General features: G+C 38.5%; 92 protein-coding genes, 3 tRNA genes and 2 pseudogenes (2 of these 97 cut by a window edge). 33 read left to right on the forward strand and 64 right to left on the reverse strand.

The annotated features are described in order from the left end of the window. Window positions 1–357, reverse strand: partial view of a DUF3575 domain-containing protein gene (locus tag EJF25_RS05670; protein WP_125040427.1) — the 5' portion only. The gene continues 219 nt to the left of window position 1, outside the view; 357 of the gene's 576 nt are visible here — the first part of the coding sequence; the start codon lies at window positions 355–357; the stop codon falls past the left edge of the window. A gap of 492 nt (window positions 358–849) precedes the next feature. Between EJF25_RS05670 and EJF25_RS05675 the strand changes: the two genes are divergently transcribed. From EJF25_RS05675 to EJF25_RS05695, 5 genes are all read left to right on the forward strand, one after another. After that, window positions 850–1,485, forward strand: a complete 636-nt coding sequence (locus EJF25_RS05675) for a DUF5033 domain-containing protein (protein ID WP_125040428.1) — start codon at window positions 850–852, stop codon at window positions 1,483–1,485. 334 nt (window positions 1,486–1,819) lie between these two features. After that, on the forward strand, window positions 1,820–5,971 hold the full coding sequence (locus EJF25_RS05680) for a hybrid sensor histidine kinase/response regulator transcription factor (protein ID WP_125040429.1): 4,152 nt from the start codon (window positions 1,820–1,822) through the stop codon (window positions 5,969–5,971). Window positions 5,972–6,019: 48 nt separating this feature from the next. After that, entirely contained in the window at window positions 6,020–6,775 is a 756-nt protein-coding gene (truA, locus tag EJF25_RS05685) for a tRNA pseudouridine(38-40) synthase TruA (RefSeq protein ID WP_125040788.1), read from the forward strand. A 76-nt stretch (window positions 6,776–6,851) separates the two neighbouring features. Continuing rightward, window positions 6,852–7,754, forward strand: a complete 903-nt coding sequence (locus EJF25_RS05690; RefSeq protein WP_125040430.1) for a DMT family transporter — start codon at window positions 6,852–6,854, stop codon at window positions 7,752–7,754. A 78-nt stretch (window positions 7,755–7,832) separates the two neighbouring features. Further along, a complete protein-coding gene (locus tag EJF25_RS05695) occupies window positions 7,833–8,483 on the forward strand; it encodes a DUF3256 family protein (RefSeq protein WP_125040431.1) in 651 nt (216 codons plus the stop codon). Window positions 8,484–8,517: 34 nt separating this feature from the next. Here EJF25_RS05695 and EJF25_RS05700 read toward each other — a convergent pair whose 3' ends face one another. The 7 genes from EJF25_RS05700 to EJF25_RS05730 form a co-directional block, all read right to left on the reverse strand. Next, window positions 8,518–9,606 (reverse strand): phosphotransferase enzyme family protein, encoded by a 1,089-nt coding sequence (locus EJF25_RS05700; protein WP_125040432.1) that lies wholly within the window; start codon window positions 9,604–9,606, stop codon window positions 8,518–8,520. A gap of 51 nt (window positions 9,607–9,657) precedes the next feature. Further along, window positions 9,658–10,548 (reverse strand): YitT family protein, encoded by an 891-nt coding sequence (locus tag EJF25_RS05705; protein ID WP_125040433.1) that lies wholly within the window; start codon window positions 10,546–10,548, stop codon window positions 9,658–9,660. Between the two features lie 193 nt (window positions 10,549–10,741). Beyond that, a complete protein-coding gene (locus EJF25_RS05710) occupies window positions 10,742–12,151 on the reverse strand; it encodes a Gfo/Idh/MocA family protein (RefSeq protein ID WP_125040434.1) in 1,410 nt (469 codons plus the stop codon). Window positions 12,152–12,317: 166 nt separating this feature from the next. Further along, window positions 12,318–12,390 (reverse strand) — tRNA-Gly (locus tag EJF25_RS05715). An 8-nt stretch (window positions 12,391–12,398) separates the two neighbouring features. After that, a tRNA-Tyr gene (locus EJF25_RS05720) sits at window positions 12,399–12,481 on the reverse strand. A 50-nt stretch (window positions 12,482–12,531) separates the two neighbouring features. Continuing rightward, complete coding sequence (ribH, locus tag EJF25_RS05725; protein WP_025074298.1) at window positions 12,532–13,026, reverse strand: 6,7-dimethyl-8-ribityllumazine synthase; 495 nt, start codon at window positions 13,024–13,026, stop codon at window positions 12,532–12,534. 129 nt (window positions 13,027–13,155) lie between these two features. Then, window positions 13,156–13,839 (reverse strand): tetratricopeptide repeat protein, encoded by a 684-nt coding sequence (locus EJF25_RS05730; RefSeq protein ID WP_125040435.1) that lies wholly within the window; start codon window positions 13,837–13,839, stop codon window positions 13,156–13,158. 161 nt (window positions 13,840–14,000) lie between these two features. On the opposite strand from EJF25_RS05730, the gene recF reads away from it, so the two are divergent. Continuing rightward, window positions 14,001–15,110: a DNA replication/repair protein RecF gene (gene recF, locus EJF25_RS05735; protein ID WP_125040436.1), complete on the forward strand. Its 1,110-nt coding sequence runs from the start codon at window positions 14,001–14,003 to the stop codon at window positions 15,108–15,110. Continuing rightward, complete coding sequence (locus tag EJF25_RS05740) at window positions 15,107–15,394, forward strand: DciA family protein (RefSeq protein ID WP_125040437.1); 288 nt, start codon at window positions 15,107–15,109, stop codon at window positions 15,392–15,394. The genes recF and EJF25_RS05740 overlap by 4 nt, the downstream gene beginning before the upstream one ends. Window positions 15,395–15,449: 55 nt before the next feature. Here the strand turns inward: EJF25_RS05740 and EJF25_RS24835 are convergent, their stop codons facing one another. The 10 genes and pseudogenes from EJF25_RS24835 to gap form a co-directional block, all read right to left on the reverse strand. Next, complete coding sequence (locus EJF25_RS24835) at window positions 15,450–15,596, reverse strand: hypothetical protein (protein ID WP_160119380.1); 147 nt, start codon at window positions 15,594–15,596, stop codon at window positions 15,450–15,452. Between the two features lie 81 nt (window positions 15,597–15,677). Continuing rightward, window positions 15,678–17,255 carry an alpha-L-rhamnosidase-related protein gene (locus EJF25_RS05745; protein WP_200832874.1) on the reverse strand — a complete coding sequence of 526 codons (1,578 nt, stop codon included), beginning with the start codon at window positions 17,253–17,255 and terminating at the stop codon, window positions 15,678–15,680. Window positions 17,256–17,509: 254 nt separating this feature from the next. Further along, complete coding sequence (locus EJF25_RS25050; RefSeq protein ID WP_200832875.1) at window positions 17,510–17,689, reverse strand: hypothetical protein; 180 nt, start codon at window positions 17,687–17,689, stop codon at window positions 17,510–17,512. Window positions 17,690–18,183: 494 nt separating this feature from the next. Further along, a pseudogene (locus tag EJF25_RS05750) lies at window positions 18,184–18,373 on the reverse strand (histidinol phosphatase); the annotation flags it as partial. Further along, window positions 18,363–18,872 (reverse strand): 5-formyltetrahydrofolate cyclo-ligase, encoded by a 510-nt coding sequence (locus EJF25_RS05755; RefSeq protein ID WP_502697241.1) that lies wholly within the window; start codon window positions 18,870–18,872, stop codon window positions 18,363–18,365. The gene EJF25_RS05755 and the pseudogene EJF25_RS05750, both read right to left, overlap by 11 nt. After that, window positions 18,823–20,571 carry a S41 family peptidase gene (locus EJF25_RS05760; protein ID WP_125040440.1) on the reverse strand — a complete coding sequence of 583 codons (1,749 nt, stop codon included), beginning with the start codon at window positions 20,569–20,571 and terminating at the stop codon, window positions 18,823–18,825. Before EJF25_RS05760 ends, EJF25_RS05755 begins: the two co-directional genes overlap by 50 nt. A 31-nt stretch (window positions 20,572–20,602) precedes the next feature. Further along, the gene (locus EJF25_RS05765; RefSeq protein ID WP_125040441.1) at window positions 20,603–21,052 is read right to left on the reverse strand and encodes a dCMP deaminase family protein; all 450 of its coding nucleotides are present in this window, start codon (window positions 21,050–21,052) and stop codon (window positions 20,603–20,605) included. A gap of 19 nt (window positions 21,053–21,071) precedes the next feature. After that, window positions 21,072–21,560: a DUF4847 family protein gene (locus EJF25_RS05770; RefSeq protein WP_125040442.1), complete on the reverse strand. Its 489-nt coding sequence runs from the start codon at window positions 21,558–21,560 to the stop codon at window positions 21,072–21,074. A gap of 15 nt (window positions 21,561–21,575) precedes the next feature. After that, the gene (locus EJF25_RS05775) at window positions 21,576–23,633 is read right to left on the reverse strand and encodes a M3 family metallopeptidase (RefSeq protein ID WP_125040443.1); all 2,058 of its coding nucleotides are present in this window, start codon (window positions 23,631–23,633) and stop codon (window positions 21,576–21,578) included. 169 nt (window positions 23,634–23,802) lie between these two features. Beyond that, a complete protein-coding gene (gene gap, locus EJF25_RS05780; protein ID WP_008759940.1) occupies window positions 23,803–24,813 on the reverse strand; it encodes a type I glyceraldehyde-3-phosphate dehydrogenase in 1,011 nt (336 codons plus the stop codon). Between the two features lie 141 nt (window positions 24,814–24,954). Here gap and mscL point away from each other — a divergent pair, with 141 nt between their 5' ends. Continuing rightward, window positions 24,955–25,398, forward strand: coding sequence for a large-conductance mechanosensitive channel protein MscL (gene mscL, locus EJF25_RS05785; RefSeq protein ID WP_125040444.1), 444 nt, complete (start codon window positions 24,955–24,957; stop codon window positions 25,396–25,398). Window positions 25,399–25,510: 112 nt separating this feature from the next. Here the strand turns inward: mscL and EJF25_RS24840 are convergent, their stop codons facing one another. Continuing rightward, window positions 25,511–26,221 carry a hypothetical protein gene (locus EJF25_RS24840; RefSeq protein WP_125040445.1) on the reverse strand — a complete coding sequence of 237 codons (711 nt, stop codon included), beginning with the start codon at window positions 26,219–26,221 and terminating at the stop codon, window positions 25,511–25,513. Between the two features lie 10 nt (window positions 26,222–26,231). Further along, a complete protein-coding gene (locus tag EJF25_RS05795) occupies window positions 26,232–27,041 on the reverse strand; it encodes a hypothetical protein (protein WP_125040446.1) in 810 nt (269 codons plus the stop codon). A 265-nt stretch (window positions 27,042–27,306) separates the two neighbouring features. Between EJF25_RS05795 and guaA the strand changes: the two genes are divergently transcribed. The 5 genes from guaA (at window position 27,307) to EJF25_RS25495 (ending at window position 34,594) form a co-directional block, all read left to right on the forward strand. Next, on the forward strand, window positions 27,307–28,830 hold the full coding sequence (gene guaA, locus EJF25_RS05800) for a glutamine-hydrolyzing GMP synthase (RefSeq protein ID WP_125040447.1): 1,524 nt from the start codon (window positions 27,307–27,309) through the stop codon (window positions 28,828–28,830). A gap of 198 nt (window positions 28,831–29,028) precedes the next feature. Next, complete coding sequence (locus EJF25_RS05805; protein WP_125040448.1) at window positions 29,029–30,060, forward strand: Gfo/Idh/MocA family protein; 1,032 nt, start codon at window positions 29,029–29,031, stop codon at window positions 30,058–30,060. A 386-nt stretch (window positions 30,061–30,446) separates the two neighbouring features. After that, window positions 30,447–30,767, forward strand: coding sequence for a hypothetical protein (locus tag EJF25_RS05810; RefSeq protein WP_125040449.1), 321 nt, complete (start codon window positions 30,447–30,449; stop codon window positions 30,765–30,767). After that, entirely contained in the window at window positions 30,764–31,459 is a 696-nt protein-coding gene (locus EJF25_RS05815; RefSeq protein ID WP_125040450.1) for a hypothetical protein, read from the forward strand. The genes EJF25_RS05810 and EJF25_RS05815 overlap by 4 nt, the downstream gene beginning before the upstream one ends. Window positions 31,460–31,471: 12 nt before the next feature. Next, window positions 31,472–34,594, forward strand: a complete 3,123-nt coding sequence (locus EJF25_RS25495) for an Ig-like domain-containing protein (RefSeq protein WP_235016737.1) — start codon at window positions 31,472–31,474, stop codon at window positions 34,592–34,594. Between the two features lie 430 nt (window positions 34,595–35,024). Here EJF25_RS25495 and EJF25_RS05830 read toward each other — a convergent pair. Beyond that, window positions 35,025–35,645: pseudogene (locus EJF25_RS05830) on the reverse strand (HU family DNA-binding protein). Between the two features lie 341 nt (window positions 35,646–35,986). Here EJF25_RS05830 and EJF25_RS05835 point away from each other — a divergent pair. After that, window positions 35,987–38,080, forward strand: a complete 2,094-nt coding sequence (locus tag EJF25_RS05835; RefSeq protein WP_125040451.1) for a BT4734/BF3469 family protein — start codon at window positions 35,987–35,989, stop codon at window positions 38,078–38,080. Window positions 38,081–38,204: 124 nt separating this feature from the next. Here EJF25_RS05835 and EJF25_RS05840 read toward each other — a convergent pair whose 3' ends face one another. The 3 genes from EJF25_RS05840 to EJF25_RS05850 form a co-directional block, all read right to left on the reverse strand. Next, window positions 38,205–39,077 carry a TlpA family protein disulfide reductase gene (locus EJF25_RS05840; protein ID WP_125040452.1) on the reverse strand — a complete coding sequence of 291 codons (873 nt, stop codon included), beginning with the start codon at window positions 39,075–39,077 and terminating at the stop codon, window positions 38,205–38,207. A gap of 140 nt (window positions 39,078–39,217) precedes the next feature. Further along, on the reverse strand, window positions 39,218–39,607 hold the full coding sequence (locus EJF25_RS05845; protein ID WP_125040453.1) for a hypothetical protein: 390 nt from the start codon (window positions 39,605–39,607) through the stop codon (window positions 39,218–39,220). Window positions 39,608–39,926: 319 nt separating this feature from the next. Next, window positions 39,927–40,589 (reverse strand): Crp/Fnr family transcriptional regulator, encoded by a 663-nt coding sequence (locus tag EJF25_RS05850; RefSeq protein ID WP_125040454.1) that lies wholly within the window; start codon window positions 40,587–40,589, stop codon window positions 39,927–39,929. 137 nt (window positions 40,590–40,726) lie between these two features. Here EJF25_RS05850 and EJF25_RS05855 point away from each other — a divergent pair, with 137 nt between their 5' ends. Then, window positions 40,727–41,326: a MarC family protein gene (locus tag EJF25_RS05855; RefSeq protein WP_125040455.1), complete on the forward strand. Its 600-nt coding sequence runs from the start codon at window positions 40,727–40,729 to the stop codon at window positions 41,324–41,326. 49 nt (window positions 41,327–41,375) lie between these two features. On the opposite strand, the gene EJF25_RS05860 is transcribed toward EJF25_RS05855, so the two are convergent. After that, window positions 41,376–42,053, reverse strand: a complete 678-nt coding sequence (locus EJF25_RS05860) for a rhomboid family intramembrane serine protease (protein WP_125040456.1) — start codon at window positions 42,051–42,053, stop codon at window positions 41,376–41,378. Window positions 42,054–42,243: 190 nt separating this feature from the next. Here EJF25_RS05860 and EJF25_RS05865 point away from each other — a divergent pair, with 190 nt between their 5' ends. The 3 genes from EJF25_RS05865 to EJF25_RS05875 are packed head-to-tail and all read left to right on the forward strand — an operon-like array spanning window position 42,244 to window position 46,887. After that, the gene (locus tag EJF25_RS05865) at window positions 42,244–44,181 is read left to right on the forward strand and encodes a glycogen debranching enzyme N-terminal domain-containing protein (RefSeq protein WP_125040457.1); all 1,938 of its coding nucleotides are present in this window, start codon (window positions 42,244–42,246) and stop codon (window positions 44,179–44,181) included. A gap of 17 nt (window positions 44,182–44,198) precedes the next feature. After that, entirely contained in the window at window positions 44,199–45,473 is a 1,275-nt protein-coding gene (locus EJF25_RS05870) for a glycosyltransferase family 4 protein (protein ID WP_125040458.1), read from the forward strand. A 13-nt stretch (window positions 45,474–45,486) separates the two neighbouring features. Then, window positions 45,487–46,887 carry a glycoside hydrolase family 57 protein gene (locus tag EJF25_RS05875; RefSeq protein WP_125040459.1) on the forward strand — a complete coding sequence of 467 codons (1,401 nt, stop codon included), beginning with the start codon at window positions 45,487–45,489 and terminating at the stop codon, window positions 46,885–46,887. 238 nt (window positions 46,888–47,125) lie between these two features. Here the strand turns inward: EJF25_RS05875 and bamH are convergent, their stop codons facing one another. Both bamH and EJF25_RS05885 read right to left on the reverse strand, forming a co-directional pair. Further along, window positions 47,126–48,781 carry a BamH family beta-barrel-assembly machinery protein gene (bamH, locus tag EJF25_RS05880; RefSeq protein ID WP_125040460.1) on the reverse strand — a complete coding sequence of 552 codons (1,656 nt, stop codon included), beginning with the start codon at window positions 48,779–48,781 and terminating at the stop codon, window positions 47,126–47,128. Between the two features lie 21 nt (window positions 48,782–48,802). Further along, the gene (locus tag EJF25_RS05885; protein ID WP_125040461.1) at window positions 48,803–49,639 is read right to left on the reverse strand and encodes a glycogen/starch synthase; all 837 of its coding nucleotides are present in this window, start codon (window positions 49,637–49,639) and stop codon (window positions 48,803–48,805) included. A gap of 142 nt (window positions 49,640–49,781) precedes the next feature. Between EJF25_RS05885 and panC the strand changes: the two genes are divergently transcribed. After that, window positions 49,782–50,630: a pantoate--beta-alanine ligase gene (gene panC, locus EJF25_RS05890; protein ID WP_125040462.1), complete on the forward strand. Its 849-nt coding sequence runs from the start codon at window positions 49,782–49,784 to the stop codon at window positions 50,628–50,630. An 18-nt stretch (window positions 50,631–50,648) separates the two neighbouring features. Further along, the gene (gene panD / locus EJF25_RS05895) at window positions 50,649–51,002 is read left to right on the forward strand and encodes an aspartate 1-decarboxylase (protein ID WP_025074321.1); all 354 of its coding nucleotides are present in this window, start codon (window positions 50,649–50,651) and stop codon (window positions 51,000–51,002) included. Between the two features lie 158 nt (window positions 51,003–51,160). Here the strand turns inward: panD and EJF25_RS05900 are convergent, their stop codons facing one another. Continuing rightward, entirely contained in the window at window positions 51,161–53,449 is a 2,289-nt protein-coding gene (locus EJF25_RS05900; protein WP_125040463.1) for a bifunctional dihydroorotate dehydrogenase B NAD binding subunit/NADPH-dependent glutamate synthase, read from the reverse strand. A gap of 373 nt (window positions 53,450–53,822) precedes the next feature. After that, window positions 53,823–55,097 carry a serine--tRNA ligase gene (gene serS / locus EJF25_RS05910; protein ID WP_125040464.1) on the reverse strand — a complete coding sequence of 425 codons (1,275 nt, stop codon included), beginning with the start codon at window positions 55,095–55,097 and terminating at the stop codon, window positions 53,823–53,825. A gap of 305 nt (window positions 55,098–55,402) precedes the next feature. On the opposite strand from serS, the gene EJF25_RS05915 reads away from it, so the two are divergent. Further along, entirely contained in the window at window positions 55,403–57,238 is a 1,836-nt protein-coding gene (locus EJF25_RS05915) for a glycoside hydrolase family 2 protein (protein ID WP_125040465.1), read from the forward strand. Window positions 57,239–57,373: 135 nt separating this feature from the next. Here EJF25_RS05915 and EJF25_RS05920 read toward each other — a convergent pair whose 3' ends face one another. The 22 genes from EJF25_RS05920 to EJF25_RS06025 all read right to left on the reverse strand — a co-directional run bounded on the left by EJF25_RS05920 (window position 57,374) and on the right by EJF25_RS06025 (window position 80,739). Then, complete coding sequence (locus EJF25_RS05920; RefSeq protein ID WP_125040466.1) at window positions 57,374–57,763, reverse strand: BF3164 family lipoprotein; 390 nt, start codon at window positions 57,761–57,763, stop codon at window positions 57,374–57,376. Window positions 57,764–57,939: 176 nt separating this feature from the next. Further along, window positions 57,940–58,203: a 50S ribosomal protein L27 gene (gene rpmA / locus EJF25_RS05925; RefSeq protein WP_125040467.1), complete on the reverse strand. Its 264-nt coding sequence runs from the start codon at window positions 58,201–58,203 to the stop codon at window positions 57,940–57,942. Window positions 58,204–58,225: 22 nt separating this feature from the next. Beyond that, window positions 58,226–58,543, reverse strand: a complete 318-nt coding sequence (gene rplU / locus EJF25_RS05930; protein WP_125040468.1) for a 50S ribosomal protein L21 — start codon at window positions 58,541–58,543, stop codon at window positions 58,226–58,228. 258 nt (window positions 58,544–58,801) lie between these two features. Then, window positions 58,802–59,440: an HAD-IA family hydrolase gene (locus EJF25_RS05935; protein WP_125040469.1), complete on the reverse strand. Its 639-nt coding sequence runs from the start codon at window positions 59,438–59,440 to the stop codon at window positions 58,802–58,804. A gap of 37 nt (window positions 59,441–59,477) precedes the next feature. Next, complete coding sequence (locus tag EJF25_RS05940) at window positions 59,478–60,362, reverse strand: TraB/GumN family protein (protein WP_125040470.1); 885 nt, start codon at window positions 60,360–60,362, stop codon at window positions 59,478–59,480. 26 nt (window positions 60,363–60,388) lie between these two features. Beyond that, window positions 60,389–60,901, reverse strand: a complete 513-nt coding sequence (locus EJF25_RS05945) for a C40 family peptidase (RefSeq protein WP_125040471.1) — start codon at window positions 60,899–60,901, stop codon at window positions 60,389–60,391. Window positions 60,902–60,923: 22 nt separating this feature from the next. After that, window positions 60,924–61,628 carry an ABC transporter ATP-binding protein gene (locus tag EJF25_RS05950; protein WP_125040472.1) on the reverse strand — a complete coding sequence of 235 codons (705 nt, stop codon included), beginning with the start codon at window positions 61,626–61,628 and terminating at the stop codon, window positions 60,924–60,926. A 38-nt stretch (window positions 61,629–61,666) separates the two neighbouring features. Beyond that, on the reverse strand, window positions 61,667–63,157 hold the full coding sequence (locus EJF25_RS05955; protein WP_125040473.1) for a DUF5687 family protein: 1,491 nt from the start codon (window positions 63,155–63,157) through the stop codon (window positions 61,667–61,669). Window positions 63,158–63,178: 21 nt separating this feature from the next. Further along, on the reverse strand, window positions 63,179–66,037 hold the full coding sequence (locus EJF25_RS05960) for a M16 family metallopeptidase (RefSeq protein ID WP_125040474.1): 2,859 nt from the start codon (window positions 66,035–66,037) through the stop codon (window positions 63,179–63,181). Window positions 66,038–66,262: 225 nt separating this feature from the next. After that, the gene (gene kdsA / locus EJF25_RS05965) at window positions 66,263–67,063 is read right to left on the reverse strand and encodes a 3-deoxy-8-phosphooctulonate synthase (RefSeq protein ID WP_125040475.1); all 801 of its coding nucleotides are present in this window, start codon (window positions 67,061–67,063) and stop codon (window positions 66,263–66,265) included. 89 nt (window positions 67,064–67,152) lie between these two features. Then, complete coding sequence (locus EJF25_RS05970) at window positions 67,153–68,079, reverse strand: diacylglycerol/lipid kinase family protein (protein ID WP_125040476.1); 927 nt, start codon at window positions 68,077–68,079, stop codon at window positions 67,153–67,155. A gap of 29 nt (window positions 68,080–68,108) precedes the next feature. Next, on the reverse strand, window positions 68,109–69,029 hold the full coding sequence (gene miaA, locus EJF25_RS05975) for a tRNA (adenosine(37)-N6)-dimethylallyltransferase MiaA (RefSeq protein ID WP_125040477.1): 921 nt from the start codon (window positions 69,027–69,029) through the stop codon (window positions 68,109–68,111). Window positions 69,030–69,106: 77 nt separating this feature from the next. Further along, on the reverse strand, window positions 69,107–71,755 hold the full coding sequence (locus EJF25_RS05980) for a TonB-dependent receptor plug domain-containing protein (protein WP_125040478.1): 2,649 nt from the start codon (window positions 71,753–71,755) through the stop codon (window positions 69,107–69,109). Window positions 71,756–71,769: 14 nt separating this feature from the next. Continuing rightward, the gene (locus EJF25_RS05985) at window positions 71,770–72,975 is read right to left on the reverse strand and encodes a transporter (RefSeq protein ID WP_125040479.1); all 1,206 of its coding nucleotides are present in this window, start codon (window positions 72,973–72,975) and stop codon (window positions 71,770–71,772) included. Between the two features lie 66 nt (window positions 72,976–73,041). After that, window positions 73,042–73,686: an ATP-binding cassette domain-containing protein gene (locus EJF25_RS05990; RefSeq protein ID WP_125040480.1), complete on the reverse strand. Its 645-nt coding sequence runs from the start codon at window positions 73,684–73,686 to the stop codon at window positions 73,042–73,044. A 16-nt stretch (window positions 73,687–73,702) separates the two neighbouring features. Beyond that, on the reverse strand, window positions 73,703–75,250 hold the full coding sequence (locus tag EJF25_RS05995; protein ID WP_125040481.1) for a DUF4836 family protein: 1,548 nt from the start codon (window positions 75,248–75,250) through the stop codon (window positions 73,703–73,705). Between the two features lie 27 nt (window positions 75,251–75,277). Beyond that, the gene (locus tag EJF25_RS06000) at window positions 75,278–75,976 is read right to left on the reverse strand and encodes a 16S rRNA (uracil(1498)-N(3))-methyltransferase (RefSeq protein WP_125040482.1); all 699 of its coding nucleotides are present in this window, start codon (window positions 75,974–75,976) and stop codon (window positions 75,278–75,280) included. Window positions 75,977–75,982: 6 nt separating this feature from the next. Next, window positions 75,983–76,576: a bifunctional nuclease family protein gene (locus EJF25_RS06005; protein WP_125040483.1), complete on the reverse strand. Its 594-nt coding sequence runs from the start codon at window positions 76,574–76,576 to the stop codon at window positions 75,983–75,985. A gap of 11 nt (window positions 76,577–76,587) precedes the next feature. Continuing rightward, window positions 76,588–77,838 (reverse strand): nucleoside permease, encoded by a 1,251-nt coding sequence (locus tag EJF25_RS06010; protein WP_125040484.1) that lies wholly within the window; start codon window positions 77,836–77,838, stop codon window positions 76,588–76,590. Between the two features lie 331 nt (window positions 77,839–78,169). After that, on the reverse strand, window positions 78,170–79,348 hold the full coding sequence (locus tag EJF25_RS06015) for a class I SAM-dependent rRNA methyltransferase (RefSeq protein ID WP_125040485.1): 1,179 nt from the start codon (window positions 79,346–79,348) through the stop codon (window positions 78,170–78,172). Between the two features lie 45 nt (window positions 79,349–79,393). Then, entirely contained in the window at window positions 79,394–80,053 is a 660-nt protein-coding gene (locus tag EJF25_RS06020) for a 3'-5' exonuclease (RefSeq protein WP_125040486.1), read from the reverse strand. Window positions 80,054–80,058: 5 nt separating this feature from the next. After that, window positions 80,059–80,739, reverse strand: a complete 681-nt coding sequence (locus EJF25_RS06025) for a DUF5063 domain-containing protein (RefSeq protein ID WP_125040487.1) — start codon at window positions 80,737–80,739, stop codon at window positions 80,059–80,061. Window positions 80,740–80,860: 121 nt separating this feature from the next. On the opposite strand from EJF25_RS06025, the gene EJF25_RS06030 reads away from it, so the two are divergent. From EJF25_RS06030 to trxB, 3 genes are read left to right on the forward strand one after another with little or no spacing between them, the layout of a single operon-like run. Continuing rightward, window positions 80,861–83,347 carry an FtsK/SpoIIIE family DNA translocase gene (locus EJF25_RS06030; protein ID WP_125040488.1) on the forward strand — a complete coding sequence of 829 codons (2,487 nt, stop codon included), beginning with the start codon at window positions 80,861–80,863 and terminating at the stop codon, window positions 83,345–83,347. 19 nt (window positions 83,348–83,366) lie between these two features. Continuing rightward, the gene (gene lolA1 / locus EJF25_RS06035; RefSeq protein ID WP_125040489.1) at window positions 83,367–84,008 is read left to right on the forward strand and encodes an outer membrane lipoprotein periplasmic chaperone LolA1; all 642 of its coding nucleotides are present in this window, start codon (window positions 83,367–83,369) and stop codon (window positions 84,006–84,008) included. A gap of 13 nt (window positions 84,009–84,021) precedes the next feature. Beyond that, entirely contained in the window at window positions 84,022–84,969 is a 948-nt protein-coding gene (trxB, locus tag EJF25_RS06040) for a thioredoxin-disulfide reductase (RefSeq protein ID WP_125040490.1), read from the forward strand. A 529-nt stretch (window positions 84,970–85,498) separates the two neighbouring features. On the opposite strand, the gene folB is transcribed toward trxB, so the two are convergent. Beyond that, window positions 85,499–85,867 carry a dihydroneopterin aldolase gene (folB, locus tag EJF25_RS06045; protein WP_125040491.1) on the reverse strand — a complete coding sequence of 123 codons (369 nt, stop codon included), beginning with the start codon at window positions 85,865–85,867 and terminating at the stop codon, window positions 85,499–85,501. Between the two features lie 87 nt (window positions 85,868–85,954). On the opposite strand from folB, the gene EJF25_RS06050 reads away from it, so the two are divergent. Further along, window positions 85,955–86,938: an O-fucosyltransferase family protein gene (locus tag EJF25_RS06050; RefSeq protein WP_125040492.1), complete on the forward strand. Its 984-nt coding sequence runs from the start codon at window positions 85,955–85,957 to the stop codon at window positions 86,936–86,938. Here the strand turns inward: EJF25_RS06050 and EJF25_RS06055 are convergent. The 3 genes from EJF25_RS06055 to EJF25_RS06065 all read right to left on the reverse strand — a co-directional run bounded on the left by EJF25_RS06055 (window position 86,903) and on the right by EJF25_RS06065 (window position 93,594). Next, window positions 86,903–87,937, reverse strand: coding sequence for an acyltransferase family protein (locus EJF25_RS06055; RefSeq protein ID WP_125040493.1), 1,035 nt, complete (start codon window positions 87,935–87,937; stop codon window positions 86,903–86,905). The two genes, EJF25_RS06050 and EJF25_RS06055, sit on opposite strands and share 36 nt — an antisense overlap. Before the next feature lie 300 nt (window positions 87,938–88,237). Then, window positions 88,238–90,919: a 4-alpha-glucanotransferase gene (locus EJF25_RS06060; protein ID WP_125040494.1), complete on the reverse strand. Its 2,682-nt coding sequence runs from the start codon at window positions 90,917–90,919 to the stop codon at window positions 88,238–88,240. 131 nt (window positions 90,920–91,050) lie between these two features. Next, complete coding sequence (locus EJF25_RS06065) at window positions 91,051–93,594, reverse strand: adenosylcobalamin-dependent ribonucleoside-diphosphate reductase (protein WP_125040790.1); 2,544 nt, start codon at window positions 93,592–93,594, stop codon at window positions 91,051–91,053. Window positions 93,595–93,878: 284 nt separating this feature from the next. Between EJF25_RS06065 and EJF25_RS06070 the strand changes: the two genes are divergently transcribed. Continuing rightward, on the forward strand, window positions 93,879–94,622 hold the full coding sequence (locus EJF25_RS06070) for an NADPH-dependent oxidoreductase (RefSeq protein WP_125040495.1): 744 nt from the start codon (window positions 93,879–93,881) through the stop codon (window positions 94,620–94,622). 90 nt (window positions 94,623–94,712) lie between these two features. Here the strand turns inward: EJF25_RS06070 and dnaA are convergent, their stop codons facing one another. The 3 genes from dnaA to EJF25_RS06085 form a co-directional block, all read right to left on the reverse strand. Continuing rightward, complete coding sequence (dnaA, locus tag EJF25_RS06075) at window positions 94,713–96,131, reverse strand: chromosomal replication initiator protein DnaA (protein WP_125040496.1); 1,419 nt, start codon at window positions 96,129–96,131, stop codon at window positions 94,713–94,715. A gap of 350 nt (window positions 96,132–96,481) precedes the next feature. Further along, window positions 96,482–97,375 (reverse strand): MlaD family protein, encoded by an 894-nt coding sequence (locus EJF25_RS06080; protein WP_125040497.1) that lies wholly within the window; start codon window positions 97,373–97,375, stop codon window positions 96,482–96,484. Between the two features lie 7 nt (window positions 97,376–97,382). Continuing rightward, window positions 97,383–98,636, reverse strand: a complete 1,254-nt coding sequence (locus EJF25_RS06085) for an N-acetylmuramoyl-L-alanine amidase family protein (protein WP_125040498.1) — start codon at window positions 98,634–98,636, stop codon at window positions 97,383–97,385. Between the two features lie 80 nt (window positions 98,637–98,716). On the opposite strand from EJF25_RS06085, the gene EJF25_RS06090 reads away from it, so the two are divergent. From EJF25_RS06090 to EJF25_RS06100, 3 genes are all read left to right on the forward strand, one after another. Then, the gene (locus tag EJF25_RS06090) at window positions 98,717–99,724 is read left to right on the forward strand and encodes a transporter (RefSeq protein ID WP_200832876.1); all 1,008 of its coding nucleotides are present in this window, start codon (window positions 98,717–98,719) and stop codon (window positions 99,722–99,724) included. A 335-nt stretch (window positions 99,725–100,059) separates the two neighbouring features. Next, complete coding sequence (locus tag EJF25_RS06095) at window positions 100,060–100,593, forward strand: GNAT family N-acetyltransferase (protein ID WP_125040791.1); 534 nt, start codon at window positions 100,060–100,062, stop codon at window positions 100,591–100,593. 277 nt (window positions 100,594–100,870) lie between these two features. Beyond that, entirely contained in the window at window positions 100,871–102,226 is a 1,356-nt protein-coding gene (locus tag EJF25_RS06100) for a metallophosphoesterase family protein (RefSeq protein WP_125040500.1), read from the forward strand. Here the strand turns inward: EJF25_RS06100 and EJF25_RS06105 are convergent. Beyond that, the gene (locus EJF25_RS06105) at window positions 102,215–103,378 is read right to left on the reverse strand and encodes an exo-beta-N-acetylmuramidase NamZ family protein (RefSeq protein ID WP_125040501.1); all 1,164 of its coding nucleotides are present in this window, start codon (window positions 103,376–103,378) and stop codon (window positions 102,215–102,217) included. The genes EJF25_RS06100 and EJF25_RS06105 overlap by 12 nt on opposite strands. A gap of 75 nt (window positions 103,379–103,453) precedes the next feature. On the opposite strand from EJF25_RS06105, the gene EJF25_RS06110 reads away from it, so the two are divergent. The 3 genes from EJF25_RS06110 (at window position 103,454) to EJF25_RS06120 (ending at window position 108,698) form a co-directional block, all read left to right on the forward strand. Next, window positions 103,454–103,990, forward strand: coding sequence for an HD domain-containing protein (locus EJF25_RS06110; protein WP_125040502.1), 537 nt, complete (start codon window positions 103,454–103,456; stop codon window positions 103,988–103,990). Window positions 103,991–104,079: 89 nt separating this feature from the next. Then, window positions 104,080–106,782: a putative LPS assembly protein LptD gene (locus EJF25_RS06115; protein ID WP_125040503.1), complete on the forward strand. Its 2,703-nt coding sequence runs from the start codon at window positions 104,080–104,082 to the stop codon at window positions 106,780–106,782. 254 nt (window positions 106,783–107,036) lie between these two features. Beyond that, window positions 107,037–108,698, forward strand: coding sequence for an IS1182 family transposase (locus EJF25_RS06120; protein WP_125040504.1), 1,662 nt, complete (start codon window positions 107,037–107,039; stop codon window positions 108,696–108,698). Window positions 108,699–108,810: 112 nt separating this feature from the next. Here EJF25_RS06120 and EJF25_RS06125 read toward each other — a convergent pair whose 3' ends face one another. Beyond that, complete coding sequence (locus EJF25_RS06125) at window positions 108,811–109,473, reverse strand: uracil-DNA glycosylase (protein WP_077155043.1); 663 nt, start codon at window positions 109,471–109,473, stop codon at window positions 108,811–108,813. Between the two features lie 5 nt (window positions 109,474–109,478). Next, window positions 109,479–110,516 (reverse strand): aspartate--ammonia ligase, encoded by a 1,038-nt coding sequence (gene asnA, locus EJF25_RS06130; protein WP_125040505.1) that lies wholly within the window; start codon window positions 110,514–110,516, stop codon window positions 109,479–109,481. Between the two features lie 467 nt (window positions 110,517–110,983). Between asnA and EJF25_RS06135 the strand changes: the two genes are divergently transcribed. Continuing rightward, window positions 110,984–111,055, forward strand: a tRNA-Arg gene (locus tag EJF25_RS06135). 231 nt (window positions 111,056–111,286) lie between these two features. Here the strand turns inward: EJF25_RS06135 and EJF25_RS06140 are convergent. From EJF25_RS06140 to EJF25_RS06150, 3 genes are all read right to left on the reverse strand, one after another. Then, entirely contained in the window at window positions 111,287–114,145 is a 2,859-nt protein-coding gene (locus EJF25_RS06140) for a bifunctional fucokinase/fucose-1-phosphate guanylyltransferase (protein WP_262707194.1), read from the reverse strand. A gap of 198 nt (window positions 114,146–114,343) precedes the next feature. After that, on the reverse strand, window positions 114,344–115,045 hold the full coding sequence (locus EJF25_RS06145) for a Crp/Fnr family transcriptional regulator (protein WP_125040507.1): 702 nt from the start codon (window positions 115,043–115,045) through the stop codon (window positions 114,344–114,346). 128 nt (window positions 115,046–115,173) lie between these two features. Further along, window positions 115,174–115,343, reverse strand: the 3' portion of a protein-coding gene (locus EJF25_RS06150) for a glutamine synthetase III family protein (protein ID WP_125040508.1). 2,020 nt of this gene lie beyond the right edge of the window; the window shows 170 of its 2,190 coding nt (coding positions 2,021–2,190); its start codon lies beyond the right edge, outside the window; its stop codon occupies window positions 115,174–115,176.

Raw genomic sequence — 115,343 nt, forward strand, 5'->3', positions numbered from 1 at the left:
GCGGTGATCTTTCAATTCGGTCCAAATGCCCCAAGGCATATCAATGGCGGCAGCCTGATAAACGCCTCCGTGAAGATGTACTCCAACGAAGTGGCCGTTGAATTTATCACAGAACCAGTAGCGGAGTTCCGGTTGGAAAGTAAGCATCTTCATCATTTTCTGGTTTTTATAGCTCCAGGGATTGTAATTGGCGTACAAATCCAGGGTTAGCTTTTTACTCAGACTCACTTCGGCGCCAAGATTGATGATTTTCAACGCGTCCATTACAACATTTGTCTTTACGCCAACTACCTGACTGTATAAAAAGGTGGAGGCAAACAAAGCTACACTTAAGATTATGATTCTTTTCTTTTTCATCGTATGATGGGTTTTGTTTGTTGATCAATACAAAGTAGGGATATTCAAAATATCCGTTAAAGGGCAGATTCATCTTTCTTTTCTCCCGTTCCAGTGGAAATTAATAAACTGTGTGGTGTATCTTTCATTTCAGGTGGTATATCATTCAAGTGTTTGATGGGTGTTTTTTTATTGCTGTATGTGAATTAATCGCATATGATAGGTGATTAATACTTGTATATTCTGATTAAGTACTTGAATAGGTTGTATTTCATTCATTAAAGAGTGGTAAATCGTTCATTTTTCCTTTAAAAATGCTTCTTTATATGAATTAAATACCATACGTTTGTATCAGACAAACAAAACAAGGTTCTAAGAAACCGAATCAAATATTTATTTTTTTAAGATTCCCTCCTGAGGAACATGAGCAAACAAACAATGAAGTAATCAATGAATTGAAAAACAATTCATAAATAAATTATTAAAATGAATTAAAATTTAGGAGGAAATATCATGAAGTCAATTAAATTCTTTTTAGCTTGTGTACTTGTATTAGCTTTCACTGCATGTTCAAATGCTGAGAGTGATGGTTTTGAAGATAATTCTTCATCTTTTGAATCCATGAGATCTTTATATGGAATTGAGACTGCTTCTCTTGAAACACAATCAGAGAATATTCCTTCTGTTACAGCGGAAGAAATGCGTGGTGTATTGGAAGCTCTTCGCAAAAACAGTGATATTTCTTATGATTGTAAAGTAGAAGATGTGGAAGGATATTACGGAACCGGTAATGATAAGAAAACAGTGATGATGACTGCTGAGTATAAAGCTCGCACAAGATCGGGAGCTCTTCTGGAAAACTTTGCACTTTGCGTATCATTGAAATTCAATATCGATAAAAATTCAGTATATTATGTTGGTACTTCTTACGACTGTGTGACTGACTTGTTCGCTTGGAAGGGATACGGTGCTTCAATTTCTGCAACTCCTGAAGGTGGTACAGTGTTTACTTCTACTTCTTACATCTATTTCCGCGTAAGCGACGAGGGTGACTGTTTGGTGAAAGTACCGGTTAGCTTCAAAGGTAGCTATGATTTTGATGCTGCTCAAGGTACTTATAATTTTATACTTTCAAAGGCTGTGAACTGATCCTGTTCGATAAAAACAATAACAATAGGTATGAAAAAATATTAATGACTCTGGGATGTTCGTTATTCTTAAAAGAGTCTGAAAGAGGAACCAAACAACAAACAGAGATAGTATAGGTAATGTATTGAAAAATAAAGTGTTATGTGGATGGAGATGTAATGTGAACTTATATCGAAGGGGATGTGTTCTGAATAACTCTGTTGATTCTTGTATAGGATTGACAGAGTTATTTTATTGTGAATTATTCCTAAAAAAAACATCTATATACTTTTGTTGTAATTATATATATCTATATTTAACAAATAATTGCACATAAACAAACATTGAGCAAGTTATGAGGGGAGTAATTTTTACGATATTGGTCCTGTTTGAAATCTGCAGGGCATTTCCACAGGATATTCATTGGAATCCGGAACCAATGATTATTAAAAACGGAATAAATGACCGCACTGTTTATGATATTTCTTCTAGTAAAGAAGGTTTTTTATGGTTGGCGACGGATGAAGGAATTACCCGCTATGATGGTTTTCGTTTTCGTAATTATCCGCTGGTTACTAGTTTGGATTCAACATCAATACCTTTAAATCAGGTTGTAAAGTCTCTCAAAGAATCACAGGACGGTTTACTGTATCTTCAACTTTTTCAAGGGGGAATGACTTGTTTCGATAAAAAAAAGGAGATCTATCTGCCACTTCATTTCGATAAGCCTTTTAATATTCGGGGAATTCAGGATTTTTGTTGGAATGGCGAAACTCTGTATTTAGCTACTACTCAAGGATTATTTTCTTCGACTTCTCAACGTGTAAAAGAAGATGATAAAGATATTGTGTCCTGTACCCTAAAAGTGAAACCGCTGGTGAAAGGCAATATAACTCATTTGTGTGCGGATGGTAAAACGAATCTTTATCTTGTCATTGACGGGGATAGAGTGGTACGATATGATCTTGCAACTGGGAAAAGCTCATTGATGCAGCAAGGAAATGTTGTGAACCGTATATTTCTGATGAACGGTTATTTATGGATCTGCAAGTCATGGAGTGACTTGGTATGTTATGATCTGAAAAGTGGAAAAGAACGGATGATTTCAATTGGGACAATTGATAAAGTTGATTATTCTACTTCGTATATAACGGATTTAACGTGTAAGAATAAGAAGATTTATTATTTGACTACTTTAGAAGGATTGTTCAGATTGGAATTTGATAATGAGGATCTTAGTGAAAGTCCTTATTCTTTGGAAGCGGTGGTACAAAATGAGGGCCGTTTTGGTCTTCGTATGGATACCAGAATGATGAGTGTATGCTGGGATAATGATCAAAAGAACTTGTGGACAAGTGGCTCTGGTGGTGGAATTGCAAAATTCGATATCAGTAACAATATGTACAACCGGGTGAAACAGGAGTTTAAATCTCGGGTACATGGAATGGTAGAGGATGCGAAAGGGTATGTCTGGTTGGTGATGAATGATGGTAAAATAATGAAGAGTACTACTCCGGAGTTTTCTATAAATACTTCTTTTGAATTATGGACAAAGTCGTCTGATTTCTTTGGGCATTATCATATTTATAAAGATCAGAATGAATGTATCTGGCTGGGAAATAATCATGGGGAAGTTGTGTGGATCGACCCTGATACGGATACGAAAGAGTCTTTTCAGCTTCAGACTAAAGAAGGGGAAAAAATGGATGCTGCCATTTATCAGTTTTGTATGGACTCGCGTAAACGTTTATGGGTAGCTACTTCGCACGGATTGATGCAGGTGGATCCGGGGTCTCGTGCCTGTAGTAAGATAGAACCGTTGAATGAAAAAATTGATGGCGTATTGTCGGTCGCAGAAGATAAGGAAGGAAATATCTGGTTAGGGACTAATAAGGGACTGAAAAGATTGGAATGGCAAGGTGAACGGATTTTGCTGGTGGGGAATTATGAACGCGAGAATAGGCTGGAAGAGTCTGCTGTAAGGACTGTATTCGTGAATAATTATAATCAGATCTATGCAGTATATCTGAATGCAATTGTTCGTATTGACGGTAGGGATAAGGAGAAATTTGAGTCTATATATACACTGGGAAATGGATTGACTTGCGGGCACGTGAGTTGTATGGTAGATGATCAGGTGGGTAATACGTGGGGTGGAAATAGTGTGGGAATCATTACTATCAGGAATGGGGGGGATTCTTTTTATAATTATCTGTCTGCAGGGGCATGTGTAGCTGTATGCCGGTTACATGACGGTCAGTTGTTGTGGGCGGACTCCAAAGGATTGATCTATTTTGATCCGGAGGTGGTAAAAAGTAATACTGGCAGCCAGAAGTTGCTACTGACGGATATAGAGGTAAATGGAGAATCCATTATGGCAGGGGAGACGAGAAACGGACAAATGATTCTTTCATCTTCACCGGATGTACAGAAAGAATTGGTGTTTAATTCGGATAATAATGATTTCCGTTTGTACTTTTCTGATCTGTGCTTTGAAACCATGCAACGGAAGATAGCTTATCGTTTATTACCTTTGGATAAAGATTGGCATGTGAAATCTTTATCCGAAGGATTGGGATATAATAGGCTTCCTGCGGGAAAGTATATATTAGAGGCAAAATTGATTTTCCTCGATGCAAAAGAAAGTGGAACGATTGAAATTCCCATTGTGGTGAAGTCTGAGTGGTATTATACGATATGGGTATATGTGATCTATGGATTACTAGTTGCTGCTTTGGTTTATTTTATATTTCGTCGTTTCAGAGTCAGAGATATTCGCAGGCAAGTGCGTCGTAACCGGGAAATGATATTGAAAGAAAATTTGAATTTGGAAAAGATGAAACATGAACAGAAAGTGGAAATAGATGCCATGAGGAATCGGTTGCTGACATTGTTTGTTCAGGAATTGCGAACTCCTCTCTCTTTGATAATTGCACCGTTGAAGGATTTGTTGGAGGAACAGTCTCTTGTTCCGCATTTTGCTTCCCGTGCGCAGATGGCTTACAGAAATTCACTTCGAATGCTCGATGTCTGCAATCAGTTGTTGGCCATTTACGAACAAGGAAACCAGAATGAGAAGCTGGAAGTTACTCCTTGTCAGATAGAAAAGCTGATTGATGGTAATTTGTTTGATTACAGGGAGTTATTAAAAGCGCATCCGATTACTTTTCAGTTTGAAAAACGGATTAAGAAAAATCTGGAATGTTATGTGGATAAAAAAAAGTTGGAAACAATTTTGCATAATTTGTTGTCGAATGCTTTTACGCATACAAATTATACCGGAACTGTGTCACTGACTGTTTGCGAAACAATGGAAAGACAGATGCATTATGTTACGATTATAGTCGAAGACAATGGGAAAGGATGGGTCAAGACTACTGAACAATTGATGAACGATAAGGTACAGGAGAATGATATACCTTCGGTACAGCTAGGCTTTACTTTCATGCGGCATATTGTGGAAATGCATCATGGTATTATTTCATTAGAAAGCATAGAAGGAAAAGGTACGAAGGTTGTTGTGAGTTTGCCATTAGGAAAGACGGTCTTCGAAAATGATCCGAATGTTGTCTTTGTTAATCCGGATACGTCAAAAAATGACATGCCGGAATCACAGCAGGAACAGCTGTTGACAGATATGGCAACAAATGATATCCTGAAACAGAAAGTTGTGGTGCCTGCTGAGATATCTATTTCCGAAGAAACGAAGGCTTCTTCTGTGACAGGATCTAAGAAGACATTGTTGATTGTGGAAGATCATAAAGATATCCGTCTTTATCTGAAAGTATTATTAGGTAAGGAATACAACTTACTGATGGCAACGAATGGTCAGGAAGGGGTGGATATTGCTAAAAAGGAGCTTCCGGATTTGATCATTTGTGATGTGATGATGCCAGTGAAAGATGGATTTGAATGTTGTCGGGAAGTAAAAGAGGGGTTGGAAACATGCAATATTCCTTTTATTATGCTGACTGCGAAAGTGGAAGATGAAGATATTATCCATGGCTTGGAGATGGGGGCGGATGATTATATTTTAAAACCGTTTACTCCCGGTATATTGAAGGCAAAGATACATAATCTTATTAATGGGCGGATTGCTTTGAAGCAGATATACACCAGATTATTTACTTTACCGGGTATGGATAATGTAACGGAAAAGAATGAAGCGGATACTGCTAAGGATAAGGTGAAAGTGGAAGATCCGTTTATCAGTTCAGTGATCAAGATTGTGGAAGATAACATTTGTGAAGCTGATTTCAGTGTGAAAAAGTTGGCTTCGGAGATGAACATGAGCCAGCCTACATTATATCGTAAGGTAAAACAAAGTACTGATTATACTATTATAGAACTTATCCGCGGAGTGCGTATGCGCCGGGCAGCGGTTTTATTGAAAACGAAGAGATACGGAGTTCAGGATGTTGCTGAAATGGTAGGATATAATGATATTCCAACTTTTAGAAAGCATTTTGTGGATGCTTTTGGCACGACTCCTTCTACTTATGAATGAAAAAATGACTACTTTTGCATGCGAAAACTTTTAAAAGTAGGAACGAACGTGCAAAGGTATTTTATTTATTTGGCTTATGATGGGACTAACTATCACGGTTGGCAGATTCAACCTAATGGGATCAGTGTGCAGGAATGCCTGATGAAAGCATTGTCCACATTCCTATGTCATGATATTGAGGTGATAGGTGCCGGTCGTACGGATGCGGGTGTACATGCTTCTCTGATGGTAGCGCATTTTGATCATGAAGAATGGCTCAATACTGATTCTGTAACTGACAAGTTAAATCGATTATTGCCTCCGGACATTTCTGTTTATCGGGTGTGTCGGGTCAAACCGGATGCTCATGCACGTTTTGATGCTATAGCCCGGACTTACAAATACTACGTAACAACAGCTAAATATCCCTTCAATCGGCAATACCGTTGCAGGGTTTATAATTCGTTGGATTATGAACGTATGAATGAGGCTGCACTTTTGCTTTTTGAATATAGTGATTTTACAAGTTTCAGTAAACTTCATACGGACGTAAAGACTAATATTTGTCATATTACTCATGCCGAATGGGCACAAGAGGACGATAATACTTGGGTGTTTACTATTCGTGCCGACCGTTTTCTGAGGAATATGGTGCGTGCTATTGTCGGTACATTACTCGAAGTTGGTCGTGGAAAATTGTCTTTGGAGGGCTTTCGGCAAATCATTGAACAGAAAGACCGCTGCCAAGCCGGATCATCAGCTCCCGGACATGCTTTGTTTTTGGTAAATGTAGAATATCCCAAAGATATCTTTTTTAGTATATAAATATCAAATTATATAATAAAATGAATTTAACTTATATGCAATACTTAATTCTTCATTCTTAACTTTTTATTTAAAAATGTGGTTATTATTAGCTTTTCTCTCAGCTACTTTGCTGGGCTTTTATGATGTATTCAAGAAACAATCATTGAAAGATAATGCAGTGTTACCTGTGTTGTTTCTAAATACACTTTTTTCCAGTCTTATTTTTTTGCCATTTATTCTTATATCTGCATATGAGCCCAATCTATTGGGAGGAACCATATTTAATGTGCCGGTAGCCGGGTGGGAGCAACATAAATATATCATCATTAAGTCGTTTATTGTGTTATCCTCCTGGATATTCGGTTATTATGGAATGAAGCATTTACCGATTACTATTGTGGGGCCAATCAATGCTACCCGTCCGGTGATGGTGCTTGTCGGGGCGATGTTGGTATTTGGTGAACGGTTGAATTTTTATCAGTGGATAGGTGTATTGTTAGCTGTTGCCTCCTTCTTTATGTTAAGCCGTTCGGGAAAGAAAGAGGGAATTGACTTTAAACATAACAAATGGATCTTTTTCATCGTTCTTGCTGCCATCATGGGTGCTGTCAGTGGACTTTATGATAAATATCTGATGAAGCAATTGAATCCAATGTTGGTACAGTCTTGGTATAATGTCTATCAAGTGTTTATTATGTGCCCTATCTTATTGTTGCTTTGGTGGCCTAAACGTAAATCTACAACTCCATTCCATTGGGATTGGACCATCATTCTGATTTCCATTTTTCTTTCGGCAGCAGATTTTGTTTACTTTTATGCACTAAGTTATGATGACTCCATGATCTCTATTGTTTCTATGGTTCGTAGGGGAAGTGTTATCGTCTCTTTCATTTTCGGTGCTATCTTCTTCCGTGAAAAGAATTTAAAAAGTAAAGCGATTGACCTTATACTAGTGTTAATCGGAATGATATTCTTATATTTGGGAACGAAATCATGAAATGTTTAAAATTATAAGGTTATGGAGGAGGAACTCTATTGTAATTTATGATTTTTTATAAGGTAATTTTGAAATAATATGAAAGTAAATAGATTGGTTTTTAACATATCTTTTTTTGTTATCGGAGTATTTTCATTTGTCTCATTGCAGGCTCAGGAAGCTAAAACTCTGTTTATAAATATGCCGGATTCTCTGAATCTTATTCTGACAAAGGTAAATCGGGAGGATTGTATTGATTTTCTGGAAAGTAAGATGAAAGCAGAAGTTGAGAATCGATTTGGTGAAAAATCTGAAATGACTGCTTTAAGCAAAGACTATATTCGCATGCAAATGTCTCCGCAAACTACTTGGCAGATGAAATTGTTGGCACTGAGTGATTCAACTAATGTCATTTGTGTAGTTAATACTGCTTGTGCCCCTGCTTGTGATAGTAATATAAGCTTTTATACAACGGTTTGGGAGCCTCTGTCGGCATCTCAGTTCATTACTCTCCCGGCGATGGATGATTTTTTCGTTGTTCCCGATTCGGCAGAAATATATGATTATAATGAAGTTCGTCGTCCAGCCGATATATTGTTGGTGAAAGCCGAGCTTAATAAAGAAAATACGGAATTGGTATTTACTTTAGCTACTCCGGACTATATGTCAAGAGAAACAGCGGAGAAACTGAAACCATTTCTCCGCCGTCCTATTGTTTATCAATGGAAAAACGGTAAATTTTCCAAATAATACCGTTCATTATCCATTATTCATTCTCGATTAACTATTTACTTAAACACTCCTCGATAATTTGTATCATTTCTGGTGTATGTGCTTCTACACTTTGAAGTAATTTGAATTGTGCTTTGGTACGGACTAGATTATGTTCGGGATACTTGATCTTATAGTAAGTATCTCCATTGATATGGTCAGCAAGAAACCGTACACATTGCATGTATGGGAATAACGCTGCTGCATACGGTAAGTTTTCGATTTCGATAGGGGTTAGGAATGATTTGGCACTTTCCAAATAGCCTTTAGTAAATGCCTTAAAGATATCCATGTTGAAATTTACCCGGTTAAGGTCTTTGTCGTCTTCATCCCCCGTATTAGCGCCCGTGCGCAAGAAGTCGCCATAGTCGGAGAAGATAAAACTAGGCATTACAGTATCCAGATCGATTACACATAATACTTTTCCATCTTCGTCGAACATCATATTATTCACTTTAGTATCGCAGTGGCACACACGTTTGGGAAGCTTACCTTCGCGATGCAAACGTTCAGCTTTGCACATTTCATCAGCACGTTTCTCTATTTCGTCCAAATAGTATTGCATCTCTGCTACTCGTCCGACTGCATCGGCAGCAACAGCATCACGAAGTTGTTGAAGACGGAATTCCATGTTGTGAAAGTCAGGAATAGTTTCACCTAACATTTCCGGAATATCAGCCAACATTGCTTGGAAATTACCGAATGCCTTTCCAGCATAGCAAGAGTATTCCGGATTGACAGTTTCAAATGTTTGGGCACGTGGTATGAATACCATAATACGCCAATAGCTGTCACCATCGAACCAATAAGTTTTTCCTTTTTCTGTTTCCAGAAAATTCAGGACTTTACGCTCTATATCTGATTCACCTGCTTCCGTTAGTTTCTTGCGAATATGTTTTGTGACAGCAGCAATATTGGATTGCAGCATCTCTACATTCTGGAAGATAGCATGATTAATTCGTTGGAGAACATAATCGGGGGCGTCTGTCTCTTTTGTATTTACCTTGTAAGTATCATTGATAAGTCCTGTCCCCAAAGGTTTGATATTTTCTACTGTACCTTGGATTTTGAACTTTGATACAATTTGTGATAAGTCTTTCATGAGTCTTTTATTTAAATAGTTTATACTAAGGTTATTCTTAATCTTGACTTTTTATTTTACTTTGATATGATCGAAACCTTCTCCGTATACTCCAATGACCGCACTTTGTGAAACAAAAGCATTTGGGTCAATATCCTTTATGAGTCGGAAAATGATGGTTGATTCGCGTTTCTTTGCCAATACAAACATCATTTTTACTCCTTTACCAGTATAAAAGCCTGTGGCATTGATAACCGTTACTCCACGATGGGGATATTCGTTGATATGTCGTCCTATTTCTTCATATTTGTTGGATATGATAAAGAACTGGACGGATTGTCGTGCACTATTCACCACTTGGTCGAGTACAAAACTACAGATGTAGAGTGTCACGAAACCATATACTACTTTTTCCCAATCCTTTAAGACAAAATAGCTGGAAGAGATGATGATAAGATCACAGATTAACACGACCCTTCCCAAAGTGATATCCCTGTATTTATTGATGATAGCTGCAATGATATCCGTACCGCCGGTACTTCCATTGGCCGAAAAGGCAATTCCGATACCGCTTCCGCAGAATGATGCACCAATAACGCATGCCATGAAAGGTTGGTCGTGAAGAAGAGTGATACCTGATGATACTTTCTGAATCACTGATAGAAAGAAGGTCAGAGTAAATACTCCGAAGATTGTTTTAATGCAGAATTTTAATCCCAATAGTTTTAAAGCCAATAGTAGCAGGAAGAAGTTAATACTGAAATAGGTATATTGTACGGGAAATCCTGTAGCCCAATATACGATAGATGCAATGCCTGGCACTCCTCCGGTAGTAATATCATTGGGAAGGAGAAAAACAGTCCATCCGATTCCGTAGAGAATCATGCCGATAGCAATCATTACGTAGTCTTTTGCTTCCCGAAGGATAGTCTGTCTAGAGGGTTTTAAAGCTGCTGTTTTCATATAAAGATAATGTGTAATTATCGAGTGAATGTCTTATTCAGAAGGTTGATTATCTGTCATTGTATAATTTGTCAGACGCGAATTCAGCGAATACTACGGATTTAAAATAAAATAAATCCATAGTATCTGCGTCATCCGCGTCCCAAAATACAAAGTGTACACTTCTGACTTTGCTTTTCAAGTATGTCACTATTTATTTAGCAAAGGCGTATTGGAAACCTTTTACTTTGTTCCATCCACCACGGGTAAAGTCGGGGATTTCTACAGGAGCAGAATTGTTTTCGATAGAAAGTCTGGTGAGTTCAGCCATGCAGCACCATTCTGCGAGGTCATATACATCCATATCTAATGGCAAACCGTTACGTAGGCAGTATATCAAGCGATAATCCATGATATAGTCCATACCACCGTGACCGCCTACTTTTTTTGCAGTCTCTTCCAATTCTTGATCCAGAATAGGACTTCTATACTTAGCCATCAATGCCTGTTTTACATCTGCCGGAACAGAACCGTGTGCATTTAGATTTTCATGGTTGGGTATCTCGTCAGCTTTCACTTGTGAAGGTCTCAGACAGTATTCCTCAATTGGATATTTGCTGGCATAGCCATCGGTTCCGACTACCTGATACATACGACTATAAGGGCGTGGTGTCATTACATTGTGCTGGATAAGCATAGTACGTTCATTTTCTGTACGAATAATAGTCGTGGTCTGGTCACCGTTCTGGAAGTCTTTCACATCTTCTCCAGTTTGTTTCTTAATAAATGCCGGACCATTTACAGCTTTCGTATCCATAGCAACTAAAGTTTTCATACGGTCACCACGATGGATATTGAGAACTTGGCAAGCAGGCCCCATGCCATGAGTAGCATAAACATCTCCACGATGTAAGCGGTTGTAGTCCATACGCCAATTATTCCAGTAATAAGGCCAGAAATCTTCCAGATTATGGATATATGAACCTTCCACATGGAGAACCTCACCGAATACTCCTTGCTGTGCCATATTCAAAGTTGTCATTTCGAAGAAATCGTATACACAGTTCTCTAACTGCATACAATGTTTGCGAGTTTTTTCAGATGTGTTGATAAGCTTCCATATTTCTTCCAATGTCATAGCGGCAGGGACTTCGATAGCTACATGCTTACCATGTTCCATAGCATATACGCCCATTTCAGCATGATGCTTCCAATCTGTAGCAATATACACAAGATCAATGTCATCGCGTTCACATAATTGTTTCCAAGCATCTTCTGTGCCAGTATAAGAAGCCGCTTCCGGCAAACCGGCTTTCTTTAGGATATTTTGTGATTTTTCTACGCATTCAGGACGGATGTCGCAAAGAGCGACCACTTTAGTTCCAGGAATGTAGGCAAAACGTTCTACTGCTCCGGGACCTCTCATACCTAATCCGATGAAACCGACACGAACTGTCTCTAGTTTTGGGGTTACTAACTGAATAACATCTTCTTGTCCGGAAGGACGATCGGGTGTTTCTACTTGAAGAGGTTTAAATGCTTCTTTTTCTTTTTGGGTACAGCAACTAGTTTGACAGGTTAATAAGGTAAAACCGATTGCCAATGAAATTAGCAGTTCTTTCATGATTTTTTTAGGGGGTTAAAGGGTTAATTAGTGTGTTTTCTTTCAGAAGCCAAAAATAGTAATTAATCATAAATTAATTGCTTTTATTTTAGAATATTTCAAATAAAAGGAAGAGAAAAGGGGGGAGAAATAAAAAAAGAGAATCTGAATCTCAGATTCTCTTGAGAGCGGAAGACGGGGCTCAAACCCGCGACCCTCAGCTTGGAAGGCTAATGCTCTATCAACTGAGCTACTTCCGCAATTTTAGTGGGCAAAGATGGATTCGAACCACCGAAGTCGAAAGACAGCAGATTTACAGTCTGCCCCATTTGGCCACTCTGGTATTTGCCCTTTTTTGCTTTTGAGGAGGTTTGTTTCTCAATCGCGGTGCAAAGATACAACTATTTATTTAAACTCCAAACAAAATCGATCATTTTTATTGCAGTAATTGCACATTCGTCTCCTTTGTTACCTAGTTTGCCACCGGCTCTATCCTCTGCTTGCTCCATTGTATTGGTGGTAATTAATCCGTAAATCACTGGTATATCGCCAGTTGCGTTTAATTCGGTAATTCCTTGAGTTGCTCCCATACAAACATAGTCAAAATGTGGAGTATCTCCTTTAATTACGCAACCAATTGCAATGATTGCATCAATCTCACAATTTTCCATCATTTGGTTAGCACCAAAAGTCAGTTCAAAACTTCCCGGAACTGTTTTAACCAAAATGTTCTCTTCTTTGGCTCCATGTTTTTTCAGTGTATTGATTGCACCGTTTAATAGAGCACCGGTAATATTGAAATTCCATTCTGATACAACAATACCAAATTTCATGTTTTCAGCATTAGGAACAGAATTAAAATCGTATTCGGACAGGTTATGATATGCAGTTGCCATAATGTGTAAATTTAAAGGGGGTTAATAAATGATTTAAAAAAAGCACGGATTATACGGATATCACGGTTCTGAATATAACCCGCTTATCCGTGTAATCCGTGCTCAAGTTTCTTTATACAATAAGGTATGTTATTTCTTCATCAATTTAGCCTGTTCGATATATTTGTCGATATCGATAGCTTGGTAAGACTGGAAATATTTATCTTTGATTTTCGTATAAGCCTCTACAGCGTCGTCGAATTTTCCTTGTTTCACTAGGATCTCACCTGCTTGCATCAGGAAAATAGGGCTCAATGTGTTATTGTCAGCTTTGGCTGCAGCCGATAACAAAGTAGAAGCAGCTTTATCCAACTGTCCGAGTTGTGCATAACAGTTTCCTGTAGCACCCAAAATAGCAGGAGCTACCATTTGGTCATCGCTGCTGAAGCCATCCAGCATTTTAATTGCATCTTCATATTTACCAAGTTGTGCATAACAAATACCTGCATAAGCTTTAGCCAGATTGGCAGCTTTTGTTCCGCTGTATTCATCTGCTACTTTCAGGAAACCTGTAAAACCGATGCTGTCACCGTTTAAAGCTTGTTCAAAAGCATCTTGTTCAAAGTATTCTTGTCCTTTGAAAAGTGCTGCCTGTGCTTTCTCTTCACGTGGCTCTGCATAGAGGTGCTTGTACATGATAAAACCTGCTACGATAATGACTACAGCTGCAACACCACCGATGATTGCATTTTTGTACTTGATAAGAAATGCTTCCGATTGTGTCAGTGCATCTTCTACGTTCAGATGTTCGTTCTGATTCTTTTGTTCTGCCATTTTTATATGATTCTTTTTGTTATTATTCGTTGTTCGATAATTCGACTCGCAAAATTAGTTTTTTTATATCTACCAACGAAATTTAGAAGCATCTTTTTTTATATTACACTCGAAAACCACGAAAATCTTGCTACTTTTGTGAACAAATTAACGTGTGTGCAATGATACTGAAACGGATATCCATATTAAATTATAAGAACCTGGAACAAGTAGAGTTGAATTTCTCTGCTAAACTGAATTGTTTTTTCGGGCAGAATGGGATGGGGAAGACGAATTTGCTGGATGCTGTCTACTTCTTGTCTTTCTGTAAAAGTTCGGGCAATCCGATTGATTCTCAGAATATTCGTCACGAACAAGATTTCTTTGTGATTCAGGGATTTTATGAGGCGGAGGATGGAACACCGGAAGAAATTTATTGTGGAATGAAACGTCGTTCGAAGAAACAGTTTAAACATAATAAAAAAGAATATAGTCGTTTTTCCGATCATATTGGTTTTCTTCCATTAGTGATGGTTTCACCTGATGACTCGGATTTAATCTCAGGAGGAAGTGACGAACGCCGCCGTTTTATGGATGTTGTGATTTCTCAGTATGATAAGGAATATCTGGATGCTTTAATTCGATACAATAAAGCATTGGTGCAACGTAATACCTTGTTGAAAAGTGAGTTCGCGGTGGAGGAAGAGTTGTTTCTGGTATGGGAAGAGATGATGGCACAAGCCGGTGATATTGTATTTCGTAAGCGTGAGGCTTTTATCAGCGAGTTTATTCCTATTTTCCAGTCCTTTTATTCTTTTATTTCTCAGGATAAGGAGCAAGTCGGTCTGTCCTATGAGTCGCATGCAAAGGATACTTCATTACTGGAAGTGTTGAAGCAGAGCCGGGAACGGGATAAGATTATGGGATTTTCATTGCGTGGCATTCATAAAGATGAGTTAAATATGCTTCTGGGTGAGTTTCCTATTAAGAAAGAAGGATCGCAGGGACAGAATAAAACTTATCTGGTTGCTCTGAAACTGGCACAGTTTGATTTCTTGAAACGTACGGGAAGGACTATACCTCTCTTGTTATTAGATGATATTTTTGATAAGTTGGATGCTTCGCGTGTAGAACAGATTGTGAAACTGGTAGGGGGGGATAATTTTGGTCAGATTTTTATAACGGATACTAACAGGGAACATCTGGATCGTATTTTATATAAAGTAGGAAGTGATTATAAAATGTTCTGTGTAGAACAAGGCGTCATTCGTGAAATGGAGGTGGAACCATGAAAAGAAATAATGCGGAACAAATCGGGAAATTGATTCAACAGTTTCTTCGTCAGGAGAGTCTTGAATCTCCGTTGAATGAACAACGATTGATCGATGCCTGGCCTCAAGTGTTGGGACCTGCGGCAAGTTATACCAGTAATCTTTATATTCGTAATCAAACGTTATATGTACATTTGACTTCTGCTGCTCTTCGTCAGGAGTTGTTGATGGGACGAGAGGTTTTGGTACGCACTCTGAATCAGAAAGTCGGAGCAACAGTAATTACCAACATTATTTTTCGGTAAGGAAAGGAACCTTATCAATTACTTTCATTTCCAGATTCTGAAACGTTTGACGGGCTCAGTCGTAGTAGACGGGAGTTTCTAAATATCGGTAATGATGCGCATTTATTCTGATAATGGCAGTGAAGCATTTATGTACTGCTATTTTCCAGAATTCGGGATGAAAAGACGGGGATGAGCCGATAGCAAATAATCTGTTTTCCATACCTTCAATGGCTCCTCAGACACCGGAAGAGCACAGTAGATGAAAGGCAAATGTCTATGATCGAGAGATATCTCATGGGCTCTATTTGTCTGCTGTGATAGTCCATTCACCTGCCTTGACTGTGAATTTAACGAAAGCATCGTCATCCTGTGTGGCAGTTCCGTAACTGCTGTGTGGAATGAACTGTCCCTGCTGCCAGATACGTTTTCCGTCAAGAGCAATTTTTGCGTATTTGCGTTCGATGCCGACGATGCAGGTTGTATTATCTGGTACGGAAATCTTCAAGGTAAAACGTTTCGATGTTTTCTCAAACGAACTTCGGATCGTACCGGCTATGGACGGAACTACGGTCGAGGCACGGTTGATGTTGCCGGGTTGAGGAACGATCTGGAATGTCCGGTAAGCTGGCTCGACCGGAGCTACGCCGCATAGATAGCGGGAGAGAACATTTAGTGCACCGCCGCTCCAAGCATGATTGACAGTAGCTTTATCGTTCCAAACCTCGTAAAGCGTTGTATAACGATCGTCTTTCACCATCGGTTCAAAACGTTGCCGGATTCGCTCCAGTGCGAACTCAGGATAACCCATGACGAAAAGTGCCTCCATGACATAACGCTCCATGTAGGGGCTGGCATGGTATTCTTTATGCAGCGTTTCGACAATAGCCGGATACTTGTCTGTCCCGGCAGCCCCGATGACCGCAGCAAGTGCCTGTACACGATCGTCTGTTTTACCTTCATAACCCGGAGTACGGTAGGCCTTACCGTTCCAGAAGCGGTCGTTGAATCCCTTTTCGAAATTCTTCATCCACTCAGCCCATGTTCTGGCATCATTCGTTTTACCTAATGCTTGTGCAGTTCGTTGCATGCCCTTTATCGCATGATAAAAGAGGATGTTGTGTATGGCTACGATATCCACATTTGACCCCCAGTCGCCCCATTGCCATTCGCCGTGGCGGAATACGACCGTACCATCGTGTTCGGTCTGCCAGAGTGCAAGGTAACGTTTCACTCCGTCGTATAGGTCGGCAAGAGTTTCCCGGTCGCCCGTCTGCATGTAGTAGTTCCACAATCCGAAATAGCCGATTGTAGATAAAACCTGTCCCGACAATTCTTTCGTCCAGTTGCCGGCGGGGACCGGGGCGAAGAGCTGACCATTAGGTTTCTGCCAGCCAACTATTTCCCGAAGCCATTTGCGGGTCAAGTCATCCGCCGAACGAGAAAGCACATAGTAAGCCTGTTCCGCTTCATTCACTGCGTCGCCTGTCCACTGTGCCCGTTCGCGTTCCGGACAATCCATATAGGTGTCGCGCATGTTGACGTAGAGCGTGCGTGCAGCCTTCGTCCACAATTTTTCGAAGAAAGGGTCACTACAGTGGAATTCACCTGCGAATTCCGCATTGTATCCCGTCTCGCGGTATTTCACCTCCGGACGTTTCATACCGTGCGGATAGACGTAGTAGACTTTGTGACCGTTCATCCAACCGTAACACTCGAATTCCTGCTGACCTTTACCTGTGATATATTCGGCCCGGAGAATATGCTCACCGGTGAATTTCAGGTAGTTATCCGTATATATCTCAATAAGCTGTCCTTCGGTAACATCAGTTTTCAACCAGGGAGTGACATGTGCGTTGTAAGGTAGCGTGCAGATGAGCATATCGTGCGTATTGCCGATCTTTTCTTCGATGGCTACATAGTCGGTTAATCCAAAATCTTTCCAAAGTGGAATGGGACGCTTGTGGAGCTTGTTCCATGGAGCCTCTCCCGCTTCGCGAATTTCGATGCATTCGCCGAGATGGATATCATGGTTTGTTTGCCAGCCTTTTGGGGCTCGGCGACTGTCGTAGCGTATGCTCGACTCGGATAGTCTGAAATTGGGTTCAGGGGCCGGTGCTGTTGAAAAAGCATTCATCAGACTGCCGCCCCAACTCGCATCAGAGAGAATCTCGATGCCCGGAGTTTGGCAGTCGAACAGTAGTCCGGCTTTGCCACTGCTGTTGTGCGAAAAGCCATCCTTGCCGAAATACCATACCAATACGGCAATGGTATTGTTTCCTTCACGCAGATAGGGAGCGATGTCCACTTCGTCATAGTAGGTGTCTTTGCGGTTGGGACCACGTTTGAGACCGCCTTCGCGTACCACGATCTCTCCGTTTACCCAAAGCCAGTATTTCGAATCGACTGCAATGCGGGCTATTGCTTCTGTAGGGACTTGTGCAACGGAAACCTGCTTGCGGAATCCAATCCAAGTGTTTGGCAGGTTCTGATTGACCATAGGGGTGATCCATTTCGCCTTCCATTCCGTTGCGGAAGCGTATGCGAGTCCTGCCAGCAGGAACAACGTCATTAAAATCCACTTTCTCATATTCTGAAGTATGTTGGAATGAGTTGATAACTTCGTTTGTTATTACTGTTTTAGTTAACTTAAATAATTTCCAGTCTAAATGATTTTACACTTAAGTGTAAAACCTAATGAAGTTGTCACATTAGGATTACAAATATATTACCTGCTCTTTGTTTTACCAAATATTTCGGCAATTTTCTATATGCCATTTGTTCGATGGAAAATATTCTCAGTCGAGGATCTCACATTCCAACCCGATTTTGATACTAATCTGATTCTTATATTTTTCCCGTAACAAGCGGAGACTTTCAATGTATTCCGATAATTTTTCGGGAAACATTCGGATATCGGATATATAATTTGTATGGTACTTCCAAATCACTTTCTGTCGTATGGTGGCAGCGGGTGGTGTGGGTGTGATCATTCGTTCTCCTTGATTGTTATAATAATATCCATGCGGATATCATGTGGCTCTGTCGGAACTTCTTCCACTAATTGAAATGGAAAGCAGATACCGGCCTTGTAGGCTGACGGGATTTGTGGCAAAAGACGGTCATAATAACCTTTTCCCCGTCCTAACCGATTTCCTTTCTGATCGAAGGCTACACCGGGAACGACAATAAAGTCTATAAAATCATAGTCTGTGAATGCTTCACCTACTGGTTCTTTTATGCCATAACTACTGATTTGCATATCTTCGGAGGCGGTATATAATCGCAGTTCCAACTCATTACCTACGACTACCGGTAGCAGAATCTGTTTTTTATTACTCCACTTCCGGATAAAGTCGTGTGTATCTACTTCATCATTCAGTGAATGATAGAGCAATACGGTTTTTGCCGCTCTGAAAGCCGGGTGAGCTTCAAGAGCGGCGAGTATTTTAGCAGAGTGTTGTTTCTGCATATCTGAAGATTTTAGTTGGATCTTCATGGATGATACATGCATTCGCAGTTCTTTTTTCCTTTCCATCGTTTTTATCCTTTGTTGCTTCTTCTTCCGTTGTTTCGGGAGCTTTAGGAAAAGCTTCTCCTTTTTGAAGAATCTCTATTCCTTTGTTGACAGTAGCATCTGTCTGATTGAAGTATTTGATATAGGCTTCCAGACCTAACATATTATAGATAATGTTACCATAAATATTTCTTTCGAGTAACTTATATGATTTCTGGATTAAGATATTTCTTCTCTTCACTCCCTTGCTTTCTGCATAATGGATAAATTGTTCTATCAGACCTTGGCGGCGCAAGTAATTCAATAATTCTTCTTCAGTCTCATATTGGCTGAGTTTCTGACGATTGTTATCTGTATATTGGAAAGTGAACTGATTCGTCAGTCCCCGGCTGATAACCGTAGACAGATAAGTCGTAACTCCTGTTGTATCTTGAGGAACGAATATATCTGGCATGATACCGCCACCACCATATACTGGGCGTCCTAAACTGGTGTAATAGAGCTCATTTTCATTTTGCTTGATACTATCACGTGAGAAGAATTCACCATGTTCGTAACGGTTGTATATATCCAATTCATAGTTCCGGTCTTTGCCGCTTTCATAAGGGCGTTGAATACATCTTCCGGATGGAGTATAATATCGTGCAATAGTTAAGCGGATGGCAGAGCCGTCACTAAAGTCAATTGGTTGTTGTACAAGCCCCTTTCCGAATGAACGACGTCCTACAATTGTTCCGCGGTCATTATCCTGTATAGCTCCGGTGAAAATTTCACTGGCAGATGCAGAACCTTCGTCAGTTAAAACGATCAGAGGTATTTTCTGGCAACTTCCTGTGCCGTTGGCAAATTCTTCTGCACGAGGATATTTTCTACCCTGAGTATATACAATCAGTTTGCCTTCGGGTAAGAATTCATTCACCATGCGGATGGCCGCTTCCATATATCCTCCGGTATTGCCACGAAGGTCGATAATCAGACCTTTGCTGTTCTTGTGGTTCAGTTGAGCCAGTGCATTAAGTAATTCAACATGGGTAGTACGTCCGAATTTGCTAACTTTCACATAACCGATACTATCGTTTAGCATATAAGCAGCATCAACCGTATTTTGAGGAATATCCCCGCGTGTGATGGAGAAATCCAATAAGTTTTTCTCACCCATACGTTTTACGCCCAATTTTACTTGAGAACCTTTCGGACCTTTCAATGTACGCATTGCGCGTTCATTGGTCACCTGTTTACCAACAAATAAACTATCGTCTACCATGATGATACGGTCACCTGCCATCAGTCCTACTTTTTCGGAAGGACCACCTTGGATCACAGCATTTACATGGATCGTATCATTCTGTATGGTAAATTGAATACCGATTCCACTAAAACTTCCTTCAAGTTCTGAATTGACTTCTTCCAGATTTTGGGCAGGAATATAAGTTGAATGCGGATCGAGCTCTGCAAGGATTTGTGGCATTGCTTTTTCCACAAGATCAGCCATGTTTACGGTATCTACGTATTGATCATCTACAATCCGTAACAAGGCATTCAACTTGTTGGATGAACCGTTGATAATACCCAGACGGTTGCCGGCAAAGTGTTTGGCATAAAAAGTACCGATAAGAATCCCGATAACCACGCTGATAGCTATGATGACAGGTGTAAAACGTGAAGAGTTTTTTGTACTCATGTCTATTCCTTTTTTTTTAACGTTCTTCTTTTTATTTGTTAGGTGAGGAATGATCGTCCGGTTCTGTATAGACAATTTCAATTCCTGCTCGTTTTAATAGTTCTATTCCATCTTCCAGACGGTAGTGCTCTGAGTAAACTACTCGTTTGATTCCTGCCTGAATGATGAGTTTCGCACATTCAATACATGGTGAGGCAGTTACATACATCGTAGCCCCGTCACTGCTGTTGTTAGAGCGGGCTATCTTGGTGATGGCATTTGCTTCAGCGTGAAGAACATACGGTTTTGTGAGATTGTTTTCGTCTTCGCATACATTTTCGAATCCAGAAGGTGTTCCGTTGTATCCGTCGGAGATAATCATCTTATCTTTTACGATCAATGCTCCTACTTTACGACGCTGACAATATGAGTTTTCTGCCCATATACTGGCCATACGTATGTAACGCTTGTCAAGTTCTGATTGTTTCTTTTCTGTGTCCATCTTGTCGATTCTTTTTTGCTTACTTTACCACGCGGAAAAACATGCGGAATGTTCCTATTGAATTTTTGTAAATAAGATATAGATTATTCTCATCCCCTTGATAAGAAGCAGCAGCGTTTATTCCTTCCAGAAAGTTTTCAGCAAGCTTATCATTGTCGCTTTGTCCTTTGATAGTAGCATTGAATCCGTTGTTTTTAGCATTGGCACTCCAGGTACCACTCAGATTGCTGGTAACTGTTGTTCCATTTATTTTTCCTTCAATGACGTCTCCTTCTATTATCCCCTCAAATTTGATTGTATAGGTATTGGTCAGATTCAGCTTTTTGATAGTCTCTTCTTTTGAGATTCCCCAAAATGGTTCGTACATTCTGGTTTCCCCATCTCTGGCAATAAAGGAAAGTTTCCAGGTTTTTCCTGTAAAGATAGCGGCTACGTCATCTGTGTCATTACAACCTGCAAACAGAGGTAGAAGCATTAACAGGCATACTATTTTATATATCACTTTCATATTTACTGTTTTTGTTTATTTGATTCCGTTTCTTTTTAATAAGGCATCTATGGTTGGTTCTTGTCCGCGGAAACGTTTGTAAAGGACCATCGGATGTTCAGTACCTCCCTTAGAAAGGATGTTATTGCGGAACGAGTCTGCTACTTCCCGATTGAATATGCCTTTCTGTTTGAATAGTGAGAAAGCGTCTGCATCCAGAACTTCCGCCCATTTATAGCTGTAGTATCCGGCTGAATACCCTCCGGCAAAGATATGTGAAAACTGAGTACTCATGCAGGTCTCGTTCACAACCGGTAGTATCTGTGCTTTCTTCCAGGCTTCTTGTTCGTACACTCTGACATCACCCTCGAAAGGTCTGTTGCGGGTATACCATGCCATATCGAGCAATCCGAAACTGACTTGTCTGAGACAAGCATACGCTACATTAAAATTAGAAGAGTTTACGATACGTTGTATCAGTTCGTCAGGAATTAACTCACCTGTCTGATAGTGCTTGGCAAATGTATGAAGAAACTCTTTTTCAATGGCAAAATTTTCCATAATCTGAGAAGGAAGTTCCACGAAATCCCAATATACATTGGTGCCGCTCAAACTTTGGTAAGTAGAGTTGGCAAACATACCATGCAAACTATGACCAAACTCATGCAGAAATGTTTCCACTTCATTAAAAGTAAGTAAAGCCGGTTTGTTTGCTGTCGGTTTGGTAAAATTCATTACGACAGAGATGTGCGGACAGCTGTTTTTACCTGTTTTCCGGTCGATCCATTGTTCCTTGTAACTTGTCATCCAGGCTCCGGCACGTTTCCCGGCACGTGGATGAAAATCCGTATATAGAACTGCCAAGTATTTTTCGTCTTTGTCAAATACTTCGTAAGCTTCAACTTCTTCGTGATAAACCGGAATGTCCGGATTCTTTTTAAAGGTGATTCCATATAGCCTCTCAGCTAAACCGAATACTCCTTTTTTCACCTGTTCCAGTTCGAAATAGGGACGGAGCATCTCTTCATTCAGCTTGAATTTCTTGTTTTTTAGTTTGTTTGAATAGTAACTCCAATCCCATGGCATTACAACAAAGTCGTCGCCTTGTTCCTGACGTGCAAGATCTTGTACCTCCTGGTATTCTTGTTGTGCAGTAGGAGTATAGGCTTCCAATAATTGATTCAATAATTTGTATACAGCATTACTGTTTTCTGCCATTCGCTTCTTTAACGTGTAATCTGCATAATTGTTATATCCCAGTAACTGGGCTATTTTCATACGGGTATTGGCTATCTTTCTTACGATATCGATATTGTTATATTCGTTATCGTGAGTACATTTGGTATTGTATGCTAAATAAAATTTGTGGCGTAATTCGCGATTGTCGGCATAAGTCATAAAAGGAACATAGCTCGGGGCATGAAGAGTGAATGCCCATCCTTCCTTTTCTTCACTTTTTGCAGTTTCAGCAGCAGTTTCCATAACGATCTCCGGTAATCCGGCAAGATCGGCTTTGTCCGTCAGTAACATTTGGTAATGGTTGGTTTCTTTCAAGTTGTTTTCGCTGAAAGAAAGTGTCAGCATACTCAATTCATTAGTAAGTTGTCGGTATTGTTCGCGGGCTTCACCTTCGAGATTGGCACCGTGGCGTACAAAGCTATCGTATATATCATCTAATAAACGACTTTGTTCCTGTGTCAGTTGCAAGTCATCTTTTTGGTTATAGACTTCTTTCAAGCGGTCGAATAGCTTTTCGTTTAGCGTGATATTATTGCTGTGCTCACTGAGCAACGGCATCACTTTTTGTGCCAGTGCTTGCAGTTCATCATTCGTTTCTGCGCTGAGCATATTGCTGAAAACAGTGGTAACTTTATCCAGTAACTTTCCGGATTGTTCGAAAGCTTCTACAGTGTTGGCAAAAGTTGCTTTCTCAGGATTCTGGATGATGGCTTCTATTTCTGCCTTTTGCTGATTGATTCCTTCAAGAATAGCAGGTTCGTAATGTTCCGTTTGGATACGATCGAACGGCACTGTTTCGTGCGGTGTCTGATATTGTTCGAAGAATGGATTTTGAGCGCTCAATATATTGTTCATGGTGCAAATTAGTATCAATGTTATTAATATTCTCTCCATAGAAATACAAAATTACTAATTTTGTGGGTTATTCAACTGATAATCTCTTGCTTTTTAACAATATATAAAGTGAAAATAAAAAAACCGCTACGGTTTTCCGTAGCGGTTTCGTATATGTTCAGCCTTCTAATTAAGCGTTTACTGATGCCATGTGAGCAATCAGGTCAAGAACTTTGTTAGAGTAACCGATTTCGTTGTCATACCAAGATACAACTTTAACGAAAGTATCAGTCAAAGCGATACCGGCTTTAGCGTCGAAGATAGAAGTACGAGTGTCACCCAAGAAGTCAGAAGAAACCACTGCATCTTCAGTGTAACCCAGAATACCTTTCAATTCACCTTCAGAAGCTTCTTTCATTGCAGCGCAGATTTCAGCGTAAGTAGCCGGTTTAGCCAAGTTTACTGTCAAGTCTACTACAGAAACGTCCAAAGTCGGAACACGCATAGACATACCAGTCAATTTACCGTTTAAAGCAGGAATTACTTTACCTACAGCTTTAGCAGCACCAGTAGAAGAAGGGATAATGTTACCAGAAGCAGCACGACCACCTCTCCAGTCTTTCATAGAAGGACCGTCAACTGTTTTCTGAGTAGCAGTTGTAGAGTGAACTGTAGTCATCAAACCGTCAAGGATACCGAACTTGTCGTTCAATACTTTAGCGATAGGAGCCAAACAGTTAGTAGTACAAGAAGCGTTAGATACGAATTGAGTACCTTTAACGTATGTTTTTTCGTTTACGCCGCAAACAAACATCGGAGTGTCATCTTTAGAAGGAGCTGACATTACAACATATTTTGCACCAGCTTCGATGTGAGCCTGAGCTTTGTCTTTGCTCAAGAACAAACCTGTAGATTCAACAACGTATTCAGCACCTACAGCATCCCATTTCAAATCAGCCGGGTTTCTTTCTGCAGTAATGCGGATTGCTTGACCGTTTACGATCAGTTTGCTGTTTTCAACATCTGCTTCGATAGTACCGTCAAATTGACCGTGCATTGTATCATACTTCAACATGTAAGCCAAGTAATCAACCGGGCAAAGATCATTGATACCTACGATTTGAATATCGTTTCTTTTCATTGCAGCACGGAAAACGAAACGTCCGATACGTCCGAATCCATTAATACCTACTTTAATCATTTTGTTTAAACTTTTAAGGGTTTTATAATATTTGTTCAAATATCTCTCGGCCTCCGCATTTGTTTTATTTTCAAATGCGGTGCAAAATTACAAAAATGTTTTTATATTCGCATATTAAATTCACATTAAATATTGAAAAAGATGGGAAAGAGTAAATTTTTGCAAGACTTTAAAGCGTTTGCTATGAAAGGAAACGTGATTGACATGGCTGTCGGTATCATTATCGGTGGTGCTTTTGGGAAAATTGTGTCGTCGTTGGTGGCGAATATTATCATGCCTCCAATTGGCTTACTAGTTGGTGGTGTGAACTTTACGGATCTGAAATGGGTGATGAAAGCGGCGGAAGTCGGAGCCGACGGGAAAGAGATTGCTCCTGCTGTAACTTTGGATTACGGGCAATTTTTGCAGGCGACTTTTGATTTCCTGATTATCGCTTTCTCTATATTCCTATTTATACGTTTGATTACCAACTTGATGGCAAAGAAACAAGAGGAAACTCCTGTTGCTCCTCCGGCACCACCTGAACCTACTAAAGAAGAGGTGTTGCTGACGGAAATTCGTGATTTGTTGAAAGAGAAAAAATAAATGATTAACAAGGAATAGGGTCAGATTTACTATATAGTTTCAGTAAGTCTGACCTTATTTTTGTTTGTGTATTCTATCTAAGTTGCTTTGGAACTAAAAATAGATAAAAAGTCTATTCAGTTTGAGAATAAAACTCCTTTAATTCTTTTGGATAGCTCTTTTCATTTAATACCCAATTGTCATTACGATATTTTATTGTTTTATAAAGCATATCCAGGTATTGTCTTTCATTATTTTTTCCCTTCTCGTTGAAAAAGCATTTAATAAACATAGGTGGTCTTTTTGCTTTGTAGATGTAAACTCCCGTGCAATAAGTGTATTTACCCTGATAAGCATTTGATATTGGTATTGGTGCAATAAAAACAGTATCTGCATTGAAAAGTTTTTTTGCATCTTTATCAGTAAATGTTTTTATGCTCTTTTTGATATCGGTGTCCAGATTTTTAGAGATTATACCTCGTTTGTTAGTTAAATCTAGGGCGGTATTTATATCATTTATCATTTGGTTTCGGGTTAATGTTTCATCTAAATGCAGGTTAATGCCTACTAAAGATACAATATCCGGATACATGATAAGGCAATTACTATCTTTTGATTGTAGCACGGTATGATAGAAAAAAGCTGATTTATGATTTTGAGATTCTGGTCCCCATACTGTAAAAGTCTTCAGGTCGATGAATCTTTTAGGCTTTTTCCATGTAATATCTAGATTTTTGGATATGAACTTTGCATAAGAGTCAAATGTATTCTTCTCGTTTTGTGCGGATAGTGACAATGCTATGAGAGAAAGAATGAATAAATGTATACTTCTTCGTTTTTTCATATTCTTGATGTTATAAATTATAAATGATGTCAGCATTAACTTCGCTTATGATATATGCATTTCCGATCTCAGAAATCATACATGCATTCATATTGCTGTTTTGATCATCTCGGTAAAGTACAAAGCCATTACTAATATTTATTATAATTACGGCATGTCCTGCATTGGGACTTAATTTTAGAACACCAAATATTCTTGTTGTTGTATCTCCACATTTGTATGAGGTAGGTAGGGTAGTTATTCGTCGTTTTGTGAAAAAATGATCTAATACTGAAGAAAGTGCGCTTCCAGGTACTCCTTCTTTGCCGAACTGACGCTCAATCCAATCTGTTACTTGTAAAAGAGGAAGAGGTTCTCCTAAATCTTTAGCTATTGCTATTATGGTTCTTGCTACACAGTCATTTTGAAGGGTATCACCTTGTTCCTTTTTTCTAGATTCGACTATAGCTTTTACGTACTGATTTCCGGATAATTTAATTCTTGCGTTCGTTGTGCTTTCAATTCTTTTAAAGAAAGTGAATAGCTTTTCTGATATATTAATTTGGCTACCAGAACTTTCGTTTATGTGAAATAAACCGTTCTTGGTATCAATACTGAGACGTTGAAATGCTTCACTTATAACTATTAAATCATTTTCTGATAGTTCAGAAGTGGATGTAGTGATGAGATCTGATTCTGGAGATAAAAAAGAAAAATTACTAAATCTATTAGTGTCCTCTTTTTCTTGGCATCCTCCTATAATAAACAAACAAAAAATAATGCTTATTGCCAAGGTAATATTGTAGAAATAAGCTTCTTTAATGTATTTAATTTCTTTCATAATACTCAATATCTAAGGGGAATGGTCAATCAGGCTGTTTTTACTAAGTATTGTAGGTATATTAACAGTTTGCTAATATATTAAGTATGCCTATTGCTTACCCTACGTTGTTTTTCTTTACATAGGCTTTGTTTTTTTGTATTATGCAAATATAATCAATTCTTCTTAATATAACCAATGATATACTTTTTCTTTTTATTATTCTGTCTGTTTGCGTACTTTTTTCTACTTTTGCAAATCATTTATTTAAAATCCAACCATTTATATGCAGGAAAAGATAATAATTCTTGATTTCGGTTCGCAGACAACACAGCTCATTGGGCGGCGTGTACGCGAATTGGATACGTATTGCGAAATTATTCCTTATAACAAATTTCCTAATGATGATCCTACCATCAAAGGAGTTATCCTCTCCGGAAGTCCCTTCTCGGTATACGATAAAGATGCTTTCAAAATTGATTTGAGCGAGATTCGTGGTAAATATCCGATTTTAGGTATCTGCTATGGTGCGCAGTTTATGGCTTATACTAATAGTGGAAAGGTTGAGCCGGCAGGTACACGTGAATATGGTCGTGCACATTTGGCCTCTTTCTGCAAAGATAATATCCTTTTCAAAGGAGTACGTGAGAATACACAAGTATGGATGAGTCATGGAGATACGATTACAGCGATCCCTGATAACTTTAAGAAGATAGCTTCTACTGATAAAGTGGAGATTGCTGCTTATCAGGTTGAGGGAGAAAATGTATGGGGGGTGCAATTCCATCCGGAAGTGTTCCATAGCGAAGATGGTACTCAGATTCTGAAGAATTTTGTTGTTGATGTTTGCGGTTGTAAACAAGACTGGTCTCCGGCTTCGTTTATTGAAAGTACAGTTGCCGAGTTGAAGGAGCAGTTGGGGGATGATAAAGTAGTGTTGGGGTTGAGTGGCGGAGTTGATTCTTCAGTTGCTGCTGTATTACTGAATCGTGCGATTGGTAAGAACTTGACTTGTATCTTCGTAGATCATGGAATGCTACGTAAGAATGAGTTCAAGAATGTGATGAATGACTATGAATGTCTGGGGCTGAATGTGATCGGTGTGGATGCTAGCGAAAAGTTCTTTGCTGAACTGGCTGGTGTGACAGAACCCGAAAATAAGCGTAAGATTATAGGTAAGGGCTTTATCGATGTATTTGATGAAGAAGCCCACAAAATAAAAGATGTGAAATGGCTGGCTCAAGGTACTATCTATCCGGATTGCATCGAATCATTGTCTATTACGGGAACAGTTATTAAAAGTCATCACAACGTAGGTGGTTTGCCGGAAAAGATGCATTTGAAACTTTGTGAGCCACTTCGTTTGTTGTTTAAAGATGAAGTTCGTCGTGTAGGTCGTGAATTGGGTATGCCGGAACATTTGATTACTCGCCATCCGTTCCCCGGACCGGGCTTAGCTGTACGTATCTTGGGGGACATCACTCCTGAAAAAGTACGTATTCTGCAAGATGCTGATGATATCTATATTCAGGGGTTGCGTGACTGGGGATTGTATGACCAGGTATGGCAAGCCGGTGTTATTCTGCTTCCGGTTCAATCTGTTGGTGTAATGGGAGACGAGCGTACTTACGAAAGAGCAGTAGCATTGCGTGCCGTTACTTCTACTGATGCGATGACTGCTGATTGGGCACATTTACCTTACGAATTTCTTGGTAAAGTATCGAATGATATCATCAATAAGGTAAAAGGTGTGAACCGCGTTACCTATGATATCAGTTCCAAACCACCGGCAACGATTGAGTGGGAATAAATCTGGATGTTTTTTAATTATGCAATTACCGTAAATGCTCATTGACAATTTGATATAAAGTAGTTTATTGGTGTTGCAGATGTCATTATAAATGTGTTGCGGATATTTTATCTGCAACACATTTTTTTTCAAAGTTTACTTTATATCGCTAACATCTGCGATTAATGTTGCGGATATTAAATGACAATCAACAAGATTATGGAAAAGAAAATACGTTTTGGAGTAGTCGGTACAAATACTATTACCGATAAGGTAATTGCCGGTGCCCGGCAAGATAGTCGGTTTGAGTTAGTGGCTGTATGCTCACGCACACAAGAAAGAGCGAATTCGTTTGCTGCAAAACACCATATCCCATACACTTTTACTTCATTGGAGGATATGGCAAGAAGTTCGCTGATCGATGCCGTATATATTGCAACTCCTACCTATATGCATGCCTCTCAAAGTATCTTGTGTATGCGTTATGGAAAACATGTATTATGTGAAAAACCTCTAGCTTCGAATGCAGTTGAGGTTGAGGCTATGATTGCAGCCTCACATAAATATGGTGTGACGTTGATGGAAGCTATGATAGCAACTGTGAATCCAAATTTTCGTATCGTAAAAGAGTATTTGAAAAAAATAGGAACCATCCGCCGTTATTTTGCATGTTATTGCCAGTATTCTTCCCGATATGATAAATTCAAAGAAGGAATTGTTCTGAATGCGTTCAAACCTGAATTGTCGAATGGTGCAGTAATGGATATTGGAATTTATACTATTTATCCAATGGTGGCATTGTTCGGACGTCCTCATAAGATTGATACGAGTGGTATTGTACTTTCGACCGGTGTAGACGGGCAGGGGGCTGTCAATTTCCAATATGAGGGAATGAATGCAACTGTGCTGTATTCAAAAATAGCAGATTCTTTCCTTCCTACAGAAATTGAAGGTGAAGAAGGTAATTTACTTCTAGATAAAATTCAGACCATACAAGAAGTTACATATTTGCCGCGCCAAACTGCTATATTGGACAGAGGAACAACTATAGTCCCTGAATCGATAGGTGTCCAATTGGACAGAGATAAATATTTCTATGAAGTGGAAGAGTTTATAAATTTGATAGAGCAAGGCAGACTTGAATCTGAAATAAACAGCCACAACCATTCACTTATCTCGTTAGAGATCATCGATGAGATACGCAGACAAATGGGTGTGGTTTATCCGGCGGACAAAGAACCAAGATTATGATATCGGGCAACTGCTTAGTGAATTCAATATCATCTCTCTTAACACTTCCTTGTACATATAGCTTATGATAATAAAACAATTTCAAATATATCTTGTAAAAAACAGTGATTAATACTTGTCATTCTAACAGTCTGAATTGTGTCTGAATGGATATACTTTTCTTTATTCATTGCTTTATTTTTCAATTTTAATCAATAGTAATACTTGATTATTGTTTTCTTATTGCAAATATTGTTTGAAATGTTTGCAGTATTCAATATTTTTACATGCTTTCGTGTTGTATCTCAATTGATTCCATTTTCTATATATCTCTAAAGGCATTTATTAGACTTAGTTTACAGTTACTAAAATATAATATTGTTTAACCATATAAAATCAAATGCTTTATGAAAACAGAAACTAAATTAAAACTATTTCCTTCATTTCTTTTATTAATGCTATTTTCTTGCAAAGATGTAGAAATTGTAGAAGAACAACCCAAAGTTATAACTACAGTATCTACAACTAGGGCAGTTGATACTACTTCTGATGAGTACAAACATCAAAGTCAGTCTAATGTTGAAAATATGCTAATGGACCAGATCATTTATCAAGACTCGGTTTATATACTGAATCTAAGTGCGGAAGAAGCTGCGGATCTGAATATTCCGGATAGCTTATATAATGTCTATACTCAATTAGTAAATGAATTAAATACACTACAATGAAAATCAAATATTCTATATTTATTCTGATTATCTTTTTTACTACGACGTTTAGCAAGTGTGAAAAAGAAGCTTATGATGAGCTATTTAAAAATAAAAGTTTTGTGGAATGCTATATTAATGGTGAATTTGTTAGAAGTGAAGGATTGAGTAAAGCTTTTGAAGTTCCGCCGACATTTCACATGAATTATTCATATAGTTCTAAAGATGATATCTTTACTTTTAATATTAGTAAATATATGGATTCCAAAGATGGTAAACGATTTGATCTCAAAATATCTTTTGCTCAGAAAAAATTACCAATAATAGGAGAAAAGTATTACTTCAGAAAAGAAGTTGATAATACAAAGATCTATGGTTTTGAAGATGATTTTTACGTTGCAACAGTTGGAGCTGATCCTTATCTCTATCAATGTGCAGACACTTCTTTGATACCTAAAGAAATTAGAAAAAAAAGGATAACGTTAAGAACGAATACTACAACTAGTGGCTATATTGAATTTACTAAAATAGATGTCAATAAAAACGAATTGACGGGTTTGTTTGAGTTTGAGGCATCAGGTGTAAGCAAGGATGTACCCGAAGCTACATATAAGGCATCAGTAACTAATGGCAAATTTGAAGCTCTATTAGTAGAAAAAGATAGGACTTATTACGGAAAGGAATTCTTATTTGATACTGACATTATATATTAAATTACCACACTTATGAGAAATATTATATTTTTTATATGCTGCCTCGTATCTTTTCCGATATGGGCGCAATCGGTAGAGGATAATCCAGAAGTAAGAAGCTGGTTAGATAAAATGTTCCAACATCTTGATAAGACTAAAGTTCCCCATGGTTTATTGCGTGATTATGCTTTCGAATTGGCTGATCTGGATATATATAATGGTAAAGAACTTAATGATAGCAATTATGTAAATAAAGTCGGTTATGAGAATCTATTGAGAACTATCCGTTCTTCTGCTGTAGGAATAAAACCTTTTGATGCTGAAGAAGTATTAGCAGCACAATATGCCCTTAATGAAAAAGGTAAAGGTGTTATGGGAATTGTTCTGTATCAATATTCATATATTAAGGAAGATGCTTTAACCAATAACCTTATTAGATATGAAAATGAGCAGGTATTCGATAATGTAATCAATGGCGTTTGGCAAAATCCTTATGCTACAGGATATACATTAGGATTTTCTGTTCAAGATAGCACATTATATGGTAGTACCATTACCTATTCTTTCCCTGCTACTATTTGGAAGAGCAATATTACAGCAAGTAGTGTTGAGTTTGATGCAGATGACGGTAGAGGTTATATACTTATAACAAAAGGAGGAAGTCATTCTGTAACTTATAGTAGTGGTGGAGTCAAACATTTGAAAATGAGAGCAAAACTTTCGAATGGTTACTGTTTATATAGCCACAGCTTGGCGAAAATCATTTCTGATGCAGAAATTTCAACGAGAGCAATAAAAGATGGTGTGATAGAACCTGATGAAACGAAAGATTTTGAGGTAACCTTACCCTATAATGGTATAATAACCAAAGGACGAATCTCCTATTTATTTGCTGCAAACACCGAAAAAAAGATAAAGAAACCTTTTATTATTATGGAAGGATTTGACCCTATCGAACTTGTGAAAAAGGAAGAAGCATACCGCGGAGATATAAAATATGGGACTACCAATTTAAAAACATTTGTAACATATATGCAAGATAGATATTCTGCATACTATAAACTTACAAGTGAATACGACATTATTTATATTGATTTATTTGACTGTAAATGTAGTATTCAGGCAAATGCAAGATTGTTTGAACGTGCTATGGAAATAATAAATGAGAGGAAAATTCAAGAAGGTTGTACGGAGAAGAACATCGTTTTTGCTCAAAGTATGGGAGGCCTAATTGCTAGATATGGATTAAAGGAGATGGAGAACCAAGGCAAAATTCACGATACCTCTCTCTTGTTTTTCCAGGATACTCCGCATCTTGGTGCTCATATTCCCATAGGTATATTGCAAGGAATGAATGGCCTTTTAAGTTTTTATTATGAGAATAAAATCTTTGGGAGATTGGATTTTGGTGATGTTAAGTCGAAGTTAGCTCCGATTCTTTATAGTGATGCCGCCAAACAAATGCTTATCAATTTTGTAAATAGCAATGGCGATGTTGATAATTCAGTCCACAATGCGTGGCAGCGCGAGCTATCTCAGATAGGATATCCGCAAGGAGACAATGGTTATAAAATGAGGATTGTAAGTATTAGTAATGGACAGACTCCCGTTGTAACAGTTAGTAATCCTAAGTCTTACATTTATGTGGACGGTAATGCGTCTACATCATTTTTAGGTGAGTTTTTGCTTAAGGCTTTCACGCCTTTCATGCTAATGCCAGGCTTGATTTTTGATGATTGGAGAATATTTGTTTTAGGAGGGCTTCCGGGAAGCTCCACTCTTGATGTACATTTTGAAGCAAATTCTCCTTCTGGAACGAACCCTATCTGTTATATGCGTCTCCGTTATGTTAAGAAATTTTTGTGGATTATAAAAATAGGAAGGACTATTTTTTCATATCAAAAATCCTATCCTTCTAACATGATGCGTTATGATTATATGCCAGGCTCATACTACGCAGTACCGGGTCAGGATTCTGGGACCAAAGATGATAGTGGCGATATTATGGAGATCTTTGGAAAATACAACTTGAAAACTTCATTTAATAACAAGATGATGTTTATTCCCACAGTTAGTTCGCTAGATATTGGTGAAGGTAAAATTGATCTTACGCAAAGTGATTATGAAAAAAAATACCTGATGGATTTTCCGCCTCAGGCTCCAAAACATACACCGTTTGATGCCTTTTATATTACGGATGGTTCGACATATCATACATCATTTGAACCAACCATGCTCGATTGGTTAATGGAACAAATGAAGGTGAAAATAGATGGTCCCAATGTAGCTACAAACGGAAGTAAATACGTGATCAGAAATAACACTCAAAATTATGCAATAAATTGGAATAGCTCTGATGAATCGGTGGCTACTATTGATAATACGGGTACACTGACAATGAAGAAGCATGGAATTATTACTATTACTGCAAATTGTGTAATTAATAACATAACGACTAAGTTCCATAAAGAAGTTATGGTCGGTTTCCCGCCATTTGTGCTTGAATGGTCTATTGATGGTATATATGTAGTGAAGGCCAGATGTATTGATCCGAAAGCAGAACCATTCTTAAAATACCTTCAATATGAATGGAAACTAAAAGGAGAAAGTGGGCAAAGTACTAGTCCGGACTGGTTTCTAACTGCAGATCCTGAAAGGCAAGTTAATGCATTGGAAAGAGCTAATAAAGTAACTATATACATGAGGCCTATAAATGCAGAAGGTATAAAAGGTGATCCTCTTTTTATGAGTTTTGATGCTACTGCTCCTTATCTATTTGAACCAAGGGATGTATACTATGTATATGGCTCAGATTTATCTGTAAATTATAAATTAGAATTTTACCCAAATCCTTTATACGAAAACCAAGAGGCTTTAGCAAATAATGAACTATTTAAAACCGTTGAAATTTTTTCGAAAGAAAATGGTAGCTCTAGAGAAAACCGAATCTATTTAGATGCACCAGCGATTAGTGGAAGTATTCTTTTGGACGACTTTTGGCAAGAAAGCCGCTTTTCCAATTGGTATAGATCTTGTTCACAAAATCATGGTTCTACACTAAACCAAGATTTATCGGCAGTATTGAGATTTATGAATAAAGATGGCAAAATGATTACGATAAGAGTGTTGCGTTGTGTGTATAAGAAATCAAGATAGTATTTTCTATAAGGACATATATTAGGGACTGACTAAAATGCGGGAACTCTTTGTTTCTTTATGGTAACTATTAAGAGGAAACAATTTACTTTTCTCCCTCTTTTGGTTAGCCCCTAATTAAACTTTAATCGGGTTGTAAGTGCCAAGTGGATATAATGTGAGAGTAATATGTCATTAATTCTTGGATGTAATGGTGCTTGGTATGGTCTTAACAAGTATTGGCAATGCACTTCTAGCCGCTGATTAGTCTGTATTTTATTATATGGACTGACTGTCTTGGATTATAACACCAGTATTCAAGAACTGAATTCAAATTATATCACTTTTTGCCCTCATGCCCTCACTAACTGCTGCAACCTCTTTGTTCATCGGAGTTACAGCAGTTAGAGCAACGATGGTAGCAGAGTGGTAGCAACCTTTTGCCCTCACTCTATATTGCCCCGTAATATCCACTTTCCGGTACATAAATAGGTTGCATCACACCACCTTCATTTTTCAGCTTTCCTTCTTCGCGCAAACGCCGGATGTGGCGCATAGCCGTACTTCTGGCCATTCCACAAAGGCTTTGAAAGTCGCATCTCCGCATGAATTGATGCGTTTTGAAATATTTAGTGAGTCGTTGGTCAATCTCTTCGTTTGTCAGTTGTTTGAAATTCAATGCTCCTTTGAGCGATTTTGCTTTTAGAATACCGAATTCGTTTTTCAATGTTTAGTCTGCGCGGAACTGGATAGCTTTTAGCTTCACTTTCGTTGATTTCCGTTTGGTGCTAACAGTTACAGGTTCCGCGCAGGTCAGACAGGGGCGAAAATAACCTATACCGTCTAGATGTACTTGTTTTCCATCTGCCAATTCCTGTCCTAGGATGTGCGAAAGAGCATCAAGTACAGCGATAACGTCGGTTTCAGTCAGCGAACAACGTTCTTGAATTCGGCGGCGTATTATATCAGTCCCTACAGAGCCGTTGTATTTAATACGCGGATGCAGTGTTTTTTCTTTTTGCTCTTTGTCCGACGGTCTCGGATCTTCATACCAATCAAATAATATAGCCATGGTTCTATGTCTTAAAGTTACGATTCTTATTCTGTTTTTTCTTGTTATAGAAAGTGTGAACTACTAATGTTTTATTTGCAAACTATAGTTCTTCTATAATAGCTCACTATTGTGAATCAAATTGTTTACAGCTGTGAATAAATTTATTTACGGACGTTAGCTTATTTGTTTACGGCTGTAAGCTCTTATCAATTATTTAGCAAAGATACATAAACAATAGGTACAGTGCAAATAAAATGCGGGTATTTATCGCAAGAAAAGCTTGTGTTCTGGGAATTAATAGTGTACCTTTACGGGAATTAAATAACAAATTATAATAGTAGAAAAATAGACAAATTAAAATGAAAATTTCTTTAATCAGACGAGATGGCGCGAATGGAAAAGAGGCTCTTAGCGTATGTGAAGCCGGTGTATTGTTCGACAAGATGAAGACGGAAACTAAACCGGGATATATCACGGCTTTGCGGGAACTGATACCGATGTTGGAGGGCACGTATGCCCAGTATGAACATATAGATAAATTGCCGTATATTTATCCTGCTATGGAATATGCCCGTATCAAAGGAGGTGAACGAAGAATGAAACAGTATAACGGACTGGTACAGTTGGAGGTAAACCGATTGACTGGCTTGTCCGAAATGGAATTTGTAAAGCGTCAGGCGGCACTGCTACCCCAAACTTTTGCTGCATTTTGCGGTTCTAGTGGCCGTAGTGTGAAGATATGGGTACGTTTTGCATTGCCGGATGACCGAGGACTACCTGTGAAAGAAGCAGAGGCAACACTGTTTCATGCCCATGCCTATTTGCTGGCTGTGAAATGTTATCAACCAATGCTCCCTTACGACATTGATTTAAAAGAACCGGTACTGACGCAAAAGTGTCGTATGACATTGGACGAAAGTCCTTATTATAATCCCGATGCAGTGCCGTTCTGTCTGGAACAGCCCTTAACAATGCCGGGGGAAGAAACATTCCGGCAACGGAAACAGGGAGAGAAGAATCTTTTATTGCGGTTGAAACCGGGATATGAATCTGCTAAAACTTTTACGAAGATTTACGAAGCTGCATTAAACCGATCGCTTCAGGAAATGGAGAACTGGAAACGTGGTGATGACTTGCAACCTTTATTAGTACACCTTGCTGAACATTGTTTTAAAGCTGGTATACCCGAGGAGGAAGCTGTGCGTCAGACGCTTATCCATTATTATAGCGAGGAAGATACACTACTGATACGCCCGGCATTTCATAATCTTTATCAGGAGTGCAAAGGTTTCGGGCGGAAAAGCAGCGTGGGTAGGGAGCAGGAAACGGCTTTTCTGTTGGAGGAGTTTATGAACCGCCGTTATGAATTCCGTTACAACACAGTGTTGGATGATTTGGAATATCGCCAACGTGATTCCGTTCATTTCTACTTTAAGGCTGTAGATAAGCGGGTGCGCAACAGTATTTCTATCTGTGCTTTAAAAGAAGGTATCAATGCATGGGACCGTGATGTAGACCGTTTCCTGAATTCGGAATTTGTCCCTTTGTACAATCCTGTAGAAGAATATCTTTATGATGTCGGTCGTTGGGACGGCAAAGACCGCATTCGTGCCTTGGCAGATTTGGTTCCCTGCACTAATCCATATTGGAGGGAGTTATTCTATCGTTGGTTTCTCAGTATGGTGGCTCATTGGAGAGGAATGGATCGACAACATGGCAACAGTACTTCACCTCTGCTTGTCGGTGCGCAAGGTTATCGCAAATCAACGTTTTGTCGTATGATTTTGCCACCGGAATTACGTTTCGGTTATACGGATAGCATTGATTTCAAGAGTAAGCAAGAAGCGGAACGTTATTTGGGACGTTTTTTCCTGATTAACATCGATGAGTTCGACCAGGTTAATGTCAGTCAGCAGGGCTTCCTGAAACATTTATTGCAAAAACCTGTTGCTAACTTGCGTAAGCCTCATGGTAATACTATCCGGGAGATACGTCGTTATGCCTCTTTCATCGGTACCAGTAATCAGAAAGATTTGCTAACCGATCCTAGTGGAAGCCGCCGTTTTATTTGTATTGAGGTGATAGCTCCTATCAAAACCAACACTACTATAAACTACAAGCAGCTCTATGCCCAAGCGATGGAGGCTGTTTCTAAAGGTGAGCGTTATTGGTTGGATGATGAAGACGAGAAGATATTAAAGCAGACAAACCGCGAATTTGAGCAGATGAGTCCATTGGAGCAATTGTTTCATTGCTTTCTCCGTCTGACCGAAGAAGAGGGGGATGGTGAATGGATGACATCCATGCAAATATTAAACTATTTGCAGACGAGGACACGTGATAAGTTGGCTATCAATAAGGTAGCGGTATTCGGCCGAACACTTCAGAAGTTAAATATCCCTTGTCGGAAGTCTAGCAAAGGGACGCTTTATCATTTGATGAAAGTGGAATGAATGAGGTACAGAGTGAGGGCAAACAGTTGCTCTCACTCTGCTACCATCAGATCTCTCATCGCTGAAACTGCGATGAATAGGGGAGTTGGTGAGGAAAGTGAGAGCGTGAGGGCAATGAGGCTCATTATTCATAGGAGCGAAAGTTTCCAGAACTGGGAAAACTAATATTGTTTCTCTTCAATATTCCATCCTTTCCAATAAGTACAAAGTGTGGGATATGTATCACATTGATGTATTTTGCATATGTGGAACTAAAGTCTCCCGAAACGATATATGCCTTTTTAACAATGTCCAGTTCTGTTGCTTTAATCTTTGCTTTCTTAAAATCTTTGGTTTTATCCAGTGACAGATAAACAAAAACGTTACCTCTATTTTCTAACTCTTGAGTATTTTGCTTTCCCTCTCTAATTTCTCGTGCACAAGGTCCACACCATGAAGCCCAATTATCCAATACGATTTGCTTTCCTTTATGCTTATCCAGCAATTCTTGGAAAGTAATAATTGTACTATCTGAAAGGTTTGTCAATTGTACTTTTAGCACTTCTTCCGGGAAAGGCTCAGTATATTTTTTGTACTGCTCACGGGCGAAAAGTATAAAGTCATTATATTCCTTTTCCATTTTGCCGGAATACAAAGCAAACCATTCATCCATATCCGGATGGTTCATCTTTTTTCTAGCATACCGCATACAATAATCATTATACTTATTTACTAAAAGATAGTTTCTTAATTCCCCGCCAAAATATTTGTTGATCGTATCTGTTGTCGCCATTAGTGGATGCTCCGATTCTATATTATCAGTAAGGAGGTTGGATAAACATTTAATGCCAGAAGTAAAGCCACCATCTTCCATTAATAAAGAAGAATTATTCGTAATCTTTCCCTTAAAGAATTTATCTTTCAATTTTAGAATATCCACATGAGTTAGCTTTTCATCAGCTTTGGAGTTTGGATAATTCAATCGCTCAAAGAATTGTGCAATTTCTTCATTCAGCATTATATTTTTAAGGAGAGGCGAGGTTACTTGTTCTTCGATTATTCTCGTATTGACAACATACGCACTATCTAGCTTCTGAATATATTCTTTTAGTGACTTTTTGAATTGCCTTGAGAGCTCATTTCTATTGAAAGCCTCATTTATTCAGCATACTTGTTATAATTCTCTTCATTCTTCCCATAAAATTTAGCATCGTAGAGTCCATATTTCTCACTGGGAGGTGTGAGAATCACATTTATCGTATCTCCCGGTATCAAGATAAGTGTTTGATTTCTACGCCATAGTCCAGAAAATAATTGAGGTTCGGAAATATTATCGATTTTCATTACATATGTACTGTCTGTAGTTCTTTCTATATTTCCTACCTTCTGACTTTTATAAAAATCTACAATTCGGATTTTAGATGATTTGTGAATTGATAAATCAAAACCGCTATTGGATTTGTCTAAGACATTTATGACTACTTCATTCTGTGCTCTTACTGATGAGAATAGAATTACTACAATTGAAAATATGCATAGTTTTTTCATCTATACTGATTTAATGGAACGATGTGACAATGTATAACAAAAAAGTTGAATTTGCAAGTAAAAAAGGGAAAATATGATTTGTGTATGATTGGGGATGCTGTTTATTGCTATTATTTAAAAATGGACTTTACTTGCGTTGTTTGATTGATTGTCAGAACGTTTGCTAATCGCAATTAGATTTTGAAATATAGCGTGTAAGTAGTAGATAAACAGGGCGTTAAGTGGGTAATCGCTCCTGGTTTAAAGTGTTTGCTATTTTAGGATTAGATTACCCAATAATATATTATAAAGTTACACGAATATCATAATATAAGAGAGTTTAGAGCAACTTCTGTGCATCCGGAATAAGAATCTCTTTTCTGTGCAACTCTATTAAACCGCAATCCTGTAATTCATTCAGTGTTTTAGAAATATTGAGTCGCGTATCATCTAAGCAGCGTGCCAAATCATCCATCTTCACTTTAAAAATCTTTTCGCCTTGTGGCTTTTCACAATGTGACAGGAAGAAACGATTGATTTTACTTTTTAGATCCGGTGTTGGCTCTTCCCATAAACGAGCATAAAGGTTTTGAGCACGGTTGCTGATAATGTTCATATAGTTGAGACGAAAAATCTCATATTTGAATAAGTCATTTAGCACAAAGGCTTTGCTGATATTGACAGAATGTACTTCGGTTTTAGCTACATAAGAAGATTTATAAGTCGTACTCATACCAAACAAAGACTGTGTCTCGATCAGATAAGGAGCTTCCACTTGTTCTATTACTGTATATATATCATCTTTTGCCGTTGTAATTATAGAAATCTCACCCTTTAACAGAAAACAGAGTTGTTTGCAAGGACTACCACTCTCTATAATTGTTTCCCCAGCTTTATGTTTGATAAAAAGCAATTTGACCTTATCCAATATACTAGTAAAGTCTTCATGACAAAGACCTTGAAATAAAGGTAATTGGAGTAAAGTATCGAACATTGTTTCCATGAGCTAAAATCTTTTGTTAATTTCACAAATTTACTCATAATACGATATTGCTAATCTCATCTGACCTTACTTTTTGTTTTTTTTATTGTTTGAAAGCCTAAAAATAGAGTATATTTGCAATAAAAAAGGAGGATATTATGCTTGCAGGCTTTAATTGGCAGCAAATGTTCAGTGCATTTATTGCACTTTTTGCTGTAATAGATATTATTGGTTCTATACCTATTATCATAAACTTGAAAGAGAAAGGCAAGGGAGTGAATGCAATGAAGGCTACTATAATCTCTTTTGTCTTATTGATAGGGTTCTTTTATGCAGGAGATATGTTATTGAAGCTTTTTCGGGTAGATATTGAATCATTTGCGGTTGCAGGTGCATTTGTTATTTTTCTTTTATCTCTGGAGATGATTCTGGACATTGAGATTTTTAAGAATCAGGGGCCTATTAAGGAAGCTACTTTGGTGCCACTTGTTTTCCCCTTATTGGCAGGTGCCGGTGCGTTTACTATGTTACTTTCCCTTAGAGCAGAATATGCTGATATCAACATAATTATTGCCTTGATACTAAATATGATATGGGTTTATTTTGTGGTAAGTATGACCGGACGGGTAGAACGCTTTTTGGGTAAAGGCGGTATTTATATTATTCGTAAGTTTTTTGGGATTATTCTTTTAGCTATTGCTGTAAGACTATTTACTGCAAATATTACCTTATTAATAGCAGCGTTGCAAAAACATTGATTAAAATATGAATATTCGGCAAGTCTATAGTGTACAAGATGGTATCTGACTATAGGCTTTCCGTATCTTCTTTATCATTTTTTTCTGTTTCTTCCTCAAAGCTTTCTTTTTCAAGATCCTCTTCCTCAATTTCATTTTCATCTGCAAAAGGATCCGGACGTTGAGGTCCATAGTTTATAAAGGCAAATGCACAGAGGGCTCCCATAATACCACCACTGAGATGTCCTTCCCACGACATATTGGCGGGAGAAAAATAAGGAAACATATGCCACACAATTCCTCCGTATAGAAATGTGACTAATAAAGATATGGCAATTAGTGGAACATATTTGCGAAGAATACCACTGAAAAAGAGAAAAAAGGCAAGACCGTAAACCAGCCCACTCGCACCAATATGCCAACCCGGTTTACCAATGAAGAACGTGAGTATTCCGCTACCAAGCCAGATAAGTATGAAAATTCTACCGGATATTTCACGGTAAAAGTAAAATAAACACCATGATAAAAAGAATAAAGGGAGGGTATTTGCTAATAAATGACTGAAACCGCTGTGTATCAATGGGTGAGTTAGAATACCTATTACTCCCCTTTTCTCCATAGGATAAACTCCCAGATGAGAGAAGTCCCAACCCATTCCTACTTCAATCGTTTTAAGTAAGTAAAGGATAAAAATAAGGAACAAAGATCTGGCTGCAGCTAGCATGATACGCTGAATGTCCTGCTTCATTACATTCTTTTCTTTAGATATTTTACGCAATACTACGAATATTTACACAAAATCTGAAAATAAAAAGCCTTTTTATTTTTGTTTTTATCTATAATTTGTACATTTGGGCATTATACCTATGTAGACAGTGCTCTGAGCGGTGTTTATATAACTATAGACCAAATAATTAACCTTTAAATAATGCACAACTATGAGTTATTTACGTTTTGACAAGACCCTCATGACGAATCTGGAAGAATCCCTGCAACGGGAAATTCTCCGGACGAACAAAGCAGGAGCTTATCATTGTACAACGATTGTTGATTGTAACACACGCAAATATCACGGGCTATTGGTAATTCCTGTGCCAAACCTCGACGATGAAAATCATGTGCTGCTATCTTCTCTTGATGAAACGGTAATTCAACACGGTGCGGAGTTTAACTTGGGTTTACATAAATATCAAGGAAACCACTTTAGTCCGAATGGACATAAGTATATTCGTGAGTTTGATTGTGAACATATCCCGGCGACAACTTACCGTGTTGGAGGTGTGGTTCTACGAAAAGAAAAAATCTTTGTACACCATGAGAATAGAATTCTGATTCGTTATACATTGCTTGATGCGCATTCGGCTACTACCTTGCGTTTCAGACCTTTTCTGGCTTTCCGCAGTGTGCGTGAATATACGCATGAGAATTCGCAGGCGAATCGCGATTATCAGATTGTGGAGAATGGTATCAAGACTTGTATGTATCCCGGTTATCCGGAACTGTTTATGCAGTTGAATAAGAAATGTGAATTTGTTTTTCAGCCTGACTGGTATCGAGGAATCGAATACCCTAAAGAGCAGGAGCGTGGATACGACTTTAATGAAGATCTCTACGTGCCCGGATATTTCGAAGTCGATATCAAGAAAGGTGAAAGCATTGTCTTTTCTGCCGGAACGTCAGAGATCACTCCCCGTAAGTTGAAACAAACATTTGATGCGGAAGTTGCCGACCGTACTCCGCGTGATAGTTTCTATCATTGCTTGAAGAATTCGGCTCACCAATTCCACAATCAACAAGGAGATGAACATTATATTCTTGCCGGTTACCCTTGGTTTAAGTGTCGTGCCCGCGATATGTTTATTTCTCTGCCGGGACTGACACTTGCTATCGACGAGGTTGATCAATTTGAAGATGTGATGAAAACTGCTGAAAAGGCGATTCGTAACTTTATCAATGATGAACCGGTAGGATATAAGATTTACGAAATAGATCATCCGGATGTATTATTGTGGGCAGTTTGGGCTTTACAACAATACGCTAAGGAAACTTCCCGCGAACAATGCCGCCGGAAATATGGCGAATTGTTGGTTGATATCATGGAATTTATCCGTCAGCGGAAACATGAGAATCTTTTCTTACATGAGAATGGCTTGCTTTTTGCTAACGGCACGGATAAGGCGATTACGTGGATGAACTCTACAGTAAACGGTCGCCCGGTAATTCCCCGTACAGGATATATTGTTGAGTTTAATGCTTTGTGGTATAATGCGCTGCGCTTCATTGCCGATCTGGTTCGCGAAGGAGGCGATGTTCATCTGGCTGATTCGCTCGATGCACAAGCAGAAATAACAGCTCAATCATTTATAGAAGTATTCCGTAACGAATACGGTTACTTACTTGATTATGTAGACGGAAATATGATGGATTGGAGCGTACGTCCCAATATGATCTTTGCCGTCGCATTTGATTATTCTCCTCTGGATAGAGCACAAAAGAAACAAGTGCTTGATATTGTAACTAAAGAGTTACTGACTCCGAAAGGGCTTCGTACATTGAGTCCGAAGAGTGGGGGATATAGCCCGAATTATGTTGGTCCTCAGATACAGCGTGATTATGCTTACCATCAGGGTACAGCTTGGCCGTGGTTGATGGGATTCTATATGGAAGCCTATCTTCGTATTTACAAGATGAGTGGTTTATCGTTCGTAGAGCGTCAGCTCATCGGACTGGAAGATGAACTAACCATTCATTGTATTAGTTCGTTACCCGAATTGTTTGATGGTAACCCACCTTTCAAAGGTCGTGGAGCTGTTTCGTTCGCTATGAATGTTGCCGAAGTGCTGCGTATTCTAAAGCTGTTATCTAAGTATTATTAAAAGGAGGAGGAACGAAGATGAAAGTTTTAATGTTTGGATGGGAGTTCCCCCCGCATATCTTAGGAGGTTTAGGAACTGCCAGTTATGGTCTGACGAAAGGGATGTCTCAGCAGAGTGATCTGGAAATCACTTTCTGCATTCCCAAGCCATGGGGAGACGAGGACCAGAGTTTTTTGAGAATTATCGGTATGAACAGTACGCCTGTAGTCTGGAGAAATGTCGATTGGGATTATGTGAAAAGCCGTGTGGGTGGTTATATGGATCCGCAATTATATTATGATTTGCGTGATCATATTTATGCTGACTTCAACTATCTTCATACCAATGACTTGGGTTGTATCGAGTTCTCAGGACGCTATCCTGACAATCTGCATGAGGAGATTAATAATTATTCTATTGTGGCAGGTGTAGTAGCCCGTCAACAAGAGTTTGACATTATTCATTCCCATGACTGGCTGACTTATCCGGCAGGTATTCATGCCAAACAAGTGTCCGGTAAGCCTTTAGTGATTCATGTGCATGCAACCGATTTTGACCGTAGTCGTGGCAATGTAAATCCGACAGTGTACGCCATTGAGAAGAATGGAATGGATCATGCCGACCACATTATGTGTGTGAGTGAACTAACCCGTCAAACGGTGATTCATAAGTATTTTCAAGATCCTAGGAAGGTGTCTACTGTACACAATGCTGTTTCTCCGCTATCGCAGGAGATTCAGGATATTGTTCCGTTAAAGAAACCGAATGAAAAAGTGGTGACTTTCTTGGGCCGTATCACGATGCAGAAAGGACCGGAATATTTTGTCGAAGCTGCTGCTATGGTATTACACCGTACACGTAACGTCCGTTTTGTAATGGCCGGTAGCGGTGATATGATGGATCAGATGATTCGTCTGGTTGCTGAACGTGGTATTGCCGACCGTTTCCATTTCCCCGGATTCATGAAAGGAAATCAGGTATATGAAGTGCTGAAAGCCAGTGACGTATATATTATGCCTTCTGTTTCCGAACCGTTTGGTATTTCTCCGCTGGAAGCTATGCAGTGTAGTGTACCTACTATTATTTCCAAACAATCCGGGTGTGCTGAGATTCTGGAAAACTGTATTAAAACGGATTATTGGGATATTCATGCGATGGCAGATGCCATTTACTCTATTTGTACTTATCCGGCAATGTACAATTACCTGAAAGAAGAGGGTAAGCGTGAAGTGGACGAGATTAAATGGGAGAATGTCGGATACAAGGTACGTGGTATCTATGACGAGGTTATAAAAAATTATGGTAAACAATAAAAGATTATAGACTATGAGAACTATCTGTCTTTATTTCGAAATACATCAGATCATACATTTGAAACGTTATCGTTTCTTCGATATTGGTACTGATCATTATTATTATGATGACTATGCGAATGAAACTGGCATGAATGAAGTTGCCGAACGTTCATACATACCTGCGCTCAATACGTTGATTGAGATGGCAAAGAAATCGGAAGGTGCTTTTAAAGTCGCATTGTCCATTTCTGGAGTCGCTTTGGAACAGCTTGAAATCCATGCTCCGGCTGTGATCGACTTGCTTCATCAATTGAATGATACAGGCTGTTGTGAATTCCTCTGCGAACCTTACTCGCATGGTTTGTCATCATTGGCTAATGAAGATTGCTTCCGCGAAGAGGTACTTCGCCAGCGTGATAAGATGAAACAAATGTTCGGCAAAGAACCGAAAGTATTTCGTAACTCTAGTTTGATTTACTCGGATGAGATTGGTGGTATGGTAGCTTCCATGGGCTTTAAAGGAATGCTGACAGAAGGTGCTAAACCTGTTTTGGGATGGAAGAGTCCTCACTATGTATATCATTGTAATCAGGCTCCCAGCTTAAAATTGTTATTGAGGGATTTCAAATTATCTGATGATATTAGTTTGCGTTTCTCTAACTCGGAATGGGCGGAATATCCATTGTTTGCTGATAAATATATTAGTTGGATTGATGCATTACCGCAAGAAGAACAAGTGATTAATATCTTTATGGAATTGGCTGCATTAGGCATGGCTCAGCCTTTGTCTTCTAATATTCTTGAATTCCTGAAGGCTTTGCCGGAATGTGCAAAAGCTAAAGGCATTACCTTCTCTACTCCGACTGAGATTGTTACGAAATTAAAGTCTGTTTCACAATTGGATGTTCCTTATCCAATGTCATGGGTGGATGAAGAAAGAGATACTAGCAGTTGGCTGGGTAATATTTTGCAACGTGAGGCTTTCAATAAGTTGTATAGTGTGGCAGAACGTGTTCATCTTTGTGACGACCGTCGTATCAAACAGGACTGGGATTATTTGCAAGCCAGCAATAATTTCCGTTTTATGACGACTAAAAATACGGGTATCTGGTTGAATCGGGGGATTTATGATTCTCCTTATGATGCTTTTACTAACTATATGAATATCTTGGGTGACTTTATTAAGCGAGTAGATTCATTGTATCCTATTGATGTGGATAATGAAGAGCTTAATTCTCTGCTGACTACTATTAAGAATCAGGGAGAAGAAATTGCTGATTTGCAAAAAGAAGTTGCTAAATGGCATAATAAAGCAGAGAAAGAAGCTGTAAAAGCTCCTAAAAAGGTTGCTGCGAAAAAGGAGCCGGCAACAAAGAAGTCGGTTAAGAAGGCTATTACGCGTCCAAAGAAAACTGCGAAAAAAGAAGAATAAATAATAATAGAATTTAGAGAAAGGTTGCCTCTGCATAGAAAAGGAGGCGACCTTTTTATTATATAGGTAAGTCAAATAATTATATAGATGAGTCAAGGTTATAATTGGTTCTTCTTCGCTTTTAATATATCAATTGCCTAATTGCAGGATTAGTCAATAAAAAATCCCTATAAAGAATAGCTCGCTTTTGGATTTTGAGCTGTTCTTTATAGGGAAATGATAGTTTTTCTTTTATATATTAGTTTCCAAAGTTAGTGGAAACGACTTCAAGCTTTAATCTATAGTTTGGATCATTATTACCTTTGCTACCACCTTTCAGACGTACATAACTGGGCTTTAAGTCATGCTGTACACTGATAATTTGTCTATTTTGTGAGGTAGCATCATCATAAGTAATAAGAACAGGAATGAGTAACACCTTATTCCAGTCGCTATATTTCTCCCAGTCGGTTATGTTATCAACGGTTACGGTTTCAGTTTCACCTTTAGAATTAGTGAAACTGAGTGTTATTGTTTCATGATTCTTAAATTTCTTTTCCGCTTCTTCTCTCTCTCCATCGTCCAGACAATCATTTACTAAATTAGTAATATTACTAAAGACATATTGATTGCTTGTACTGGAATGGGTGGTTAAGTAAGATGAGATATTATCAGTAAGCTGATTTTTTTCGAAGAATGAGTCTTTAAATTTCTTACGTATCAGCATTACAGTAGATGGATAAGTCATTCCGAATTTATTCTCACTGGATTGATTATAATTAGAGAATGTTAGTTTTACAGCATTTAAAGTATCTAATTGCAGTTTCTCATTAATCTCATTAATAGGAAGTGTAGCTTGAGTAAAGATACCAGCCGGAGATTTAATATAGGTATTATTATCCTGATCAATTAATTCTTGCATCTTTACTGGATCATTGCTTAATTGATTTGCTTGGATTACTTCACGAGTAGATATAAAACTGCGTTTATAATAATAGGTAGAGTCTGCTGTACTACCCGACTTTTTAAGCTTTATACCGGTTGTTTGGTCTACTGCATAGCATTTGTAAACTACATTCATTTCAACTTGGAATACATAAAGTATTGTTCCGTCTCCATAGTCACTTTTTACATAGAGCCCTTTGAAAACATCGCTGAATTTATCGTAATCAAAAATTGCCCCTGCTTTATCAGCTTGTCTTGAAGCTCTTAATATTTCTCCACCGACTTTATAGGAAATGTCTTTGTCGAAATTGAGGTATACGTAGGGTGTATAACTATCTAGGTTACGAATAGAATCCTTTACAGACAAATCAACAGCTGAATAGGTCTTGCTTCCTAATAGATCTGTTTTATCATAGTAATTATTCGGATCAATATCAGTATAATAAGGCTTGTCTTTGAGTTTCAATTTTTTGTTTAATTCATAAACACTTAAACGGCAAGCCGTCAATGAATCTCCGAAATAGCTGTTATACCATAAATAAAGTTCAACAGTATGGATGTTACCAATGGGTTCCCCGATTGGCTCGTTTTTATCATTGTCGTAAATTAATTGGATATCGTCGCTCGGTTCTATTACCATATAATTATATGGTTCACCTTTATCATTTAAAGCATTATTTTTATAGACTCCCGGAAAAGTTAATTTTTCTGGACAGTTTATGGACGCTAGAAAACCTGCCTGATAAGCCCCAAAATAATCATCAGTAAATTTACCTACATAACCAATATTGGTTTTTGCGTAGATCTGTCCGGTGGGAACGGAGTTTGTTATTACATTAAATGTTGTTAATCTTCCGCCAATATTTTGATCGCTTCCCGGGAACATTCCTAATCCCAGGCCGGCAGTACTATCATCACATCCCCAAAATGTGATTGCTAATAAGGTTATCAAGGCATATTTTGCTTTCATGATCGTCGTTTCTTGATTTTTTTATTCTTCTATTTGGTTTGCTGTAGCTTCCCATACCCGATCATAGAATTCGTTACAAGCATCTGCATAGTTATCCGGATTCTGGTAATCAAGTACCAATTTGCCTGATTGACGGGCATATTCGATAATGGATTGATCTACTTTTTCGCTGTTCTGGATTACTCCGTCAGAATAATCGACTGCTAGTTTGCAAAGGGTAGCATAGTCTATTGGTTCTTTCAAAGAAGCCAAATCTTTTTTAGTGATACCTTTCAACATTAGTTTGTTAGCAAAGTCCTCACTAAATGTATTTTTGAAATCATCTTCGTATACGGAGAATACTATTTTTGCATCGCGGAAGGAAGGTTCATCTTTATATGCTCTCTTTATATAAAGAGGTGCTAATGCTGTCATCCAACCGTGACAATGAATAACGTCCGGACACCAACGAAGTTTCTTCACTGTTTCCAATACCCCGCGTGCATAGAAAATAGCACGACTGTCGTTATCATCATATTCTACGCCATTTTCATCCGCTGTTTGCAGACGATTCTGGAAATAGTCATCATTATCGATGAAATACACCTGCATACGAGCAGATTGGATAGAAGCAACTTTTATGATAAGTGGATGGTCAGTATCATCAATAATCAGATTCATCCCCGAGAGTCTAATCACTTCATGCAGTTGGTTTCTGCGTTCATTGATATTTCCCCATTTGGGCATAAAGGTTCTGATTTCACGGCCTTTTTCCTGGATTGCCTGTGGCAGGTTCCTACCTATATTGGCCATTTCGGATGCTGAAATGTAAGGTGTAATCTCTTGTGTAATAAATAAAACTTTATTCGCCTTTGTCATAATAACAATAGTTCACTATAATATTCTGCAAAGATAGCAAAAAAAAGGAACTTTAAATAGCATATTCTTTCTTTATGTGGCAAATATTAGTTTATTTTGCAGAGTTTTTGCAAAAGACTAAAACATAAACCAATTAAAGAAAATGAAAGTAATACACACTATCAAGGACTTACAGACTGAATTGACAGCTCTGAAAGCCCAGGGTAAGAAGGTAGGACTGGTGCCCACAATGGGTGCTTTACACGCAGGACACGCGTCGCTGGTAAAGCGTAGTGCAAATGAGAATGATGTAACAGTAGTGAGTGTTTTTGTAAATCCCACTCAGTTTAATGATAAAAATGATTTAGCAAAATATCCACGTACGTTGGATGCTGATTGTCGCTTGTTGGATGATTGCGGAGCGGCATTTGTTTTTGCTCCGTCTGTAGAAGAAATGTATCCGCAACCGGATACTCGTCGGTTTAGCTATGCTCCGCTGGATACGGTAATGGAGGGAGCTTTCCGTCCGGGACATTTTAATGGCGTTTGCCAGATTGTCAGCAAGTTGTTTGATACGGTAATACCGGATCGTGCATATTTCGGTGAGAAAGATTTTCAGCAGTTGGCGATTATTCGTGAGATGGTTCGTCAGATGAAATATAAATTGGAAATTGTAGGCTGTCCGATTGTCCGTGAAGAAGATGGACTGGCTTTAAGTAGCCGGAATAAACGTTTGTCTGCTGAAGAACGTGAAAATGCCTTAAAAATTTCTCAGACAATCTTTAAAAGTCGTACCTTTGCAGTCTCTCATACAGTAAGTGAGACGCAAAAAATGGTGGAAGATGCGATAGAGGATGCTCCGGGTTTACGTTTGGAGTATTTCGAGATTGTAGATGGAAACACTTTGCAGAAGATAAGCAATTGGGAGGATACTTCATATGCAGTTGGCTGTATTACAGTATTCTGTGGTGAAGTTCGTCTGATTGATAATATTAAATATAACCAACTCTAATTTAAAAGACGAAACCTTATGATGATTGAAGTGTTGAAGTCGAAAATTCATTGCGCACGTGTCACAGAGGCCAATCTGAACTATATGGGTAGTATCACGATTGATGAAGACCTATTGGATGCAGCGAACATGATTCCGGGAGAAAAGGTGTATATTGCTGATAACAATAACGGCGAACGCTTTGAAACCTATATTATCAAAGGTGAACGCGGTTCCGGTAAGATTTGTCTGAACGGTGCTGCTGCCCGTAAAGTGCAACCAGATGATATTGTGATCATTATGTCATATGCACTGATGGATTTTGAGGAAGCGAAGTCGTTTAAACCGACTGTGATTTTCCCAGATCCGGCAACGAACAAGGTAGTGAAGTAAGAGAAAACAATTCTTTTATATAAAAAAGAAAATCCTTGATTGCATAAGCAGTCAAGGATTTTTTATGAGTATATATTGGATAGGCTATATTTAAATACTGGTTAGCATATCACTTTATCATTAATATAGCGATTATCAATTTTGATAAAGCCTAGCTTTTATTTTTGTAATTGCTCATTCATAGCAGCAGCAGCTTTACGGCCATCACCCATTGCTAGGATTACTGTTGCACCGCCACGTACGATGTCACCACCTGCAAAAATCATCGGAATGGATGATTCCATGTTATCATTGACAGTAATAGTACCTTTACGGCCTACTTCCAGTCCTTTGATAGAACTTGGAACAATTGGGTTTGGAGATACACCGACACTAACAATAGCTAGATCAATATCAATTGTTTCTGTTGCTCCCGGAATAGCTACAGGACTACGGCGTCCCGAAGCATCCGGTTCTCCTAACTCCATCTTTTGAAGAACAACTCGTTTTACCCGACCTTGCTCATCCGGAATATATTCGATCGGATTATGTAAAGTAAGGAATTCAATTCCTTCTTCTTTGGCATGTTTTACTTCTTCAATACGTGCCGGCATTTCTTCTTCCGAACGACGATAGATGATCATGGCACGTTCAGCACCCAGGCGCTTGGCGGTACGTACGGAATCCATTGCTGTATTTCCGCCGCCAATAACTGCTACATTCTTACCAAAAGCTACCGGAGTATCGGAATCTTCACTGGCTGCATCCATCAGATTAACGCGAGTCAGGTATTCGTTGGAAGACATGATATTAATGGAATTTTCTCCCGGTATATTCATAAAGTTAGGTAACCCGGCACCGGAAGCTACAAATATTCCTTTGAATCCTTCTTCTTGCAACTCTTCTACACTGATTGTCTTTCCTACAATACAGTCTTTGATAAATTTGACTCCCATCTTAGAGAGATTCTCAATTTCAACATCAACGATCTTATTAGGTAAGCGGAATTCTGGAATACCATATTTCAATACACCCCCGATTTCATGCAGTGCTTCGAATACGGTTACATCATAACCGTATTTAGCCATATCTCCTGCAAATGACAGTCCGGCAGGTCCAGAACCTATCACAGCTATTTTGATACCATTCTTGTCTGCAATGACGGGAACGGAGATTTGTCCGCTTTCACGTTCATAATCAGCAGCGAAGCGTTCCAGGTAACCGACTGCTACAGGCTTTTCGTTCATTTTCAAATGAATACATTTAGATTCACATTGTTTTTCCTGTGGACAAACACGACCACAAACAGCCGGAAGTGCACTTGTTTCTTTCAATGTCTTTGCTGCTTCAAGGAATTCACCACGCTCGATGTTTTTGATAAAACGTGGAATGTCGATACCTACCGGGCAGCCTTCCATACATCCCGGATTGGCACAGTCAAGGCAACGCTTAGCTTCAGTGACAGCTTGCTCAGCTGTTAATCCTTGATTCACCTCTTCTTTACGACTATGTGAACGATATTCGGGATCAAGCTCATTCATTTCAACACGAGGAATAGCAGTGCGTTCTTTCGCTTTCATTGATTTACGCAATTCCTGTCTCCATGCAGCATTACGGCTTTTTTCGTCTATTTCTTTGGTGGCTTCGCATTCGGGTTCCAGCTTGTGCATTTCTTCACGTTCAATGTTTTTGAATGCACCCATACGTTTCAGCATTTCATCAAAGTCTACTTGGTGACCGTCAAACTCAGGACCATCTACACAAACAAACTTAGTTTTTCCTCCAACAGTGATACGGCAAGCACCACACATACCTGTACCGTCTACCATGATTGTATTCAATGATACTTCAGTTGGAATTTCATATTTCTTAGTAAGCAAACAAACGAATTTCATCATGATGGCAGGGCCGATAGCGAAGCATTTATCTACTTTTTCGCGTTTGATTACTTCTTCCACGCCTTCTGTAACCAGACCTTTACGACCGTAAGAGCCGTCATCAGTCATGATAATTACTTCGTCAGAACTTTCGCGCATTTCTTTTTCCAAGATAATGAGGTCTTTATTGCGACCTGCCAATACAGTAATTACCCTATTTCCGGCAGCTTTCAAGGCTTGTACGATAGGAAGCATAGGAGCAACGCCTACACCACCACCGGCACAAACTACAGTTCCGAAGTTTTTAATGTGGGTAGCTTGTCCTAGCGGACCTACTACATCTGTTATATAATCACCTTCGTTTAATTCACAAAGACGGGTAGAGGAGAGGCCGACTTCCTGTACTACCAAAGTGATAGTACCCTTTTTTATATCAGAACCGGCAATAGTTAAAGGCATACGCTCTCCTTTTTCACCCACACGCACGATCACGAAGTGTCCGGCCTTACGGGATTTGGCAATTAAAGGAGCTTCAATTACAAGTTTAAACACTTTTTCTGAAAAACGTTCTTTGCTAATAATTTTGTTCATTATATTATCTTTATTACGTAATTTCTTTCTTTTTGCTAAGATTTTGCAAAGATAAGGCTTATTTGTGAAAAACGAATAGCTTGGTTACTAAAACTGCAAGTGTCTTTTTATTTATGCACTGTTTTTAGTATCCAGTCAGCTATATCTTTCAGTACTTCTTCGCTGAAAGTTTCCTCTATTTCGATGTATTCATCCATTTGTCCTGTCTGGCAATGCTGAAAGAGATGGTTTTAGTTAGGATGTGCTTTGGTTGTAACAAGAAGAAAAAAACTTATAAAGGGTAAAAGCTAGCCAAGAAGCAGTATAATCGCTTATTCCTATGGAGGAAAGCTTTAATAACTTCTAGGATAGCTTTTTTATGGATGATTTCGAATTAATCGATAATATCGAAACCGCAGTATGGAACCAATGCTTTCGGAATCTTGATGCCTTCCGGAGTCTGATTATTTTCTAGTAAGGCAGCAACGATGCGGGGTAATGCTAGTGCTGATCCGTTCAATGTATGGCAAAGTTCAGTTTTCTTTTCTGCACTACGGTAACGACATTTCAGACGATTAGCCTGATATGTATCGAAGTTGGAAACAGAACTAACTTCCAGCCAACGTTTTTGTGCTTCAGAATATACTTCGAAGTCAAAACAGAGAGCAGCTGTAAAGCTCATGTCACCACCACAAAGACGGAGAATGCGATAGGGGAGTTCTAGCTTCTGCAATAAACCTTCTACATGATTCAACATTTCCTGATGAGATTGTTTAGAGTGTTCCGGTTTGTCGATACGTACCAATTCCACTTTAGAGAATTCATGCAAACGATTCAACCCACGTACATCTTTGCCATAAGAGCCGGCTTCGCGGCGGAAACATTGAGTATAAGCACAGTTCATGATTGGCAATTGTTTCTCTTCCAAAATTACATCACGGTAAATGTTGGTAACAGGAACTTCTGCTGTAGGAATCAGATATAAATCATCTACTTCGCAATGATACATTTGTCCTTCTTTGTCAGGAAGCTGCCCTGTACCATAACCGGAAGCTGCATTAACCACAGTCGGTGGCATAATTTCAGTATATCCTGATTTACGGGCTTCGTCCAAAAAGAAATTAATGAGTGCACGTTGAAGTTGGGCACCTTTACCTTTATATACAGGAAAACCGGCACCAGTGATTTTAACACCCAAATCAAAATCAATCAAATCATATTTTTTTGCTAATTCCCAATGAGGAAGTGCGTCTTTAGGAAGTTCAGTTTCCATTCCACCCATTTTCTCCACAACGTTATCTTCGGCACCTACACCTTCAGGTACACTATCATAAGGTATGTTAGGAATAGTATAAAGTAAGTTCTGCATATCAGTGGCAGCTTCTGTCATTGTAGCATCCAATTCTTTATTGATATCTTTCAATTCGGCAACACGGGCGCGGGCTGTTTCGGCTTCTTCTTTCTTACCTTCTTTCATTAGTTGTCCGATAGTACGTGAAAGGGAATTAACCTCTGCCAGATTCTTATCTAATTGGTTTTGTGAGTTACGTCTCTTGTCATTGAAAGCGATAACCTGATCGATCGTTTCTTTAGCATTCTTGAAATGCTTTTTTTCCAGTCCGCGGAGTACCGCCTCTGTGTTTTCTGTAATTTGTTTAATAGTAAGCATATCTATATACTTTTTTGAACTTTCTTTGTTTCGAGTTACAAAGATAGAGCAAAAAAAGATATGTAGGCATAGTTATTATACATTTTACGTATAATAATTGCCGTAAAATCTAAGAATATATGCTTTTTTATCCATAAAGTGAATATTTGTCTTCATCTGTCATCTAAATATATCTTTTGATAAAAGTGATATATTACTTACAAAATATTATCTTTGGGACCTGATTAACGAAAATGTCATGACGTTCTTTGGAGAATGATCTTGTTATCAACGTATTCATCAAATACATTATAAAACTATATATTATGAGACAAAATGTCATTACTTGTTTTATCTTTTGCCTCTTGCTTTTATCTGGAGGCGTTTTCAATGTAAAGGCACAAAACTTGGAAAAGTTTACATTGCCTACACCTTGGACAGCGGAAGCATTAGCTGCTGAAGTTCCTTTCCCGGAATATCCTCGTCCACAGATGGTGCGTTACAAGTGGTTGAATTTGAATGGAATGTGGGACTATATGGGTGGTAAAAAAATATCTGATCCCGTTACTGCTACTATCCCTCCTGTCTTTCCTGCTAACACAGAAAAAATACGTGTACCGTTTCCTCCTGAAGCAGAACTATCCGGTATAGCTCGTAAAGGGGATACTTGCTTGTGGTATAGACGTAGTTTTGTTGTTCCGAAAGAATGGAAAGGCAAGAATGTGCTATTGAATTTTGGTGCGGTGGACCGTATCTCGTCAGTGTTTGTAAATGGCAAGAAAGTTGGAACTCATACGGGAGGTTATGATGCTTTTAGTTTTGATATCACTGATTACTTGAAATCGGGCGAAAATATTCTCGTAGTAGGTGCTTACGACCCGAATGATGGTCGGGCTGCTTCGGGAAAGAATGGACCTCGTGGTGATTATGTTTATACTTCCGGTATTTGGCAGACGGTTTGGCTTGAACCGGTAGAGAAACAATATATTTCTCAAATCAAGCTTGTTCCTGATGTGAAGAATAATCGTTTGGAAGTAGTAGCCTATAGTGATAATCCGGGATTGACTGTGACCGCAATTGCCAGTAACGGTACTTCGGAAGTAGCAAAATCAAATGGAAGTTCTAATACCAGTTTTTATCTGCCTATTCAGAATCCTCGTTTGTGGAGTCCCGATGATCCTTTTCTGTACGAATTGAAATTGCAGTTGAAAGACCGGAAAGGGAAGATAATAGATGAAATATCTTCTTATTTTGGCATGCGCTCGGTTACTATGGGTAAGGTAGATGGTGTGCTTCGTCCTTTGTTGAATGGAGAATTTGTTTTCCACATCGGTCTTTTGGATCAAGGTTATTGGCCTGACGGTGCATTTACAGCTCCTACAGAACAGGCTTTGCTTTATGATATCGAGTTGGCTAAACGCGCAGGATTTAATGTGATTCGTAAACATATTAAGGTTGAACCTCAACGCTGGTATTATCATTGTGATCGACTTGGTTTGATGGTTTGGCAAGATATGCCTAACCTTTGGGAGCCTGATGATGCAGATTCTGTAGCTGTTCGCAAACAGTTTCGTGATGAATTGAAGGTGATGATTGACCAGCATGTTAGTTCACCGTCTATCGTAATGTGGGTTCCATTTAATGAGAACTGGGGAGCTTTTGAAGCAACTGACATTACTGACTGGGTGAAGAAATATGATTCCAGCCGTCTGGTAAATGGAATGTCTGGATACAACTATGCTCCTGGATATCGTAAGGCATATGGAGATCCCGGTAATGGTGATTTTGTAGATATGCATCATTATGGTAAGATAGAACCTCAAGCAATGCCTCGGCCAAATGATAAGAGGGGTGCTTCCCTTGGAGAATTCGGAGGAAAAGGTTTATTTGTACGTGGACACATGTGGCCTGTACGCAATGATGCTTATGAAATGATGCTAAATAAAGATCAACTAACAGATACTTATGTGCTGATGGCTACTGAATTGGAGCAGATGATTAAGTATTTCGGATTGAGTACAGCTATTTATACACAGACTACGGATGTGGAACATGAGATTAATGGCTTAGTTACTTATGACCGGAAGGTAGAAAAAATGGATCTTGATAAAGTGAAACATATTAATCAGGAAGTGATAAAAAGTACACGAAAGAAGCAATAAGGAATAATCTTTCTAAGATGTGCCGGAATCTTATTCCGAGGAATTTCCTTTTAATATAATTATCATTTTGAAACCAAAAGGGGATGTAATCACCGAGATTACATCCCCTTTCTATTTAGAGTGGATAACATCTTTTTAAGATGGAGGGAGTTGGTACTGGTATAGATAATCGTCTTCTACGTTTTTATCGCAAGCATATACGATATTGTTTGCTTCATCAATGACGATATCACTGATATATCTACCTAAATTGATTGTTTTTAGATTTTCACCATCTAAATTATAGATTTCCAGTAAACTTCTAGCATTTGATAAATTTCGTACTTGGGTTCCTTGATAGAGTGCATATATTGTGTTTTTCCCACAAATTATATCAGAGTAATAGTAAACCATTTCGTCATCCAGATCTCTATTATATAAATCGTTTTGGACCTTGTTATCTCCAATTATGAATTTTAAGTTGAAGCCAAGGGGAGAGATCTGAAAAACTTCCAAGCGATTAATATATCTGTAAGTAATAGTCATATAGTTATCACTTACTGAAAACTTGAGGCTGTAATTTAAATTGTGTCAGCAAAGAAAACAAATAAAGTATTAACTTTGCTAACACAGTTTAAATTACAGTCTCTCCCCCAAAACAAGAAAGGAGATGTAACCAAATCAGTTACATCTCCTTTTCTTAAATATTTTTAGTTGTACGGTTATGCCTCAGACGCAGGGATAATAGAAACATATCTTCTATCTTCCTTACCTACTTTGAAACTTACTGTACCATCTACTAAAGCGAAAAGAGTGTGGTCTCTACCCATACCGATGTTTTCACCCGGATGGAATTCTGTACCTCTTTGACGAATGATAATGTTACCTGCTTTGCAAGCTTCGCCACCAAATATCTTAACGCCTAATCTTTTACTTTGTGATTCGCGGCCGTTCTTAGAACTACCGACACCTTTTTTATGTGCCATTTCTTCTTACTTTTAAAATTGATTAAGCTACTACTTCTGTGATTGTTAACTCAGTGAACTGCTGACGATGACCGTTCAGTTTTCTGTGACCTTTTCTTCTTTTCTTGTGGAAAATAAGAACTTTGTCACCTTTAACCAAGCTAGAAATAACCTGGCAAACAACTTTAGCGCCTTCTACTACAGGAGCACCTACTGTGACATTTCCGTCTTTGTCTACCAAAAGAACTTTTTCAAACTCTACAGTTGAACCGTTTTCTGCACCTTCAATGTGGTGAACGAACAACTTCTGACCAGCTTCTGCTTTAAATTGCTGACCGTTGATTTCTACAATTGCGTACATCTTATAATAAATGTATAAGTTAGCTCCGGCGGGTGGTCTTTAATTACTTAAAGATCTCTTTGTCGAACCCGTTGCGGAATAATCGGGCACAAAAGTACTATTTTTATTTGTTTGTGACAAATATTTCGTTGCTTTTTTCTTTGTAATCTTTCTAACCTTTGTACACTCTTTATCATTTCATTGGCACAGTTGTGCCAAAGGCTTGGCACTGTCGTGCCACTTCATTGGCAAGGTTCTGCCACTGCGGTGGCAGAGATATTAATTTAGTAACTCTGCCAAAGAGTTCATAATGATTCGGTGAGGGTATGCTTTGAGTTCGTTGGCGGTAGTCATTCCATTGAGAACTCCGGCAAAATCTACTCCGGCATTTTGGGCTGTTTCGGCATCTACAGTGCTGTCTCCCACATATAAAGTTTCATTTTGAGTACTTTTTAGATGTTCTAATGCAAACTGTACTCCTTCGGCTGACGGTTTTGCCGCTTTTACATCTTCTCCACCGACAACAATGTCAAAAAAATCCTCCGGAAGATAATTATTCAGATAATCCAGTATCCGGAAACGATATTTAGTAGAAATGATTCCGATACGTGCTCCCCGTTTTTTAAGTTCTTTCAGAGTGGGCAACGTTTCGGGAAAAAGAATAGTGTTGGCATTCATATGTATATCTGCTTCTTTTCTGTATTCCAGTCGAAAAGCAGTTAGTTGTTCGGGATCTGTAATGCCGGTGAGGATACTAAAAGACTCTTCCAACGTTTTACCGATTGTTCGTTTGATGGCTTCGTCGGTTACATCAGTGTACTGATGACGGGTAAGTACTATTCTGAAACAGGTGACAATGCCATGTGATGAATCGGCTAACGTATAGTCAAAGTCGAATAAATAGGTTTTATAGTCCATTGGAAAACTTTTCTGCAAAAGTACTAAAATCCTATTTCTATTTTACAGGTTCAACCGTATATCCTTGTTTTTTCAGTAAGTTTAGCACTCCTTTTTTACCCGGAAGATGTAAAGCACCGACAGCTACGAAAGTTGGAGCAGTTTTCATAATATTGGGTAATTTCTTTGCCCATGCCTGATTGCGGTTGTAAATCATGGCATCGTCTTCGCCGGGGAGTGGATCACATTGATCTCCTTTGCGCTCCTCACTGAGACTGAGCATAGAAGTCAGATCTTGTTTTGAATAGGCATCTGTCACCTTTTTCAAAATATCTATTGATTCATCCATATTATTAAGTACACACATTAATAACTGTGCCTGGCGTTTTAATGAAGTACCATTAAATAGCAAGTTAAATTGGAAGTCTACTGTTTCTAAGCCTCCTACCTTTTTACCCTTTTGAATAGCTAGGTTTTGAAAATAGGTATCGAGTTGTTCTTGTGGATTAAAGTTCTGGATGTGTTTTATATAGGCTATTACTATTATATTATTTTGTATAGCGGATGGCTTTAGTTTAGGTACCAGTGTTAAGTCCATCATCAGGTATTCCTTGCAAAATTTGTTAGCTGTTTCAAAATCAGCAGCTGAAAGGAGTGACATTAACGTTGTATCACTTTCGGTCATCATCATCTTTTGCATTCTCTGCATAGCGGCAGGTGTTTGTGTATCTGATATTTTCAATTCTCCGTATACTTGCAGCGTTTCGTCTAATGCTTTTTGTAGACCGGCAATGCTATCTTTGATGCTGAGTGGAGCTAAATGATGTGTACCTATTATATAGGAAGGTTTTTCAAGGTCGTTTCCTGATATTTTCCATAACAGTTGTGCATTTGCACTAAGCGATATGCATATCAAGATAACTGCTGCAATGAATGATTTCATGACTCTTACTGTTTAAAAGTTGATGATTATTGTATCCTTCCACCGGATATCCAATGTTTGGTATAGTAATCTTCATTTAGATTACTGACTATAACTCCTTTACTGGTGCTGGCATGGATGAATTTCCCGTTTTTTAGATAAATTCCCACGTGAGCCACTTTTTTTCCGGAGTTTCTGCTGGTAAAGAATACGAGATCACCTTCTCTGAGATTCCGTTTGTTGACTTTATTACTTTTCTTTTTCAAGTCTTCCGTCTTTCGTGGAAGTTGGGTACGATAGACTTTCCGGTAGACTTGATAAGTAAGTCCTGAACAATCTGTCCCTCTTTTTGAATCTCCACCGCTACGATAGGGAACACCTATCCAGTCGGCCGATTCCATATAAAGTTTATGATTATCTTCAAGATTAATATCAACTCCTAAACGGATAGAGGCCTTTGCTAATGCTTTATAATCCAGACGAGGGGCGGAAGTACGGCAAGAACTAAAACTTATGATCAGTCCTAATAGTAAAATGGATTGTAAAAAGAGTTTTTTCATGGTTTCTCGCTGTTAATCGGGGTTATTCTTTTATGTTGAAATAATCTTCTAACTCCTGTTCGGCAGAATTGTTTTCATTAATGATATCTTTTATAATAATACCATTTTCCTGTAAAGCAATGCGTGGACATACGTCTATAATATGGTTTAGATTATGGCTGGAGATAATAACAGTAGCTTGATGTTCCTCATTATATTTTTTGAGTAAATGCTTGATGACAGATTGCGAACTAGGATCGAGGAAATTGAATGGTTCATCTAAAATCAGCAATTGCGGGTGATGAAGCATGGCAGCGATAATACCGATTTTTTGTTTATTACCGGCCGAATAGTTACGAATATACTTTTTTTGCCCGATTATTTCTCCGCTCATGAAACGCTCGAAAGGGAGGAGTCGCTCATTTACTTCTTCTTTGTTCAATCCATATACTTTACCGATGAAATAAAAATATTCTTCCGGAGTAAGATAATCAATCAGGAAACTATAATCGATAAAAGCTCCGGTGAAGTTTTTCCAGTCTTCGCTTTGACTGACGTCAATACCATTGATGATCACTTTTCCTTTGTCTGCTTTCAATAAATCCAGCATTAACCGGAAAAGTGTTGTTTTACCGGCACCATTATTTCCTACCAGACCAAGCATATCACCTTGATTAAGCTCGTAATGTTCTATATCAATAGCTACCTTTGAACCAAAGTTCTTTTTAAGATTATCAATGTTAATCACGGTTTTCAGTATTTTAGGGGTTATTGTTTCATGTATATTTATTGGCGGCTGTTTCTGAAACCTTCCATATTTTCATATCGGTGTTTCATAAAGCGCTGATATATGTTTCTTATCCAGTATGGTGAAGACAAGATGAATCCCAGCCCAATTATTAAAAGTGTGATATGAGCTATTGTTTCTCCAAATAATGCATTCAATGCACTATATAAAAGTAGGGGAACTCCAAAAGCACATAAACTAATGATTATCTGAATACCGCCGTTGCTCTGGCGAGTGGTCACTTTTTCGTTCAGTGGAATCGTTTGTTTGTTGTAAACAACTAACTGTAGATTACAAAAATAGATGAATCCTATTGTATAGAAAAACCAGGAGAAAGCTCCCAGTAAAGTCAATTTGTTCATTATGATAGCTGGAATCATCAATGTGAATGGTATAATTTCTCCTATGCTATACACATAATATTTAGCTCTCAATAGACTTAGGATAGATCCTTTACGGGACATCATTCCATCCAGATAGTTTCCTTCAAATGACATCGTTCGTATAAGAATGATCATTCCAAATACACTGAAATTGTATATGGCAATGAAGGTGGGCATAAAACCTCCATCATAAAGGTTTGAAAAGCTTAGTACACAGCTAAACATAATAATTAAAACGAAAGTGTTACGTAACAAACCTTTGCAGCTGCGATTGCGTAAAAGCATTTTTAATTCTAGTCGCATATATTCTCCCACTTCCCCATAACGCTCGAAGAACTTATAGTCGGAGACATGTTTAATTTTTGAATCGTTTGTTTTTGCCAGTTCAGCATAGATGAGACCGGAAATGACTCTGCGGTTAATCCACCATAAAATAGCTATAATAAGTATCGTACCCAGAAAATAAAGGATATTCCCTTCCATATATCCATCTCCCAAATCTATCAGAAAAGAAGATACCGGACTATCGGGAATAATAAGTAGAAAAGTGATCCCGCCATAAAAAGCGACAGGAAGCAATATCCACCAAATACGTTCATTGATAAGTGTGCGGCAAAGCAAATACCAGTAGTTGTTTATAAGAATAATGAGCCAGATACCTATAAGATAGCTGATAACACCTAAAACACCAAAGAATTTTGTAATTGTGAGGAAGGAAAAAGGGACAAAGAGAAACAACCAGAATAGATTGAATAAGCTTAGTCCGGAACGTAAAAGTAAAAAATCGATGATACGTTTTTTTTTAACCGGCAACAGGAGGTAAGGTTTTACCTCCTGGGTCGGTGTTTTTTGAAACGGAATACGCAACAGGAAATCCAGTGCCAGAATAAAAATCAGGGCGATGCCGTTCATTACATGATATGGTTCCCAATTGGGAACCATATTTGTAAACGAAGAGGCAAGTATTGTACCGAAGAATATCAAGTAACCGGCCCAACCGGCCGCCATTACATAGCTGATAATTTTACCCGCTAAATTCTCCTCATACATCGGATGTCGCCTGGCAGCAAGCCGTCCATGTCTGCGTAATTCGTTAAATATTATCATACAGTTGATCGTTGAAGAATATTATTTATCTGCTTTCTTAATATCTTCTTCAGGTACAGTCATAGTGACTTGAATTTCATTCTTCTGCTTCAGCAATTTGTCAAGGAATACCTTTACATCTTTTGCTGTCATGTTGTTAATCAACTCTTCATACCCTTTTGTTGAATCAATGCCACTGTAGAAATATGCATTCAAGTTACTTAGCCAATAGCTGTTTTCTTTTTGTGCATCTTTGTAATTCTTCAGCATATATTCTTTGATCTTTTGCATGTGTTCTTCAGACGGGCCTTCTTTAGCCATTTTTTGAAGCTGCTCGGTTACGATACTTGCCAATTTGGCTTTCTTAACCGGATCAGGATCAGTCTGGAATACAATCTGCAAAGTAAGCTCTTCCTTCGGATACTGGCTAAGACTACCATTGCAATTTACACCGTATGTACCACCTTCTTTTTCACGGATTTCGGCTGTGTAAACCATATCCAATGCTTGTTCAAGGAAGCTGAGAGTTATGTTGTTACGCAAGTCATATTTGCATTTTCCGCTGAATAGGAACATGATAGTTGCCATTGGAGTTTCCTGTTTCTTAGCAAACTCTTTCTTGTAGTTTCCTTTACGGATATTCATCTTCGTATCTTTGAAAGTCTCTTTGCGATTGATAGCAGGTAGACCTCCCAGATATTTAGCAATTAAAGGTTTAACTTCTTCGATATTGATATTACCTACAAAATAGAATTTGAAGTCGCTTGCATCTTTGAAGCGGTCCATATACATTTCGATGATACGATCGTAATTGATATTGTCAACCATTTCTTCTTTTAGATCCAACATACGAGGATGGTTACCATATAGAATATGAGATACGGTATCCTGGAATGCTTTCATCGGATTGGCATCTTTATTTTGTAAAGCAGCTTTTAGACGATTCTTGTATGATTCGAATGCTTCGTTATCCTTGCGTGGAGCAGTGAAAGACAAATAAGTCAGTTGCATCATTGTTTCAAAGTCTCTTGGAGGGCAGCTTCCTGAAACAGATTCTGTCAATGAACTTACTGATGTACCTACAGAAGCGCGTTTACCTGCAAGAGCTTTGCTCAATTCAACTTTATTGAAGTTGCCGAGACCGCCTACTGTTGCTACGCTGTTAATCTGAGAGATATCCAGAATTTCATTATCCGGGAATAAGCTGGTACCACCGAAGCTAATGCCTTGCATTAAGATTTGGTCAGCTTTAAAATCTGTCGGTTTGATATATACAGTCACACCATTAGAAAGTACTAATTTAGTTGATCCATAGATTTCTCCACTATTTTCAGAAACAATTGTTCCACCTTTTGGCTCTTCTGAAAGCAAAGGCTCAGTAGAAACTTTATCCTCATACGCTTTAACATCGAGTGTTTTAGTTTCTTTCAACCATGTAGCAATTTCTTCTTTAGTTGGATATTTCATACCTTCTTTTTCAGGACCTGCCATCATAACTACCTGATTGTTATCAGTGAGCAGCTGTCCCATGATTTGGTTGATATATTCAACTGTAATTTGTGGAGCTAATTGTTTGATGATCGCACATTCAGCTTCAAGACCCGGGATTGGTTCATTGTCGAGGAAGCTGTTAACATATTCGTCTACAAAACCACCGCTCTTTCTCTTATCACGTTCATTATAAGCTGTCTCGATAGCTTGCAGGTAATTAGCGCGTGCACGTTCGTACTCTGTTGCAGTAAATCCGAAACGACGTGCGCGTTCAGCTTCTTGCAGTACAGTCTTCATAGCCAGCTCAATACCGTCCAATTTGCTGCTACCACTCAAAGTGAAGGCTTCTTTGGTTTTGGCAAGGAAGAAGTTGCCATAACCGGCATTTGCGCTTGTGAAAGGAGGTTCAGCTGTTTGGATCAGTTCTGCCAAACGAGTGTTCAACATGGTGATTGCCATATTCAACATATACTGAGTTGCATAATAATTGACAGTATTCTTTATTGAATCCGGAGTGGCTTCATGTTTGTAGAAGATGTTGAAAGAAGGAGTTTTCACTTCTTTATCCGTACCAATATAGATCAGAGGTTCCTGGTTGTCTGGTACCGGATAATAGATGCGTTCTGCCGGGCTTGTCGGAGCTTTTACATCGGCGAACACCTTCTTCAATTTAGCTTCGATATCGTCTACATTAATGTCACCTACAATTACAATTCCTTGTAAATCAGGGCGATACCATTTTGCGTAATATTCGCGAATGTCCTGATAAGGGAAGTTATTAATAACATCGATGCTTCCGATAGGCATACAATCGGAATATTTAGAATCTGGGAACAAGGTAGGCAGAGCATCAGTCATGATACGTTGCATTCCACTGTTACGGCTTCTCCATTCTTCACGAATCACACCACGTTCTTTGTCGATTTCTTTGTCGAGCAATTTGATAGCGCTTGACCAGTCGTGCAGAATAAGCAGACAAGAGTCTACTACATTTATATTTTCAGTAGGAACATTACTGATGTTGTAAACTGTTTGATCAACGCTGGTGTATGCATTCAGGTTAGTGCCGAATTTAATACCTTTGGTTTCACACCAAGGGATGATACCTAATCCATTTTCATCACCCGGGAAATTTTTAGTTCCGTTAAAAGCCATATGTTCCAGAAAGTGGGCCAAACCACGTTGCTGTGGTTCTTCAAGAATAGAACCTACTTTTTGTGCGATGTAGAATTCCGCACGTTTTTCCGGGAGTGCGTTGTGACGAATGTAATAAGTAAGCCCGTTGTCCAGTTTACCAATGCGGACATCTTTGTCCACAGGTAGCGTTTGCATGGGCTGTGCAAACACGAATTGGAAATTGCAGCATATCGTTAAGACTGCAATAAATAATCCACGTAATAAATGTTTCATGTTTTATATTTAATTAAAAAAAATATTCTTGTTCTATTAGTTTCGCTAGTCATATATGTTAAACCAATAATGTATTATTCTTTATGATAACTTATTTTATTCCGGTTTATCTTATTCCGAGCTTGATCATTAAAACCTTTAACTGATTTCTCTGTTCGATCAAATTTCTAACAATGTCTGTAACATCTTAAGACTGATCGTAAATGTCTCATCGCTTGATATATATTATTTGACAGCTTCCCGTATTCTTACTAGTTTAGTCAATAATCCTTCTAATAAGTCCAGTTTCAGCATATTAGCCCCATCACTTTTGGCTACTGCCGGGTTTTCGTGAGTTTCAATAAATAGTCCGTCGGCGCCTACGGCAATACCTGCTTTTGCAACAGTTTCAATCAGTTGTGGCATTCCGCCTGTCACACCATTGGTCTGATTCGGTTGTTGTAATGAGTGAGTAACATCCAATATTACAGGATAACCGAATGATTGCATTTCAGGAATACCACGATAATCAATTACTAAATCCTGATAACCGAAAGTCGTACCACGTTCAGTCAGCATCACATTTTTGTTTCCAGCTTCCACCACTTTATCTGCTGCAAATTGCATAGCGATAGGAGAGAGGAACTGTCCTTTTTTGATATTTATAATTTTCCCGGTTTTTGCAGCTGCAATCAGAAGATCGGTTTGACGGCAAAGAAATGCTGGAATCTGGAGTATGTCTACATATTCTGCGGCCATTTCTGCTTCGTCGGCTGCATGAATGTCTGTTACGGTAGGAACACCAAAAGTATCATGTACCTTTTTCAATATTTTGAGTGCTTTCTCATCACCGATACCCATAAAAGAATCCATACGTGAACGGTTTGCTTTGCGGTAAGAACCTTTGAAAACATAAGGAATCTTCAGAGATTCAGTGATTTTGACTACACGTTCTGCAATACGCATTGCCATATCTTCGCCTTCTATCACACATGGACCTGCCAGCAGAAAGAAATTATTGGCAGGATTGTTTTTAAGTTCTATCATTTTAGTATTTACAAATTACGAGTTACAAAATTACAGTCTTTTTAATTAATAGGATTAAACAGATAGGTTCATTTTACTCTATTTATCGCTTATTTAGGAATAATCAGTGTTGTCTTCTCTAAAAGCACACCTATTTCTAACGGGAAATGTTTTGGTAAAAGACGACCATCTAAATCTACGGAAGCATTTTGTGCACGTAGCACTTTAACTTTCCGTGTCCGGTAACTTTTCACCGTCTTATGATTCAAAATTCTTCCTTGAATCAACATCCAAAGCCCGGAAATGATTTGCAGAAATTCCGGCCGATAGATGACAGATACATCCAACCAGCCGTTATAGGGTACAGCACTTGGTGTTTGTCCCCAACCCCATGCACTACCTACACAGACAGTCATGATACGCCCGCGGATATGTTCGTCATTGATCCGAAGATGCATACGATAGAGTTTCCGTTCAAATATCAATGAAAATAGTGCAGCTAAGTATGATAAAAATTTAACTCCCCAGAAACGTTTGGTCTGATCGGTGATTTTTACGATTCGTGCACCTAGACCAATATTGACAGCATTAAGGAAATAGCGACGTTGATGATCTTGCCCATCATAGTAAGAGCAATACCCCACGTCTATTTTTTTGAGACGATGATTGATAATACAATCTACAGCTGTTTTATATTCGGTAGTAAGTCCCCAGTATTTGGCAAAGTCATTTCCAATTCCATTCGGAATAATACCAAGAGCGATATTATCCTTATCTTCAGCATCAGAGAGCATAATCCCATTGATAGCATCATTCAGCGCACCATCACCACCTACAATAACAATTGTACGATAACCATTATTAGCAAGAATTTTGGATAGACGTTCCACTGAACCGAAACCTTCGGATTGTACATAGTCATAATCGACACCTTTGCCGTCCATATACTCCTTGATCTCTTTCCATCGTTTCTGTACCTTGCGGGTACCGGCTTTAGGGTTGTAAATAACTCCCCATTTTCCTGGTTCTACACTCATATAAAACTAATAAATATGCGACAAAGATACTAAAACTCTTGCAGTTTATCTAATACAAATGCTAACTTTTCTTCCATAGGTAGCTCAGCACTAATCCAATGGATGGTAAATCCTCTCCGTTCCATACCACGAAACCAGGTCATCTGACGCTTGGCAAACTGATGAATAGCTGTTTCCAAACCTGTGAACATCTCTTCATAAGTTAGTTTTCCTATGACATATAATGTCAGGTATTTATATTCCAAACCGTAATAAATGAGATCGTCCGGAGTGGTCCCCTGCGCGATTAAATGCCGTACTTCATCCACCATCCCTTCATCCAATCGTTGCTTTAAACGGCGGGTAATCTTCTCGCGTCTCAGTTCCCGATCGATGTCTACACCAATAATAAGGCTGTTTAGCTTTGGAAATTCCCGTTCAGGGACTGGATGTGCCATATAATACTCTTCAATTTCTATGGCGCGTATAGCACGTTTTACGGTATCTACATCCGTAGAGTTGTGCAGAGTCTTATATTGGCTTAACATACTGGTCAATTCTTCAAGAGAATAATTAGCTAGGCGGGCACGTAATTCCGGGTCCTCAGGTACAGGCAGTAGCTTATAACCTTTCAGTACAGCTTCAAGATACATACCTGTTCCTCCACATAAAACGGGGAGACAGCCTTTTTGTTTGATAGAATCGTAAGAAATCAGGAAATCCCGTTGATATTCGAACACATTGTATTTATATCCGGGATCGGCAATATCGATCAGGTGATATGGAATAGTATGTCCGTTAATCGTGTAATCGGCCAAGTCCTTTCCGGTACCAAGATCCATACCTCGATAAATCTGACGGGAGTCGGCACTGATAATTTCTGTATTTAATTTGTGAGCCAAAGCGGTAGCAAATGGTGTCTTGCCCGAAGCGGTAGGTCCGAGTATGGCAATTAAATCATAGTCCGGCATAGTTTCATTCTTTAAAATGTCGGGCAAAAATACGAAATTATCTGATATAGAGGCGTTCCTGTATCTATGTTTTTAGGTTATTTATTAATCGTTTGTTGTACACGGTAAACTTTTCCATTTTTATCCACTCCTTCAATGGTGATAGTCTGAGGAGCTTTGCTATCTGCTGTATAGTATTCTATTGTAGCTTTCCCTTCGTTATCGAATTGTAAAGATGGATTCCAGTAAATGGTGGTTCGTAAATCTGATTTCGCGAGGTCCGCTTTTTCAGGAAAGGCGTAAGTCGGATGGTAGAATTCTACAGTATCACAATATCCTAATGGGGTATAGGTTGCAATTCCTGGTACTGGTTTTCTAGGAATGTCTTTCGGGTCTTTTAATGTGATGACGATGGCACCTGCTGCAGCACGAGGACCCAAAATCATTGTATCTGTCTCACGAAGAAGGCTTATGCTCGATATGTTATCCGCAAAAATATCTTTTAATAAGTAATCATCATTGTCATAAATGATATCATTAATAACGATTGCCGGTTGATCGGCATTATTGCGGATATGTAATTCACTTCCATTTGAAACGGTAACTCCCGGAAGATTGATGGCAATATCGTAAGCCGTTCGTCCTGCATATTGTTTTAGTCTGTCTCCTTCAAGAGTATAGGTATTGATACCGCCTGTATAAATACTTTTGGAACTGGCTTTTTCACGCCTGGCAGTTACAAGAACTTCTTTGAGGTTATAAACGCGCATACCTCCCTCCATGTAATATTGGTCACGAGTGTTGAGCAGATAATCCTGCATTAAAGTAGGCATTCCATTGTAGAACGGACTCTTATGATATATCTTTGGATATTGGAGTGTATCCATCTCGATTTCAACTCCGGGAAATCCTTTTTGGGTACGTGCTTGGACAACAAACGTAGTACTGTCTTTGAATGAGGTGTTGATAACAAACTCTCCCTTTTCGTCAGTAATGGTTGTTGCAAATATGTTTTCTTTGGGTGCTAAAGCGTAAATAGGTCCCTTTTTTACATTATTGCCAAAGAAACCCCTGATTCGGCCACTAATTGTTTGTCCCTGTTCTATATAATTCTTGAAATTTAATGAAGGAGGGATAACGAGATTTTTGAGAAGATGTCTTCTCCATCCATGTGTCATCATCAAGAAGTCCAATGCACGAAGTGTTTTAAAATCTTGGTTAAGGAAATAATATCCAGGATTTTCTACATATCCTTTCAAATCAGAAGTTAGCAGGAGATTTGATAAAATATTATCGGCAAGAGAATCGGGTTGAACTTTCTGTCGGTCTGTAATGCTAATAGAGAAACTACCAGCAATAGGATTGTTATTATAGTCTTTTCCTGAAATTTGCAGAGATACTTTTTCTTTTTTGCCATAAGAAGGTTTGTCAGCAACAATCTGCCATTGACCGGATTTTCTGTCGGGAACGAATATTAACCGTTCACTAAGAGTGTTTCCCCTTCCATCGATTAATAAAAAATGAGTAATTCCTTCCTGAAACAAACTATCATTCATTCTTCCGAAAGTATTGGGTGGATTGATCGGTTGTAAGATAGTAAGTTTTTCCCGGGTATGGGCAACTAAAAATAGTTTTTGAGGCCATTCAGTAGTTTTTGTTTTTTGAATCTCAAAACGTATGTCATCGCGACGATGTGTCATGGAAAGAGCAATACCTTTTTCTTCTACAGTCGGGAGATTAAAACGTTTCGTGATTCCGTCACTGCTCTTGATCATGGCATAATAAGCGTCCGGAACAATCGTACTCAATGTGAAAACTCCCATTCCATCATGCTCTGAACGGAAAGAGCTTAAGGTATCTCCTTTGGAATTAAAGAGAGTACCCTCCACTTCTTTGGAGAAACCATCTGATCCTTGTGCTTTAAAAGCTACATTTTGATGAGAAATGGCAAGCAAAGCACCCCCCTCCGGGAAGAATGTAACATCGAAATCCTTCCCAAAAACAGGTAGATAGAAAACTTTCTTATAAATGTATTCCGGATCATCAAACACTACTTCAAGACTGCGGTTAGCACTTGGTTTCAAGTCGGGAAGAGAAATCGATATCAGACCTTTTGAGTCTGTTTGTTTTTTCCCTTTATCTTTTACTTTTCCGTTTTCAATGTAACGATAACGAATATTGGTGTTAATGAAAGGTTCTTGTGTATTACTGCTGAATCTTATTTTTGCAGTATAATGCGTTTCGTCCTCCTTTTGGTATTCTATGGTTGAAATAATTGTATTGTCGATGGAATTTCCGATTTTCAGGTTACATGAATAGATGAAGTCAGGATCCTCATTCAACATCCAACTGCTATATCCTCGTAGATAATAATCTCCGGCTGGGAGAGTAGCGGGTAACGTAAAAGCATTATGAAATCCCAAAGAGTCACGTCGAACCTTTCTGCGTTCCAGAACAGAGTCAGAACGATTGATAAGTTCTGTAATGATGAAGTTGCTTTGAGAGTTATCTTGATGAGTAGTGGCATTTACAAGATATCCTTTAAACCATATTTTTTCTCCTGCTCCATAATAAGGTTTGTCCAAGTGTAGATATAACTTTTCATTTGGTATTTTTTCCCGAATATTGAAATTAGCGATAATCGTATCTTGCATTTCTTGTGCTGATAACGATGAGAAGCATAGCAACATTCCAAGAGCTATCTTTATACTGCTTCTTTTGGTCGAAAAGATGATTTTGCTTGTCATAGTGTATTTGTATTTTAATTTTTATGCATCCAGATTGAGATAACTTTTCGTCTGACTGCTAATATATTGATAATGGAAACAATAAGAAATAAGAAAATTCCCATGCCAATCGCTAACCATAAAGAACCGGTTTCCAATTGTGGGAAGAGTAAACGAATACTATCTATATAATAAGTACGTAACCAGGATACAATGCCGATAGATAATAAGAGTACAATGACGTTTAATCCTACTGTCAATATCTGATATGGTAAAGCAACCCTGTTAGGACTGTATCCGATTAACAACAAACTTTCCAGTTTGGTGGTGTTTTTTTGAAGTAACAAAAAGATACTTAACATTAGAATATAGAATGACAGGACACTGATAAATAATCCTACTCCTAATACAATACCAACGATCAGGCGAAGGAAATAAGTTGTTTTTCCAGCATCCAGTTTTCCGTCTTCTGTCTCGTAGCCTTTTTTTTGGAAATAGCTGGCGATGGCAGAGTCGGCAGGATTATTCACTTCGATAATCAAACGTGCCGGTTGTGCTTCTGTTTCCGGTGCAAATTTTTTGTTTGCCCAGTCCATAAATGATTGAGGTACTAAAATGGTATTTAAGCGGTTTGAAAAACCGACAATATTTCCTTTGTATTGTTCTATCTCTCCATTGCCGCGTAAGATGATGTTCATTTGGATGAGGCTCATCAATCCTTCCGAAATTTTGGGTAAGCTACGACTCTGGGCAAATCCGAAATTATATAGATTCAGATAATTGCGGGGAATAATAATTGGGATCTCTTGTGTCTCTTTATCGAAGTGCCATTTGTCGAGATTGATGTCTACAAATTCATCGGGTACTGATTCAAAGAACATTTCAGTTGAGAGGTTGATACCTGCTTCTTGCATTCCTAAACCTGCCGAAACTTTGAATTGTGAAGGAGTGAAAGCACCTATCGTTTTAGTGAACGATTGTTTTTTCATATCGGCAATCTCTTCAGGAGAGAAAGCATTACTTTTATTGGTAAAAGTACCAAGCGTACTCACTTTCTTTGTAGCAATAATGAAATCTTTTTTCATAAAACTATCTCCTTCTGTGAATACCGGAATGACATCTTTGTAGAATTGCACGCTGAGCAATACGATCATCATACCGAACAGATTGGCTAAAAAGAAACCGGCTAATTGACCGATACTTATATGTTGGCGGAGAAGTTTCCAGACAAGAGTGTTCATTTACAATCTTCTTATTTATGGTTTACATATACAGGGTTCATCAATCATTTTACTTTGGGAAGTGTGTTATAGTTGCAACACCCGATTGTAGGGCAATTCAATATGCTTTCCAATAGAGGTAACGATAACTCCGGCACTTTGCATTTCTGCTTCAGCAATGATGAGTTCGCCCATTATTCGGCTATTCTCATCATCAAGATGACTGATCGGCTCATCCAGAAAAATAAAGTCGAAAGGTTGGCAGAGTGCACGGATAAAGGCAACTCGTTGTTGTTGCCCAAAAGAAAGTTTCCCTGCTTTCACGTGCAGTTTATCAGTAATACCCAATCTCTCAAATAGTGATAAAATCTCTTTTTTCTTTTTATATCCCGTCAGGTTATTTTTTAATTGCACATTTTCAAGAGCAGTAAGTTCAGTAAAGATGCGTAAATCCTGAAAAAGCATACTCAATGAATGTTTTCTCAGGTGAACCCATTGATTCACAGAGTATGCTTTGATATTGGCATCATCGAAATTAATAATTCCTTGATAGTCGTTGCGATTGCCATAAATATAGCTACACAACGAAGATTTTCCGGTACCGGAAGCGGCCTCTATCAAGTACATCTCACCTTTCAAAAAGGTGAGATCTTGATGCCATACATCCGAAGTTACCGAATTACGGTCAGCAAACACTTGGGGCAGTGTTTGCTGGAGGTGAATACTATTCATACCGTTTATTTACAGATTATATGCCGGCAAATTGTTTGGCAAAATCTACTATTTGTTTAAGTGCATTAACATTTTTATCTTTCAGGCAAAGATCAACTTCGCTGACTTCACCCTCTGAGCTAGAAGACAAATAGGAAATCTGGGAAGCTAAATCAAAATATGTTTTAGCCTCTTTGCCTCCGAAGCCTGTTACCATTTTTACAATAGGCAGGTCCAGAATAGCTTCTACATTAACGGCCACAAACATATTCTTACCTTTCATGTCGGAAGCGTACGGAGTATCTTTGATAGACTTATCTTCTGCCTTACCAATATTCTTATAGAGCAGTTCGTCATTAGTGGCATACATAAATTTGTCTTTTACTCCGAAGAACACATTCATATTTTTCGTTTTGTAAACATACTCATTCTTACCTAATTCAATAATGTCTTCTCCCTTCTTTAATCCTAGATTCTGTTTGTTTTTATAGAGGGCTTCAAGAGCAGAACCATTTTTTACTTCTGCATAAGCTGCAAAAGTAGGCATGTTGGTCATAGTTACATTGATCAATCCACCAGAGATATCACCATTGAAGGAACTGAATAAATCTTTTATTTCAGCAGCTTTTGCGATAGATACTTGGTCACGAAATTCTGCATTCTCGTTGATTATATTATATATTGCTTCTCCATTGATTCCTGCATTGAGAAACATTAATGTAGATGCCGGGAAGTATTTTGTAAATGAGTTATTTGATTTTTTTAAAGCTTCCTGTTGCTTTTTAATCAGAGCTTTTACCTCATCATTTTCTGTATAATTCTCGGTCTTGAGCACAATGCGTCCTTTTTCAAAGCTCAATCCACCTAACACAATGATATCTTCCAGTTTAATATTTGGAGGAAGTGCTAAACTGACTGGTTCTCTGTATTTTTTGGGAGTAGCCATCATAGAAACGAAGAAATTGACATCGTTCTTTTGCTTCATTGCTTTCTGGAAAGCTCCGGATTTAACAATGCTGTTATCGGGAGTTTGTTTCATCAAGTTACCGATTGCTTTCTTTGCCTCTTCTGTTTGAGTATTTCCATTCACTGCAACAATCATAATTGTAGAATTATTGAAAGCAATCAGGCTGCCGTTCATGGTAGTAAACCTATAATCCTCAGTTTCTGTAATAGGTTGAATAAGTTGCTCTTTAAGCATTATATCTAAAGAAGAATTCAGGTCGTTTTCGTTATTTACTTTGGCTACCACTGTAGCATAAGGAAAAGTAGGAGAGGTAAATACATAGAATGGTGATCCCACGTCGATTCCCGATTCACTCGGAGCCTCTATCACTTTTTCCAGTTGCTGGAAAGTGGCTGCATTCATTCCGCTTTTTAATGCGTCCAGTACCTTTTGTTTAGCTGCTTCATTTTCTTTATCATCGAATCCGGCTTTGTTGATTAACGATTTCAAATCAATAGCTGCTACAGCCGAAGCATCAGAGGGTATTACGTTTGTATATTCCGATTGTTTGGAACATGCTGTGAGAAAAACAATCAATACTGCCAGTACTGAGAGTTGTGAAATCATTTTCTTTACCATACTATATTCTTTTAAAATGTTAAGCAATTATTGATTCATCAGATTCAGTGTGTGGCAAGCTACCAGTGCGGCTGTTTCTGTTCGAAGTCGTGATTTCCCGAGACTGATTGGGGTAAAGCCATGATTAATAGCTTTCCGGACTTCTTCTTCACTAAAGTCTCCCTCCGGACCAATCAGAACAAGAGCATCCTCTCCGGGATTCAATTTATTTTTCAAAAACGGTTTTTCTCCTTCATAACAATGGGCAATAAACTTTTGTCCTTGAAACTCCTGAGCAATAAACTTATCAAAGTCGATCATTTCATTGAGTTTGGGCAGACGAGCTTTAAGAGATTGCTTGATGGCGGAAACCAGAATCTTTTCAATGCGCTCTGTCTTAATCACTTTCCGTTCCGAAAACCGGCAATTAAGAAAAGTCAGTTCATCAAATCCTATTTCTGTCGCTTTTTCTACAAACCATTCGTTACGATCCATATTTTTGGTGGGTGCCATAGCAATATGTAAATGGCAGGGCCAAAGTGGTTCCTGAAAAATAGTTTCTTTTATGGTAACGAAACAACGTTTGTTCGTTGCTGCCGTGATTTCTGCTTTATAGAAAAATCCTTTTCCGTCTGTCAGAGTTATCTCATCTCCGGTATTCAGGCGCAAAACACGTGTACAGTGTTGAGCTTCCTCCTCTGGAAGTTCATTACTGGTCTGTATATTAGGAGTATAAAATACGTGCATAATAATTTATTGATTTTGATTTCTTACATTGATCTGATCCCGTATCTTAGCTGCCAGTTCATAATTTTCGGCCTTGATTGCTTTTTCTAATTCTTCTTCAAGTGATATGGAAGTGACATTGGAAGGTGCTGGGTTTTCCTGCTCCTCTTCGTCATTATCGGAATCTTCACTACAGGTTCTCTTTTCATCCGACATATGGAGACATTCCTGTTCAAGGATCGAGTTATATATAAGAATCGGACAGTCTGCACGCACAGCTAAAGCAATAGCATCTGAAGTACGTGCATCAATACGTGTAATTTCGTCGTCTTTTTTAAGGTAAATATAAGAATAAAAGATGCCTTCTTTTGCTTTGTAGATTAATACTCGGAGAAGACTTGCACCCATTACAGTAAGACTCGTCATAAACAAGTCATGAGTTAGAGGGCGAGGGGTTTTGATACCTTTCAGATACAAAGCCGTAGCTTGGGCTTCCGCGGGACCGATGATGATGGGCAACTGTCGTTCGCCGTTTACTTCACCTAGCAACATGGCAAAAGCACCTACTTGTGCCTGGCTATTTGTGATATTTATAACTTGTAATTCTATCTTTTTATCCATTGTTCTTTTACTTAATTTTCTAGCTTTCCTCGTTGGTGCTTGTATTTGAATACTAACGCAAATAAAATGCCTATAACTAAGGCATAAGCTGCAAAAATAAGCCATATATCAACCCATTCGCGGCTAACTAACTGACCATTAGCATATACAGAGAAAGCGTCTACTACAGCACCACTGGCATATCCTCCTATAATCGCACCTAATCCGTTGGTCATCATGAAGAATAACCCTTGTGCACTGGCACGAATGGAAGAATTTGTCTCTTGTTCAACAAACAACGAACCTGAAATGTTGAAAAAGTCAAAAGCCATGCCATAAACGATCATAGAAAGAATAAGCATCCATAAACCACTTCCCGGATCTCCGAAACCGAACAATCCAAAACGGAATACCCACGCAAACATACTGATAAGCATTACCTGCTTGATTCCGAAATGTTTCAGAAAGAAAGGTATGGCAAGGATGAATAATGTCTCAGACATCTGTGATATAGATAACAGGATCACCGAATGTTTCACACCAAAAGAATCTGCAAATTCCGGAATGTTGGCAAAACTGCCGAGGAAGAGGTCCCCATATGTATTTGTAATCTGTAGTGCCGCTCCCAAAAGCATGGAGAATAAGAAGAAAATGGCCATTTTCTTTCTTTTAAATAATACCAGTGCATCCAGCCCAAAAGAGGAAAGAAGTGATTTTTTCTCAGTCTTGGCAGGAGGGCAGGCTGGGAGAGTGAAAGAATACAGTCCCAACAATAAAGCAGATGCACCACCTACATAAAGTTGGGCACTTGAATTTTTAAAACCGGTAAGGTCTACCGCCCACATGGCGCAGATAAAACCGATAGTTCCCCACACGCGGATTGGGGGAAAATCTTTGATCAGATCGCATTTATATTGTTCCAATGCATTGTACGAAACTGTATTAGCGAGTGATAGAGTAGGCATATATACCAGTAGATTGAGTAGCATAGCCCAATACATTTGGTCGTATCCGGTAACTGTAGAAGCATAAAAAAGACATGCAGCACCTGCTATGTGGCAAAGTCCGTATAAGCGTTCGGCATTGAACCATTTATCGGCAATAATACCGATAAGGCCAGGCATGATCAGGGAAGCAATTCCCATAGTGGCGAAAATGGCTCCGATTTGTCCTCCTTCGAAATGAAGTTCTCTACCCATATACCCACCTAATGAAATTAACCATGAACCCCATACAAAGAATTGCAGGAAATTCATAATGATCAAACGAACTTTTACACTCATAACTTTTCTAATTTGTGTTTCTCTTTTATTGAATAATAGATGCAAATATAATATTTTCGTTGATTGAATGGTTAAGTAAATCGATAAAAAGGTAATATAATGGGATAAAAAGAAGTGGAATCGTAAAGAAAGGTATATAAAAAAAGAAGGCTATCTATCCCAGACAGCCAATCTTTATTAACCTTAAATCTAATACCATGAAAAACACAGTGCAAATATACTGTGTTTTATGTTATATAACATAATGTTTTGATGGGAATATTCTATTTGTTAACTCTAATTAACTTTGATGGCGTTTTTATTCTGTTATAGAGTCCAAAAGTATCAAGGATTACTCAACGTACAGTACCAATCCCTTTAGGTATTCACCTTCCGGATGATAAATATTAACCGGATGATCGGCAGGTTGAGTCAGCTGGTGAAGAATACGAACGCTACGACCAGACATAGCTGCTGCTGTGAATACTGCTGTACGGAAATTATCTTTGGTAACTACTTGCGAACAAGAGAATGTAAACAGGATACCTCCCGGTTTTATTTTTTCGAAAGCTTTTGCATTCAACTTCCGGTAGCCTTGCAGTGCATTTCTCAGTGCATCCTTGTGCTTGGCAAAAGCCGGCGGATCAAGAATGATCAAATCGTATTGATCTCCCATGCGATCGAGATATTTGAAGGCATCTTCGGCAAAAGCCTCGTGACGTGGATCACCGGGGAAATTCAATTCTACATTTTTATTCGTCAAGTCAATTGCTTTGGCGGAACTATCTACAGAATGAACGAGTTTAGCTCCTCCACGCATAGCGTAGAACGAAAAGCCACCGGTGTAGCAGAACATGTTCAGTACGGAACGGTCTTTAGCATAACGTTCCAATAATGAACGATTTTCTCTCTGGTCTACAAAAAAACCGGTTTTCTGTCCTTTCAACCAATCTACATGAAATTTCAGACCGTATTCCTGAGCTACGTTATCACTACTTCCTCCTTTCAGAAAACCGTTTTCAGGGAAGAGATCGGCTTTGAAAGGAAGGGTTGTTTCTGATTTATAATAGATGTTTTCAATTTTATCTCCCATTACTTCGGACAATGCTTCCGCAATTACCATACGGTCTATGTGCATTCCGGCAGAGTGTGCTTGCATGACAGCGGTTTTTGCATAAATGTCAATGACTAATCCGGGTAAATTGTCACCTTCTCCATGTACCAGACGATAAGTGTTGTTCGTCGGATTGACAGAGATACCAATGCTGCGGCGCATATCATAGGCGATAGCTAGTTTACGTTTCCAGAAATCCGGATTAATAGGCTCTTGTTGGAAGGAAAGCACTCGTACAGCTATACTTCCAATCTGGAAATGACCTTCGGCTATAAACTCTTTTTTCGAGGTATATACTTCTACTACTTCACCTTCTTCGGGTTCTCCGTCGATATGGGAAATAGCTCCGGAGAAAATCCAGGGATGAAATCTTTTAAGAGATTCTTCTTTACCGGGTTTGAGATATACTTTATGCATGGTCGTTTATTTTAGATAGAATAGAAATGAAATACTATTTGTCAATTATTTGTTAGTTGTTGCCGGAGAATTGGTAATTGCTTCTTTCTCAGGTGAAGGAAGATTCTCAACTTCATAATCCCCTGTACGTTTAAGTTCTTGCAAGAGATTGTAAATGTTAAGACATGCCCAAGCGTCAGTGGCGGCGTATTGTTTTTGTCCGTCACTTAATACGTCAGCTTCCCAATTGGATAATCGTTGTGATTTGGAGATCTTTTCTTTAAACAAGATGCCATATATTTTCTGCAAACTCTTGTCTAGTATTCCGAATTGGCGTACATAATCCTGTAACTCGACACAATTCTTTTGATTAAAAGGGGCCCGCTTATGCAACATCATGAAATCATCTTTCAACGAAAGTCCCACTTTGATAATATTCGGATTTTCTAATAGATCAATGAGTGGCTGTATAAGTCCCATCATGTTGAGGCGGAACAGAAAACAGCATTCATCTGAAGAAATCTGAAGGAGAGCTACCTTGTGAGATTGGCCTTTGGTAAAAGACGGACGTGTTTCGCTGTCAATACCCAATATGGGTTGCGATTGGAGATATTCAACCGCCTTGATTGTTTCCATTTCCGATTGGATAACATGAATCCGTCCCGGAAAAACAGTTTTCGGGAGATCTTTTATTTCGTCTTTATTTATAGTTCTTTTTAATATCATTTTGTTTATTCGTCATCATGACAATGGCAGCCGTCTTCGTGGCAGTGACAATCATGATCATCGCAATGGCATTCATCATGGTCGTGGCAATGGAAATCATCTTCTCCACAACAATAATTGTCATTGTCTGGTTCGTTATATTCTTCTTCGTTATTCTCATCTTCTTCGTCATTCTGGTTGTATTTCACATCGTGAAGTGCACGTAGTGTATTCACTAGTTTCTGTCCCCAGAGCATTCCGAAGTTTTCCTGGCAGATGGTCAATGAATCGTTCATCGTTTCATTCAATCCGAGTTGGAAGACGAAAATAAAATCTTTAATGTCCTGGTAGATATCAGCCAAATCTTCCGAAATAGATTTCTTGATGGGCTGATCGCTATAAGCCATGTCCTGTACGAATACATCCAGATAATCATCTTTTTCTCCCATTAAACCTGCTAGGTTTATACGCAGAATTTCATAAATTTCTTCAGTGACATACGTTTCAGGAGCCTCGTCTCCAATAGTTTCACATTTGGGAAGCATAGAAGCTTTCAGATAGAGTAGAGGCAATATTTTGAGTGACGTATCAACGAAAGTACTACGTTTCATACTCTCGGCGCGTTCGAGAAATCCACAGAACTCGGCGGCCACCGTTACAAATTCAATTACATTCTTTTCGAATATCGTTTGGCTCTCTTTTTCCATAATCAGCTTGATTTGAAACGCAAAGGTAAGAAAAAGGATTGAATGAGCGCAGTGCTCGTTATTTTTTTATTATTTTTGCAGCTTAGATTCAGATTCTAATTTATTAAAAGATATAATGTTCATGGCAAAAAAGAAATTAGATAAGGAGGCAGATAAGACTCCATCTTCCCCTGGTAAGATTGCTGCGTATTTTAAGAATGAGACGATCCATTTTGTGATTGGATTGATGTTAGTTATCTTTTCTGTTTATTTATTGTTGGCATTTTCCTCCTTCTTTGCTACGGGAGCGGCTGACCAGAGTATCATTGATAGTGGTAATCCCGCCGATTTGGCAGCAGTAGATAATCATGTGAAGAACTATGCCGGTTCGCGTGGAGCGCAGTTGGCAAGCTATTTAATTAATGACTGTTTCGGAGTCTCTTCTTTCTTTATCCTTGTCTTTTTGGCAGTGGCAGGATTGAAGTTGATGCAAGTACGCATTGTTCGTTTATGGAAGTGGTTTATTGGCTGTACTCTCTTACTGGTTTGGTTCTCTGTCTTTTTCGGATTTGCTTTTATGGATCATTATCAGGATTCTTTCCTCTACTGGGGAGGTATGCATGGTTATAATGTGAGTCGTTGGCTGATATCTCAAATAGGTGTGCCTGGTGTATGGATGCTTTTGTTGGTCACAGCGATTTGTTTCTTTATATATATGAGTGCACGAACTGTTATTTGGCTGCGCAAATTATTTGCGTTGAATTTCTTGAAACGGAAGCAAAAAGAAGAAGGTCAGGTGCCACCGACGGGAGAAACACAAGAGTTTACTACCTCTCAGCCACAAGAAGTGGAATTTAACCTGAAGAGAACTTATAAACAAAATCCTCCTGCACCGATAAAAGATGTGCCAGTTGAAGAACCGCAGGATGATTCATTCTTATACCATTCAGAATCGGAGACTGCTTCTAAAGAAGCGAATGAAGATGAAGTAACAATGGTTTTTGAACCGGCGGCTCCCAATGCAACAGTTGTATCAACAGAAGACTCCGGCAATGGATTTGAACCGGGATTTGATGTAGAACCGGCTCCTGAAGAAGAAGAATACCAGGGTCCTGAAGTAGAACCTTATAACCCGACTAAAGATTTGGAGAATTACCGATTCCCGACTATCGACCTGATGAAGCATTTTGAGAATGATGATCCTACTATTGATATGGATGAGCAAAATGCAAATAAGGACCGTATCATCAATACATTACGTAGTTTTGGTATTGAGATTAGTACGATTAAAGCAACGGTGGGGCCTACGGTTACTCTGTATGAGATTACTCCTGAACAAGGAGTACGAATCTCTAAAATCCGCGGTTTGGAAGATGATATTGCATTGAGTTTGTCTGCTGACGGTATTCGTATCATTGCTCCGATACCAGGCAAAGGTACAATCGGTATTGAAGTCCCGAATAAGAATCCGAAGATGGTATCCGGTCAGAGCGTGATCGGGAGTAAGAAATTCCAGGAATCTAAATTTGACTTGCCGATTGTACTGGGTAAAACCATTACCAACGAAGTATTTATGTTCGACCTTTGCAAGATGCCACACGTGCTGGTGGCAGGTGCGACCGGTCAGGGTAAGTCTGTTGGATTGAATGCTATCATTACCTCTTTATTATATAAGAAACATCCGGCTGAATTGAAGTTTGTATTGGTCGATCCCAAAAAAGTTGAGTTCAGTATCTATTCGGTTATTGAAAACCACTTCCTGGCGAAGCTTCCTGACGGAGGGGAACCGATTATTACCGATGTGACAAAAGTAGTTCAGACATTGAATTCGGTTTGTGTGGAAATGGATACGCGTTACGACCTGTTGAAAATGGCTCATGTGCGTAACGTGAAAGAATATAATGATAAATTTATCAATCGTCGTCTGAACCCTGAAAAAGGGCATAAGTTTATGCCTTATATAGTGGTGGTGATCGATGAGTTTGGAGATTTGATTATGACTGCTGGTAAGGAGGTTGAACTTCCTATCGCCCGTATTGCCCAGTTGGCACGTGCAGTTGGTATTCATATGATTATTGCTACACAGAGGCCGACTACGAATATTATTACCGGTACGATTAAAGCCAACTTCCCGGCTCGTATTGCATTCCGCGTTTCTGCTATGATGGACTCTCGTACTATTCTTGACCGTCCGGGGGCCAACCGACTGATAGGTAAAGGGGATATGCTTTTCTTGCAGGGTGCTGATCCGGTACGTGTGCAATGTGCTTTTATCGATACGCCGGAAGTAGAAGAAATTACGAAGTTTATTGCCCGTCAGCAAGGTTATCCTACTCCGTTCTTCTTGCCCGAATTTGTCAGTGAAGATAGTGGTAATGATGTGGGTGAAATAGACATGGGACGTCTTGATCCGTTGTTTGAAGATGCTGCCCGCTTGGTTGTGATTCACCAGCAGGGATCTACTTCGTTGATTCAACGTAAATTTGCAATCGGTTACAATCGTGCCGGACGTATCATGGATCAGCTTGAAAAGGCTGGAATCGTAGGACCTACCCAAGGTAGCAAAGCGCGTGACGTACTTTGTATGGATGAGAATGATCTTGAAATGCGTTTGAACAATTTGCAATAAAAGAGCGTTATATAAGTAAATGATGAAATACATTTTTAGTGTTTTAATAGCTTTACTGTCATGGCCTGTGGTTGCTCAGCAATCACAGGCTAAAACTGTTTTAGACAAGGCTGCCGAAGCTTTCCGGAAAGCGGGAGGAATACAGGCAGAGTTTAGTGTGAAATATTATAATAATGGGCAGTTTGCAGGAACTTCCAGTGGTGTGATTCGTTTGAAAGGAGAGAGGTTTCAACTGCAAACTCCTGAAGCAGCTACATGGTTTGATGGGAAAACACAGTGGAGTTATCTGGAAAATAGTGAAGAAGTGAACATCACTACTCCTACTCAAGAAGAATTGCAATCTATCAACCCATATACCTTATTGTATATGTATCAGAAGGGTTTTTCATATAAGCTGGGTTCTGTTAAGAGCTTCGGTGGAAAATCGATAACGGAAGTGATTCTGACGGCAACTAGCAAGAAACAGGACTGGGAGTCTATCACTCTTTATGTTACTCCGGATACGTATCAGCCCGTTTTTATAATGCTTCAACAGCGTGGTGTAAAAAATCGAAGTGAAATCACGATTACCGGCTATAAAACAGGATTGAACTATCCTGATACTGAATTTGTTTTCGACCGAAAACAATATCCGAATGTAGAAATTATAGATTTAAGATAAAAGAGATCAGAAGATGGAAACAGAAAAAGTAAAATGCCTGATTATCGGGTCAGGACCTGCCGGATATACGGCAGCTATTTATGCAGGTCGCGCCAATTTGTGCCCTGTACTTTATGAAGGATTGCAACCCGGCGGTCAGCTGACTACAACGACGGACGTAGAAAACTTCCCGGGATATCCCGAAGGAATCAGTGGTCCGCAGTTGATGGAGGATTTACGTAACCAAGCTTCCCGCTTTGGAACAGATGTCCGCTTTGGAATAGCTACAGCAGCCGATTTAAGTAAAGCCCCATATAAAATCACGATTGACGGAGAAAAAGTAATTGAAACGGAAAGTTTGATTATTTCTACCGGAGCTACGGCTAAGTATCTGGGGCTGGATGACGAAAAGAAATATGCTGGTATGGGTGTAAGTGCTTGTGCTACTTGCGACGGCTTTTTCTATCGTAAGAAAGTTGTAGCTGTAGTTGGTGGTGGTGATACTGCCTGTGAAGAAGCTATTTATTTAGCTGGTCTGGCATCAAAAGTATACTTGATTGTTCGTAAGCCTTATTTGCGTGCATCAAAGATTATGCAGGAACGTGTGATGAAGCATGAGAAAATTGAAGTGCTTTACGAACACAACGCTGTGGGATTGTTTGGTGATAACGGGGTGGAAGGTGTGAATCTGGTAAAACGTTGGGGAGAACCTGATGAAGAACATTATAGTTTGCCTATTGATGGTTTCTTCTTGGCTATCGGTCATAAACCGAACTCAGATATATTTAAGGATTACATAGATACGGATGAAGTAGGATATATTATTACTGAAGGTAATAGTCCTCGCACGAAAGTTCCGGGAGTATTTGCTGCCGGAGATGTGGCCGATCCGCATTATCGTCAGGCTATTACAGCCGCAGGAAGTGGTTGTAAGGCTGCAATTGAGGCTGAACGTTATCTCTCGGAAAAAGGAATTATTTGATGTTACTCAAAAAGAGTTGATCACGCAGGGAAGAGAATCAAATTCTGCTTCTCAGGGTTATAAAAGACATGTTTTATTGTAACTTGTCTCTTTTTGAAGTTAATAGGCTAATAATCAGAGGAGAAAAGGTGATAATAGCATGGTTGTAATAGAGTGACAATAGGTTTTAAAGTAAAATCTATTGTCACTTTTGATTCTATAATATTGGTATATTTATTTGATTATCAATGTAAAAACAACCATTTTCTTTTTTTCTCCCTCTTTCCTGATATTCTTCTTTTGGGGTAATAAATCTCTTTTTTATAGTAATGAGTATCTGGAAGTCTCTTTTGCCCTCTCATTATTTCTTTGTTTTTATTGTAATTTATTTCTTAGCTAGTTTGGTATTATAGTTTCTATAGCCTTGAAACCTTTAGTTTCAATAGGCTGAAACTTTTGGTTTCAAGGCATGAAACTTTTGGTTTCACAGCATGAAACTAAAGGTTTCACCCAATGAAACTAAAAAAGTATTGTACGAATTGGAAGAAAGTTACCTACTACAATGTAATGTGATACCTGCTACATCTATATCAGCTCCCATGGGCGGATTTCTTTTGGAAAGACTGATTTCGATCTCTTCAACGGGAGGAAATGCAATAAAAAGTCTAGATACTATTCGTCTGCACACATGTTCTAAAAGTTTGGCCGGAATGGACATTTCATTCTTAATGACTTCATATATTTCGGCATAATTGACGGTGTCCATTACCTCGTCCGTTGCAGTGGCAAGGCTAATATCTACTTTTAGTTTTATATTGATGATATATTCATTACCGATAAGATTCTCCTGTGGTGCTACACCGTGATAAGCATAGCAACGGATGTTTTCTAAGAAGATGTAACTGCTATTTATTCTCATATCTTTTTATTTCTGTGGAAGTAAAGGTATAGCTTTATTTCTTTTGATAGAACATTTTCACTATTTTTGTTCGCTAAAAATAATTATATGGGACTAAAAGACTTTATAAAATCGGATTTGAATAATCTGTTATACCGTGAATATCGATTGAATCGGAAGGTGAGAAGGCATTTATCTCCTTACTACAACGAACAAGAGCCCGTTGGAAAGAATGAGAAGAAAATAATTGTTTTTATGGCGGACGGGCGAAAAAAACATGGTGGATTGGCAGACCGTCTTCGTGGTATGATCTCAACCTTTAAATATTGTCAGGAGCATAATTTAGAGTTTCGTATTCATTTCACATGTCCTTTTGAATTAGAAGATTTGCTTGTTCCCAATCAATATGATTGGCGGATCCGTAATGATGAGATTTCTTATAATTCGTCCTTCTCACTCCCTGTATATATTGATTCCAGTCATTATCCGGAAGCTGATAGGACCTTCCAGCGTAAAATGACGGAAAAAATGCTGAGTAAAAATTATAAGCAAATTCATGTGTATACTAATATGTATTTTGCTGATGATGAATTCGGACCTTTGTTCAATCAGTTGTTTAAACCGACACCTGCTTTACAAGCGTGGATTGATGAGAATTTGTCAGAATTGGGGGACAATTATATTTCTCTAAGTTTCCGTTTCCAGAATTTGTTTGGTGACTTTCCTGATGGAAGTACAGTTTATTCGCCGGAAGAACAGAAGGAACTACTTGATAAATGCATAGTAAAGATACAATCTTTGCATGAAGCACATCCCGAAGCGAATAAAGTTTTGATAACTGCCGATAGTGAATATTTCCTGAAACAAATTTCGAAATTGGATTTTGTATATGTACTGCCCGGTAAAGTGGGACATATGGACCATCGTTCGGAACAGGATATTAACGTACACATGAAAACATTTCTTGATTTCTTTGTACTGTCACATTCCCGAAAGATCTATTTATTAGTTACTGGGAAAATGTACAAGAGTGGTTTTGCTAAAAGAGCTGCAAAATTACAGGGAGTTCCTTTTACGGAAGTCGATTTTTAGCAAATCTTTTTGTGCTACCAATTGCGGAATTACTTTTAAAAAAAGAGGTGTCAGCAAAAGGCAGATAGTCAGTGTCAATAATAATAACACGATGGCTTGTAACCAACTATTATGAATATAATGGTCCGATAAAGGACTGACAAAGTGCAAGATAGGAGCATGGATACTGAGGGTAATAATTGAATATCGTCCTAAGTATGAAACAATAGCCAGCTTTTTTATTTTTTTACATAATAGCATAATTATGAATATTCCGGCAAATGCGGCAATGTACACTTGGAAAATATTTCCTGGGTAATTGTTTGTGCGCATTCCTAATGGAGTAGCAGTAAAATACATCACAACTAACGCTGAAGATATAAAGGCAGGGATAATCTTATCGAAACGATGGTGGGGAAAAAGAAAAAAGTTGTATCGGCGAATCCAGAATCCTGCAACATAGAAGGGGAGTGCTGTCATGGCAACATCTAAATATGCAGGAAGTACGATTTGCTGTTTTCCCAGGTAGAATCCGGCACTTCCTATCAACAGAGTCACTATAAACATTGCAGGTAAATGTTTGTCGCGTAGAAAGTGTACAAAATAAAATAGTATATTACAATTGAACAAAGCTATCAAAAACCAGAGTGGGGGATTGAACCTGATGAGAGCATGTCCTTCAAAAACAATCAGTAATTCCTTCCACGACACTGGAAGATGGAAAACTCCGGGAGCTATTTTCCATACAATATATTTTAGTAAAAACGAACTTATATAGAAAAAGAGAAAAGGAATAATCAGTTTATTTATCTTTCTAATAACAAAGCCAAACAATCCTTCGTAGGACTTAAAAAATATTCCTGAAATAAAAAAGTAAAGAGGCATACGGAAACATGATAACATGGAATTATAGTCGAGTTGGTCGAAAGCTCCCCCAATATGTGACATAACTACTAGAATGATACAAATTCCTTTCGTCAAATCCACAAAATCAATGCGTTCGTGCTTGTTATCCTCCATTAAGATTCTCTTTGTTTTGTTTCGGATACAAATATACTTGATTAATTGGGAATAAATAGGAATTGGAAGAAAATAAATAGATAGAATTGTCTGTATTAATTTGTATTATGTAACTGTGTTTGAACTTTCTTTTCGTTGTGAAAAACAACCGAAAATAGAATTATGTAAAGTGCAGACTTTGTAAAATAAGCATGGCCCTTATGACACATGAATCATACAAAATCTGCACCTAAAAGGGAATTCTAAGACTAAGCAATGAGTACTTCCTATGAGCTTATTATAATATACGCTTTGTTTTCCCTACTTCTTAGGATTTCTTCCGGTGTATTTAATCAGTTCACATATTTTTTTATTAAGTTCATTGGCTTTCATCAATTGCTCCAAAGTTAGATGCATTCGATAACGCCAATAATTTCGTGGATTGGATGGTACATTAATCCGTTCTTCTTCTACATTGGGATTTCTCCATTTTCCATCAATGGATAGCCAATCCTGTAAAGATAGAATACAGAGAATAGAGTTGCTATTCAGATGGTTACGAACCACTTCTTCGCATATTCCGGGAGGTGCAACGGTAGGAGCTGTGCCGTAATGTCCAAGCATTAAGTTGTAATAACGTTGTGTTTGTTGATAATCTTCTTCCCACCATCCACGTAAAGTAGACATGTCATGTGTAGAAATAGTGCAAACCGAGCGGTATGGATATTCGTTCAGGTGACCGAATTCATACATTGGATTCTTTGGCATCCGCTGGATTTCAAGACTAAGAATACGGAGATCATTCATGACTGAAGCAACACAGGCGGGAATCATTCCAAGATCTTCTCCACAAACCAGCATACGAGTAGATTGTGTAAGTTGGGGTAACTTCTTCATGGCTTGTTGTTGCCAGAATTCATTATGACGATGGTAGTAATATTGGTCATATAGTTTGTTGAAGGCATTTCTTTCTTCTTCATTCAGTGAACGGAAAATAAAATCACGTTGTACGCTGATTCGTGGGTGGTATTTACCTTCTTCTTTATTGTCTGGAACAAACAAGACATCACTAATTAATGTGTAAAGTCCTTCGCGTATCCATACGCTGTCTTCGTCATTTTTTCCCATGAAGAAAGTCTCGACTTCCCTTTGTGTCCGAAATCCCGGTCTCATACAATAGATATCCGGAGTATCTGTAGGTTGGATGAATGTTTGTTTTACATATTCAGTATGTGGACCAAATAACTGTCCGAGGAATGATTCGTGGATATAAGGTACCAGATATTCTTTGCGAAAGGGGAACCCGTAACTTTCAATTTCTTCCTTACTCATAGGAAGGGAAGGAACAAATTGACCTAATAATCCATGTACAGCATGCATGGGAATTTCCCAAATGCGGAAAAAGCCGAGGATGTGGTCAATACGGTAGGCATCAAAATACTCTGCCATCTTCTGGAATCGTTTCATCCACCAGCGATAGCCATCTTTTTCCATGACATCCCAATTGTATGTTGGAAATCCCCAATTCTGTCCGTTTATAGAGAAGTCGTCAGGAGGTGCTCCTGCCTGTCCGTTAAGATTAAAATAATGAGGTTCTGTCCATGCTTCAACGCTGTTGCGGCTAATACCGATTGGAATGTCGCCTTTTAATACAATTCCATGTTTACGGGCATATTGGGTTGCTGACTGCAATTGCAGATGAAGATGATATTGAATATAGTAATAGAGAGCAATATGTGGGTAATCAGTTGATTCAGGTTGGCATATTCTCTCTATTTCTTGTTGATTATAAACCGTATATCGGGGCCATTCGCGGAAATTTGGAGTCTTGTAAATATCTCGTAGATAACTGAATACAGCGTAAGGCTGTAACCATTCCTTGTTGGCATTGAAGAACTTTTTAAAATCGTTGGATGCGAGAACTTTTTCTCCTTCCTGTTGGAAGATCAGGTGGAAAAAATCCCATTTTATTTGATTGACAGCCTCATAATCAATAGCCGGTAAGTTGTTCAACTCCTTTTGACGCTTGCTAAATTCGGACATCGCCACTTTATCCTTTAGTAATCCCATTTGCGTAATGTCCACATACATCGGGTGGAAAGCATAAATGGAAATACTATTGTAAGGATAAGAATCTGTCCATTTATGAGTCATAGTCGTATCATTGATCGGTAGAATCTGTATTACCTTTTGGTTTGTACTGACAGCCCAGTCAATCATACCTTTTAAATCACCAAAATCTCCAATACCAAAACTCTTTTCTGATTTCAGAGAAAAGATAGGGATGGCTATACCTGCCCCCTTCCATATCGGTGTGTCGAAATAGACGTACCGGTCGGAAATAACCAATGTTTCATTGGTTTTTAATTCAGGATCGGCAAGATAACGGTTGGGATTGTTTTCCCAACAATCGGATTTCTTTTCTTTTTTATTATAAAGGATAAATTTGTATTCCAGAGGAAACTTTAGTTTGCTTGCATCTAACTCTATTTGCCATTCGGGAAAGTTTGCATCGCTCATGAGAACAGCTTGCTCTGGGTTCCAATTTCCTAATGCTTTTTGGTTACCACAGATGGCTAGGCAATAGTCATTGTTTATGTGAGGAGCATAAGCTTTAATCATCAATCCCTTTTTATAGCTGATGGGAGTTTCTGTTTTTTCAGGATGCGCTAATAATACTTTTGTAAATGCTGAACTATAAAAATAGAGCTGTTCGGGAATGTTTTTCCAACAATCATTTACTATGTATTTCTTTTTAGTTACACCCGATAAATGTAGCTGCCGGGGAAAACTATTCCACTCTTTACGGGTCACTACTCCATTCTGTTCTATTTGGTAACTATAATTGATAGCCATACCTTCCTTGGGGACATCGAGCTCGATGTCCGCTGTCCAATATATGCCGTCCGTTGTATGCATGGGGATAGATTCATGAAACAGATCCGCTATCTTTACTTCTTCCCCCCAATTGGTGCGGTATTCGATGTTAAACGATAGATTCATAAATTAGATTTTGATTAGATTTCTTTATGAAGGTGCAAGTATAAGATTTTCTTTTTGAATAAAAAATTAAAGGAGTCCCGAAGGACCCCTTTAACCTTTTGTTTATATATTAATTAACATACATCAATGGATCATCCACATCTGGAAGCACCGCAAGTGGTACAAATCAGACAACCTTCCTGATAAACCAATGTTTCATTGCCACAATTCGGGCATTTTTTACCTTTGGCTTCTGTTCCATCTTGAATGTATTTTTTCAGTGCTCGTTCAACACCATTTTTCCATGTATTGATACTTTCGCTATTCAACTGCAATGAACCGACTAACTTAATCACTTGTTCAATTGGCATTCGATAGCGAAGTACACCTGAAATCAATTTTGCATAGTTCCAATATTCTTTATTGAACTTCTCTGACAGTCCTTCAATAGTTGTTTTGTAGCCACGCTTGTTCTCAAACTGGAAGTCATAACGCTTGTTTCCGTCTTCGTCCACATTTTTGATGATACGTCCCGAAGTTACGCTCTTCGGTAGTAAGATACCTTCGTCATCATCCTGTAAACCAGTGAAGATCTCATACGGATGACCATCTAATAATCCGACAAATGCTACCCACTTTTCTTTATTGTTTTGGAAACGAACTACATCTGCTTCCAATATTCTTGGACGTACTTCTACTACTGTAGGAGGTTTACAAGGGGGGAGCTCTTTTTTCTGGTCTTTATCTGATTTTGTAGAGATTAATACTCCTGAACGGGAACCGTCACGATAAACAGTACATCCCTTGCAACCGGACTTCCAAGCTTCTACATACAACCGGTTGACTAAATCTTCGTCTACGTCATTGGGAAGATTGATCGTTACACTAATAGAGTGATCCACCCATTTTTGGATTCTTCCTTGCATCTTCACTTTCATCAACCAGTCTACATCATTCGAAGTAGCTTTGTAATATGGAGATTTAGCTACAAGTTCATCAATCTCTTCCTGAGTATAACGCTTGGAAGGATCATATCCGTTAGCTTCCATCCATGTAACGAACTTATGATGGAATACAATATATTCTTCGAATGCGTCACCTGTTTCATCAACAAAATCAACGCGTACGTTTGTATCGTTTGGATTTACTTTTCTTCTACGTTTGTAAACAGGCAAAAAGACCGGTTCAATGCCCGAAGTAGTCTGTGTCATCAGACTGGTAGTACCTGTAGGAGCGATCGTCAGACATGCAATGTTTCGACGTCCATACTTTTTCATATTCTCATACAATTCCGGATCTGCTTCAGCTAGTCGTTGGATGAACGGATTGTTCTTTTCACGTTCACTGTCATAAACTTCAAAAGCACCACGCTCTTTCGCCATTTCTACTGATGAACGGTAAGCGCCGAGAGCAACAGTCTTATGTACTTTTTCAGAGAACTCTGTAGCTTCTTCCGTTCCGTATCGCAATCCTAAAGCAGCAAGCATATCACCTTCTGCAGTGATACCTACACCGGTACGGCGTCCCTGGGCGCTCTTTTCATAGATCTTTTTCCATAATATAAGCTCAGCACGTTTTACTTCTTCTGTTTCCGGATCTGTTTCTATCTTGTGCATGATACGTTCGATCTTCTCCAATTCGAGATCAATAATATCATCCATGATACGTTGAGCCACAGCAACGTGCTTTTTGAAAAGTTCGAAATCGAAGTAAGCGTCCGGCTTAAATGGATTCACTACATAAGAATATAGGTTGATAGCCAGCAAGCGACAAGAATCGTAAGGGCATAATGGAATTTCACCACATGGATTGGTGGATACAGTTTTGTACCCTAAATCTGCATAGCAATCTGGTACTGATTCACGGATGATAGTATCCCAGAATAGCACACCTGGTTCTGCCGATTTCCAAGCATTATGCACAATCTTTTTCCATAAAGTAGAAGCGTCTATCTCTTTGGTTGTAGTTGGATTGACTGCATCAATCGGATATTGTTGCGTATAAGTTTTCCCTTCAACAGCAGCTTGCATGAAAGCGTCGTCCAGTTTTACAGAAACATTGGCACCTGTTACCTTACCTTCAGTCATTTTCGCATCAATAAATGCCTCTGAATCCGGATGCTTAATGGATACACTTAACATTAATGCTCCACGACGTCCATCCTGAGCTACTTCACGTGTAGAATTGGAATAACGTTCCATAAAAGGAACGAGACCGGTAGAAGTCAGTGCTGAGTTTTTTACGGGAGAACCTTTCGGACGGATGTGTGACAAGTCATGTCCCACACCTCCACGTCTTTTCATCAGTTGAACCTGCTCTTCGTCAATTTTGATAATTGCACCGTAAGAGTCGGCGGAACCATCTACACCGATTACAAAACAATTAGATAACGAAGCTACTTGATAGTCGTTACCGATACCTGTCATCGGACTACCTTGAGGAACGATGTACTTGAAGTGATCCAGTAAATCATAAAGTTCCTGTGCACTTAAAGCATTTGGGTACTTCGCTTCGATTCGTGCTACTTCATTGGCAATTCTCCAATGCATATCTTTCGGAGATTTCTCATAAATATTTCCGAAAGAATCTTTGACTGCGTATTTATTCACCCATACCCTTGCAGCCAACTCGTCACCTTGAAAATATCGTAAAGATTCTTCAAAGGCTTCATCATAAGAATAAATTTGTTTTTCCACGATGCAATGTGTCTTAGATTTCATTATTTAATAAGTAATGTGTAGAAGTTTACTTATCATTAACAAATGCGCTGCAAAGCTAAGAATGTTTTTTTATCTATCAAAATAAAAATGAAACATTTTATTAACAGGTTGCACGTTTTCTATTTGTTTAAGTTAAGTATTTGATTAACAGTGTAATTATGGTTTTGTTCAATGGCTGAAGTTCTCCAAAAAGAAAATTATTCTTTTTTATTGGTGTGATGAAATGATTTTTTCTTTTTATATCTTTGCAAAAAAAAGATATGTTTGATACCGTAAAGAACAGAAGAACTATTCGGAAATATCTTCTTAAAGATATTGCTCCTGAGATGTTAAATGATTTGCTTGAAACCTCTTTTCGCGCTTCTACGATGGGAGGAATGCAGCTTTATAGTGTAATTGTTACTCGTAACGCAGAAATGAAAGAGAAACTTTCTCCTGCTCATTTTAATCAACCAATGGTAAAAAATGCACCGGTAGTGCTAACTTTTTGTGCTGATTTTCGGCGTTTCAGCAAGTGGTGCGAACAACGGAATGCTGTGCCGGGATATAATAATTTAATGTCTTTTATGAATGCTTCTATGGATACTTTGCTCGCGGCTCAGACTTTTTGTACATTGGCGGAGGAAGCAGGGCTCGGTATCTGTTATTTGGGAACTACTACTTATAATCCTCAAATGATTATTGATACTCTTCAGTTGCCGGAACTGGTGTTTCCCATAACTACCATAACCGTAGGCTATCCTGACGATATTCCTTCACAGGTGGACCGTTTGCCTTTAGATGCTGTTGTGCATCAAGAGGTGTTTCACGACTACACTTCGGAAGATATCGATCGTATCTATTCTTATAAAGAATCATTGCCGGAAAATAAACAATTTATAGAAGAAAATAAAAAGGAGACTCTGCCACAGGTGTTTACGGATGTCCGTTATACGAAGAAGGATAATGAATTTATGTCTGAGAATCTGTTGAAAGTACTTCGTAAACAAGGTTTTATAGAATAAATGTCAGCAAGAGGCATTTTAAACATCAGGCGCAAATAATATAATTGCTATATCCATTTGTGCCTGATGTTTTTATATTGGGTTTATCACTTATTCCTTATTTCTTTTCTTCAACAGTGATTCAATTTCTCCTACTTCTGCGTGGAAGTTCTTATCTACTTCCAACTGCCCTTTTACAGTTTTGCAAGCGTGGAGTACTGTTGCGTGATCTTTGTTTCCGATGAATTTACCGATCTTTGAAGTAGAGAAATCTGTGTGATTCTTAGCCAGATACATAGCAATCTGACGAGCTTGAACCACTTCTCTTTTTCTGGATTTAGTGTGGATGGCTGATGGCTCTAGATCGAAGTGCTTGCACACTACCTTTAAGATATCATCAATTGTAATTGCCTTAGTCTCATTGTGAACCACACTATGCACAATGTGTTGTGCCAAGTCTAAATCTATTTCCTTGTTGAAAATAGTAGAACGTGCCATAATAGCTATGACGATACCTTCCAGATCACGGACACTTTCGTTCACATTCTCTGCAATGTAATCAATAACTTCCTCAGGGAACTGCAACCCGTCACGATGAATTTTATTCCGTAAGATGTTTTTGCGAAGTTCTACAGTTGGCTTTTCAAGTTCCGCTACCATTCCCCATTTAAAACGAGTCAGCAAACGGTCCTCCATACCCTGCAATAGGATAGGGGCGCGGTCGGAAGTTAATATCAACTGCTTTCCGTTCTGATGCAAGTGATTGAAGATATGGAAAAACGTATTTTGCGTTCTCGTCATTCCGGCAAATTCCTGAATATCATCAATGATCAATACATCAATTGTTTGGTAGAAGTTAATAAAGTCGTTGGTAGTATTGTTTCGTACCGAGTCTGTATATTGAACCTGAAACAGATGTGCTGAAACATACAATACTCTTTTCTCGGAATATAATTCTTTAATTTTAGTTCCGATGGCGTTTGCTAAATGAGTTTTTCCCACTCCAGATGCACCATAAAGGAATAATGGATTAAAAGCTGTACCCGCAGGCTTTTGTGCTACAGCTTCTGCTACGCTTCTAGAAAGTTTATTGCTATATCCTTCAATGAAGTTCTCAAAATTATAGTTAGGGTTCAAATGGGGATCTAGTTCCTGAATAACAGGAGCTTTCAGGAAGTTAGGCGCTTTATTGGCATTAGTGATGTTTTTAGGAGTGATAGCTGTAGAACGATTGCTTGCTTCGAGATTCACAGTCTGATTTGGAATCGAAGTTTTATCTACCATGACATTATACATCAACTTAGTACCTTCGCCAATAGCTTTATATAATGTTTTCCGTAACAAATCCACGAATTTTTCTTCCAGTATTTCATAAAAAAACTGGCTCGGGATCTGTACGATTAATGTTTTGTCCTCATATTTTAATGGAATGATGGGGGCAAACCAAGTATTATATGTCGTTTCGGGAACATTGTCTTTTATGATATCTAAACAGCGGTTCCAAAGCATGACATGATTTGATTCAATCATAGTGACTTTAATACATTTTATTAATTAAGCAAAACTTCTACGCTTGCAAAATTGGGAATCTTATTCGAAAAAAACAAATCTGTTTTTTCTTGTTTTTAATGAACAAATAATAATGCGTTTACTTTCAATGACTTATATAACTGTTTAGTAATACCCTAAATGTAATAAGTCTTGTGTTATTATAAGTGCTTGATTACTATGTAATTATAGACTTATTTGTATTTGCTTTATTTACTTCTCTATACATGTTCAAGAATATTATTTCGGTTTATCGATAGACATTTCAGGCTATTAGTCTTTTTTTATATAGTATTTCTTTATTTAGAGTAATTCTATATTAGGAAGATTCTCTACTTATCTTTTTTGCCGAATAATGAGAAATGGACATAGCGTTTAGGGTGCGCTTTCAGATCTTCCAATAAACTTGCAGCATTTTCAGAGGTTGCGTTTAAGTTATTGTATAAAGATGGATCATTGAAAAGTAAACCTAACGTATTGTCTTTGCTATTTAGTTTGTCTGTAAGTATTTTTACGTTAGCCAATGTCTCGTCTATCTGTTTGATAGTGGCAGCATAGTTTATAACCTTCAGGTTATTGCTAATAGTTATGAAATTATCTCCGATAGTATTTAGCTTCCCTGTGAGTTGTGGTATATCCTTGCTCATAAATCCTCTCATTTGTGAGCTTACTACAGCAAGATTGGCAGTAAGAGTTTCCATTGAGTGCAGAGTTGCAGGAATACTCTTATCATTTAAAGTATTATTTAGAGAGGTAAGAATCGAATCTAATTTGGGTAACATCTGCTCGACTTTGGGCATGAGTTTGGCTACATTTTCCATCATACCGTTGTTCAGTGTTCCAGGTATGGTATCGCCTATAGCATATTTCTCTCTGGGATTATTTGCTAGAAGAATATTCATGCGGACACCTCCCATCAGTTCTGATACAAGTTCTGCAGAACTTCCTTTAGGAATACGTAACTCAGTATCCAGTTCGACTTCCACGATTACGTTTCCCGGATTGGAATAATCATAAAAAATCTCGCGTACGATACCTACGCGAACACCATCTGCAAATACAGGACTCGACTTGGTCAATCCATTTACATTATGAAACTTAGCATAGAAATAGCTTGAAGGCTGGAACATATGGATTCCTTTTAGCCAATTGATTCCATAAACAAGCACACACAGAGCTACAATACCTGCAATACCTATTCTGACTTCTTTTGTAATATACTTCATTTTATTTTTATTTATTTCTTCTCTTTTTAAATTCGGCAATCGCCTCGTTGATATTCATTTTCTCACCGTTCCGGAAAGCAATGATGAATGCGTCCTTGAATTGTGGAGTGATTGTACGTCTGGTGCGCAATACTTTGTTATAATCAGTAGAAGCACCATAAGTATATTTATAAATCCCTTTTTCTTTGTAATAATCGACTCCTTTTAGCCCTTTCAATTGTTTGTCGTTTTTTGAGAGAGGCTTTGAAGAAGTAAGTATTTGTACTTTAAACGTTATCTCGCTGTCATTTGTTGTACTCTCTGATACAATGGGGCGTGTTATTGGTTTAGACTCAATAGTACGAGGCTTTGTTTCAGCCAAAAGTTCCTTTGTTAAAACAGCATTTTCTGAATCGTTGTCTGTTTGAGCAATAACAGGATCGTTTTCTGTTTCTTCCTGTTCAGTTGGAATGATGGTTTTACTACTTCCGGTTAGGCGTAGCTCATGTTCTCTTTTGTAATTCAAGAAAGCATTATAAATACCTTTTGCCAGTGTGCTCGTGCCATTTTCTGAATTCAGATAACGTTCCTCTTCCGGTGTTGAGATAAATCCTAATTCCACTAGGATGCTTGGCATTGCACTAGCTTTTAGAACAAGAAAACCAGCTTGATGTACTCCCCGGTCTACCCGATTGCAAGTATGTCGGAATTGTTTCTGAACCAATGAGGCTAAATGTACACTCTGTTCCATATATTTGTCCTGCATGAATTCAAAGATAATGTATGATTCTGCGGAGTTCGGATTAAAGCCTGCGTAGCGGGTCTGATAATCACTTTCATAAAGGATTACAGAGTTTTCCCGTTTCGCTACCTCTAAGTTGGCGTCCGATTTAGCCAAACCTAATGTCCAAGTAGAAGCACCTTTTGCAGTACGGTTATTGGCTAAAGCATTGGTGTGGATAGAGATAAAAAGATCCGCTTTGGCATTGTTAGCAATTTCTGCTCGACGATCCAATGGAATGAAGACATCCTTTGTACGTGTATAGACTAATTTTACATCATCACAGTTCTTCTTTATCAAATTACCTAGTTTCAGAGCGACATTCAGATTGATATTTTTCTCCTTAGATATTTTTCCTATAGCACCGGGATCGTGTCCGCCATGTCCGGCATCAATAACTACAGTAAAACTCTGTCCCCATAGATTGCAGGTACATAGGGGAGAAATAACTAGCCAGAGGCAAGCTGATATATATAATATGTATGATCTATCTAGTCTCATATTTTAATACGATGCAAATGTAGTAGAAATTTGCAGAAAACTTATGATTTACTATTAAGTTTTGTATTTTTTTCGGTTTAATGGTAGCTTTTTTCCTGAAAACTCCGTTACTTTGCGCCCCGAAGATAAAATATACAGCAATGCTTAAGTTTTTGAAAAATTGGACATTACCTGTCGCAATGCTGGTTGGGACAGTTGTTTATTTCCTGTTTGCCCACGTTTCGTTTCTGGCTCCGGCAAAACCGGCTGTGTGGGTAAGTGTTTCTGTCTTGACTCCTTTCTTGATTTTTGCCCAGTTGTTGCTGACATTTTGCAAGGTTGAGCCTAAAGAATTGAAACCTGTTTTGTGGCATTGGTGGTTACTGTTGTTTCAACTGATTTCTTGTTTGCTTGTAGCCGTAATTTTAGTTTATGTTCCCATGCCTGAAGTATATCGTGACGTGTTTGAAGGGGCAATGGTTTGTTTGATTTGTCCTACGGCTACGGCTGCAGCTGTGATAACTGGAAAACTAGGTGGAAATGCTGGAAGTTTAACTACTTATACATTGCTGTCTAATATTTTGGCAGCAATCATTGTTCCTTTGTTATTTCCGATTGTTGAAGTACATTCAAATGTTAGTTTTTTGATGGCCTGTTCGCGTATTCTTATTAAAGTCTTCCCATTGTTGCTTTGTCCTTTTATAACAGCTTGCTTACTTCGTGTTTTTTTGCCAAAAGTACGGACATATTTGGCTAATTTTAGTAATTTGGCTTTTTATCTATGGGGAGTTGCTTTGGCAATTGTTTCCGGTCAGACTGTTCGCTCTTTGGTTAATAGTGATGCGTCAGGGTATGTGAAACTTTTAATTGCTTTGGCTGGTTTAATAACCTGTTGCATTCAGTTTTATTATGGAAAGCGTATTGGTGAACATTATCAGGAACGTATTAGCGGTGGACAAGCATTAGGGCAAAAAAATACAGTGCTGGCTATTTGGATGGCTTATACATATCTCAATCCGCTATCTTCGGTTGGTCCTGGTTCTTATGTTCTATGGCAGAATATTATCAATTCTTGGCAGTTGTGGAAGAAAAGAAAGAAGGAAAATTAGAAATTCTATTTTATATATTACTCCGAATTACCGAAATAATATCTTTTTATTTTTGAAATTACTTCAACTAATATCGAATATTGTGAGATAATAGTCTAGTGATATAGGCTTAGCTTCTCGATAAACTCCGGCTTGTTTGCCAAACAGGAGGATTGTATTCTATCTTGATCTTTTTTTTCATGAGAACGACGTTTAATTATGTTTTATTGTTATACTTTTGGGGGCTGTATAAAAGGGAAAATCAGATAATGATGAAGACGTTTTTTGTATTTTGTTTTAAAGATAAATCCGGGATTGAATATGGAATTGGTTATAAACAAATAGCAATTAAGAATATGGAAATTAAAATTAGACAAGAACAAGAGAACGATTATAAAGCTGTATATGAATTAATAGAACTTGCTTTTAGAAATATGGAAGAAAGTGATCATAGTGAACATTTTCTGGTGGAGCGCTTGCGTAAATCAGAAGCGTTTATACCAGAGCTTTCTTTAGTGGCAGAAAAGGATGGTGAAATTATTGGTCATATTCTGATGACCAAAGTGGAAATCGTGTCAGCTGTTAAAGCTACGACTACTTTAGCTTTGGCTCCGGTAGCTGTGTTACCTAAATATCAGGGACAAGGGGTTGGTGGTACACTAATTTGTGAAGTACATAAACGTGCTACTGAATTAGGGTATGGCTCTGCTGTTTTATTGGGGCACAAAGATTATTATCCTAAGTTTGGATATAAAAAGGCCATAGATTTCGGCATTGAATTTCCATTTGAGGTTCCTTACGAATATTGTATGGTGATTGAATTGTTGCCGAATGCTCTAAAAAACGTACAGGGTGTGGTTAAATACTCAAAACCATTTATTAATGAATGACGTTCATAGAAGATTATACTGTATTTCTTCTGGTATGTCTCTATCTTTATGAGAACAACAAAAAGGATTAATTGTAATCACTAATCATTATATAAAAACTTTTATATTGCTTTGTATATTTATGATAACTTAGACAAGGTCTTAACTCTTTTGTGATATTACAGATCATCTGTTTTCACTCTATTTCTTCCATTTAAATGGTTAAAAAAAGAACATTTTCTCAGATTTTTGAAACACTATCTTTATCTTTGTTCTTAGTTATAAAAAACTGAAAACAATGAGAGTGAGCAAGAAAAAAATATTCTGGGGATTTATGTTCCTTATATTAATAGCAGGAGGTATTATTTGTAAAATACGTTGGAAAGTCTGGTTCTATAATAGACCGGAGATAAGTTATGTGCTTACTAATGAACCTCAGCGAGTGATTCTAACTTTTGGAAATGATGGTGAGCTTTCCCGTAATGTAAGTTGGGTATGCGGGGGCGTTTCTAAACAGGCAAAACTTGAATATACAAAAATAGGTTCTGGAGATACTCTTATTATTGATGGCTCTTCTAAATTCCTTAAATCGTTAGGAGGTTTTAGCTATACTAATTGGGCAAAGTTTAAGGATCTTGCTTACGGGAATTCTTATTCTTATCGAGTATGGAACGATGATCGGGCTTCTAGCTGGTATTCATTTACTATGCAACCAGATTCTACGGATCACTTTTCTTTTATTTTTGTAGGTGACGTGCAGGATACACTACATGGAAAGACACGTGATTTTATGGAAAATGTACGCTATCGTTTTCCGCAGACCGATTTCTATATGCTTGCCGGTGATTTTATTGAACGTCCGATGGATTGTTATTGGGAAGAAGCATATCAGAGTATTGATTCCATTGCTCCCAGTAAGCCTTTATTAGTTTCTCCTGGAAATCATGAATATGTAAAAGGAATTGTAAGAACTTTGGAGCAACGTTTCAATTATTCCTTTTCATATTTGTTAGAATCCGAATATAAGAATAATAATGTGTATTCTATTGACTATAAGGATGCTACTATTATTACCCTTGACAGTAATCGTGATCCTTGGTTTTTATTTTCACAACGTGAATGGTTGGAGAAAACATTGAAGAATTCTGATAAAAAATGGAAAATTGTAATGTTACATCATCCGGTATATTCTATTAAGGGTAAGACAAATAACATATTGGTGCGCTGGATGTTCGATCCTTTGTTTAAAGAATATGGAGTTGACTTGGTGCTTCAAGGACATGAACATAACTATGCACGTATGACAAACAAAGAAGGTGATGGCAAAATGATTACTCCAGTTTATTTGGTTAGTCATGCTTCTCCGAAAGGATATCGATTGGAGTTCAATGATAAATACGACCGTTTCGGAACTAACAATCGTTTTTATCAGAATATTGATGTAAGGGGAGATACTCTTCGTATACAAGCATTTTTGGAGAATGATTCACTGTATGATGATATGCAGATTGTGAAAAATGCTTCGGGTATTCAGGTAATAGATTATGCACAGAACATTCCCGAAATATTAGAAATGCCTTGGCTGACAGGTAAAAAAGCAAAGGAATTTGAACAGAATGCAGAAAAATGGCGTAAGCGTTCTTTAGTACAATAAATATTTCTTTCTCATGCTTTGATATGTTTGTAGTTCCTTTTGCCAACTGTTACGGATATCTTGTTCTGAATCACCTTTTAGGATGGCTTTGCGAACAGAATTTGTTCCCATAAGTAAATCGAACCATCGTGCACGTGAGAAAAAAGCTTCTCCTTCACCGGATAGTTGGTAGAAATCTAAGAAGTAACGAAGAGTAAATCCATGTACATCTGCTACATTGCGTAAATCTTCTCCGTAACAAAGTATCCCTTTATGCATTGGGTTTTTGTCGAATCCGGGTAAAGACTCAGGAGTGAAAGTGAAGCCACCGTATTTTTTATCAGGTGCGCCCAATACCTGAAAAGGAAAGGTTGTTCCACGTCCTACACTTATCCGAGTTGCTTCGAAAAGGCAAAGAGAAGCATATAACCGAATGGATTGTGCATTAGGTAAATTAGGAGATGGCTTTACGGGAAGTATGTATGGCTGCCCATGTTTCCATCCTTTCATCGAAATAACAGTAAGCGGACAAGGGAGCTTAGTTGTTGTTATCCAACCTTCTCCATTAATCATTTGTGCCAGTTCCCCTATCGTGCAACCATGAAGAATAGGGATTGGTAACATACCTACGAAGCTCCGATAAGCAGGTTTTAATATAGGACCTTCTACATAGTCGCATGGATTTGGACGATCGAGCACAATCAGTTCTTTTTGATTTTCGGCACAAGCTTCCATTACATAAAACATAGTACTTATATAGGTATAAAATCGTGCTCCTACATCTTGTATGTCGAATAAAATAACATCCACATTCTTTAATTGTGCACTAGTAGGTTTTTTATTGTTTCCGTAAAGCGAAATGATTGGTATTCCGGTGCGACTGTCTTTTCCATCTTTTACCTCTTCTCCTGCATCAGCATTCCCCCGAAAACCATGTTCCGGTGCAAATACCTGAACTACTTGAATATTTAATTTCAAAAGAGTATCGAGTAAGTGAGTCTGTCTTGAACTAACAATAGATGTGTGATTTACAACCATTCCCACTCGTTTACCTTTGAGCAGTGGCAAATATCGCTCGGTACGTTCAGCGCCTGTAATCACTTTTCCAAAGATCAACGTTGGAAAGGCTGTGAATACGAGTATTGAAAGAATGAAGAAGAATCTGGTTTGCATATCAGTAAATTTTTGTAATATTGCACAAAAATATTCATTTATCCATAGGAAAACAAGTTATAAGTAGTAAAGAATATGAATCCAAATAAAATTATTGATAAATATTATCCGCAAGATAGTGCACTGAGATCAGTTTTATTAATACATAGTTATGCTGTAGTCCATAAGGCAATGAAAATAATAGATGCTCATCCGGAACTTTCTTTAGATCGTAATTTTGTGCGTGAAGCAGCACTCTTACATGATATAGGTATTTTTCAGACCGATGCTCCTGCTATTCATTGTTTAGGCTCCCATCCTTATATCTGCCATGGTTATTTAGGTGCTGACCTATTGCGTAGTGAAGGATTTCCGCGTCATGCATTAGTTTGTGAGCGTCATACAGGTGCCGGACTGTCCTTGCAGGAAATTATTGAACAGCAACTTCCGATTCCTCATCGTGATATGCTTCCCATCAGTTTAGAAGAGCAATTGATCTGTTTTGCTGATAAGTTCTTTTCGAAAACGCGCCTTGATGAAGAGAAATCTGTAGAAAAAGCCCGGAAGAGTATTGCAAAGTATGGTGAAGAAGGCCTTATACGCTTTAATAGATGGTGCTCTCTCTTTTTATAGCACTAAAAAATAATTAAATAACGAAGATTCGCACGTATAATTGATGAAGATTGTGTACTTTTGCCACTTCAAGCGTAAACTATGAGTTAATGGCGCCATTGAAAGCAAAAATAATTATATCATTCATACTGCTGATTGTCTTACTGATGCTTCCCGACGAGGCTGTGTCCCAACGTCGAAGAAGAGGGATGATTGCCTCCAACACTGCACAAAAGGACTCCTTACAGGGGAATGATTCCCTGAAAGCAGATACAGTGACGGTGCAAATTGACTCTTTGCCACCAGCACAGAAGAAACAACCGCTCGATGCGCCGGTTGTTTATGAATCTAATGACTCTACTGTCTTTACTTTAGGAGGTGCCGCTACATTGTATGGTGGTGGAAAAGTTAATTATCAGAATATTGAGCTTGCTGCGGAAGTAATTTCCATGAATTTGGATAGTAGTACGGTTCATGCCTATGGTATTAAAGACTCTGCCGGAGTGGTAAAGGGGAAACCTGTGTTTAAGGATGGAGATACAGCTTATGATACAGAAACGATTCGTTATAATTTCAAGTCTAAAAAAGCTGGTATCACAGATATTGTTACTCAACAAGGAGAAGGCTATGTGACGGGTAATAAGGCAAAGAAAGGTGCTAATGATGAAATCTTCATGCAGGATGGTCGGTATACGACTTGTGACCACCATGATCATCCGCACTTTTATATGCAGCTGACTAAAGCAAAAGTTCGCCCTAAGAAGAATGTAGTAACAGGACCGGCTTACCTTGTAGTTGAAGATGTTCCTTTGCCCTTGGCGGTACCCTTTTTCTTCTTTCCATTTTCTAGTAGTTATTCTTCAGGCTTTATTATGCCGACCTATATGGATGACTCCAGTCGTGGATTCGGTTTAGCTGAGGGAGGATATTACTTTGCAATCAGCGACATGATGGACTTGAAGTTGACGGGAGATATATTTACTAAAGGCTCATGGCGACTGTCCGGATTGACTAATTATAATCGACGTTATAAATATTCTGGTACTTTGCAGGCCGATTATCAGGTTACTAAGACTGGAGATAAAGGAATGCCGGATTATGCGGTAGCTAAAGACTTTAAAATAGTCTGGAACCACCGTCAGGATGCTAAGGCAAGTCCTAACAGTACGTTCTCGGCGAGTGTAAACTTTTCGACTAGTAGTTATGAACGTTCCAATATCAACAATCTTTATAACTCTCAGTTGCTGACGCAGAATACTAAAACATCAAGTATCAGCTATTCACGTAGTTTCCCGGATTTAGGTTTAACGTTGTCAGGAACCAGTAATATTGCACAGACCATGCGTGACTCTTCTATTGCAGTGACTCTGCCGGATCTTAATATCTCATTAAGTCGTTTGTTTCCGTTCAAGCGGAAGAAAGTAGCGGGAGCCGAACGTTGGTATGAAAAGATTTCTGTTAGCTATACCGGACGTATGACAAATAGTATCCGTACTAAAGATGATCGTTTGTTTAAAGCCGGATTTAACGAATGGGAGCATTCGATGAATCATAACATTCCCGTTAGTGCTACTTTTACTTTATTCAAGTATTTTCAGGTTTCTCCTTCGGTGAATTATACAGAACGTTGGTATACCCGTAAGGTAGATCAGGTGTATGATATGGAAAAACATCGGTTAGATCCGTTAATGAATGATACTATCAATGGGTTCTATCGTGTGTCCAATTATTCGGCCAGTTTGAGTTTGAGTACTAAGTTGTACGGTATGTATAAACCTCTTTTTATGAAGAAGAAGGAAATACAACTTCGTCATGTTTTTACTCCGCAGGTAAGTCTTAGTGGTGCTCCGGGTTTTAGTAAATATTGGGAAGAGTATACTGATTATAATGGGGTGACACAGTACTATTCTCCTTTTAGTGGACAACCTTATGGAGTTCCTTCACGAGAAGGTTCCGGAACTGTAAGTTTCTCTGTGTCGAATAACTTGGAAATGAAGTATTATGATGCGAAAAAGGATACATTAAAGAAAGTGAGTTTGATTGATGAGTTTGGTATGGGCATGTCTTACAATATGGCTGCAAAGGAAAGACCTTGGAGTGATCTGAGTATGAATATCCGTATGAAGCTGACTAAGAACTATACTTTTAATATGAACGCATCGTTTGCTACCTATGCCTACACTTTCGATAAAAATGGTAATGTAGTCACTGGTAATCGTACGGAATGGTCTTATGGACGTTTCGGTCGTTTTCAAGGATATGGTTCTTCTTTCAACTATACCTTAAATAATGATTCTTGGAAGAAATGGTTTGGACCGAAAGATGATGTGGAGAAGGATAAGGATACTGAAGATGATGGTGAAGAATCGGAAGATATAGAAGGAGGAAAGAAAGAAAAGAAAGTTGAAAAAGCACAAGCGGACCCAGATGGTTATCAGGTATTTAAAATGCCATGGTCTTTAAGTCTTAGCTACTCTTTTAATATTCGTGAAGATCGTACAAAACCTATTAACCGTTATTCTATGCGGTATCCGTTTACTTATACTCATAATATCAATGCGAATGGAAATGTAAAGATTTCTAACAACTGGTCACTTTCATTCAATACAGGTTATGATTTCCAGGCGAAAGAAATAACACAAACTTCATGTACAATTTCACGTGACTTACACTGTTTTAATATACAGGCGAGTCTATCTCCATTTGGACGTTGGAAATACTATAACGTTACTATTCGTGCCAATGCAAGTATTTTGCAAGATTTGAAATACGAACAGAGAAGCCAGACTCAAAGTAATATTCAGTGGTATTAAGCATATTTTAGATCAGTCTTTTCTAATAAAATAGAGGAGTTACATTTTGTTTGAACCTTCGTAAGTAAATGATCATTGATGATAAAATGACAGTTAGCAATTAAAGGACTGAGAATGCTTAATTTATATAATAGAAAGAGGTTGTGTCAAAATGCTGGCACAACCTTTTTTTATGCGCAAAGCCCAGACTTTCGCAAGCCCGGGCTTTGTTATTACCCAAAATTTTTGTAACTTTAGGCATAAAGTTTTTCGTTATGGCAAAGTTACATTTTCGTCCTTACATTCCCAACCAAACAGTTCTTTTTCCCGGAAGAATTGATGAGAACATAGCATCGAACGATCCGGTTCGCATCGTTAATACAGTTGTTGATAATCTCAATCTTGACAATTTCAAGAAGCTTTATAAAGCAACCGGTCGTTGTCCTTATCATCCTAAAATGATGCTCAAGGTAATTATCTACGCCTACATGAACAATATCTATTCGTGCCGCAAAATAGAGAAGCTTCTCCTACGTGACATCCATTATATCTGGCTTTCCGGTAATGAACATCCGGATTTTATTACCATCAACCGTTTTCGAAACCGTGTAAAAGAAGAAATAAATACCGTATTTACGCAGTTGGTTCTTGTCCTTGCCGACAAAGGTTTTATCAGCCTTGACGTAGAGTATATCGACGGTACCAAGATTGAGTCCATGGCCAACAAATATACTTTTGTCTGGCGCAAGACAGTCGAAAAGAACCGTACAAAGCTGATGGATAAGATCCGCATTCTCCTGGAGCAGGTAGATGAAGCCATAGCCCAAGAGAACTCCTCCAAAGACACATCCGTAGAGTTCACTCCTGCCATGCTCTCAGATATAGTGAATGAACTTAAAGAGGTGCTGGAACACCAGCCTGTAACAAAGGACAAGGAACAAAAGAAAGTCATCCGGGAAAAGAAGAAACAGGTCCGGGAACTTGAGGAGTACCGTGACAAGCTGATGGAATACGACAATCACCTTGAAGTCCTTGGAGAACGTAATTCCTATTCTAAGACCGATCCTGATGCTACATTCATGCGTATGAAAGAAGACGCCATGAAGAACGGGCAGACCAAGCCCGGGTATAATTTACAAACAGGTACTGAAAACCAGTTCATCATAGACTTCCGGCTGTTTCCCAACCCCACCGATACGCTGACCCTGATCCCTTTCTTCCACTCCTTCCAGCACCGCTATAACCGCTTACCGGGTATCGGTGTGGCAGACTCCGGTTACGGCTCGGAAGAAAATTACCGGTTCATGCAAGATAATGGGATAGAAGCCTTTGTCAAGTACAACTACTTCCATAAAGAACAGCGTCCCCGTTATACCCCCAACCCATTCCATGCGGAGAGTCTCCATTACAATGCGGGGGAGGATTACTACGTTTGTCCTATGGGGCAGCACATGAACCGTATAGGAACCAGACGTGACAAAACAGCGAGCGGATACATCTCCGAAAGTGCCCGGTATAAAGCACAAAGATGCGAAGGCTGTCCTTTGCGTGGCAGTTGCTTTAAAGCCCGGGGGAACCGTATTATAGAAGTCAACCACCGGTTAAACCAATACAAAAGGCAGGCACGGGAAAGGTTGCTCTCAGAAGAAGGAATCAGGCATAGGGGCAGGCGGTGTATAGAACCGGAAGCCGTTTTTGGACAAATGAAATACAACATGGCATACAGAAGGTTCCGGCATATGGGAGAAGACAAGGTGACAATGGACTTTGCCTTCTTTGCCATAGCTTTTAATATCAAAAAGATGTGTGCAAAACTGAGAAAGGCAGGAAAGGAGTTCATTACACTTGCTAAATCTATATTTATTGGGCTATTTATAACTCGATACAACGGGAATATAGTAACTTGTTACCAAATGAATGAGAAAAAAGCGGCATAGCCAAAAGAAAAGATAACAGGACTATAAATTTTAGAAAAAGGTTGTGCCAACGTTTTGACACAACCTCTTTTTATTATAATATCTTATAGAGTTTAAAGAAAACGAGGTGCTTTTACCAAACGATTTCTGTTTCTCCATGTGATTTCAAGTATTCATTTGTTCGGCTAAAGTGTTTATTTCCGAAAAAACCATTATAGGCTGAAAGGGGAGAGGGATGCGCTGAGCTAAGTACTAAATGTTTATTACGGTCAATAAATGCACCTTTTCGTTGGGCATATGCTCCCCACAAGATAAATACGATATGCTCTCTTTCTTCTGCTAACGCGCGGATAGCTGCATCAGTAAATGCTTCCCAGCCGCGGTTTTGATGTGAGCCGGCCTGATGGGCACGTACTGTTAAAGTTGCATTGAGCAATAATACACCTTGTTGAGCCCAACGAGTTAAATTTCCAGTAGCAGGTGTTTCAGTTCCCAGATCTGCCTTTATCTCTTTAAAAATATTAATTAGAGATGGCGGGAAAGGAACGCCATCGTTTACAGAGAAGCAGAGCCCATGTGCTTGTCCCGGACCGTGATAAGGATCCTGACCGATAATAACTACTTTTACTTTGTCGAAGGGGCAAAGATTAAAAGCATTGAAAATGAGTTTTCCCGGAGGAAATATTTGGTATTGACTGTATTCGTTTCTAACGAATTCTGTTAATGTTCGAAAATAATCTTTTTCAAATTCGGGTTGTAGATGTGTTTTCCAACTTTCTTCTATCTGTACATTCATGATTATTATATAAGGTGTATATCAAGTTCTTCACATTCTTTACGCATATCTTCGGGCCAAATGCTAGCCTGTATTTCTCCGATATGAGCTTTACGTAGGTAGAACATACACAAACGGGATTGTCCGATACCGCCACCGATAGATAAAGGAAGAGTATCGCTCATCAATCGTTTGTGGAAATAAAGCTCTAATCGTTTTTCTTCATTTTCTTCTTTCAGCTGGCGTTGCAATGCTTCTTTATTCACACGAATCCCCATGGAAGACAATTCGATGGAACGCTGTAGAACTTCATCCCAAAGTAAGAGATCACCATTAAGTCCGGGCAGGTCATTCAGACCAGTAGAGGTGTAGTCATCGTAATCGGGAGCACGTCCGTCATGCTTCTTTCCATCGCTTAGTTTGCAACCGATGCCGATAATAAATACGGCTCCATATTTCTGGCAAATGGCATGTTCCCGACATTTAGGTTCTAAATTCGGATAAAGCTGGCGTAACTCTTCAGAGTGTATAAAATGCAATTTTTGTGGTAAGCAAGGTTTGATTTGCGGATACATCTCATAAACCATGTATTCTGTACGAATCATAGCTGCATAGATGCGATTAACAATTTCTTTCAGGAAATCAATATTTCTATCTTCGTTGGTGATAACGCGTTCCCAATCCCATTGATCCACGTAAAGAGAGTGAAGGTTTCCTAATTCTTCGTCCGAACGAATTGCGTTCATGTCGGTATAGATACCATATCCCGCTTCGATGCGGTAGTCTGCTAAGGTGAGTCTTTTCCATTTTGCCAATGAATGTACTACTTCAGCTTGTGCATCTCCAAGGTCCTTGATTGGGAATGAAACCGGACGTTCTATTCCGTTTAGGTCATCATTGATTCCCATTCCTTTCAGTACAAAGAGGGGAGCTGTCACGCGTCTTAAGCGTAGCTCGGATGACAAGTTCAACTGGAAGAACTCTTTTATTTGTTTTATTCCTAACTCGGTCTGTTTTAGGTCGAGCAATGGTTTATAGTTCTTAGGTTTTATCAAGTAACTCATAGGTTTTTTGAATGTTAATTGTCGGCAAAGATAGAAATAATATTGATATATGTATTGCATATTCTCTAAAAGATTGTCAATTTGATAAAGTATTTACTATATATGTATTCAAAATCACAATATGAAATATAAGATAAACTTGTGATAAATGTAATAAATAGCTTCTGATTATCGTTCTTTTGTTAATAGTTTGTTGGGATAGTGAGTTAATTTGTGAAGGATAGGAACATTTATAGGTTTTATTCTTATGTATTTGAGAAATAAAGGTCTGCTGATAAAATGAAGATTTTATTAGGAATATGCGAAGATTTTTTATACTTTTGCCCTCGCATTTAGGGAATGATCTCATAGCTTAGTGAATAGAGTGTCAGATTCTGATGCAAGGAAATATTTAGAGTTGGGTTGTGAGAGTACAATTTGTGAACTCAAAGTATGGATTGAGATAAGTTGTGTGAAAAACAATATAAGCACCTGTAGTTCAATGGATAGAATACAAGATTCCGGTTCTTGAGATGAGGGTTCGATTCCCTCCGGGTGTACAATGCAAAAGCTGACTTGTAAAAGTTGGCTTTTGTTGTTTTACACGTTTGCTATATAACTTTACTTTTCTGTTGAAAGTAATTCTATTGTATTACAGAGATGATTAATAGGATGATTTGTTCTGTATCTGCAGCATCTTATCTGTTTATTAATTTATATTTGAAGATGAATGCAAGGATATCAGGTAATAATAGAATTGCGTTTCTAGAGATTTATATTACTTACAAGAATTAACTTCTTGACACTTGTAACCCTTCGTCTGATAATGACATTTCTACAAAACGTGCGCGTGGGTTAGGAGCTCGTTCGGTCAGTATTCGTCGGATCCTACCGGCTGCTTCTGGATTTTTGGCTACCATATATAGGTATCCACCACCTCCTGCACCGGGTAGTTTACAGCCTAAAGTATAATCTTGGATCTGATCGATAATAGCTTTCACTGCCGGAGGATTGGTACCACTGTCCAAAGCTTGGTTTTGTATCCAAGTTTTGTTGATTAAACGTCCGAAGTTGTTGAAGTCTCCCCGTAAAATAGCTTCACTCATATCCAGTGCATGGGCTTTCATTTCCGCAAGTAATCCAAGATGTATGCCTGAATTCAGAAACATAGAGCTGACTATCTCTGCTAGAATTCCTTTGGCTGTACGAGTGATTCCTGTGTAATAAAGTAAGTGACAGTTCCGGTAGTCGGGCTGAACGAAAAGTTGGTCGGGGAGCCAGCGTACTAATGGATTTTGTTCAAATCCTGTTTCCGATTGGAGTAATTTTACTCCCGGGAATACTCCACCGTATTGATCCTGCCATCCGCCTCCTGTGGTTAATAATTGTTCTAATACTAGCGTATAATTGCAAATGTCATTCTTGTCCCATGCCAATCCACAGAAGTCATTGATAGCTCCGAGTACGGTAGAGGCTAGAATAGAACTGGTGCCTAGACCAGATCCCGCCGGTATGGCGGCTAATAAAGTAATTTCAAGTCCTGAACCAAAAGATTTTAGTTGATCTTCTAAAGAAACATAAGATTCTGCAGAAAACATCGGTGCGAAACCGGCTAATGTAAGTGCTGCTTTCGGGATGGAAAAAGGAGAACCTACTTTCTTGTAATCCTGTAATTCTTCATAGTTTCTGATAATCTCCATAGCCCCCATATCAATGGAACGGAGAACAATATGAAAATTTTTGCATGGTTTGATATATACTTGTAACGGTGGTTGTCCGTTCAACTCAATGGCAAGATTGACCACATTTCCTCCTGAATAAAGAGAGTAGGGAGGAGTGTCTGTCCATCCACCTGCAATGTCAATTCTTACCGGGCTACGCCCCCATACAATTTGATCGGAATACACATTGAGTTTCGGTTGATTCTTTTGCTCTGCAACTGCTCCTAACAGGCTATCCCGAAGAAGATGGAAAGCAGCTTGTTCTTCTTCCTTATAATTATTGTCATTATGTAGTTTCATGATACGTGCCCGTAGCATTCGGTTATGGATGCGTATCATTGGTGCTGTTGTTTCTTTTAAAATGTCGGGAATTGGCAGATTCTGGTTCGCAAACTCTGTGGCGGCATTTTGTAAATCAAGTTGATAGAAGATACTTTTCTCATAATTGGCAGCCAGCCCTTGCCAATTATTTCGTCGGTAAGCAGTACGTTGCGCATAAAGACGCTTTAAATTTGCTTTTGCTGATATTGCGTCAGCAGATAGTTTTTCAGCTTGTAACCAAAGCCTTTTCCCCTCTTCAAGTTGAGGTTCGGAGGTCATCCAACGCACTAATATGCCGAGTTCTTCTATTGAATTTGTAACAGGAAAGATGGAGGCGGCCTGTAGATCATCTTTACGTCCTTTCAGGTAATCTAAAGATAATCCTCTTTCTTTCATCCATTGCGGGAAAGATTTACCGAGAAATGTAGTTGTTTCGCTGTCAAGTGATCCTTTGAAAACATCATCTAGTCCGTAAGGTCTTGCTACGAAGTCATTCTTTTTTAATGGAACAATATCGATGCAGACTCCATCCGGTAAACTAATATTCCAATGATTCTCTGGGATACCTGTGATAATTTGACAGGAACCGATCTTCCAGCCTTCTCCTATGTGGCTGTTCTCGATCCATAAATTTGCATTATCAGCCGACAAGGATATTTGTGTAATAGAGTTTTGTATGAAGATAGCCGGATTGGGTTTCACTTTCCGGTGCATAATCTGTCTTTGGTCGCGTACTTTATCTTGTATGGCTAGCGTCGAAGAAATTAGTTCGCGACTTGTTCCATAATGATAGAATTCTCCACCAGGGAGAGGAAGTATAGCTACTGACAGTTCATTTATCTCTTTATCTGTGATTTTAGGGTGTTCGCCTAAAGCCAGTCCATAATCCGAATATAAATCATAATAATTGATATCTTTTGTTCCTTCTTTGAAGGAATGTTTCATTAACAATTCTATGGCTCGGTCACTCAATATCCATATACCAATATCCATCAGGAAAAGATGTGATTTGGATAAGTTCTCTAATTCTTTCAATGAAGGTTTTTGTAACATGAAATCGAGCACTTCCGGATTTTTTCGGTCGGACACAAATACACCATGGTGGGTTGCTAAAGAAGGATTAACCCATAGACCATAGCATACGACATCTACATCAGGAATCTTTTGCAAAAGTTGCTCCGAACGGATGTATACGTCTCCACTTGCAATCAGAGTATTCAGACCATTCGGTGTCTGTTGCATGATTCTCTCATATAGAGGAAGTTGTAATGAAAGCAGGTTCTGACTAAGTTTCTGACCTCGTTCCCAACTAAAAACCGGTATTGGAGTTAATATCTTTCCGGAAGGAGCATATCCGGGTAGACGACGACTTTGCCCTCCCGCATGGAGTAATATTCTTTTCTCTTTTCCTATCCATTGGCTAAAAGATTCTTGTGGAGCAAATTCCTGATGACAGGATTGTAATAGCCAAGTAGTTCCACCGCCCGAACCTAATTTACTTCCTATCGGATCCGATGTACAAAACCAATCTGTGTGATCAACATTTTCCAGTTCATGAAAACAGTTGGTTAAATTTGGAGGTAAGGATAGTAACTTTTGCATAGTAATATCGGAATTAGTTTGAATAAAATCATTATAAATTAAACTTAGACAAAAATAGCATTAATATTTTTGCTTTCCGATTTTTATTCTGTTTTTATAGGCTAATTCATGTACTGCGAGTGTGCCCTTTACCGTCAATGAGTAGTAGATTGCAAATACACAAAGAATAGGAAAATAGTCATCAAATAGCTTTTTGAAAGCTTATTATCCAATTTTGCTTATTTTTTTTAATCTTTCTTCATCTATAATCTTGATTTTCCTTCCATCGATGGTGATCAAGCGTTCCGTAGCGAATTGAGAAAGTGTACGTATAGCGTTTGATGTGGTCATATTGGATAGACTTGCAAGATCTTCGCGTGAAAGATAGATACTTAAAGTAGAACCATCCTCTTCCAAACCATAATTTTCTCTCAGGAAGAGTAAAGATTCTGCGAGTCGCCCACGAATATGTTTTTGAGTAAGATTGACCGTACGTTCATCGGCAATACCTAAATCTATAGAAAGTTGGCGGACAAAGAACATTGCCAGATCATTATTCTGAGAAATTAAAATAGTAATAGCATTCATGGGAATCAGACAAACTATCGAAGGCTCAAAAGCAGCAGCAGCAGTAACGAAATCCTCTTTGGCGAAATAAGCGCGGTAAGCAAAGTACTCTCTCGGTTTGATCATGCGAATAATCTGACTTCTACCTCCTACACCGTTTATAAAGATTTTGACTTTACCTTTGATGAGACACATCAAGTGGGTGGGTGTTTCTCCTTCGCAATAGATGGTTTCGTTTTTTTTGTAGGTTTGTATTGTATAATTGTTCATCAGAAACTCCTTTTGCTCATTGTTCAAAGGAGCTAGCAAATCGGACAAAGGCTCCGAAATATTGATGTCTGATATGTTTATTTTTACCATTGGTGCTACAAAACTGTGTTATACAGCACAAAAGTAGAAAGAAAAAATGAGAAAATGAACGAATCTATAAAAAGATTGCACAAAAGGACCCTCTTTCGTGCAATCTTATTTTTCTCATTCTTGTTTACTTATTTAGTGAATAAGAGCTCCCTGTATTTAGGTAATGGCCATATTTCATCATCCACTTCCATTTCCAGATGGTCAATGTGATCACGTATTTTGTCGAGATACGGGCGTACATTTTCTTCGTATTCAAATGCCTTTTCCTTGTAGTTCTCCTTATGGTTGGCAACTTTTC

Source organism: Bacteroides faecalis (assembly GCF_003865075.1).
GTDB classification, from domain to species: domain Bacteria; phylum Bacteroidota; class Bacteroidia; order Bacteroidales; family Bacteroidaceae; genus Bacteroides; species Bacteroides faecalis.

Excerpts from the sequence above, each read along its gene's own strand:
- panC (WP_125040462.1), top strand. The coding sequence starts at position 49,782 with ATGAAAGTAATACACACTATCAAGGACTTACAGACTGAATTGACAGCT.
- rpmA (WP_125040467.1), bottom strand. The coding sequence starts at position 58,203 with ATGGCACATAAAAAAGGTGTCGGTAGTTCTAAGAACGGCCGCGAATCA.
- EJF25_RS05770 (WP_125040442.1), bottom strand. The coding sequence starts at position 21,560 with ATGAAAGTGATATATAAAATAGTATGCCTGTTAATGCTTCTACCTCTG.
- recF (WP_125040436.1), top strand. The coding sequence starts at position 14,001 with ATGATACTGAAACGGATATCCATATTAAATTATAAGAACCTGGAACAA.
- ribH (WP_025074298.1), bottom strand. The coding sequence starts at position 13,026 with ATGGCAACTGCATATCATAACCTGTCCGAATACGATTTTAATTCTGTT.
- EJF25_RS05865 (WP_125040457.1), top strand. The coding sequence starts at position 42,244 with ATGAGTTATTTACGTTTTGACAAGACCCTCATGACGAATCTGGAAGAA.
- EJF25_RS05675 (WP_125040428.1), top strand. The coding sequence starts at position 850 with ATGAAGTCAATTAAATTCTTTTTAGCTTGTGTACTTGTATTAGCTTTC.
- EJF25_RS05990 (WP_125040480.1), bottom strand. The coding sequence starts at position 73,686 with ATGAATAGTATTCACCTCCAGCAAACACTGCCCCAAGTGTTTGCTGAC.
- lolA1 (WP_125040489.1), top strand. The coding sequence starts at position 83,367 with ATGATGAAATACATTTTTAGTGTTTTAATAGCTTTACTGTCATGGCCT.
- folB (WP_125040491.1), bottom strand. The coding sequence starts at position 85,867 with ATGAGAATAAATAGCAGTTACATCTTCTTAGAAAACATCCGTTGCTAT.
- mscL (WP_125040444.1), top strand. The coding sequence starts at position 24,955 with ATGGGAAAGAGTAAATTTTTGCAAGACTTTAAAGCGTTTGCTATGAAA.
- EJF25_RS05695 (WP_125040431.1), top strand. The coding sequence starts at position 7,833 with ATGAAAGTAAATAGATTGGTTTTTAACATATCTTTTTTTGTTATCGGA.
- EJF25_RS05795 (WP_125040446.1), bottom strand. The coding sequence starts at position 27,041 with ATGAAAGAAATTAAATACATTAAAGAAGCTTATTTCTACAATATTACC.
- EJF25_RS05710 (WP_125040434.1), bottom strand. The coding sequence starts at position 12,151 with ATGAAAGAACTGCTAATTTCATTGGCAATCGGTTTTACCTTATTAACC.
- EJF25_RS06060 (WP_125040494.1), bottom strand. The coding sequence starts at position 90,919 with ATGAATCTATCGTTTAACATCGAATACCGCACCAATTGGGGGGAAGAA.
- EJF25_RS06090 (WP_200832876.1), top strand. The coding sequence starts at position 98,717 with ATGGTAGCTTTTTTCCTGAAAACTCCGTTACTTTGCGCCCCGAAGATA.
- EJF25_RS25050 (WP_200832875.1), bottom strand. The coding sequence starts at position 17,689 with ATGACGAAGTGGACATCGCTCCCTATCTGCGTGAAGGAAACAATACCA.
- EJF25_RS06120 (WP_125040504.1), top strand. The coding sequence starts at position 107,037 with ATGGCAAAGTTACATTTTCGTCCTTACATTCCCAACCAAACAGTTCTT.
- EJF25_RS05765 (WP_125040441.1), bottom strand. The coding sequence starts at position 21,052 with ATGGACACAGAAAAGAAACAATCAGAACTTGACAAGCGTTACATACGT.
- EJF25_RS05980 (WP_125040478.1), bottom strand. The coding sequence starts at position 71,755 with ATGACAAGCAAAATCATCTTTTCGACCAAAAGAAGCAGTATAAAGATA.
- EJF25_RS06100 (WP_125040500.1), top strand. The coding sequence starts at position 100,871 with ATGAGAGTGAGCAAGAAAAAAATATTCTGGGGATTTATGTTCCTTATA.
- EJF25_RS05875 (WP_125040459.1), top strand. The coding sequence starts at position 45,487 with ATGAGAACTATCTGTCTTTATTTCGAAATACATCAGATCATACATTTG.
- EJF25_RS06095 (WP_125040791.1), top strand. The coding sequence starts at position 100,060 with ATGGAAATTAAAATTAGACAAGAACAAGAGAACGATTATAAAGCTGTA.
- EJF25_RS06110 (WP_125040502.1), top strand. The coding sequence starts at position 103,454 with ATGAATCCAAATAAAATTATTGATAAATATTATCCGCAAGATAGTGCA.
- kdsA (WP_125040475.1), bottom strand. The coding sequence starts at position 67,063 with ATGATAGAACTTAAAAACAATCCTGCCAATAATTTCTTTCTGCTGGCA.
- EJF25_RS06005 (WP_125040483.1), bottom strand. The coding sequence starts at position 76,576 with ATGGATAAAAAGATAGAATTACAAGTTATAAATATCACAAATAGCCAG.
- EJF25_RS06085 (WP_125040498.1), bottom strand. The coding sequence starts at position 98,636 with ATGAGACTAGATAGATCATACATATTATATATATCAGCTTGCCTCTGG.
- EJF25_RS05985 (WP_125040479.1), bottom strand. The coding sequence starts at position 72,975 with ATGAACACTCTTGTCTGGAAACTTCTCCGCCAACATATAAGTATCGGT.
- EJF25_RS05885 (WP_125040461.1), bottom strand. The coding sequence starts at position 49,639 with ATGACAAAGGCGAATAAAGTTTTATTTATTACACAAGAGATTACACCT.
- EJF25_RS24835 (WP_160119380.1), bottom strand. The coding sequence starts at position 15,596 with ATGGAAAACAGATTATTTGCTATCGGCTCATCCCCGTCTTTTCATCCC.
- EJF25_RS06015 (WP_125040485.1), bottom strand. The coding sequence starts at position 79,348 with ATGCATAAAGTATATCTCAAACCCGGTAAAGAAGAATCTCTTAAAAGA.
- EJF25_RS05705 (WP_125040433.1), bottom strand. The coding sequence starts at position 10,548 with ATGAAAACAGCAGCTTTAAAACCCTCTAGACAGACTATCCTTCGGGAA.
- EJF25_RS05860 (WP_125040456.1), bottom strand. The coding sequence starts at position 42,053 with ATGAAGCAGGACATTCAGCGTATCATGCTAGCTGCAGCCAGATCTTTG.
- EJF25_RS05755 (WP_502697241.1), bottom strand. The coding sequence starts at position 18,872 with ATGAAGATCCAACTAAAATCTTCAGATATGCAGAAACAACACTCTGCT.
- EJF25_RS05775 (WP_125040443.1), bottom strand. The coding sequence starts at position 23,633 with ATGAACAATATATTGAGCGCTCAAAATCCATTCTTCGAACAATATCAG.
- EJF25_RS05855 (WP_125040455.1), top strand. The coding sequence starts at position 40,727 with ATGCTTGCAGGCTTTAATTGGCAGCAAATGTTCAGTGCATTTATTGCA.
- EJF25_RS06070 (WP_125040495.1), top strand. The coding sequence starts at position 93,879 with ATGTTTGATACCGTAAAGAACAGAAGAACTATTCGGAAATATCTTCTT.
- trxB (WP_125040490.1), top strand. The coding sequence starts at position 84,022 with ATGGAAACAGAAAAAGTAAAATGCCTGATTATCGGGTCAGGACCTGCC.
- EJF25_RS05850 (WP_125040454.1), bottom strand. The coding sequence starts at position 40,589 with ATGGAAACAATGTTCGATACTTTACTCCAATTACCTTTATTTCAAGGT.
- bamH (WP_125040460.1), bottom strand. The coding sequence starts at position 48,781 with ATGAAAGCAAAATATGCCTTGATAACCTTATTAGCAATCACATTTTGG.
- asnA (WP_125040505.1), bottom strand. The coding sequence starts at position 110,516 with ATGAGTTACTTGATAAAACCTAAGAACTATAAACCATTGCTCGACCTA.
- EJF25_RS05970 (WP_125040476.1), bottom strand. The coding sequence starts at position 68,079 with ATGAGTGTAGAACCAGGAAAATGGGGAGTTATTTACAACCCTAAAGCC.
- EJF25_RS05690 (WP_125040430.1), top strand. The coding sequence starts at position 6,852 with ATGTGGTTATTATTAGCTTTTCTCTCAGCTACTTTGCTGGGCTTTTAT.
- guaA (WP_125040447.1), top strand. The coding sequence starts at position 27,307 with ATGCAGGAAAAGATAATAATTCTTGATTTCGGTTCGCAGACAACACAG.
- gap (WP_008759940.1), bottom strand. The coding sequence starts at position 24,813 with ATGATTAAAGTAGGTATTAATGGATTCGGACGTATCGGACGTTTCGTT.
- EJF25_RS05935 (WP_125040469.1), bottom strand. The coding sequence starts at position 59,440 with ATGGACTATAAAACCTATTTATTCGACTTTGACTATACGTTAGCCGAT.
- EJF25_RS25495 (WP_235016737.1), top strand. The coding sequence starts at position 31,472 with ATGAGAAATATTATATTTTTTATATGCTGCCTCGTATCTTTTCCGATA.
- EJF25_RS06025 (WP_125040487.1), bottom strand. The coding sequence starts at position 80,739 with ATGGAAAAAGAGAGCCAAACGATATTCGAAAAGAATGTAATTGAATTT.
- EJF25_RS05900 (WP_125040463.1), bottom strand. The coding sequence starts at position 53,449 with ATGAACAAAATTATTAGCAAAGAACGTTTTTCAGAAAAAGTGTTTAAA.
- EJF25_RS05940 (WP_125040470.1), bottom strand. The coding sequence starts at position 60,362 with ATGAAATCATTCATTGCAGCAGTTATCTTGATATGCATATCGCTTAGT.
- EJF25_RS05745 (WP_200832874.1), bottom strand. The coding sequence starts at position 17,255 with ATGCTCATCTGCACGCTACCTTACAACGCACATGTCACTCCCTGGTTG.
- EJF25_RS05805 (WP_125040448.1), top strand. The coding sequence starts at position 29,029 with ATGGAAAAGAAAATACGTTTTGGAGTAGTCGGTACAAATACTATTACC.
- EJF25_RS06105 (WP_125040501.1), bottom strand. The coding sequence starts at position 103,378 with ATGCAAACCAGATTCTTCTTCATTCTTTCAATACTCGTATTCACAGCC.
- serS (WP_125040464.1), bottom strand. The coding sequence starts at position 55,097 with ATGCTTACTATTAAACAAATTACAGAAAACACAGAGGCGGTACTCCGC.
- EJF25_RS05730 (WP_125040435.1), bottom strand. The coding sequence starts at position 13,839 with ATGGCAGAACAAAAGAATCAGAACGAACATCTGAACGTAGAAGATGCA.
- EJF25_RS05845 (WP_125040453.1), bottom strand. The coding sequence starts at position 39,607 with ATGAAAAAACTATGCATATTTTCAATTGTAGTAATTCTATTCTCATCA.
- miaA (WP_125040477.1), bottom strand. The coding sequence starts at position 69,029 with ATGCCGGACTATGATTTAATTGCCATACTCGGACCTACCGCTTCGGGC.
- EJF25_RS05955 (WP_125040473.1), bottom strand. The coding sequence starts at position 63,157 with ATGATAATATTTAACGAATTACGCAGACATGGACGGCTTGCTGCCAGG.
- EJF25_RS06010 (WP_125040484.1), bottom strand. The coding sequence starts at position 77,838 with ATGAGTGTAAAAGTTCGTTTGATCATTATGAATTTCCTGCAATTCTTT.
- EJF25_RS06125 (WP_077155043.1), bottom strand. The coding sequence starts at position 109,473 with ATGAATGTACAGATAGAAGAAAGTTGGAAAACACATCTACAACCCGAA.
- EJF25_RS05760 (WP_125040440.1), bottom strand. The coding sequence starts at position 20,571 with ATGAGTACAAAAAACTCTTCACGTTTTACACCTGTCATCATAGCTATC.
- EJF25_RS05960 (WP_125040474.1), bottom strand. The coding sequence starts at position 66,037 with ATGAAACATTTATTACGTGGATTATTTATTGCAGTCTTAACGATATGC.
- EJF25_RS06020 (WP_125040486.1), bottom strand. The coding sequence starts at position 80,053 with ATGATATTAAAAAGAACTATAAATAAAGACGAAATAAAAGATCTCCCG.
- EJF25_RS05835 (WP_125040451.1), top strand. The coding sequence starts at position 35,987 with ATGAAAATTTCTTTAATCAGACGAGATGGCGCGAATGGAAAAGAGGCT.
- EJF25_RS06145 (WP_125040507.1), bottom strand. The coding sequence starts at position 115,045 with ATGGTAAAAATAAACATATCAGACATCAATATTTCGGAGCCTTTGTCC.
- EJF25_RS05995 (WP_125040481.1), bottom strand. The coding sequence starts at position 75,250 with ATGGTAAAGAAAATGATTTCACAACTCTCAGTACTGGCAGTATTGATT.
- EJF25_RS05915 (WP_125040465.1), top strand. The coding sequence starts at position 55,403 with ATGAGACAAAATGTCATTACTTGTTTTATCTTTTGCCTCTTGCTTTTA.
- EJF25_RS06055 (WP_125040493.1), bottom strand. The coding sequence starts at position 87,937 with ATGGAGGATAACAAGCACGAACGCATTGATTTTGTGGATTTGACGAAA.
- EJF25_RS06080 (WP_125040497.1), bottom strand. The coding sequence starts at position 97,375 with ATGAAGTATATTACAAAAGAAGTCAGAATAGGTATTGCAGGTATTGTA.
- EJF25_RS06050 (WP_125040492.1), top strand. The coding sequence starts at position 85,955 with ATGGGACTAAAAGACTTTATAAAATCGGATTTGAATAATCTGTTATAC.
- EJF25_RS05920 (WP_125040466.1), bottom strand. The coding sequence starts at position 57,763 with ATGACTATTACTTACAGATATATTAATCGCTTGGAAGTTTTTCAGATC.
- EJF25_RS05810 (WP_125040449.1), top strand. The coding sequence starts at position 30,447 with ATGAAAACAGAAACTAAATTAAAACTATTTCCTTCATTTCTTTTATTA.
- EJF25_RS05840 (WP_125040452.1), bottom strand. The coding sequence starts at position 39,077 with ATGCTGAATGAAGAAATTGCACAATTCTTTGAGCGATTGAATTATCCA.
- rplU (WP_125040468.1), bottom strand. The coding sequence starts at position 58,543 with ATGTACGCAATTGTAGAAATCAACGGTCAGCAATTTAAAGCAGAAGCT.
- EJF25_RS06115 (WP_125040503.1), top strand. The coding sequence starts at position 104,080 with ATGGCGCCATTGAAAGCAAAAATAATTATATCATTCATACTGCTGATT.
- EJF25_RS05740 (WP_125040437.1), top strand. The coding sequence starts at position 15,107 with ATGAAAAGAAATAATGCGGAACAAATCGGGAAATTGATTCAACAGTTT.
- EJF25_RS05870 (WP_125040458.1), top strand. The coding sequence starts at position 44,199 with ATGAAAGTTTTAATGTTTGGATGGGAGTTCCCCCCGCATATCTTAGGA.
- EJF25_RS05700 (WP_125040432.1), bottom strand. The coding sequence starts at position 9,606 with ATGAAAGACTTATCACAAATTGTATCAAAGTTCAAAATCCAAGGTACA.
- EJF25_RS06030 (WP_125040488.1), top strand. The coding sequence starts at position 80,861 with ATGGCAAAAAAGAAATTAGATAAGGAGGCAGATAAGACTCCATCTTCC.
- EJF25_RS06000 (WP_125040482.1), bottom strand. The coding sequence starts at position 75,976 with ATGCACGTATTTTATACTCCTAATATACAGACCAGTAATGAACTTCCA.
- dnaA (WP_125040496.1), bottom strand. The coding sequence starts at position 96,131 with ATGATTGAATCAAATCATGTCATGCTTTGGAACCGCTGTTTAGATATC.
- EJF25_RS05680 (WP_125040429.1), top strand. The coding sequence starts at position 1,820 with ATGAGGGGAGTAATTTTTACGATATTGGTCCTGTTTGAAATCTGCAGG.
- EJF25_RS05945 (WP_125040471.1), bottom strand. The coding sequence starts at position 60,901 with ATGAAAAAACTCTTTTTACAATCCATTTTACTATTAGGACTGATCATA.
- EJF25_RS05815 (WP_125040450.1), top strand. The coding sequence starts at position 30,764 with ATGAAAATCAAATATTCTATATTTATTCTGATTATCTTTTTTACTACG.
- panD (WP_025074321.1), top strand. The coding sequence starts at position 50,649 with ATGATGATTGAAGTGTTGAAGTCGAAAATTCATTGCGCACGTGTCACA.
- EJF25_RS24840 (WP_125040445.1), bottom strand. The coding sequence starts at position 26,221 with ATGAAAAAACGAAGAAGTATACATTTATTCATTCTTTCTCTCATAGCA.